At 66.4% G+C, this 112,021-nt stretch carries 112 protein-coding genes and 4 pseudogenes (2 of these 116 running past the window's edge); 56 read left to right on the top strand and 60 right to left on the bottom strand.

Annotation, left to right across the window (positions count from 1 at the left end; all coding sequences use genetic code 11):
- The 5 genes from CDO44_RS24080 to CDO44_RS27895 form a co-directional block, all read left to right on the top strand.
- Window positions 1–123, top strand: partial view of an accessory factor UbiK family protein gene (locus CDO44_RS24080; protein WP_087782772.1) — the end only. The gene continues 144 nt to the left of window position 1, outside the view; 123 of the gene's 267 nt are visible here — the last part of the coding sequence; the start codon falls outside the window, past its left edge; it ends in the stop codon at window positions 121–123.
- Between the two features lie 365 nt (window positions 124–488).
- Complete coding sequence (locus CDO44_RS24075; protein WP_087782771.1) at window positions 489–1,817, top strand: amidohydrolase family protein; 1,329 nt, start codon at window positions 489–491, stop codon at window positions 1,815–1,817.
- A gap of 110 nt (window positions 1,818–1,927) precedes the next feature.
- The gene (locus tag CDO44_RS24070) at window positions 1,928–2,407 is read left to right on the top strand and encodes a DUF2231 domain-containing protein (RefSeq protein WP_087782770.1); all 480 of its coding nucleotides are present in this window, start codon (window positions 1,928–1,930) and stop codon (window positions 2,405–2,407) included.
- Window positions 2,408–2,706: 299 nt separating this feature from the next.
- Entirely contained in the window at window positions 2,707–3,207 is a 501-nt protein-coding gene (locus tag CDO44_RS27900; RefSeq protein ID WP_198951435.1) for an MBL fold metallo-hydrolase, read from the top strand.
- Window positions 3,174–3,893, top strand: coding sequence for an alkyl sulfatase dimerization domain-containing protein (locus tag CDO44_RS27895; protein ID WP_198951434.1), 720 nt, complete (start codon window positions 3,174–3,176; stop codon window positions 3,891–3,893). Before CDO44_RS27900 ends, CDO44_RS27895 begins: the two co-directional genes overlap by 34 nt.
- A gap of 16 nt (window positions 3,894–3,909) precedes the next feature.
- Here CDO44_RS27895 and CDO44_RS24060 read toward each other — a convergent pair whose 3' ends face one another.
- The 16 genes from CDO44_RS24060 to CDO44_RS23985 form a co-directional block, all read right to left on the bottom strand.
- Window positions 3,910–5,247: a type II toxin-antitoxin system HipA family toxin gene (locus CDO44_RS24060; RefSeq protein ID WP_087782769.1), complete on the bottom strand. Its 1,338-nt coding sequence runs from the start codon at window positions 5,245–5,247 to the stop codon at window positions 3,910–3,912.
- Window positions 5,248–5,249: 2 nt separating this feature from the next.
- Entirely contained in the window at window positions 5,250–5,492 is a 243-nt protein-coding gene (locus CDO44_RS24055) for a helix-turn-helix domain-containing protein (RefSeq protein WP_087782768.1), read from the bottom strand.
- 180 nt (window positions 5,493–5,672) lie between these two features.
- Window positions 5,673–6,680 carry a 4-hydroxy-2-oxovalerate aldolase gene (gene dmpG, locus CDO44_RS24050; protein ID WP_087782767.1) on the bottom strand — a complete coding sequence of 336 codons (1,008 nt, stop codon included), beginning with the start codon at window positions 6,678–6,680 and terminating at the stop codon, window positions 5,673–5,675.
- Between the two features lie 10 nt (window positions 6,681–6,690).
- Window positions 6,691–7,641: an acetaldehyde dehydrogenase (acetylating) gene (locus CDO44_RS24045; protein WP_087782766.1), complete on the bottom strand. Its 951-nt coding sequence runs from the start codon at window positions 7,639–7,641 to the stop codon at window positions 6,691–6,693.
- 249 nt (window positions 7,642–7,890) lie between these two features.
- A complete protein-coding gene (locus tag CDO44_RS24040) occupies window positions 7,891–8,856 on the bottom strand; it encodes a tripartite tricarboxylate transporter substrate binding protein (protein ID WP_087782765.1) in 966 nt (321 codons plus the stop codon).
- A complete protein-coding gene (locus tag CDO44_RS24035) occupies window positions 8,853–9,173 on the bottom strand; it encodes a YciI family protein (RefSeq protein WP_087782764.1) in 321 nt (106 codons plus the stop codon). The genes CDO44_RS24040 and CDO44_RS24035 overlap by 4 nt, the downstream gene beginning before the upstream one ends.
- 176 nt (window positions 9,174–9,349) lie before the next feature.
- Window positions 9,350–9,787 (bottom strand): heme-binding protein, encoded by a 438-nt coding sequence (locus tag CDO44_RS24030; protein ID WP_087782763.1) that lies wholly within the window; start codon window positions 9,785–9,787, stop codon window positions 9,350–9,352.
- Between the two features lie 12 nt (window positions 9,788–9,799).
- Window positions 9,800–10,744 (bottom strand): catechol 2,3-dioxygenase, encoded by a 945-nt coding sequence (locus CDO44_RS24025; RefSeq protein WP_087782762.1) that lies wholly within the window; start codon window positions 10,742–10,744, stop codon window positions 9,800–9,802.
- A 33-nt stretch (window positions 10,745–10,777) separates the two neighbouring features.
- Complete coding sequence (locus tag CDO44_RS24020) at window positions 10,778–11,860, bottom strand: porin (RefSeq protein WP_087782761.1); 1,083 nt, start codon at window positions 11,858–11,860, stop codon at window positions 10,778–10,780.
- Between the two features lie 8 nt (window positions 11,861–11,868).
- Complete coding sequence (locus tag CDO44_RS24015; protein ID WP_087782760.1) at window positions 11,869–12,234, bottom strand: 2Fe-2S iron-sulfur cluster-binding protein; 366 nt, start codon at window positions 12,232–12,234, stop codon at window positions 11,869–11,871.
- Window positions 12,235–12,239: 5 nt separating this feature from the next.
- A complete protein-coding gene (locus tag CDO44_RS24010; RefSeq protein WP_087782759.1) occupies window positions 12,240–13,307 on the bottom strand; it encodes an NADH:ubiquinone reductase (Na(+)-transporting) subunit F in 1,068 nt (355 codons plus the stop codon).
- A 17-nt stretch (window positions 13,308–13,324) separates the two neighbouring features.
- Window positions 13,325–13,687, bottom strand: coding sequence for a phenol hydroxylase subunit P4 (locus CDO44_RS24005; protein ID WP_087782758.1), 363 nt, complete (start codon window positions 13,685–13,687; stop codon window positions 13,325–13,327).
- A gap of 134 nt (window positions 13,688–13,821) precedes the next feature.
- Complete coding sequence (locus tag CDO44_RS24000; RefSeq protein WP_087782757.1) at window positions 13,822–15,354, bottom strand: aromatic/alkene/methane monooxygenase hydroxylase/oxygenase subunit alpha; 1,533 nt, start codon at window positions 15,352–15,354, stop codon at window positions 13,822–13,824.
- Between the two features lie 43 nt (window positions 15,355–15,397).
- Window positions 15,398–15,670 carry an MmoB/DmpM family protein gene (locus CDO44_RS23995; protein ID WP_087782756.1) on the bottom strand — a complete coding sequence of 91 codons (273 nt, stop codon included), beginning with the start codon at window positions 15,668–15,670 and terminating at the stop codon, window positions 15,398–15,400.
- A 25-nt stretch (window positions 15,671–15,695) separates the two neighbouring features.
- Entirely contained in the window at window positions 15,696–16,694 is a 999-nt protein-coding gene (locus CDO44_RS23990) for an aromatic/alkene monooxygenase hydroxylase subunit beta (RefSeq protein ID WP_087782755.1), read from the bottom strand.
- Between the two features lie 34 nt (window positions 16,695–16,728).
- Window positions 16,729–16,986, bottom strand: a complete 258-nt coding sequence (locus tag CDO44_RS23985; RefSeq protein WP_087782754.1) for a phenol hydroxylase subunit — start codon at window positions 16,984–16,986, stop codon at window positions 16,729–16,731.
- A 316-nt stretch (window positions 16,987–17,302) separates the two neighbouring features.
- Between CDO44_RS23985 and CDO44_RS23980 the strand changes: the two genes are divergently transcribed.
- The gene (locus CDO44_RS23980; protein ID WP_198951433.1) at window positions 17,303–19,045 is read left to right on the top strand and encodes an ABC transporter ATP-binding protein; all 1,743 of its coding nucleotides are present in this window, start codon (window positions 17,303–17,305) and stop codon (window positions 19,043–19,045) included.
- 223 nt (window positions 19,046–19,268) lie between these two features.
- Window positions 19,269–20,180 (top strand): bifunctional GNAT family N-acetyltransferase/nucleoside diphosphate kinase regulator, encoded by a 912-nt coding sequence (locus tag CDO44_RS23975; RefSeq protein WP_087782752.1) that lies wholly within the window; start codon window positions 19,269–19,271, stop codon window positions 20,178–20,180.
- Between the two features lie 48 nt (window positions 20,181–20,228).
- On the opposite strand, the pseudogene CDO44_RS23970 reads toward CDO44_RS23975, so the two are convergent.
- Window positions 20,229–20,363, bottom strand: a pseudogene (locus CDO44_RS23970) (DUF817 family protein); the annotation flags it as partial.
- A gap of 10 nt (window positions 20,364–20,373) precedes the next feature.
- On the opposite strand from CDO44_RS23970, the pseudogene CDO44_RS23965 reads away from it, so the two are divergent.
- Window positions 20,374–20,451: pseudogene (locus tag CDO44_RS23965) on the top strand (BrnA antitoxin family protein); the annotation flags it as partial.
- A 214-nt stretch (window positions 20,452–20,665) separates the two neighbouring features.
- On the opposite strand, the pseudogene CDO44_RS23960 reads toward CDO44_RS23965, so the two are convergent.
- A pseudogene (locus tag CDO44_RS23960) lies at window positions 20,666–20,881 on the bottom strand (transposase domain-containing protein); the annotation flags it as partial.
- Between the two features lie 105 nt (window positions 20,882–20,986).
- Between CDO44_RS23960 and CDO44_RS28430 the strand changes: the two are divergent.
- Complete coding sequence (locus tag CDO44_RS28430; RefSeq protein WP_087782750.1) at window positions 20,987–21,241, top strand: AraC family transcriptional regulator; 255 nt, start codon at window positions 20,987–20,989, stop codon at window positions 21,239–21,241.
- On the opposite strand, the gene CDO44_RS23950 is transcribed toward CDO44_RS28430, so the two are convergent.
- From CDO44_RS23950 to CDO44_RS23920, 7 genes are all read right to left on the bottom strand, one after another.
- A complete protein-coding gene (locus tag CDO44_RS23950) occupies window positions 21,204–22,031 on the bottom strand; it encodes an alpha/beta fold hydrolase (protein WP_087782749.1) in 828 nt (275 codons plus the stop codon). The genes CDO44_RS28430 and CDO44_RS23950 overlap by 38 nt on opposite strands.
- Window positions 22,028–22,450, bottom strand: coding sequence for a carboxymuconolactone decarboxylase family protein (locus CDO44_RS23945; RefSeq protein WP_233146327.1), 423 nt, complete (start codon window positions 22,448–22,450; stop codon window positions 22,028–22,030). The genes CDO44_RS23950 and CDO44_RS23945 overlap by 4 nt, the downstream gene beginning before the upstream one ends.
- A 24-nt stretch (window positions 22,451–22,474) precedes the next feature.
- The gene (locus CDO44_RS23940; RefSeq protein WP_158213422.1) at window positions 22,475–23,320 is read right to left on the bottom strand and encodes a hypothetical protein; all 846 of its coding nucleotides are present in this window, start codon (window positions 23,318–23,320) and stop codon (window positions 22,475–22,477) included.
- 89 nt (window positions 23,321–23,409) lie between these two features.
- Entirely contained in the window at window positions 23,410–24,306 is an 897-nt protein-coding gene (locus tag CDO44_RS23935) for a PdxA family protein (protein ID WP_144389585.1), read from the bottom strand.
- A gap of 104 nt (window positions 24,307–24,410) precedes the next feature.
- The gene (locus CDO44_RS23930) at window positions 24,411–24,890 is read right to left on the bottom strand and encodes an aromatic-ring-hydroxylating dioxygenase subunit beta (protein WP_087782746.1); all 480 of its coding nucleotides are present in this window, start codon (window positions 24,888–24,890) and stop codon (window positions 24,411–24,413) included.
- A 1-nt stretch (window position 24,891) separates the two neighbouring features.
- Complete coding sequence (locus tag CDO44_RS23925) at window positions 24,892–26,118, bottom strand: Rieske 2Fe-2S domain-containing protein (protein ID WP_087782745.1); 1,227 nt, start codon at window positions 26,116–26,118, stop codon at window positions 24,892–24,894.
- A 46-nt stretch (window positions 26,119–26,164) separates the two neighbouring features.
- The gene (locus CDO44_RS23920) at window positions 26,165–26,830 is read right to left on the bottom strand and encodes a GntR family transcriptional regulator (protein WP_087782744.1); all 666 of its coding nucleotides are present in this window, start codon (window positions 26,828–26,830) and stop codon (window positions 26,165–26,167) included.
- Window positions 26,831–27,031: 201 nt separating this feature from the next.
- On the opposite strand from CDO44_RS23920, the gene CDO44_RS23915 reads away from it, so the two are divergent.
- The 7 genes from CDO44_RS23915 (at window position 27,032) to CDO44_RS27510 (ending at window position 31,838) form a co-directional block, all read left to right on the top strand.
- A complete protein-coding gene (locus tag CDO44_RS23915; protein WP_158213421.1) occupies window positions 27,032–27,988 on the top strand; it encodes a tripartite tricarboxylate transporter substrate binding protein in 957 nt (318 codons plus the stop codon).
- Between the two features lies 1 nt (window position 27,989).
- Window positions 27,990–28,376 (top strand): non-heme iron oxygenase ferredoxin subunit, encoded by a 387-nt coding sequence (locus tag CDO44_RS28425; RefSeq protein WP_087782742.1) that lies wholly within the window; start codon window positions 27,990–27,992, stop codon window positions 28,374–28,376.
- A 91-nt stretch (window positions 28,377–28,467) separates the two neighbouring features.
- The gene (locus CDO44_RS28270) at window positions 28,468–28,839 is read left to right on the top strand and encodes a transposase (protein WP_087782741.1); all 372 of its coding nucleotides are present in this window, start codon (window positions 28,468–28,470) and stop codon (window positions 28,837–28,839) included.
- Entirely contained in the window at window positions 28,839–29,180 is a 342-nt protein-coding gene (tnpB, locus tag CDO44_RS23900) for an IS66 family insertion sequence element accessory protein TnpB (RefSeq protein WP_087782740.1), read from the top strand. The genes CDO44_RS28270 and tnpB overlap by 1 nt, the downstream gene beginning before the upstream one ends.
- Before the next feature lie 79 nt (window positions 29,181–29,259).
- On the top strand, window positions 29,260–30,777 hold the full coding sequence (locus CDO44_RS23895; RefSeq protein ID WP_087782739.1) for an IS66 family transposase: 1,518 nt from the start codon (window positions 29,260–29,262) through the stop codon (window positions 30,775–30,777).
- Window positions 30,735–31,349: a plasmid pRiA4b ORF-3 family protein gene (locus tag CDO44_RS23890; RefSeq protein WP_233146326.1), complete on the top strand. Its 615-nt coding sequence runs from the start codon at window positions 30,735–30,737 to the stop codon at window positions 31,347–31,349. Before CDO44_RS23895 ends, CDO44_RS23890 begins: the two co-directional genes overlap by 43 nt.
- Window positions 31,350–31,445: 96 nt before the next feature.
- Entirely contained in the window at window positions 31,446–31,838 is a 393-nt protein-coding gene (locus tag CDO44_RS27510; RefSeq protein ID WP_144389583.1) for a hypothetical protein, read from the top strand.
- Window positions 31,839–31,871: 33 nt separating this feature from the next.
- Here CDO44_RS27510 and CDO44_RS23885 read toward each other — a convergent pair whose 3' ends face one another.
- Complete coding sequence (locus CDO44_RS23885) at window positions 31,872–33,524, bottom strand: sigma-54-dependent Fis family transcriptional regulator (RefSeq protein WP_198951431.1); 1,653 nt, start codon at window positions 33,522–33,524, stop codon at window positions 31,872–31,874.
- Window positions 33,525–33,737: 213 nt separating this feature from the next.
- Between CDO44_RS23885 and CDO44_RS23880 the strand changes: the two genes are divergently transcribed.
- The gene (locus CDO44_RS23880; RefSeq protein ID WP_087782738.1) at window positions 33,738–35,174 is read left to right on the top strand and encodes an FAD-dependent oxidoreductase; all 1,437 of its coding nucleotides are present in this window, start codon (window positions 33,738–33,740) and stop codon (window positions 35,172–35,174) included.
- Here CDO44_RS23880 and CDO44_RS23875 read toward each other — a convergent pair.
- Window positions 35,143–35,802, bottom strand: coding sequence for an acetoacetate decarboxylase family protein (locus tag CDO44_RS23875; RefSeq protein WP_087782737.1), 660 nt, complete (start codon window positions 35,800–35,802; stop codon window positions 35,143–35,145). The genes CDO44_RS23880 and CDO44_RS23875 overlap by 32 nt on opposite strands.
- A gap of 189 nt (window positions 35,803–35,991) precedes the next feature.
- On the opposite strand from CDO44_RS23875, the gene CDO44_RS23870 reads away from it, so the two are divergent.
- Window positions 35,992–36,477, top strand: coding sequence for an Lrp/AsnC family transcriptional regulator (locus tag CDO44_RS23870; protein ID WP_087782736.1), 486 nt, complete (start codon window positions 35,992–35,994; stop codon window positions 36,475–36,477).
- 24 nt (window positions 36,478–36,501) lie between these two features.
- Here CDO44_RS23870 and CDO44_RS23865 read toward each other — a convergent pair whose 3' ends face one another.
- Together CDO44_RS23865 and CDO44_RS23860 are read right to left on the bottom strand one after the other, a co-directional pair.
- Entirely contained in the window at window positions 36,502–37,371 is an 870-nt protein-coding gene (locus CDO44_RS23865; protein ID WP_087782735.1) for an alpha/beta fold hydrolase, read from the bottom strand.
- A 26-nt stretch (window positions 37,372–37,397) separates the two neighbouring features.
- Window positions 37,398–38,342, bottom strand: coding sequence for a 3-carboxyethylcatechol 2,3-dioxygenase (locus CDO44_RS23860; RefSeq protein ID WP_233146325.1), 945 nt, complete (start codon window positions 38,340–38,342; stop codon window positions 37,398–37,400).
- A gap of 195 nt (window positions 38,343–38,537) precedes the next feature.
- Here CDO44_RS23860 and CDO44_RS23855 point away from each other — a divergent pair, with 195 nt between their 5' ends.
- The 5 genes from CDO44_RS23855 to CDO44_RS23835 all read left to right on the top strand — a co-directional run bounded on the left by CDO44_RS23855 (window position 38,538) and on the right by CDO44_RS23835 (window position 43,287).
- Entirely contained in the window at window positions 38,538–39,806 is a 1,269-nt protein-coding gene (locus tag CDO44_RS23855) for an aromatic ring-hydroxylating dioxygenase subunit alpha (RefSeq protein WP_158213419.1), read from the top strand.
- A gap of 19 nt (window positions 39,807–39,825) precedes the next feature.
- A complete protein-coding gene (locus CDO44_RS23850; RefSeq protein ID WP_087782732.1) occupies window positions 39,826–40,308 on the top strand; it encodes an aromatic-ring-hydroxylating dioxygenase subunit beta in 483 nt (160 codons plus the stop codon).
- 45 nt (window positions 40,309–40,353) lie between these two features.
- A complete protein-coding gene (locus CDO44_RS23845) occupies window positions 40,354–41,328 on the top strand; it encodes a tripartite tricarboxylate transporter substrate binding protein (RefSeq protein WP_087782731.1) in 975 nt (324 codons plus the stop codon).
- A gap of 16 nt (window positions 41,329–41,344) precedes the next feature.
- A complete protein-coding gene (locus CDO44_RS23840) occupies window positions 41,345–42,376 on the top strand; it encodes an alcohol dehydrogenase catalytic domain-containing protein (RefSeq protein ID WP_087782730.1) in 1,032 nt (343 codons plus the stop codon).
- 101 nt (window positions 42,377–42,477) lie between these two features.
- Window positions 42,478–43,287, top strand: coding sequence for a helix-turn-helix domain-containing protein (locus CDO44_RS23835; protein WP_158213418.1), 810 nt, complete (start codon window positions 42,478–42,480; stop codon window positions 43,285–43,287).
- A gap of 29 nt (window positions 43,288–43,316) precedes the next feature.
- Here the strand turns inward: CDO44_RS23835 and CDO44_RS23830 are convergent, their stop codons facing one another.
- Genes CDO44_RS23830 through CDO44_RS23815 form a run of 4 tightly spaced genes read right to left on the bottom strand, consistent with a single transcriptional unit; the run spans window position 43,317 to window position 46,821 of the window.
- Entirely contained in the window at window positions 43,317–44,084 is a 768-nt protein-coding gene (locus CDO44_RS23830; protein ID WP_087783095.1) for an SDR family NAD(P)-dependent oxidoreductase, read from the bottom strand.
- Between the two features lie 14 nt (window positions 44,085–44,098).
- Window positions 44,099–45,670, bottom strand: a complete 1,572-nt coding sequence (locus CDO44_RS23825; RefSeq protein WP_087782728.1) for a class I adenylate-forming enzyme family protein — start codon at window positions 45,668–45,670, stop codon at window positions 44,099–44,101.
- A gap of 7 nt (window positions 45,671–45,677) precedes the next feature.
- Complete coding sequence (locus CDO44_RS23820; RefSeq protein WP_087782727.1) at window positions 45,678–46,151, bottom strand: MaoC family dehydratase; 474 nt, start codon at window positions 46,149–46,151, stop codon at window positions 45,678–45,680.
- A gap of 43 nt (window positions 46,152–46,194) precedes the next feature.
- Complete coding sequence (locus CDO44_RS23815; protein ID WP_233146324.1) at window positions 46,195–46,821, bottom strand: MaoC family dehydratase; 627 nt, start codon at window positions 46,819–46,821, stop codon at window positions 46,195–46,197.
- Window positions 46,822–47,023: 202 nt separating this feature from the next.
- Between CDO44_RS23815 and CDO44_RS23810 the strand changes: the two genes are divergently transcribed.
- From CDO44_RS23810 to CDO44_RS23800, 3 genes are read left to right on the top strand one after another with little or no spacing between them, the layout of a single operon-like run.
- Window positions 47,024–47,407: a hypothetical protein gene (locus CDO44_RS23810; RefSeq protein WP_087782726.1), complete on the top strand. Its 384-nt coding sequence runs from the start codon at window positions 47,024–47,026 to the stop codon at window positions 47,405–47,407.
- Between the two features lie 8 nt (window positions 47,408–47,415).
- Window positions 47,416–47,919, top strand: a complete 504-nt coding sequence (locus CDO44_RS23805; RefSeq protein WP_087782725.1) for a sigma-70 family RNA polymerase sigma factor — start codon at window positions 47,416–47,418, stop codon at window positions 47,917–47,919.
- A complete protein-coding gene (locus tag CDO44_RS23800; RefSeq protein WP_233146323.1) occupies window positions 47,916–48,701 on the top strand; it encodes an anti-sigma factor in 786 nt (261 codons plus the stop codon). The genes CDO44_RS23805 and CDO44_RS23800 overlap by 4 nt, the downstream gene beginning before the upstream one ends.
- A gap of 17 nt (window positions 48,702–48,718) precedes the next feature.
- Here the strand turns inward: CDO44_RS23800 and CDO44_RS23795 are convergent, their stop codons facing one another.
- Window positions 48,719–49,699: a VOC family protein gene (locus tag CDO44_RS23795; protein ID WP_158213417.1), complete on the bottom strand. Its 981-nt coding sequence runs from the start codon at window positions 49,697–49,699 to the stop codon at window positions 48,719–48,721.
- Complete coding sequence (locus tag CDO44_RS23790; RefSeq protein WP_087782723.1) at window positions 49,696–50,568, bottom strand: alpha/beta hydrolase; 873 nt, start codon at window positions 50,566–50,568, stop codon at window positions 49,696–49,698. The genes CDO44_RS23795 and CDO44_RS23790 overlap by 4 nt, the downstream gene beginning before the upstream one ends.
- A gap of 251 nt (window positions 50,569–50,819) precedes the next feature.
- On the opposite strand from CDO44_RS23790, the gene CDO44_RS23785 reads away from it, so the two are divergent.
- Both CDO44_RS23785 and CDO44_RS23780 read left to right on the top strand, forming a co-directional pair.
- Window positions 50,820–51,938: an NAD(P)/FAD-dependent oxidoreductase gene (locus CDO44_RS23785; RefSeq protein WP_087782722.1), complete on the top strand. Its 1,119-nt coding sequence runs from the start codon at window positions 50,820–50,822 to the stop codon at window positions 51,936–51,938.
- A 46-nt stretch (window positions 51,939–51,984) separates the two neighbouring features.
- Window positions 51,985–53,387, top strand: a pseudogene (locus tag CDO44_RS23780) (MFS transporter).
- 19 nt (window positions 53,388–53,406) lie between these two features.
- On the opposite strand, the gene CDO44_RS23775 reads toward CDO44_RS23780, so the two are convergent.
- The 12 genes from CDO44_RS23775 to CDO44_RS23720 form a co-directional block, all read right to left on the bottom strand.
- Window positions 53,407–53,907, bottom strand: coding sequence for a MarR family winged helix-turn-helix transcriptional regulator (locus CDO44_RS23775; RefSeq protein ID WP_087782721.1), 501 nt, complete (start codon window positions 53,905–53,907; stop codon window positions 53,407–53,409).
- A gap of 257 nt (window positions 53,908–54,164) precedes the next feature.
- Entirely contained in the window at window positions 54,165–55,046 is an 882-nt protein-coding gene (locus tag CDO44_RS23770; RefSeq protein ID WP_087782720.1) for an alpha/beta hydrolase, read from the bottom strand.
- Window positions 55,027–55,806 (bottom strand): GntR family transcriptional regulator, encoded by a 780-nt coding sequence (locus tag CDO44_RS23765; RefSeq protein WP_087782719.1) that lies wholly within the window; start codon window positions 55,804–55,806, stop codon window positions 55,027–55,029. Before CDO44_RS23765 ends, CDO44_RS23770 begins: the two co-directional genes overlap by 20 nt.
- A gap of 45 nt (window positions 55,807–55,851) precedes the next feature.
- A complete protein-coding gene (locus CDO44_RS23760) occupies window positions 55,852–56,637 on the bottom strand; it encodes an Asp/Glu racemase (RefSeq protein WP_304528381.1) in 786 nt (261 codons plus the stop codon).
- Window positions 56,634–57,665, bottom strand: coding sequence for a carbon-nitrogen hydrolase family protein (locus CDO44_RS23755; protein WP_087782718.1), 1,032 nt, complete (start codon window positions 57,663–57,665; stop codon window positions 56,634–56,636). Before CDO44_RS23755 ends, CDO44_RS23760 begins: the two co-directional genes overlap by 4 nt.
- A 21-nt stretch (window positions 57,666–57,686) precedes the next feature.
- On the bottom strand, window positions 57,687–58,385 hold the full coding sequence (locus tag CDO44_RS23750; RefSeq protein WP_087782717.1) for an ABC transporter ATP-binding protein: 699 nt from the start codon (window positions 58,383–58,385) through the stop codon (window positions 57,687–57,689).
- The gene (locus tag CDO44_RS23745; RefSeq protein WP_198951430.1) at window positions 58,379–59,143 is read right to left on the bottom strand and encodes an ABC transporter ATP-binding protein; all 765 of its coding nucleotides are present in this window, start codon (window positions 59,141–59,143) and stop codon (window positions 58,379–58,381) included. Before CDO44_RS23745 ends, CDO44_RS23750 begins: the two co-directional genes overlap by 7 nt.
- Window positions 59,144–59,183: 40 nt before the next feature.
- Window positions 59,184–60,278 (bottom strand): branched-chain amino acid ABC transporter permease, encoded by a 1,095-nt coding sequence (locus CDO44_RS23740; protein WP_087782715.1) that lies wholly within the window; start codon window positions 60,276–60,278, stop codon window positions 59,184–59,186.
- Window positions 60,279–60,283: 5 nt separating this feature from the next.
- On the bottom strand, window positions 60,284–61,189 hold the full coding sequence (locus CDO44_RS23735; protein ID WP_087782714.1) for a branched-chain amino acid ABC transporter permease: 906 nt from the start codon (window positions 61,187–61,189) through the stop codon (window positions 60,284–60,286).
- 2 nt (window positions 61,190–61,191) lie between these two features.
- Window positions 61,192–62,358 (bottom strand): ABC transporter substrate-binding protein, encoded by a 1,167-nt coding sequence (locus CDO44_RS23730; RefSeq protein ID WP_087782713.1) that lies wholly within the window; start codon window positions 62,356–62,358, stop codon window positions 61,192–61,194.
- A gap of 136 nt (window positions 62,359–62,494) precedes the next feature.
- Complete coding sequence (locus tag CDO44_RS23725; RefSeq protein ID WP_087782712.1) at window positions 62,495–63,406, bottom strand: fumarylacetoacetate hydrolase family protein; 912 nt, start codon at window positions 63,404–63,406, stop codon at window positions 62,495–62,497.
- Between the two features lie 110 nt (window positions 63,407–63,516).
- The gene (locus tag CDO44_RS23720) at window positions 63,517–64,638 is read right to left on the bottom strand and encodes a cupin domain-containing protein (RefSeq protein ID WP_087782711.1); all 1,122 of its coding nucleotides are present in this window, start codon (window positions 64,636–64,638) and stop codon (window positions 63,517–63,519) included.
- A 465-nt stretch (window positions 64,639–65,103) separates the two neighbouring features.
- Here CDO44_RS23720 and CDO44_RS23715 point away from each other — a divergent pair, with 465 nt between their 5' ends.
- Genes CDO44_RS23715 through CDO44_RS23700 form a run of 4 tightly spaced genes read left to right on the top strand, consistent with a single transcriptional unit; the run spans window position 65,104 to window position 68,440 of the window.
- A complete protein-coding gene (locus CDO44_RS23715) occupies window positions 65,104–66,021 on the top strand; it encodes a TauD/TfdA family dioxygenase (RefSeq protein ID WP_087782710.1) in 918 nt (305 codons plus the stop codon).
- A 7-nt stretch (window positions 66,022–66,028) separates the two neighbouring features.
- Entirely contained in the window at window positions 66,029–67,243 is a 1,215-nt protein-coding gene (locus tag CDO44_RS23710) for an alpha-hydroxy acid oxidase (RefSeq protein WP_087782709.1), read from the top strand.
- Window positions 67,231–68,007 carry a fumarylacetoacetate hydrolase family protein gene (locus tag CDO44_RS23705; protein WP_087782708.1) on the top strand — a complete coding sequence of 259 codons (777 nt, stop codon included), beginning with the start codon at window positions 67,231–67,233 and terminating at the stop codon, window positions 68,005–68,007. The genes CDO44_RS23710 and CDO44_RS23705 overlap by 13 nt, the downstream gene beginning before the upstream one ends.
- A gap of 4 nt (window positions 68,008–68,011) precedes the next feature.
- Complete coding sequence (locus CDO44_RS23700) at window positions 68,012–68,440, top strand: nuclear transport factor 2 family protein (RefSeq protein WP_087782707.1); 429 nt, start codon at window positions 68,012–68,014, stop codon at window positions 68,438–68,440.
- A gap of 62 nt (window positions 68,441–68,502) precedes the next feature.
- On the opposite strand, the gene CDO44_RS23695 is transcribed toward CDO44_RS23700, so the two are convergent.
- A complete protein-coding gene (locus CDO44_RS23695; protein WP_158213416.1) occupies window positions 68,503–69,501 on the bottom strand; it encodes a tripartite tricarboxylate transporter substrate binding protein in 999 nt (332 codons plus the stop codon).
- Window positions 69,502–69,684: 183 nt separating this feature from the next.
- Here CDO44_RS23695 and CDO44_RS23690 point away from each other — a divergent pair, with 183 nt between their 5' ends.
- The 5 genes from CDO44_RS23690 (at window position 69,685) to CDO44_RS23670 (ending at window position 74,293) form a co-directional block, all read left to right on the top strand.
- Window positions 69,685–70,605 (top strand): LysR family transcriptional regulator, encoded by a 921-nt coding sequence (locus tag CDO44_RS23690; RefSeq protein WP_144389582.1) that lies wholly within the window; start codon window positions 69,685–69,687, stop codon window positions 70,603–70,605.
- An 88-nt stretch (window positions 70,606–70,693) separates the two neighbouring features.
- Window positions 70,694–71,302, top strand: a complete 609-nt coding sequence (locus CDO44_RS23685) for an NADPH-dependent FMN reductase (protein ID WP_087782704.1) — start codon at window positions 70,694–70,696, stop codon at window positions 71,300–71,302.
- Between the two features lie 38 nt (window positions 71,303–71,340).
- The gene (locus tag CDO44_RS23680) at window positions 71,341–72,132 is read left to right on the top strand and encodes an alpha/beta fold hydrolase (protein ID WP_087782703.1); all 792 of its coding nucleotides are present in this window, start codon (window positions 71,341–71,343) and stop codon (window positions 72,130–72,132) included.
- Window positions 72,129–73,265, top strand: a complete 1,137-nt coding sequence (locus tag CDO44_RS23675; RefSeq protein WP_087782702.1) for an LLM class flavin-dependent oxidoreductase — start codon at window positions 72,129–72,131, stop codon at window positions 73,263–73,265. Before CDO44_RS23680 ends, CDO44_RS23675 begins: the two co-directional genes overlap by 4 nt.
- A 41-nt stretch (window positions 73,266–73,306) precedes the next feature.
- Complete coding sequence (locus tag CDO44_RS23670; protein WP_087782701.1) at window positions 73,307–74,293, top strand: tripartite tricarboxylate transporter substrate binding protein; 987 nt, start codon at window positions 73,307–73,309, stop codon at window positions 74,291–74,293.
- A gap of 66 nt (window positions 74,294–74,359) precedes the next feature.
- Here the strand turns inward: CDO44_RS23670 and CDO44_RS23665 are convergent, their stop codons facing one another.
- From CDO44_RS23665 to CDO44_RS23655, 3 genes are all read right to left on the bottom strand, one after another.
- The gene (locus CDO44_RS23665; RefSeq protein WP_087782700.1) at window positions 74,360–74,788 is read right to left on the bottom strand and encodes a MarR family winged helix-turn-helix transcriptional regulator; all 429 of its coding nucleotides are present in this window, start codon (window positions 74,786–74,788) and stop codon (window positions 74,360–74,362) included.
- Between the two features lie 124 nt (window positions 74,789–74,912).
- Window positions 74,913–75,944: an aromatic ring-hydroxylating dioxygenase subunit alpha gene (locus CDO44_RS23660; RefSeq protein ID WP_087782699.1), complete on the bottom strand. Its 1,032-nt coding sequence runs from the start codon at window positions 75,942–75,944 to the stop codon at window positions 74,913–74,915.
- A 13-nt stretch (window positions 75,945–75,957) separates the two neighbouring features.
- Window positions 75,958–76,935: a tripartite tricarboxylate transporter substrate binding protein gene (locus CDO44_RS23655; protein ID WP_087782698.1), complete on the bottom strand. Its 978-nt coding sequence runs from the start codon at window positions 76,933–76,935 to the stop codon at window positions 75,958–75,960.
- Between the two features lie 110 nt (window positions 76,936–77,045).
- On the opposite strand from CDO44_RS23655, the gene CDO44_RS23650 reads away from it, so the two are divergent.
- Entirely contained in the window at window positions 77,046–77,957 is a 912-nt protein-coding gene (locus tag CDO44_RS23650; protein WP_158213415.1) for a LysR family transcriptional regulator, read from the top strand.
- A gap of 72 nt (window positions 77,958–78,029) precedes the next feature.
- Here the strand turns inward: CDO44_RS23650 and CDO44_RS23645 are convergent, their stop codons facing one another.
- On the bottom strand, window positions 78,030–78,683 hold the full coding sequence (locus CDO44_RS23645; protein WP_087783091.1) for an alpha/beta hydrolase: 654 nt from the start codon (window positions 78,681–78,683) through the stop codon (window positions 78,030–78,032).
- Between the two features lie 200 nt (window positions 78,684–78,883).
- Between CDO44_RS23645 and CDO44_RS23640 the strand changes: the two genes are divergently transcribed.
- From CDO44_RS23640 to chrA, 11 genes are all read left to right on the top strand, one after another.
- Window positions 78,884–79,936, top strand: a complete 1,053-nt coding sequence (locus tag CDO44_RS23640; protein WP_087782696.1) for a nitronate monooxygenase family protein — start codon at window positions 78,884–78,886, stop codon at window positions 79,934–79,936.
- A gap of 138 nt (window positions 79,937–80,074) precedes the next feature.
- Window positions 80,075–81,613, top strand: a complete 1,539-nt coding sequence (locus CDO44_RS23635; RefSeq protein ID WP_087782695.1) for a YifB family Mg chelatase-like AAA ATPase — start codon at window positions 80,075–80,077, stop codon at window positions 81,611–81,613.
- Window positions 81,614–81,711: 98 nt separating this feature from the next.
- Window positions 81,712–82,638 carry a LysR family transcriptional regulator gene (locus tag CDO44_RS28265; protein WP_144389581.1) on the top strand — a complete coding sequence of 309 codons (927 nt, stop codon included), beginning with the start codon at window positions 81,712–81,714 and terminating at the stop codon, window positions 82,636–82,638.
- A 120-nt stretch (window positions 82,639–82,758) separates the two neighbouring features.
- On the top strand, window positions 82,759–83,721 hold the full coding sequence (locus CDO44_RS23625) for a tripartite tricarboxylate transporter substrate binding protein (protein WP_087782693.1): 963 nt from the start codon (window positions 82,759–82,761) through the stop codon (window positions 83,719–83,721).
- A 24-nt stretch (window positions 83,722–83,745) separates the two neighbouring features.
- On the top strand, window positions 83,746–84,786 hold the full coding sequence (locus tag CDO44_RS23620; RefSeq protein WP_087782692.1) for an aromatic ring-hydroxylating dioxygenase subunit alpha: 1,041 nt from the start codon (window positions 83,746–83,748) through the stop codon (window positions 84,784–84,786).
- Between the two features lie 351 nt (window positions 84,787–85,137).
- The gene (locus tag CDO44_RS23615) at window positions 85,138–86,265 is read left to right on the top strand and encodes a diguanylate cyclase (protein WP_087782691.1); all 1,128 of its coding nucleotides are present in this window, start codon (window positions 85,138–85,140) and stop codon (window positions 86,263–86,265) included.
- Between the two features lie 72 nt (window positions 86,266–86,337).
- Window positions 86,338–86,862 (top strand): sigma-70 family RNA polymerase sigma factor, encoded by a 525-nt coding sequence (locus CDO44_RS23610; RefSeq protein ID WP_144389580.1) that lies wholly within the window; start codon window positions 86,338–86,340, stop codon window positions 86,860–86,862.
- A 2-nt stretch (window positions 86,863–86,864) separates the two neighbouring features.
- Complete coding sequence (locus CDO44_RS23605) at window positions 86,865–87,818, top strand: FecR domain-containing protein (protein ID WP_087782689.1); 954 nt, start codon at window positions 86,865–86,867, stop codon at window positions 87,816–87,818.
- 144 nt (window positions 87,819–87,962) lie between these two features.
- A complete protein-coding gene (locus CDO44_RS23600; RefSeq protein ID WP_369824708.1) occupies window positions 87,963–90,467 on the top strand; it encodes a TonB-dependent siderophore receptor in 2,505 nt (834 codons plus the stop codon).
- A gap of 4 nt (window positions 90,468–90,471) precedes the next feature.
- Window positions 90,472–91,701 (top strand): PepSY domain-containing protein, encoded by a 1,230-nt coding sequence (locus CDO44_RS23595; RefSeq protein ID WP_158213414.1) that lies wholly within the window; start codon window positions 90,472–90,474, stop codon window positions 91,699–91,701.
- Between the two features lie 109 nt (window positions 91,702–91,810).
- A complete protein-coding gene (chrA, locus tag CDO44_RS23590; RefSeq protein ID WP_369824707.1) occupies window positions 91,811–93,169 on the top strand; it encodes a chromate efflux transporter in 1,359 nt (452 codons plus the stop codon).
- A 45-nt stretch (window positions 93,170–93,214) separates the two neighbouring features.
- On the opposite strand, the gene CDO44_RS23585 is transcribed toward chrA, so the two are convergent.
- Window positions 93,215–94,471, bottom strand: a complete 1,257-nt coding sequence (locus tag CDO44_RS23585; protein ID WP_087782686.1) for a HAMP domain-containing sensor histidine kinase — start codon at window positions 94,469–94,471, stop codon at window positions 93,215–93,217.
- Window positions 94,461–95,144 carry a response regulator transcription factor gene (locus CDO44_RS23580; protein ID WP_087782685.1) on the bottom strand — a complete coding sequence of 228 codons (684 nt, stop codon included), beginning with the start codon at window positions 95,142–95,144 and terminating at the stop codon, window positions 94,461–94,463. The genes CDO44_RS23585 and CDO44_RS23580 overlap by 11 nt, the downstream gene beginning before the upstream one ends.
- 134 nt (window positions 95,145–95,278) lie before the next feature.
- On the opposite strand from CDO44_RS23580, the gene CDO44_RS23575 reads away from it, so the two are divergent.
- From CDO44_RS23575 to kdgD, 4 genes are all read left to right on the top strand, one after another.
- The gene (locus CDO44_RS23575) at window positions 95,279–96,928 is read left to right on the top strand and encodes a phosphoethanolamine transferase (RefSeq protein ID WP_087782684.1); all 1,650 of its coding nucleotides are present in this window, start codon (window positions 95,279–95,281) and stop codon (window positions 96,926–96,928) included.
- Complete coding sequence (locus tag CDO44_RS23570; RefSeq protein WP_198951429.1) at window positions 96,925–97,710, top strand: phosphatase PAP2 family protein; 786 nt, start codon at window positions 96,925–96,927, stop codon at window positions 97,708–97,710. Before CDO44_RS23575 ends, CDO44_RS23570 begins: the two co-directional genes overlap by 4 nt.
- 208 nt (window positions 97,711–97,918) lie before the next feature.
- Complete coding sequence (locus CDO44_RS23565) at window positions 97,919–98,659, top strand: FadR/GntR family transcriptional regulator (protein ID WP_087782683.1); 741 nt, start codon at window positions 97,919–97,921, stop codon at window positions 98,657–98,659.
- A gap of 100 nt (window positions 98,660–98,759) precedes the next feature.
- Complete coding sequence (gene kdgD / locus CDO44_RS23560) at window positions 98,760–99,671, top strand: 5-dehydro-4-deoxyglucarate dehydratase (RefSeq protein ID WP_087782682.1); 912 nt, start codon at window positions 98,760–98,762, stop codon at window positions 99,669–99,671.
- A gap of 9 nt (window positions 99,672–99,680) precedes the next feature.
- Here kdgD and CDO44_RS23555 read toward each other — a convergent pair whose 3' ends face one another.
- The 5 genes from CDO44_RS23555 to CDO44_RS23535 all read right to left on the bottom strand — a co-directional run bounded on the left by CDO44_RS23555 (window position 99,681) and on the right by CDO44_RS23535 (window position 108,028).
- Window positions 99,681–101,072, bottom strand: a complete 1,392-nt coding sequence (locus CDO44_RS23555; RefSeq protein ID WP_087782681.1) for an APC family permease — start codon at window positions 101,070–101,072, stop codon at window positions 99,681–99,683.
- Between the two features lie 119 nt (window positions 101,073–101,191).
- Window positions 101,192–104,983: a cobaltochelatase subunit CobN gene (locus CDO44_RS23550; RefSeq protein ID WP_144389579.1), complete on the bottom strand. Its 3,792-nt coding sequence runs from the start codon at window positions 104,981–104,983 to the stop codon at window positions 101,192–101,194.
- 92 nt (window positions 104,984–105,075) lie between these two features.
- On the bottom strand, window positions 105,076–105,426 hold the full coding sequence (locus CDO44_RS23545) for a DUF2149 domain-containing protein (protein ID WP_087782679.1): 351 nt from the start codon (window positions 105,424–105,426) through the stop codon (window positions 105,076–105,078).
- A complete protein-coding gene (locus CDO44_RS23540) occupies window positions 105,423–105,959 on the bottom strand; it encodes a MotA/TolQ/ExbB proton channel family protein (protein ID WP_087782678.1) in 537 nt (178 codons plus the stop codon). The genes CDO44_RS23545 and CDO44_RS23540 overlap by 4 nt, the downstream gene beginning before the upstream one ends.
- Window positions 105,960–105,985: 26 nt before the next feature.
- The gene (locus CDO44_RS23535) at window positions 105,986–108,028 is read right to left on the bottom strand and encodes a TonB-dependent receptor (RefSeq protein WP_087782677.1); all 2,043 of its coding nucleotides are present in this window, start codon (window positions 108,026–108,028) and stop codon (window positions 105,986–105,988) included.
- A 289-nt stretch (window positions 108,029–108,317) separates the two neighbouring features.
- Here CDO44_RS23535 and CDO44_RS23530 point away from each other — a divergent pair, with 289 nt between their 5' ends.
- Window positions 108,318–109,226, top strand: a complete 909-nt coding sequence (locus tag CDO44_RS23530) for an AEC family transporter (protein ID WP_369824706.1) — start codon at window positions 108,318–108,320, stop codon at window positions 109,224–109,226.
- Between the two features lie 6 nt (window positions 109,227–109,232).
- Here CDO44_RS23530 and CDO44_RS23525 read toward each other — a convergent pair whose 3' ends face one another.
- Window positions 109,233–110,195, bottom strand: a complete 963-nt coding sequence (locus CDO44_RS23525; RefSeq protein WP_087782675.1) for a helix-turn-helix domain-containing protein — start codon at window positions 110,193–110,195, stop codon at window positions 109,233–109,235.
- A 233-nt stretch (window positions 110,196–110,428) separates the two neighbouring features.
- Between CDO44_RS23525 and CDO44_RS23520 the strand changes: the two genes are divergently transcribed.
- Entirely contained in the window at window positions 110,429–110,962 is a 534-nt protein-coding gene (locus CDO44_RS23520) for a 2,4'-dihydroxyacetophenone dioxygenase family protein (protein ID WP_087782674.1), read from the top strand.
- Between the two features lie 62 nt (window positions 110,963–111,024).
- Window positions 111,025–112,021, top strand: partial view of an amino acid ABC transporter substrate-binding protein gene (locus CDO44_RS23515; protein WP_087782673.1) — the 5' portion only. Its footprint extends 212 nt past the window's final position; only the first 997 of its 1,209 coding nucleotides appear in the window; its start codon is at window positions 111,025–111,027; the stop codon falls past the right edge of the window.

Genomic DNA, 112,021 nt, shown 5'->3' with positions numbered 1-112,021 from the left:
GAGTTCGATATCCAGACCGAGTTGCTGGCGCGGACCCGGGCTAAAGTGGATGCGTTGGAAGCACAAGTGCAAGCGCTGGAAGCCAGGGTGATCGCCCTGGAAAATAAATCGTCGCAAACTTGACGTCAGTGCCCCGCTGCGGGGCATGGCGCGCAGGGCCCTCGGCCCGGCGCCATCATGGCAGCGCGTAAATAAAGATAGGGTAAAAAAACGCCCGCCAGGGCCGTCGACGCCGGCCCCATGCCGCCCACGACCGTTGCGGCCAGGGCCCGGATCGCCCGCCGGTCACGCGACCCATTTCATCTCCGTCCCCCAACCGATACCTCATGGGTATCGTCGCGGCAAACCCGCCATCTCCTCCCCCAAGCCCGCGCCACCTAAGATCCGATCCGGGCCCGGCAGGCCCATCCGCAGTCCACATGGAGCCGGAACGCACTGCCGCGCAGCGCGCCGCCGGCATGGATAACGACATCAGGTGGAGACAGGCAATGACCCTTCGCAACCAAGCCATCCTCGGCGTCCTCGCGGCGCTCGCACCCCTGCTCGCCGCGTGCGGCGGCGGAGGCGACAACGCCATCGACGTCGCCGGCGGCACCGTCCTGCAGAACGCAATCGTCGTGAACACGCGGGACGGTTCGCTCTCGGCCGGCATGAACCTCCACGTCGAGGGCGGCAAGATCCGGCGCATCACCGCCCAGCCCCTGCGCGCCACGGGCGCCGCCCAGGCCTTCGATGTCTCCGGCAAATACGTCGTGCCCGGCTATCTCGACATGCATGCCCATGCCGTCCACCGCGCCGACGGCAACCCGCCCTATTGGCCGCTGATGATCGCCAGCGGCATCACCGGATTCCGCGAGGAGTCCGATTCCCCCGCCAACATCGAGCGCGGCAACGCCTTGAACCGGGACAGCGCCGCGGGCCGGGTACTCGCGCCCGAGGTCATATTCCATGGCGGCGAGGCGCACCTGAACCCGGCCATCAGCGCGCGGGACGCGAGCGATGCCGGCGCGCCCTCCTTCGATCACCTCGGCGCCGGATGGGGCCTCATCATGGATTGCTCCAGCGAAGAGCAGACCCTGCGCGCCGCGGCGCTGGCCGGGTCGCTCAAGCCGCCTTTCCCGCCCACATTCGTCACCAATCCCAGGGCCTACGACGGCGCCCAGAACGCGCCGTTCTACCAGCGCATCCTGGACACTTACGATGAAAGCAAATGCGCGGCGCTGAGCAAGGTATTCGTCAAGAACAATACCTGGCAGACACTGACCCTCATCCGGCTGCGTACGCAGGTCTACGGCAACGATCCGCAATACAGGAACGACCCCAACCTGGCCTACGTCGACAAGTCCACGCGCGCGATATGGCAAGAGGTCGGCGACCAATTCGCCAAGCTGCCCGCGAGCGCGGTCGCCACCCTCCAGCAGTTCTACGAGCTGCAGAAGCGGGTCTCCCGGCTGATGAAGCAGAACGGCGTCAAGATGATGACGGGCTCGGACTTCAGCGGCGACATGAGCGTCTGGCTCGTCCCCGGCATCAGCCTGCACCAGGAATTCCGCGAACTGGCCGCCGCGGGTTTCTCGCCGCTCGAGATCCTGCAGATGGCGACCCTGGATCCGGCGGAATTCATGGGGCGCCAGGCCACGCTGGGCACGGTGGAAGAAGGCAAGAACGCCGACCTGGTCGTGCTCGACGCGAATCCCGTCGCCGACGTGGCGAACCTGGGCAGGATCTCGGCCGTCGTCCTCAAAGGCAGGTACCTGTCCGCCGCGGCGCTGGAGAAGATGAAGGCCGATACCGCCGCGGCGATCGCCAGGCAATAGCGGCCGGCGCCGTGGCCGTACCGGCGCCTCCTTCGCTCGCCGCCACGGGCGGGTACGGCGTTTGCTGGCGTACGCCCTCGTCCGCGACTCCGACTGCCGAGGAGAACACCATGCAAAGCTATGCGCGCTTCCTGGGCCACCCCGTCCACCAGATGCTGATCGTGTTTCCCCTGGGCCTGCTCGCCACGGCCGTCCTGTTCGACCTCATCGCGCTGGCCGCCGACATCGGCGCGCTGTCCATGGCGGCTTACTGGATGATGGCGGCCGGCATCATCGGCGCATTGGCGGCGGCGCCTTTCGGGTTTGCCGACTGGCTGCACATCCCCGCCGGCACGCGGGCCAAGCGCGTCGGCGCCCTGCATGGCGGCGGCAACCTGGTCGTGACCCTGCTCTTTCTGGTCGCATGGCTGGCGAGAAGTGCCGATGGCGGGCTGCCCGCCTTGTCGCTTATCCTCTCGCTGCTCGCCCTGGCCATTGCGCTGGTGACGGCCTGGCTGGGCGGCGAACTGGTATCGCGGCTGGGCGTCGGCGTCCATGAGGATGCGGGGCTCGACGCGCCGAGCTCGCTGCATGCCGATCGCCGTCCGTAGCGGGCCTCGCGCCTAGTTTGCGGGCCGCCCCGCATCGATTTCGCATGCCTGGATTACCCGGGGGAAGCGGCACGCCCAGGCGCGCCGCCGCAGCCGACAAACTGCCGGCCTGGACGGCGGCGACGAACATGCGCGCTGCGTTCAGGTCCAACGGAGTCCTCTCATATTTGGAATGCTTCCTGCCAATTATCGACGTGCTCTACAACATTTGGAAAGGCGACAATCATGCCTTCGGCCCCTCGCGGAGCGATGCAAGCAACGATGGGGTCCTGTAGAACGAGGCAGATATGGCGACACGCATGATCGGAACAACGGCAATGGACGCCGCCATGACCGGCCCGGAATTCGCGGGACGCGAACAGCTTCGCGCGCACTCCCGGGAATTCCGCCAGGAAGTGATCGAGGTGGCCAGCGGCGTATACGTGGCGGTTGGCTATTCGGCCAGCAACGTCGCGCTGATACGAGGCGAGGGCGGGTCCATCATCGTCGACACCTGCGCCAACCCCGTCGATGCGCGCGCCATCGTGGCCGCCTTCGGCGACCGGCTGGTGCGCCCGGTACGCGCCATCATCTACACCCACAACCATCCTGACCATTCCGGCGGCGCATCCGTCTTCGCCGGCAACGATCATCCGGAGATCCACGGCCACCGGCTCATCGTCGAAGGGCGCCCCGACATCGTGCGCGGCATGCGCGACGGCGGGGACGCGTTCGGCATGGCCCTGCCCGGCAGCTTCTCCATACGCCCGGGGAAACCGAGGAAAACGTGGCCGTCTGGCTGCCGGACCAGCGCGTCCTGATGGCCGGGGACGATTTCTACCAGGCGTTCCCCAACCTCGCGCCCATCCGCGGCACCCGGCTGCGTTCGCCGGAGAACTGGATGGCCAGCCTGGAAAAAATGATCGACCTCGACGCGGAGCACCTCGTTCCCGGCCACATGCGGCCCATCGCCGGGGCAAAGCACGTGCGCGCCGCGCTGACGGCCTATCGCGACGGCATCCGCACCGTCTACGAGCAGACCATCGAAGGCATCCGGCAAGGCTTGCGGCCCGACGAGCTGGTGCAGCGGATCAAGCTGCCGCCCCACCTGGCCGCCAGCCCTTACCTGCAGGAATACTATGGCGGCGTCGCCTGGACGGTGCGCGGCATCTATGCCGACTACGTGGGCTGGTTCGACGGGAACGCCACCAACATGTTTCCGCTTCCGGAAAAAGAGCGCGCCGCCAGGATCATCGACATGAGCGGCGGCGCCCGGGAAGTGCTCGCCCGCGCGGGCAAGGCCTTGTCGGGCGGCGATTTCCAATGGGCGGCGGAGCTGGCCGACTACCTGCTGGCCGTGGACGACAAGAACGCCGAGGCGAAGCAGATCAAGGCCAGTGCGCTAACCGAGCTCGGCGAACGGCAAGTCAACGCCACGGCGCGCAATTACTACCTCACCACGGCGCAATACCTGCTGCGGGACATGCCGGCGGATAGCGCGCGGTAAGATCCCGGCGCGCGCATCAGGGTTTCATGGCCGCCAATCTTGCCGCGGACCACTTCATGCCCAGCGCGATGGCCTCGAACACGTCCCCAGGGAATCCCGCAGGCAATCGCCCCGCTACTTCATCGAGCACGCTTTCGGCCCGCGCCAGGATCTCCTCGACGAGATCCTGCATGCCGGGCCCGTAGCCGCAGGCGCGCGCGGTGCTGTCGAAATGCCGCCGCTGTATCTCATCCAGCTTGTAGTGCTTGCTCTTGCCCCGCAAGGCCATGGCGAGCTTGAGCTTCTTGTAGTCCAGCCGGCCGGCGCCCTTGCCGATGACGGGCCAGGCCGACAGGACGTCGTACAGGGGCGTCAGTTGATACCGCCCTTGGGGCAGCAGGTGGATGGAGAAATTCTTGGCATGCCCGTCGGTGGCCGCCAGCAGCCAGAACAGCAATTGCGCTTGCAGCAGCGTGCGCAAGTCCGCGTCGCGATGCTCGGAATTCGCCAGGATGTCGGCGATTTCCTTCAGGCCGGGACCGCCGTCCGCCTCGTATTTGGCATCGGGCCGGATGCCGCAGGCCTGGCAGAAGTCTTCCTGGGGCAGGCGCAGCCAATAGCCGCCTTCGGCAAGGCGGCGGTCGAAACGCTCGACGATCAACACTTTCTGCCCGCCGAACCGGGCGATCCGGCACGGCGCCACGGGCAAGCCGAATGCGCGCAGCAACTCCGTGCACAGCCACTCGTTCTCCACCGAGGTGCGCATGTCTGCCTGGCGGTTTCCCACCACGCCGAGCGGCAACTTGAAGATGTGCGTGGTGGGCGTGGCGCCGAGCGGGCGGCACCATCGGCGGTCGTGCCAGAGCAAGGCCGTCTTTTCCTGCGCACCGGCGATCGATATCCGGAAGTCCTCGTCATCGGCGGCGCGGCCCAGCGCCCCGGGCGCCGCAACGGTTCCCAGCAAGATGCGCTCGACGTCGTCCTCGCCCAGCAGTTCGGCCTCGATACGACGCACGTCGGCAGGCGACTCTCCTTCCGGCAGCAGTTGCACCGCGCCCACGCAATCCCTGCCGATGGCGGCCAGCAAATCGAAGGCCCCGGTGCCGGGCGTGCGAAAGCGCGCTTGCAGGCGCTGGCGGATGCGGTCGCTGTCCGGCAACAGGTTATCGAAGAAATTGCGGACCGCCCCGCCTTTCACCGGCCGCCGATCCAGCGGTATGGGCAGGGACAGCGAAAGCGGGCGGCCCGACGGCGACGCCGCCCATCCGGCGTCGTACAGCAATTCATCCGTGCCTTGCGGCAGGACCCGCCATTGGCCGACGAACACGCCATTGGCCCAGACGTCCAGGGCCCGGCTATGGGCGCGGCGGCCCATGGCTACCACTCGCTCCGGGGAGCGGGGAGCTTGGCCTTTTCCTGCAACACCAGGTCCAGGCCCAGCAAGCCGGTCAAGGCCAGCAAGCGGTCGAGCGTCAAATGGGCCGGTTCGGTTTCCAGTTCGGACAGGCGGTTCTGGCTGATGCCCAATCGGGAAGCGACCGCCGCCTGGGACAATCCCAGGGCTTTGCGCCTTGCGGTCAACAGGGCGCCGACTTGGGAAGGCGTGGAGACTCTGGGCATGATTGTCATCGATGAGGACGATGAAACCACTTTATCGCTATTATCGATAAAACACAAATATCGGTGATAGCGATAAAATCAGAATATCGAAAATGCCGATAAAAAAAGCCCGGGATGGAACCCCATCCCGGGCCTGTCAATGCGCCCTTCGGCGCCACGTGCACTACTGATAAAAACGGATTACTTCTTCAGGTCGAGCGCCACGTCGACGATCATGTCTTCCTGGCCGCCCACCATCTTGCGGCGGCCCAGCTCGACCAGGATGTCGACGGTCTTCAGGTCGTACTTGGCGGCGGCGGCTTCCGCGTGGCGCAGGAAGCTGGAGTAGACGCCGGCGTAGCCCAGCGCCAGGGTCTCGCGGTCCACGCGCACCGGGCGGTCCTGCAGCGGACGCACGATGTCGTCGGCCGCGTCCATCAGCTTGTACAGGTCGCAGCCATGGTTCCAGCCCATGCGGTCGGCGGCGGCGATGAACACTTCCAGCGGCGCATTGCCCGCGCCCGCGCCCATGCCGGCCAGGCTGGCGTCGATGCGGTCGCAACCTTCTTCCACCGCGACGATGGAGTTGGCCACGCCCAGGCTCAGGTTGTGGTGGGCGTGGATGCCGGTCTGCGTCTCGGGCTTGAGCACGTCCTTGAACGCGCGGAAGCGGTCGCGCACGTCGTTCATGTTGAGCGCGCCGCCCGAATCCACCACGTACACGCACGAGGCGCCGTAGCTTTCCATCAGCTTGGCCTGCTCGGCCAGCTTCTGGGGCGTGTTCATATGGCTCATCATCAGGAAGCCCACGGCGTCCATGCCCAGGTTGCGGGCGAACTCGATGTGCTGCTTGGACACGTCGGCTTCGGTGCAGTGGGTGGCCACGCGCACCACGCGGGCGCCGGCGTCATAGGCGTTGCGCAGGTCGTGCACGGTGCCAACGCCGGGGATCAGCAGCGTCGCGACCTTGGCGTGCTTGACCGTATCGGCCACCGCCTCGATCCACTCGAGGTCGGTATGCGCGCCGAAGCCATAGTTGAAGCTCGAGCCCGACAGGCCGTCGCCGTGCGCCACTTCCAGGCTGTCGACCTTGGCCTCGTCCAGCGCCTTGGCGATGTCGCGGACGTTCTTGATGCTGTACTGGTGGCGGATGGCGTGGCTGCCGTCGCGCAGCGTGACGTCGGAAATGTAGAGTTTCTTGTTGCTCATAATGCGGTCCTCAGGCGGCTTCCACCAGGTGGGTCTGCGCGAAGCGCTCGGCGCACGCCAGGGCGGCCGAGGTCATGATGTCCAGGTTGCCGGCGTAGGCGGGCAGGTAGTGGGCGGCGCCCTCCACTTCCAGGAAGACGGAGGTCTTCAGGCCCGACAGCTTGCCCAGGCCCGGCACGTTCAGCGGCGCGCTGGCGGGGATCTCGTCGAACTGCACGCGCTGCTTCAGGCGGTAGCCCGGCACGTAGCTCTGCACCGTGGCGACCATCTCGGCGATGCTGTCCTCGATCGCCTTGGTGTCGGCCATTTCCGACAGCGTGAACACGGTGTCGCGCATGATCAGCGGCGGCTCGGCCGGGTTCAGGATGATGATCGCCTTGCCGCGCGCAGCGCCGCCGATCACCTCGATGGCCTTGGACGTGGTCTCGGTGAACTCGTCGATGTTGGCGCGGGTGCCGGGACCGGCCGACTTGCTGGCGATGGACGCGATGATCTCGCCGTAGTGCACCTTGGCCACGCGCGAGACGGCCTTGACCATCGGGATCGTGGCCTGGCCGCCGCAGGTGACCATGTTGATGTTGGGCGAGTCCAGGTGCTCGTCGATGTTGATCGCGGGGATCACATAGGGGCCGATGGCGGCGGGCGTCAGGTCGATCACCTGCACGCCCTTGGCCTGCAGCAATTCATTGTGGCGCTTGTGGGCGCCGGCCGAGGTCGCGTCGAAGGCGATGCGGATCTCGTCGAAATTGGGCATGGCCAGGAGCCCGTCGATACCGCCCGCGGTAATGGGCACGCCCAGCCGCTCGGCGCGCGCCAGGCCGTCGGATTTCGGATCGATCCCGACCATGGCGCCCATTTGCAGGTGCTTGCCATGCCGCATGATCTTGATCATCAGGTCGGTGCCGATATTGCCCGAGCCGATGATCGCCACTTTGGATTTGTTGTCGTCTTGCCGCCCCATGAGCCGCTCCTGAGTGTGGTGATGCTGATACGAATTCGACGGATAGTATCTTCCAGGAGGGCGGAAATAGCCTTGCTTTTTTTGGGCATTTCGCCCCCGAAAGCAGAAGATTCTCCTTTCTTGGCAATCCAGAAGGAAAGAAACCCCTTCGTCCGCGAACGAAGAGGCCTGTGCGCGCCGCACAGCCGGAAAAACCGCGGCAGCGAAGGCGGACAGGCGCGTTCCCGCGCGGGGCGCCCAGCCGGCTTTCTACTTATCGATGCGAACCGTGCCCGCCTCGAAAAGCCTCTTCCACCGGGCATCTTCACTGCGAAGGTAGCGCTCGAAACCGGCACTGTCCATGTCGTCGGGCTCCCCGCCCAAGAGTAGCAAGGCCTCGTCGGCCTCCCCGCGCTTGAGGATCTGGCGCACCGCGCCGGCGAGCCGCTCCACCACGGGCGCCGGCGTACCCTTGGGCGCCGCCAGGCCGAACCAGGAAGTCAGGTCGTACTCCGGCACGCCCGCTTCCATCATCGTCGGCACCGTGGGGGCCCCGGGCGAACGCGTGGCCGTGGTCACCGCCAGCGCGCGCACCTTGCCCGCCTGCACATTGGGCAGCGCACTGATCAGGCTGTCAAACATGAAGGCCAGGATGCCAGCCTGCAAGTCCACCTGCGCCTGCGCCGTGCCCTTGTACGGCACATGCGTCACCTTGACCTGCGCCAGCCCGCCGAACAACTCGCCGGCCAGGTGGCTTGCCGAGCCGATGCCGGCCGAACCGTAGTCCAGCTGCCCCGGCCGCGAGCGCGCATACGCCACCAGCTCGGACACCGACTTCGCCGGCAGCGAGGGATGCACGACCAGCACGTTGCCCACGCCGGTGATGCGCGTGATGGGCGCGAAATCGTCCACCAGGCTGTAGCGCGCCTCCGCGGGATTGATGATGGGGTTGAGCACGTCGGCGAACGCGCACAGCAGCAACGTATGGCCATCGGGAGGCGCGCCCTTCACCGCCCGGGTCGCCAACGCCCCGCCGGCGCCTGGCCGGTTCTCCACTACCACTTGCTGGCCCAGGCTTTCGCCCAGCAGCCGCGCGACGAGGCGCGCACAGGTATCCGCCGGGCCGCCCGCGGCAAAGCCCACGAGAATGCGGATCGGCTTGTCGGGAAACGCGGCGAGCGCGGGCAGGCCGAGCGCCGCCAGGGAAGCCAGGCCGAAAGCGCGGCGCGTGATCATGGCGAGGACTCCTGGGCCAGGAAGTGCGTATTGATACGGCGCACGACCATGCGGCGATAAATGCCGGCCCGCGCGTACGGGTCCGCATCGGCCCAGGCCTGCGCCTGCGCCAGCGAATCGAAGGCGGCCACCAGCAGGCTGCCGCAGTAGTCGCCTTGCGCGGCGTCAGAATCCCACAAGGGGCCCGACACGACTACGCGGCCCTGTGCGGCCAGTTCCGCGCGGCGGCGGATGTGCGCCTCGCGCAGGGGCGCGCGCAGCGCCTCGCTGTGGTCCACGTCCTCGGCGTACATGAGGTAAAGCGCGCGGCCGTTCATGAAAGTCCGGCCGGAAGGCGGGGGATGGTGGGCATGATCTGAACGAGTCCGGAAAACGGAACATCCGTGGTGAACGATTCACCGATGTTATTCGGACTCTTTCAGAATTGGGCGCCTTTGGTCCGGTATATGGACCAACGACGCATATGAAGCCGCACCGGCGAGCGGACGGCGGCTCAGCCCGGCCCCATGCCCAGGGCGGCACAGGCAGCCCGTGCGCAGGCCTCGTCCTGCTCCTCGCTCCCGCCCGACACGCCGATGCCGCCCACCAGCTCGCCTTCCGCCACCAGCGGGAATCCGCCGCCGAAGCCGGCGAACCGCGGCCTCGCCGGCAGCCCCTGGCGCACTGCCGGCGAATGGCCTTTCAACGCCTCGTCCCAGGCCCCCGTAGGCAACCGGAAACCGGCCGCCGTATAGGCCTTGTCGACGGCGATGTCGGCCGAGTGCAGGAACGCGCCCGGCATGCGCAGGAAACCCAGCAGCACGCCGCTTGCGTCCACCACCGCCACGTTGACGCGAATGCCTTGCCCCGAGGCTTCCCGCACCGCGGCGTCCAGCGCCGTGCGGACGGCATCGAGGGTCAGCGCGCGCGTGATGCGCGTCCAGTTTTCCATGCCGGTTCCGCTTCAGGTGAATACGCTCAGGAATTTCTCGTTGAGCTTGCGGTCGTGGTAGAAGATGCCCGTGCCGAGCTGGTCGTCCGTCCACTTGATCACCGGCTTGTCCGGATACCAGGTGTAGCCGCCCGCGAACACCTCGTTGCGGTTGCCGCTGGGGTCGAAGAAGTACACCGTCTCGCCGCGCGTGATGCCGTGCCGCGTCGGCCCGATGTCCAGCGACACGCGCCGCTTGGAGATGATGTCCGCCGCCTTCAGCACCTCGCCCCAGTTGTCCAGCAGAAAAGACACGTGGTGCAGCTTGTTCTTGACCGGCTGCTGGATGAAGGCCACGTCGTGCGCCTTGTTGGCGCAGCTCAGGAAAGCGCCGATCATCTGTTCCCCGGGCCCCGCCACCACGGCCTCGCTCAGCCCGAAGCCCAGCACCTCGGTGAACAGCTTGTAGGTGTTGGCCAGGTCGTCGCCGTACAGCAGGCAGTGGTCGAAGCGCCGCGCACCCATGCCGTGCATGTCGTCCGGCCAGGGGTCGGGGTTCAGCGAACCCGTCGCGCAGCCGGTGGCCTTGCGGTAGGCGTACAGCTCCATGATGTGCCCGGTCGACACGGTGAAGCGGAAGCGCTTGCCGGTCTCGGGATGCTCGCCGGCCGCGATCCAGTGCATGTCGGTGGCCAGCCCGCTGGCCTTCACGTCGGCCGACAATTTCTCCAGCGTCGCTTCCGAGTCCACCTTCCATCCCATGTAGTCCATGCCGGATTCGTCGGCCTCGCGCAGCACCACGCTGTGATGGTCCGACTCGTCCCAGCCTTTCAGGAACACGCGCGGGCTGCCGTCGGCGGCCGTATCGCGCATGATCTCGGTCAGGCCGATGGTGTCCACGTAATGCCGTACCGCCGGCTCGAGTTCGAGCACGCGTATGCAGACGTGCCCGGGCCGCAGCACTCCGGTAATTGCCATGTGAGTCTCCTTGGTGTGTGCACAGGGGTGGGTTCAGAACATGTGGCGCATGCCGAGCCGCACCAGGGTCTGGGTCTTGCCGTCCGAGGGGCCGTTCAGGCCGGCGATCCAGGCGGTGGCGCCGGGTGCGCCGCCGGCGCGCTGGTAGACCAGGGCCGCGTAGGCATCGGTGCGCTTGGACAGCGCGTAGCCCAGCGTGGCGCTGGCCTGGTGGGCGTGCACCTTGTCCAGCGTGGCGTTGGCCCACTGGTACTGGTAATCCAGCAGCAGCGTGGTGCTGGCCGCCACCGGCAGGGTCGTGCCGACCTGCGCCACCTGCACCGAGCCGCCGGTAAAGGTATTGCGCGTGTTGGTGTACAGCGCGTTCAGCACGGCGGCGCCGAGCTGGTAGCGGCCGCCCAGGCCCCAGGTGCGGATGCCGTCGCTGCCGTTGTTGATGGCCGCGTTGCGGGCGTCGGTGATGGCGGCCGTCAACGCGAACGGGCCGCGTGCGTAGGATGCGCCGGCGCTGTAGGTGCGGCCCTGCCCCATGCTGCCCGGCTGTTCGCCGAAGCCGTACAGCGCGCCGAAGGTCAGGCCGCCGTAGTTGGCGCTGGTGAACTTCACCGAGTTGTCGACCCGCTTGGCGCCGGCCACGCCGTCGAAGTCCATGGCCCCGCCCGGCATGCCGGGCACGCCCAGTCCGCCGAAGGGTCCCAGGCGCAGGTTGTACAGGCCGATCATCGGGAAGGACGGCCCGTAGCGGCCCGGCCCCAGCATGTCGAAGCTGAAGTCGTACTGCTTGCCCAGGGTCAGCGTGCCCCAGGACGTGGAACTCAGGCCCACGTAGGCCTGGCGGCCGAACAGCGGCCCCACGCTGGCGCCGTTGTCGGCCGCGAACTGGCCTTCCAGCGTGAACACCGCCTTCAGGTCGCTGCCCAGCGCCTCGCTGCCGCGCAGGCCGAACAGGTTGGGCGACAACAGCCCTGTGTCCATGGACCAGGTGCCATGGCCGCCCTGGTTGGACAGGTAGTTCACGCCGGCATCGATGATGCCGTACAGCGTGGTCGTGGTCTGCGCCATCGCCGGGGTGGCGCTGGCCAGTGCCAGCGGAAGCAGGAGTCTCGCGGTTTTCATCGTTATGGTCACTCGTCGGAGGTTGAAATGGGACGCCCCTCCTCCAGGGCGTCCCGGGAAACGTGCCGGGTCACGCAGCGGCGCATCCGGTCCAGCGCCTGGAGCTCGACGTCGCCGCGCGGCATGACGCGGCAGGCCAGCACCACGCCCGCCGCCTCTTCCTCGGCGCTGACGCAGCCGCGGCTCATCTTCAAGGCCAGGTAGGCGCCGCGCACGACGCGGCTCTTGCAGACGCCGCAGCCGCCGCCGCGGCAGCCCACCGGAATGCCCTTGCGGCCCAGGGCCTCCATGCCGGCCAGCAGGGTCTGCGACGGCGCGCAGCGGTAGCGCTCGCCGGTATCCAGGATGTGGACCTCGTGGGTGTCGGCGTCCATGGGTGTCAGATCGCCTTGAACAGCGGGCTGCGGCGGCCTTCCTGCGCCTGTGCCGCGGTCAGGAATTTCTCGACGTGGATGTCGCGCTCGAACAGCCGCCCCTGCATCAGCGTCGCGATGCAGGCCTCGATCATGGGCGGCGGGCCGCACAGGTAGGCCTTGTGGCCGCGGAAATCCGCGCGCCCGTCCTGGCCCGCGTACAGCCGCGCCAGCACCTCGTGCACGAAGCCCGTCTCGCACCGCCCTTCCCCGTCGTGCGCCTCGGACAGCGCCGGCACGTAGCGGAAATTGGGATGCCGCACGGCCAGTTCCTGGAACCAGTCCGAGCAATACAGCTCGCCCGCATGGCGCGCGCCGTGCACCAGCGTGATGGGCTGCTGGCAACCCTCGGCCAGCAGCTCGGCGATCATGGACTTGGGACTGGACAGCCCCGAGCCGCCGGCCAGGAAGATCATCGGCACCTGCGCCGACTTGCGCACGTAGAAACGCCCGAACGGCGCCGACAGCGGCAGGCACTCGCCCTCGCGCAGGTGCTCGTGGATGTAGCCCGTGGCCGCGCCGCCCTCGACCTTGCGCACGTGCAGCTCCACCACGTTATCGCCCGGCGCGTTGGCCAGCGAAAACGCGCGCCGGCCCTCCACGCCGGGCACCGCAAGGTTGGCGTACTGCCCGGCCTGGAAGCGCACCGGCCGGTCGGTGCGCAGCCACACGCCCTTGATGGTGGGCGTCAGGTCGCGCAGCGCCACCACCTCGCCCACGTAGTCCTCCAGCGGCAGGTACTGCGCGTCGGGTTCTTCGTCGATATCGGCCTCGATCATCAGGTCGGCCTCGGGCATGGCGCAGCAGGCCAGGCAATGCCCTTCGTCCCGCTCGAAATCCATCAGCGCGAAACTGCTGGCCGCGCCGTGGTCCACCTCCCCCTCCTGCACGTGCACCTTGCAAGTGCCGCACAGGCCATGGCCGCAGGCATGCGGCAGCCAGATGCCGCTGCGCAGGCAAGCGTCCAGCACGGTCTGCCCGGGCTCGATGTCGATGGTCTGGCCCAGCGGTTCGATGGTGAGTTGGTAACTCATGTGCTGCTCCTACGATGCTACGAATGGCTGCCGCCTATGCCTTCCAGCCCCGGCGTGCGCAGGCGTATGGCGGACTTGTGCACCAGGCCGTTGTCGGCCAGGCTCTTGGCAGGGTCCGGCCGCCACGGCTGGCCGCCGTGCTCCCACTGCGCCGCCGACCAGTCGATGCGGGCGAAATCGGGATGGGCACCGTAGATGCCGGGCAGCACGTCGTCCACCAGCGCGGAGAAAGGCATGTCCGGCGGCACCGGCAGGCACACCGGCGAGCAGAACATCATGTGGCCGTCCCAGTTGATGTACAGCAGCCGGTTGCCGCCGAACTTGTCCTCGGTATCCTGGACGGGGCCGGCGTAGCCGGGCTCGAGCGCGATGACAGGCATGTTCGTCTCCAAGGTTGGCCCACCCCGTACGCGCGTCGCGCGCCCCCTCGAGGGGGCGGCACTGGCGGACCGGCAGAGCCGGATCCGCGGTGCCCTGGATGGGATACATATGAGTTGATGCAGCGGCTGGGTCGTTACGCGACTCGCTGTTCGGGTGCCTCGCCACCGGTCCAGCGGTCCCAGTTGCGCCGGTCGGCCGAGGTGTCGAAGTCGCCGTTGTCCTCGCCCGCCTTCAGGTGGTACCACTCCAGCACCTCGGGCACCGTGGCGCCGCCGCAGTTGCCCTGGAAGATCTGGTGCACCGGCAGCCAGGCTTGCACGTACTTCTCGGGCTCGCCCTCGAACACGTCCTTGCAGCCGTCCGAGCAGAAGTGGTACTTCATGCCGTGATAGGTGGTCTCGCGCATGCAGATGCGCGTCGGATCGTCCGGCTCGGTAAAGGCCATGGGAATCTGGCAGATCTGGCACAGCATGGGCAGCGCGTTGTTGTAGAAGCGCTTGCCTTCCTGCGCCTGCCGGTCCCAGTACTCCAGGCGCGGGCGATAGAGGCGATCGAAGCTGGCCGGGTACTTCTCCGACAGCCAGGCCATCTCGTCCGGCCGCGGGATCCACGTGTGGATGGCCGCCGCATGCGTGTAGTTGTAGAAAATGCCCCAGGCCTGGTGCGAGATGTGATCCTTCTCCTTGCGCGCCTGCTCGTGATACTTGGGCATGCGGATGCCGTAGCGGGCCAGATCCTGGAACAGCGCGCCGCCGTTCTTCTCGAAATAGATCTCCCAGGCCTCCGACCATGACATCACGCGCTTGGGCAGCATGTAGTCCATCATCATCGCCACCAGCGTCAAGAGCCGGTAGCCGCGCCAGAACCACTTGTCTATCCACTTCTGCACGATGGGCAGGTTGTCCGGATCCTGTTCCAGCAGGAACTTCACGATCTCCAGCCCCAGCGTCATGTGGCGCGACTCGTCGCTTTGCGCCGAGAAGCCGAACGTGACCGTGGCCATGTCGCCGTTGAACGCCGCGCCGCTCATGAACGGCATGAACAAGAGATTCGTCAGCACGTACTCGAACGAGAACGATATCGCCGTCACGAACTCGAACGGCCCCGCCGACATCGCGTCGTCGAAATACGACTTCGGCACCGACAGATACCAGACCCGGTCATGCATGTGCTTGAAGTCATGCAGGCCGTTGAAATACTTGTTGTAGTGGCTGATCGTGTGGATCTGCGTCTGCGAATGCCGCAGCTCGTCGATCGACTGCATCTGGCACGCGATGCGCGCCCCCACCCCGCGGAAATTGCGCCCCGCCATCGCATAGCCCCGGTGCGCCGCGTACTCCAGCGGACTCACCCCTTGCAGGAACAGCTTGATGGCGTTGATGTAGCGCGCATCGGTCACGTTGAACTGGCCGTTGTTCTGCGCGAAGGCATCGATAATGGCGTAGAGCTTGCGCTCCTTTTCGCCCTGGAACTTCCAGTACGCGTCCATCGTCAGGCGGAAGGGGTCCTCCCACTTGTCCCAGTCGTGCACCTTGATGCCCTCGAACTTGTCGTAGGGGAACACCTTGTCCATCGGCTGGTAGCTGGTTTCCCAGCCCAGGTCGCGGGTCAGCAGCGCGTAGCGCTCCTTCAGGCCCAGCTTGCGCGCGGGCGTCGTCGTGGTCATGTGCGTCTCCGTTTCTTGCTTGATGGGGAATGGCGTTCGGGCCTTAGCGATGCCAGGCCAGCGTGAACTCGTCGTCCGTCTCGTCGATGTTTCCCGACAGCGAAACCAGGTTCACGTGCAGCTCCTGCAGGTCCCAGTCGCGGCCCAGGCGCTCCTCCACCGAAGCGCGCCGCACCACCAGCGAATCCGGCGCGTCGATCTTCACCATCGCGGGGAAATCCTGGCGCTGCGCGTGCGGGTTGTCCTCCAGGATCGCGTCGATGATGCCGCGGGTATCGTCATTGGCCTGGAAGGCGATGAATACGTTTTGAGACATGGCGGTTCCTTGATAGAGACTGGGGTCAGACGGCGACCTGGCACTTCGCGGCGCGCTGGCGCAGCGCCAACACCGCCTCGTCCAATTGCGCGGCGGCGCGTTCGCCAAAGGCAACGGCCGCCCACGGCGCCAGCGCCTCCTTGCCGCGCGCAAGCCAGTCCTTCACCCACCGCGACAACAGCGCCGCGTTCTCCGGCGACTCCTCCGCCGCCGTCTTCAGGCAGGCATCCACCCAGCGCAGGTTCTCGCCATGCCAGTCGCGCATGAACTCCACGCTCATCCCGAAACCATTGCCCGTGGCCGCCGACAACTCCCGCTCCAGCGCCTGGAACACCAGCGGATACACCAGCCCGTCCAGCGCGAAGTCCTGCGCCACGAACACCTCGAACCAGTCCTTCGTCACGAACAGGCTCTCCATCTCGCGCCGCAGCCCCTGCCACCCCGGCGAGCCCAACCAGTGCTGCTTCGCCCGCGCCAGCGACGCCCCCTGATTGCCGTCCAGCAGCAGCCCGATGCGGCTCAGGTACTGCGCCAGCCCCAGCCGGTCCATGCTCTGGTACTGCGCCGCCTGCGTGATCGCCGCGCCATACCCATAGGCCGTCACATAACAGTTGTTCATGTTCGCGCCCCACTCGTAGTGGCGCAGCGGCAGCACCAGTTCCTCGATCCGCTGCCGCACCTCGCCCGGCGCATCGCGCAGCAGGCCGCGCTTGTCCACGAACTCCAGCGCACTCTCCTGCGCCTCCTGCTGCCGCGCGCGGGCCTGCGTGTACGTACCGTAGTAGTAATGACGCGGATCCTTGAACGCGTACCAGTCCCGCATCACCACCGCCGTGCGGCGCGTGTCGTACAGCTCGAACCCCGGCTCCCACAACGGCCGGTAATGGAAATTCACCTCCGGCTGCAGGTCATAGGTCGCCTCCTGATAGCGCGATGCCGGCTTGTCCGCGCCGAAGCGGCGCGCGATGTGGGAAAACGTCTGGCGAATCGGACGGATGTCGGAAGTCTTGATATCGACTTGCATGGCTGGGTCTCGTCGGAAGGGAAAAGGAAAGGCGCTACTCGGCCAAGCCGGGCGAGCCATAGCGCCACTTCATGCGCTCCAGGTCCAGGCGGGCCGCTTCCTCCGCGCCCACCATCCGCACGCGGTTGCGGCGGCAGAACTCCTGGAACTGGGGAAACTCCAGCACCAGCTCCACGGCCAGCTCCGGATCGCCTATCGAGAACTCGAACTCGACGTAGCGGCTTTCCAGCAGACCCAGGACGCGGACGTAGCGGGAGGCGTGCGGTGGCGTGCCGGCGGCGGTTGCATCCATGGGCGTGTCTCCATGGGGCGTGATGCCCTCGTTGATTTCATGACTTGGCGCAGCGGGGGCTGCGGTTATGTCATGAGAAGTGCAACGGGTGTGCCAGCGGGATTAAGTGCTTGATTTGGTGAGGGATTTTTTTACGCGGGGCCAGGGGTGCGGGGTTTCCTGGATGCGGAAAAGGGGAAATGGTGCGGTGCAGCTTGATGAAATGGTGAAGGGCGCGGAGCCGCGAATACCCGCTCGACGAAGCAGAGCCACTCCTAGCACCAGTGCCGAATGCTTATCATCGAGCAGCTAACAACTTGAACTATCCAATCTCAACGTGACGAAATCAGGTTCTCCTCCCAATTCGCCCGCCATCGGCCTAGGCACCGCAGCGGGCGACCTCTATCGCGCCCTCTGGCGCCACGCAGCCGGCGTCCGCCCCCACATGCTAGGCGCCGCCGGCCTGCTATCAGCAGCCCAGCTGCTCCGCCTGACCATGCCCTGGCTGGCCGCCCAAGCCATCAACGCCCTACAGCAAGGCAGCATGCCAACGGCCGGCCGCTGGATCGCCTACCTCGTCGGCGTCTACCTCCTATCCTGGCTCCTGCACGGCCCCGGCCGCATCCTGGAACGCAACGTAGGCGTCCGGGTACGCGAACGACTCTCCGACCAACTCTACGCCCGCATCGCCGCCGCCCCGCTCCCCTGGCGCGACGGCCGGCACTCAGGCGAGCTCCAACACCGCGTCGTCCAATCCAGCCGCGCCCTGTCCGACTTCGCGCAAAACCAATTCGGCTACCTGCAAAGCGCCTTCAACTTCGTTGGCCCGCTGGTCGCCCTGGCCTTGCTCTCGCGCACCAGTGGCACCATCGCCATCACCGGCTACGTCATCATCGCCCTGATCATCATGCGCTTCGACCGTGCGCTGATGCAGCTTGCCCGCGCCGAGAACGACGCGGAGCGCCGCTATGCCGCCGCGCTGCTCGACTTCGTCGGCAATGCCGGGACGGTGATCGGCCTTCGCTTGCAGGCGGCTTCCCGCAAGGTGCTCGGCCGCCGCATGGAGGCGGTGATGGCGCCGCTGCGCCGCGCGGTCATGGTCACGGAAGGCAAGTGGTTTACCGTGGACATACTCGGCATGGGGCTCACCTGGATACTGGTGATCGTCTACGTGCTGCAATCGCGTGAGCCCGGGCAAGCGATCATGCTCGGCACTGTCTTCATGATCTACCAGTACGCGCAGCAGGCCGCTACGGTCGTCGGCGCGATGGCGACGAACTTCCAGAGCTTCGCGCGCATGCACACCGATTACGGCAGCGCCGAGCCGATCTGGGAGGCGCCCGCCGACCCCGACGCGATCGTCCCCGCCGTCGTGGCCGATGCTCCTTGGCAAACACTCGAACTGCGCGGCGCTACATGGCGCTACGCGGACGACGCACGCGGCGGCCTGCATGGCATCGGCCTGGAGCTGCGGCGTGGCGCGCGCGTGGCGCTGATCGGCCCGAGCGGCGGCGGCAAGAGCACGCTGCTGCGCATGCTTGCGGGCCTCTACCCGCCACAGGAGGGCGAGCTGCTTCGGGACGGCACGGTGGTGGACTGGAGCGAACTGCGCACGCTGGCCACGCTGATCCCCCAGGAAGCCGAGGTATTCGAGGCCAGCGTGGAAGAAAACCTCACCTTCGGCGAACCCGCCGATGCCGAGGCGCTGCAGTCCGCAGTGCATGCCGGCGTGTTCGATGAGGTGCTGCAACGTATGCCCGAAGGCTTGGCCAGTCCATTGAACGAGCGCGGCGGCAACCTCTCCGGTGGTCAGCGCCAACGGCTGGCGCTGGCCCGGGGTGCGCTGGCGGCACGAGGAAGTTCGCTGCTACTGCTGGACGAGCCGACCAGCGCGCTCGATCCGCAGGCCGAAGGGCGGGTGTTCGACCGCATGGTCGCGGCTTTCCCATCCGCGTGCATCGTGGCCTCGGTACACCGGCCCAGCCTGCTCGAACGGTTCGACACGATCGTGGTGATGGAGGCCGGCAAGGTGGTCGATGCCGGTCCGCGCGACGAGGTGCTGGCGAGGCGGTCTCACTGATCCGGCGTGTCGCCTGGCCGCGCCATTGCTCCGTCCGATAGAAAAGATTGGATTCGCTCGTCGTCGTGGCCCATTTCACGCTGTCCTGGCCCTCCATGATCCCGAATACGCGGCTTCGCGCCCCGGCCGCTCGCGCGACGTCTTAAAATGAGCGCTCTGTCGAAAGAACCGTCATGGCCGCGGCCATGAAAGGCTTTCATTCTTGAAACCCAATGGGATAGAGATGAACAAGCCTTTTATTTTCCTGTGCCCTGAGATCACTCGGGCAAACGCGCTGACCCTGATGGACTGGTTGGAAGACGAGGACGTGACTCGCTACTTGAGCGACTCGCGCCATGTCTCCCGGTTCATCGAGCAAGCCATCGACCGGGTCCAGTTGCCTATCCTGACCCATCTGTTCAACCAGGGCGGCCGGTTCTTCATGGCCTACGACCGGCATGACGTGCCAGTCGGCTTCGTCCGTCTCGTCAAGAACGGCCCGGACTGCGAAATGGTCCTGGTCATCGGCAACCGCGACAACTGGGGCCGTCAGCTCGGGGCCAGCACCATCCGCGAAGGCATGAAGCTCGCCTTCTTCGACATGCGGGCCGAGAAACTCATCGCCAAAATCCATCCGGACAACGAACGATCGCTGCGGGCTTTCCTGCGCAGCGGCTTCCTGCTGGAAAACGAAACGCCTACGGTGAAATCTTTCTCCATGAACTCGGAGCGCTATCTCCGGCTCTTGCGTGAAAGCCCGGCGGCTCACACCTCCGGCATCTACATCACCGAGATCGACAAGGCCCGGCTCAAGAATCTGATCGAGATCGATCAGGGTCCTGATATTTTCGAGCTGGAGCACGAGATCGAGCGGGCGATCGTCGTCGATCCGCGGCAGGTGGCGGGGGACGTCGTCACGATGAACTCCAAAGCCTTGCTGGAGGTGGACGACGAAGAGGTGGAGGTTGCGCTGGTCTACCCCGAGGATGCTGACGATAGTGCCGAGAAACTATCGGTTTGCTCCGGCATCGGCACCGCGATCCTGGGCTACAAAGAAGGCTCTGCCTTCGACTGGCGGATTCCGAACCGAACCTGCCATATCCGGATCAAGAAAGTGCTTTATCAGCCGGAAGCGTCGGGCGATTTCCACCTGTAGTGGCGCACGGTGCCGCCCAGGGGCGGCTTGCCCTGTGCGTGTCCACGCTCAATCGGGCACGTGGACGCGCGCCTTGATGTGCTTGAGATTGGCCACGATCGTGAAGGTCATGATCACCAGCAGCGACCAGGAACTCCATTTGCCCAGGTGCACCGTGGACCACGCACCAAGCTGATTGGGGTAGGCACCATTCCGAGCGACCGGAGATGGCTGGCAGACGCGCGTCAATGAAGCGCTGCGGGACTGGCTCAAGACCCATCAGCCGAACTGACCTCACATAAAAAAGCCCGCCGTCGAGTGTGAACTGCCCCCAAGAAGTTGGACAGTTAAAAAGCTGGGCTAAGTTGAAAAGGCCTGAGTCCGGTATGGCGTAAGTCTCCGGTGGATACCGTCTTGCAATCCGAGGCATGAGCCAGTAGTCGCCGCCATGCATTCCCTCAATATCGTGTCCATAAAAAATTCATGGGCACAATATTGAGGTGACGTCAGGCCTCCTGGCCGAGACGCCAGGGCAGCAGGTCGGCGACCTGGTTGATGGGGTAGTCGGCGATCACCGTCAGTACGCGGCGCAGGTAGACCTCGGGATCGATGCCGTTGAGCTTGGCGGTTTCCGTCAGGCTGTACATCGTGGCGGCGCGCTCGCCGCCACGATCCGAACCGAGGAACAGATGTAAGCGCCCGGTGAGTACCGTCTTGTTTGCCGAGGGCAGGTGAACTCAAATTTATGCCCATAAATAAATCGTGGGCATAATTGCGAGCAAAGCGGGCATGTCGCGAACCGCTTTCGCGGTAGGTTTCGTGAAGTGATGGGCGCACCGCCTCTTGCTTATTTGACGAACTGGCGAATGCGTCTGGCGTCGAAAGCCCTTCCGGACGGCGCATCCGTATCGGAAGCCGCCGCCCGAGTGGACTACCAGTCCGAAAGCGCGTTCAATGACGCCTTTCGGCGCTGGTCCGGTACCGCGCCTGGTTTTTTCCGCAAAGAGCGCAAATCGAGGAATTACCTCGACCGTCCGCACGCGCTCAAGAGTCCGCAAGAAAATCGCCGACCAGGGCGTTGAACGTTGCCGTCCACTCTATCTGGGTCCAGTGTCCGCAATGAGGGAACACGTGCAATTGGGCTCGTGGAAGGATGGACGCCAATCTGATCGAATTTTGAAGAGGAATCACCTGATCTTCGCGCCCATGAACAACCAGGGTTTCATGCGAAAGCTCGCGCAGCTCGGCCTCGGGAGTCGTCAATGCTTCGATGTATCGCTGGCGTGGTCCGGGAGAAAACATCTGGGCAAACCGCTCCTGTACCCCTTCTCGCATACTGGCGCGGTAGCGCAGTTCGGCCAGCTCATCGGACACCAAGGAACGGTCATAAGCGAAGATGTCCAACAGCTTTTTCATGTTCTCGATGGAGGGCGTATATCCCCATACCGCGTCCAGGCCGGGCGTAAGCGGAAAAGACGTTCCAACGCTTCCCATCAGAACCAGGCGCCGTACCAGTTCCGGATGCCGCGCGGCGACCGCGAGGGAAACCGCCCCCCCGAACGAATTGCCGATCAGGTCCACGGGGCCTAAAGACAGGGCATCGATGAATTCGACAACCTGGCTTACCCAGGTGTTCAAGTCATAGGAAACGGCATCGATGGCATCGGTGTAGCCGAAGCCCACCATATCAGGCGCCAGCACACGGGCTCGCTGGGACAGCGGGCCGATGTTCAGACGCCAGTTGGCCCAAGCCGTGACACCGGGTCCGGATCCATGTATCAGCACGACGGGCCGGCCTTGTCCTTGATCGTGGTAGTTGGTGTCCGAATGGGCGAGCCGCACGCGTTTGCCAAGCTCCGGATTGGTAGTCACGCCTTCTCCTCCTCTTCATGAGCACAAATGTTTGCCAGGACTTCGGCCCCGCGATTGGCAGCCGACAATCCACGGAAGAGAAAACACAGACTCACCACGGCCTGCATTTCCTCCCAACTCGCTCCGGCCTTGCGTGCGGCAATGCCATGCAATACGGCAGCATCGCTTAGATCCATCAGCAGCATGCCGAACAACATCAGCTGCGCGGTCTTTACGTCAAAGCATCCGGGATACATCGCATGGGCCCGCATCTCCTCCTGCAGGCGAAGGATTTCGGGATCAAGCGCTCCTGTTACGTGAAAGCGGGCCTCGATGCGTGGCGGCAGAAAGCCAACGAGGTCTTTGTAGAACTCGGCACGGTTCTCGATGCTTTGGCTCTCGTCGGCATAGCTTCCCATCTCCTTGGCAACGGTCTTCACGTCGATTCTTCGAGGTAACATGTTTCAATCCTTGGAGTGTTGTGGCCAGTAGGCAAAGCCAATGCCCGTCTTGGCATGATGCGCCGGAATGTAATCGACGACCTCCCCCTTCCACTGGCAAGCAGCGGCAGCGACGATCCAGGCTCGGATTTCACCCGTACCGCCGCGCATCGTCGCGGAATCCATAGTGAACAGCTGCTGCAGATCCCTGCCGCGATTCGTGGCGATTCGGTCAAGAATCCATTGATCCAACGGGGTGTCGATCCATCCGGCTCGCGGCCCGGTCGGATCATGCGACAAGCCACCCGAGGCGTAGATGGCAATGCGTTCCTTTCGGTCCGACAGAATGCGGGCGAGGGCTTCGCCGAGCTGCCAGCAGCGCGCTGCCGTCGGTAAAGGGGGGAAATAGCAATTCAAATAGAGCGGGATGATCGGCACGTCGAGCTTGGGTACCAGGCGCTTTGCGGGGTACACGATCATGTGGGAAGTTCCCCTCTCGGGATGCCGCCCGAGCGGCTTCATGACAGAAGTGCTCGCCATGTCGAAACCCGCTACAAGCAATTCCTCCAGCAAATGGCCCGCCAGCTCCTTGTGCACCGGCAAATGAATGCGCGACTCTATCGGCGGGCGCTCTACATAGAACGGCGCTTCCGACCCCCAAACCTCATCGCCTGTGTAAAGACACATCGCCGGGTTGCAACGTTCGTCGAACATATCTTCCTGATCGTCACCGACGAAAATGATGGCGTCGGGTCGATAGGCTTCCAGTTGCTCCCGAAGGACCCCGAATGCCGCCTCGATGCGTTTGACGTAGCTTGCGATGACGTCAGGCGTTTCGAGCCTGGCGGTGTGCGGCTGCGAGTCCTTCATATAGTCAGGTATGGCATCGTAAACCTTGGGCCATAGCTCTGGCGGACAAAACATCGCTGGTGCGTGGGATGATGCGAGGCCTAATCCGATCATTGGGCTTCTCCGACAGGATGGGTATTGGTGACATGCAACAGGGCCTGGATCATTGCTTCGGGACTCGCCACCCCTTTACCCGCGATGTCCATTGCAGTCCCGTGCCCCACTGAAGAAAACATGACGGGCGTACCAAGAGCCAAGGCGGCGGCCATGTTGGGGGCGGCCATCCTGGCTGCCACATGACCTTGGTCATGGAGCATGACCACAAAGGCATCGCAATCAGTCCGGGGTAACAGGGTATCCGCCCCGATCGGGCCGATGAGCTCCAGATCATCGCTCCGCAGCTCGTTGAGCGCCGGCGTGATGATTTCGATTTCCTCTCTGCCAAAGAGCCCCGACTCGCCCGCATGCGGATTAAGGCCTGACACGCCGATCCTCGGTGTCTGTATCCCAAGGTCTCGCAAAGCCTGGGCTGTCGTGCGAATAACTTTTTTTACGCGTTCCGCAGTTACCGTCGCCAGCGCATCCCTAAGGCTCAGATGGACGGTGACGTGCGCCACACGTTTTTTTCTCCAGCAAAGCATGAGGACGACTTCGTCGACGGGTGTCCCCGTGCGACGGGCAAGATACGAAGGATGCCCATCGAAAGCAATACCAGCCTGCTTGATGGCCATCTCATGAATAGGAGCGCCTACAACCGCGTCAACCCACCCATCGCGAGCCGCATCGACCGCGGCATTCAGGGCGGCAATCGTTGCCGCGCCGGATAATGCCGTCACCTCCCCAATGCGAAAAGTCTCGTCCAAGCTATGCACCGGCACAAACGCAGGGCGGTCGTCTCCCGCATCAATCTCGGATAGACGAGTCAGCGTGCGGTATTGCGTTGCGAGACTGCATCGCCGTGCGTGCTCCTCTAAAGCCCGGGGATCCCCGAACAGGACAATGCGCATGGAATGGCGAATCCGCTCGTCCTCGCAGGCCTTCAACGCAATCTCGGGTCCGATCCCTGCCGGGTCACCCAGCGTTACCGCCACTGTCTTGAACTTTCCGGAACTCACAGCGGCAACGCCAACAAGGTGTCGATACGCGAGCTATCGCAGACGACCACGCGCTCCGCGAAAGCGAGCTTGGCTTCCTTGACGACTACCGTGTCCCGGTACACACCGGCGGCAAACAATGACATTTCCCCGGTACGCATCGTCCTGACAACCAAAAAGCTCGTCTCGGAGCGAACCTGATCACCATCGATCGCGAGGATCGCAGGATGGCCGACGACATGGCGATACCGCTGACCTTCATAGATATTGGCCTCTCGCAGCGATTTCACCCGATCGGACAGCATACCCCTGGAGTCGGCGAACATCACACCAAAGGGATATTCTTCTGCCTCGTTCTCGACGGACGTGATCTTGTAAGTGCATTGCTCTTCGAAGAACTCAGGCCAGCGTTCGAGTTCATCACGGTCAATCGCTCGAGCATAGTCTTCCATGAACCCCGCCAATGCGGCGACGACCTTTTCCTTATTGTCTTCCATCTCAAAGTCCCGTGAAGTTACGGTAGGCTTTCCAGAAGCCTCGAATCGAGTTCTCGGAGGCCCGGGAAGACGAGGATTCGGTACTCTCCCCTCCCATCATCACCACGGACGCGGCTTCGTCCGAGCCTGCGACGCCTCGTTGCACGAATCCTCCGACCGCACCGTCTTCCATCGAAACGTAGCCTGCCGGACCGACGAGGTTCGAATGCTTCATGCGCAGTTTCTGAAGCTCTTCATCGTCATCGGTGAAACCGATTAGCGTCCATACCAAGTCGGTGCGATCCGGTGCCTTGGGAAGGATCTGGCGAACCGCCAAGCTATTGTGGATCGCTTGAAGGACAAAGCCTGGGAATACGGAAAGTATCTGGACGTGGCAGCCGTCACCGAACTCGTCAACGATGTTAAGCACGCTCTTGTCGTTGAGTAGGAAACTCTCTTCCTGGTTGCTGCGCAAGGCCTCGCCTTTGAAGGCGTCGTCCCGCCCGCCGCTGTGGCTCAAGGAGTAGCTCACATGGTGGCCACCGCTTTCGGCAACGATGACTCCACCGCCCTGCGATAGGCGCGAGACCTTGAAGGTGGCGAAGAATGTGTGGAGCAGACTGGAATGGTACGTATCCTTGGCGTTCTCAAAATACAACTTCCAGTTGTTCGGCAGCGCCTGCGTGTAATGCCCGTAGATCCTAAGGGGTTTGTGCAGCACACGCTTCAGGCGTGCCGCGACTTGATCGCCCAGGTACTGCTCAACCGGCGGCGTTTCGTCATCGAGCGTGGCGAAAATCAGGCCGCAGTACACCTCGACGCGCAGCTTCTTTGGCCCGTAGTTCGCGGTGTCGAAACTGTCGGGCATGCCTCCGCCGCCATTTACGCCGCGTCGGAACGCGACCGTCTTGAGGTTACCTCGCAGGTCGTGGGTCCAGGAGTGATAAACACACGTGAACTTGTTGGCATGCCCTTTATTTTGCAGGGCAAGCAAAGACCCGCGGTGGGCGCAGCGGTTCTCGAAAACGCGGATCGCGTCGCTTTCGTCACGGCATACGATCACAGGCATGTCGCCGACAAACGTCGTTTTGTAGTCGCCTGGCCGCGGGAGTTCCGCCTCCAGCCCGACGTAATTCCAGGTGGCCCCCTGGTAAATGCGCTTCTGCTCCTTTGCATAGACCTCATCGTCGTCGTATATCCAGTAGGGAACGCGTGTGAGATCGCCCTTGGCCCACTCCTGGTGCTCCATGTGTCACCTCCATCGTTAGATTCTTTGTCTTGCCGGCCTTGCCGGCTTAGCGTGATTCGCGCATGAACGCCTGCACGGCCGCGCCCGTCTGCATGCTATGAGCACGCAACAGTTCTCCGGCTCGTATTGCATCGCGGGCAAGAACGGCATCCACGATCGCCGCGTGCTCCTGAGCAACGTTTCGCTGTGGTGGGCGTTCTTTCAAGAACAGGCGCCGGTACCGGTCGGATTGATCGTGCAGCATGGAACAAAACTGGGTCACCATCGGCATGTCACAGCCCGAGACCAGGCATAGATGGAACTCCCGATGCGTCTGCTCCCACTCATCCAGAAACGGGACAAAGCCATCCCTCTGCTCTATGCGGGTAAGGCGGTGGAACACGGCAACCAGTCTTTCTTCCCATGCCACATCCCCTAGCTCGATAGCATGTTGAAGCGCAAAGGGTTCCATATGGGCTCGAAGCGCAGTCACCTCGGCAAGTTTTTTGATGGACGCATCCACTACCCGAAATCCGCGCTGATCTTCCGCGACGACGAATCCCTCTGCCACCAGCCGCAACAACGCTTCCCGGACGGGGCTGAGGCTTACGCCGTACTGCTCACCAAGTGACTCCAGGTGAAGCCGTGAAGCAGGCAGGACCTCGCCAGTCAGGATAGCCTCGCGCAACCGACTCGTCAGCGTGGTTGCGATGCTCACCTTGGAACTTGCCATATTCGGCTTCTCCACTACCTTGACCCCTCTTTGCCAGCCGAGGGTTTTCCATTAATCGAAATTTTTCTATCTTTCTTCATCTTAACACTATTTATCGAATTCAAAAATAAATTTCGAAATTTCGTTGACAAGTATTTTCTAGAGCCATAGAGTGGCCAGCACCAACGAGACGAGGAGACACTTATGTTACGTAGGTCAGCCATGGCGCTGGGACTGGGACTGGGAGCCACCCTGCTGCTCAGCACAGCGCATGCGGAATCGGCTTATCCGGATCGGCCGGTGAAAATCGTCGTGCCCTATCCCGCAGGGGGGTATTACGATCATGTAGCCAGGGTCATCGGTGATGCGCTGCGCACCGCGCTCAAGCAAAGCTTCATAGTGGAGAACAAGGTTGGCGCCAACGGGGTAATCGGTGCTGCCCAGGTTGCGAAGGCGCCCGCCGATGGCTATACGTTATTCTTGGCGGCGGTCGGCCCCAATGCCATTTCGCCGGCTCTGACACCGAATATTTCTTACGATCCTATCGCCGATTTTTCGCCGATCTCACTGCTCGTCTCCGCCCCGAACATTTTGGTCGTCCCCGCCTCGTCCGGAGTCAAGAATCTGACGGACCTTGTCGCCGCCTCTAAAAAGGCACCCGTGAACTATGCACACAATGGCGTAGGCAGTTCAACGCATCTCGCGATGGAGCTGCTAAAGGGCGCTACCGGCATGCAGATGGTGGGTATCCCCTACCGGGGCAGTGCGCCTGCGGTCGTCGCAGTCACCGGCGGCGAAGTTCAAGCGTCCTTCGGATCGGTGTTGGATGTTCTGCCCCAGATTCAATCGGGTCGGCTGCGCGCGCTCGCGGTGGGAAGCGCTGACCACATCGGCGCCCTGCCTCAAGTGCCGACCGTGATGGAGCAAGGAGTACCCGGCTTTGAATCGTCAGCCTGGAGTGGCCTGATGGCTCCCGCCAATACCCCCACGCAGATCATCGAAACGCTGAGCCGTGCCGTCAATTCAGCGCTAAAGGATCCGGCGGTGGTCAAACGTCTCTCGCCCGGCGGCGAACTTCAAATGCTGGGCGGCAGCGCCGACGATTTCGCAACTTACCTGAAGAGTGAACTCAAGAAATGGCGGAAGGTTGTTGACGACAACGGCATTACGGCCAGTTGATATGCAAGCGCAAGGGCCCTGTTCCCAAGCATGTGAAGCATTCTTGACCGCAAGCAGTGAAACCGGCGTATCTCGCATTTTTCTATGCGGAACTGACGAGGTGCTGCCGGGCCGCCCCGTGTCCCTAGCGCCAACCGGACTGCCCCGAATCCTGATTGCCCAAGTCGATGGCCGCTACTACGCGACACGAGACCGATGCACCCACGGCAATGCACGCTTGAGTGAGGGCGCGCAAGTCGGCCCGCTTGTTTACTGCCCTCTTCATGGCGGGGTCTTCGATATCACAACTGGCCAGCCCCTGGCATTGCCATGCAAGGCGCCGCTTGAATTGTTGCCGCTGAGCATTTCAAACGGCGCGGTATGGCTGGAATCTACTGGAGCAACGTAAGCGTCCGTCGATTACCGTCTTTCGCTGAAGAGGGATCCGGACTCAAATTCATGTCCATAAAAGGTTTCTGGACACGAATTTCGGACGGATCATGGCAGGCACGGGCCGCAAGTATCAGCATCATCCGGTGGCGCGCAAGCGCGAGATCGTGGAGGCCTCGTTGCGGGCGGGCGCCTCGGTCGCTCTGGTGGCACGAGAGCATGGTGTGAACGCCAACCAAGTGTGGGCCTGGCGCAAGCTCTACGAGGAAGGCCGCCTGGGCGTAGCTGGATCCAGCCAGGCTGGCAGCAATACGCTGTCCGAGCTGCTGGCCGTCGATGTCGTCGCCTCGGGGCAAGCGTCTCGGGCAGTCGCCGTATCCTCGGGGACGCTGGAGATCGAGATCGGCAGCACCCGCTTGCGGGTGACGGGCACGGTTGATCCCGTGCTGCTCAAGGCGGCGATCGCTGCGCTGCGCGCCTGATGCTGCCGCCGACCAACACGCGCATCTGGATCGTGGCCGGGGTGACCGACATGCGCTGCGGCTTCGATGGCCTGGCGGCCAAGGTGCAAGTGCACGTGCAGGCGGATCCCTTCGGGGGTCACGTGTTCGTGTTCCGTGGTCGACGTGGGGATCGCATCAAGGTACTGTGGTTCGATGGCGATGGGATGTGCCTGTTCTGCAAGCGGCTGGAAGCGGGGCGCTTCGTGTGGCCGCAGGCCGAGAACGGGCGCGTAGCGCTGACGGCAGCGCAGTTGTCGATGCTACTCGAAGGCATCGACTGGCGCAGTCCGCGCAGGACAGCGCCGACGCTGGCGGCGTGAGTCGTGCTGGGCAATAGAAATCGCGAACGCCTTGCGATAAATCCTTTATGCATGAGGTCCACGCCGATAAAATATCGGCATGCCAACGCCCCTTGCCTCGACTGATCGCGAAGCCGCTTTGCAAGCGGTGATCGACGCGCTCAAGCAAGAAAACGATTACCTGCGCTGGCAGTTGGCCAAGACCAGACGTGAGCGCTTCGGGCGCAGCAGCGAGCGGGGGGATTTGCTCGATCAACTGCCGTTGTATGAAGAGCCAGCGCAGGCGCTGCCCGAGGTCATGCCCGAGACGGCTACGGCCAAGTGCGTGGCACGTTCCCCGCGTCGTGCGGGGCAGTCCCGCCCGAGACTGTCTACGCTGCCGCGCGAAGAGATCATCCATGCGGCAAGCGACGGCTGCGCCTGCCCGGCGTGCGGTGGCGCTCTCAAGCCCTTGGGCGAAGACGTCAGTGAAGTCTTGGAGTACGTGCCGGCCAGCTTCAAGGTGGTGCGCCATGTGCGACCCAAACTGGCCTGTGGCCGTTGCGATGTCATCGTGCAAGCGCTGGCTCCAAGCCGCCCGATCGCACGCGGCCTGGCCGGCCCTGGTCTACTGGCCCAGGTGCTGGTCTCCAAATACTGTGATCATCAACCCTTGTACCGGCAAAGCGCCATCTATGCCCGCCATGGCGTGACGCTGTCGCGTTCGACGCTGGCTGACTGGGTGGCGGGCAGCAGCCACTTGCTGCGCCCTCTCGTGGCTGCCTTGCAGCGGTATGTGATGAACGGCGACAAGGTCCACGCTGACGATACGCCGGTCCCTGTGCTGGCGCCGGGCCGTGGCAAGACGAAGACTGGGCGGCTGTGGACCTATGTGCGAGATGACCATGCCTCGGGCAGCCCAGACCCGGTTGCAGTATGGTTCGGCTACTCGCCAGACCGCAAGGGTGAGCATCCCCAGCGACACTTGCGAGACTTCGCCGGCATCCTGCAAGCCGATGGCTACGCGGGCTTCAATCAGCTTTATGCCACGGGCCGCATCCAGGAGGCGGCCTGCTGGGCGCACGTGCGGCGCAAGTTCTATGACATCGCCGAGCAGCAGGCCAGCCCCGTGGCGTTGCAAGCCATTGCCCGGATCGGGGCTCTGTACGGCATCGAGGCCGAGGTACGCGGCCAGGCGACGCCAATACGGCAACAGGCACGCCAGGCCCGGGCGGGGCCGCTGCTGGCCGCGCTGCACGCCTGGCTGCATGACGCGGTCCGTGCCCTGCCGCGTAAATCCGTGCTGGCCGGGGCGATCCATTACGCCCTGGCGCGGTGGACTGCGCTCACACGTTACGTCGATGATGGCCGCATCGAGATCGACAACAACCCAGCCGAGCGCGCCTTGCGCGGGGTGGCGCTCGGGCGCAAGAACTACCTGTTCGCAGGCTCGGATACCGGTGGGCACAGCGCAGCGGCGATTTATAGCCTCCTGGGCACGGCGGCGATGAACGGCATCGAACCGCTGGCCTATCTGCGCGAGGTGCTGGCACGCATCGGCGATCACCCTGTCAATCGGGTGGACGAACTGTTGCCGTGGAACCTGGTCCCGTGCGCTTCGAGCGCGAAGGTCGCATGATGGCGTCCAAGGTCAACGCGTTGCAAGGCAATGCCATGGTGCTGCAGATCGCGCTGTGCGACATCGCGCCTCTTATCCACCGCGTGGTGGTGGTGCCCAGCACCATCACCTTGCCCAAGCTGCACGTCACGATCCTGCGGGCCATGGGCTGGGAGGGCGGCCATCTGCACGAGTTCGTCATCGATGGCATCCACTACGGCGAGCCCGACCCCCACTACCCGGAGCCGGACTTGAAGAGCGAGCAGCGTATCCGCTTGAACAAGGCCTTGGCTGGTGGCAAGGACTTCGGCTATCTCTACGATTACGGCGATAGTTGGTGGCACGCGATCACCGTGTTGGCCGAGTTGCCCTTGCAAGGCCGGATGAGCCACCCGCAGTGCCTGGACGGCGCCAATGCCTGCCCGCCTGAAGACGTGGGCGGCGTGCCAGGTTATGAACACTTCCTGGCGGCCATGGCCGACCCGAAGCACCCGGAGCACGCGCACCTGCGGGATTGGTATGGCAGCCCCTTCGATCCCAACGCCTTCAGCTTGGAAGATGCGGCAGAGCGGCTGCGTGAGATCCGTTTGTAGCGCAAGACGGTCCTCGTCGGACGCTTACCTTGAACTTGACAGATTCGGTCAAGAGATCACAAACCTTGAAAAATCCTTATTCCCCATCTAACCGTAATGAGTGACTACGTTGTTTATCACAAGGCCGAAAAAATGGGCTATCCAGCATTAGACATTGATAGTCTGGCTATATATACCAAGAAGCGAACAAGTGGCATCGAGGGGAGCCGCATTTGGCTCGTCGCAGGACAAGGAGATCCTCGCCAATACTACTTACGGGCTACATTCTTAATAAGCGCAGTGGAAGACTCTGACAAGCCGAGTTTTACGAATCGCGTTACAGGCAAGGACGGCCAACTTCTTGACCCCATGCCTCTTATCTCGGATCAACCCTGGTTTTCGTCCTTTCTTCAGGAGCAAGGACATTTCGCCTTTGGCTTCAATAAGATCAAGAATTCTGATGTTCTAAAGGGCCTAAAAACCATCCTCCTTGCTAACACCCTCCGTTGAAGAAATTTCTTAGCAAGCGGGGGGCAGATAACCCTAAACCAAAATCCCCTCCCTCCTCAACCGATAAGCCAACTGCGCCCTCGTAATCCCCAACAACCTGGCCGCCTTACTCAAATTCCCCCCCGCCCGCTGCATCGCCACCCGCATCATCCCCTGCTCCAGCGTCCCCAGCGGCACATTCCTCTCGATCAAATCCCCACAAACCTGATCGATCTCCCCACCTTCCCCTTCCACCACTTCCCCGCCATCCGCCACACGCCCCGCGCAATCCCCGCCCGGCAACCGCTGCCCGAACAAATGCGTCGCCTCGATCGGCTCCCCATCCGGACTGAGCAACACCGCGCGCTCGATCACGTTCTCCAGTTCGCGCACATTCCCCGGCCAATGGTGATTCAACAATTCCTGCATCGCCCGATCCGTCAGCCCGCCCGGTTTCTTGCCATATAGCCCGCCGTACTTCTGCAGGAAACGACTGGCCAGCACCGGAATATCCGCCCGCCGCTCGCGCAGCGGCGGAATGGTGATGGGAAAGGTATTCAGCCGGTAGTACAGATCCGGCCGGAAGCGCCCTTCCTGCATGGCTTTCTGCAAATCCACGTTCGTAGCCGCGACGATGCGGACGTCGACGCGCTGTGTTTTCTCGCTGCCCAGGCGCTCGATCTCGCCGCTTTGCAGCGCGCGCAGCAGCTTGACCTGGATAGCCAGGGGCAAGTCGCCGATTTCGTCCAGGAACAGAGTGCCGCCATTCGCGCGCTCGAAGCGGCCGGAGCGGGCCAGATGCGCGCCGGTGTAGGCGCCCTTCTCCACGCCGAACAGTTCGGCCTCGATCAGGTCGGCGGGAATCGCGCCGCAGTTGACGGCGATGAACGGCCCCTTGGCCCGCTCTCCGTTGTCATGCAGCCAGCGGGCGAACACTTCCTTGCCGACGCCGGTCTCGCCCTGCAGCAGCACAGTGATGGGGCTGCCCGCCGCGCTGCGCAGCAAATCGAACGCCGCCAGGAAGGCAGGCGAGGCGCCGGCCAGGGGCTGGTTGGCCGGCTTGCGGGTGGACGAGGAACGCAGGTGTTCGAGGCCGATGGAATATTCGATCAACTGCCCCGCAAAGGGATGGGGCGCGAAGTAGTTGAGGTAGGCTTCGTCCTGCCACGCGTCGGCGGGCTGGCCGACGATGCGGCAGTGGGTGTCGCCCTGGGCGCGGCACTCGATTTCCTTGTAGACGATGGGCGAGCCCATGAAGGCGCTGGAGTAGCCGGACGCATAGCCGATCTGGGTCCAGCATGCGGGGTCTTCGCCGTGGCCGTATTCCTGGACGTCGGCTTCGCATTCCCAGGAGTTGCGCCACAGGAATTCGCCGTAGAAGTGGTTCCTGGCGAGGTCGATGCTGAGTTCTATGGGTTCGACCTGGACGACGCCTTCGACGGCATGGAGCTTGGGGCCGAGCAGGAAGGCTTCGTTGGTCTGCATGCCGGCGCGGCGGCGCTTGACGGCGTAGGCGCCGTCGCGCATGCCGGAGGCGTAGCCCATGCGGACCAGGAGGCCTCGAGTACGTTCCACGCCCAGCGAATCGAACAGTTCCTTGCGCAGGGCGCCCAAGGCGCGGGCGTGGAGCAGCAGCATGCGCTCTTCGTCCAGCCAGATGTGGCCCGAGGCGGTGTTGAATTTCAGGGAAGACAGGGGGCTTTGCAAAATCGTCTCCTGCCGGTCGATGCCGATAGTGATGTTTTGCCTATTCTCGCACCCTGCGACGCGGCCCGCATCCGGGAGGGCGGCGCATCCCTGCAAGTGCCGCCGCCATGCGCAGGCGGGGGCCGGCATGGGCATTGCTACCCGGCACGATGTCTTCCTCGCGCATCGAGGCGCCCCAGCCCTTTCAGCCCCTCTCCACCCCAGGAGCGCCCCATGCCCCTCCCTCCCCCATCCCCACGCCCCGACGCCGTCATCGTCGGCGCCGGCATCGCCGGCCTGTCCTGCGCCACGCTGCTCGCGGAAGCCGGCATGCGTGTCGTCGTGCTGGAAGCGAGCGCCGTGCCGGGCGGCCGCGCGAGGAGCTGGGTGGATCCGGGTACGTCGGACGTGGTGGATATCGGCCCGCACATTCTCCTGAACAAGTACGGCAACATGCGGGCATGGCTGGCGCGGCTGGGGACGGAGCATCAGATCCGCTGGCAGACGGAGGAGCTGCTGACCGTGCTGGACAAGGGGCGGCGGATTCATTTCAAGGTGCATGGGTTGCCGGCGCCTCTGCACTATGTCCGCAATTTGCCGCGTGTGCTGCCCAGTGTGCCGCTGCACCGCCTGTTGTCCAACGTGCCGGTGGCGTGGCGCACGATGCGCAGCACGCCGGCGGAGATCCGGGCGCTGGATAACCAGAGCGGGCGGAATTATCTGCAGGCGCAGGGCGTGAGCGGGGCATTCATCGACTGGTTCTGGGCCTCGGCCTCAATGGCCTTCCTGAACCTGCCGGTGGAGGCGTGTTCGGCGGCGGCGCTGATGCGCATCTTCGGGCACATGCTGGGCCACAGCGATCCGGCCTTCGGTTTCCCGAAGGTCGGCCTGAGCGACTTGTACGCCTGGCCGGCGATCCGCCATGTCGAAAGCCGCGGCGGGCAGGTTCGCTTCGATTGCGCGGCGGCCGGCCTGCGCCGGCGCGATGGCGCCGTGGCGGGTGTCGTGCTGGCCGACGGGACGCACATCGATGCGCCGGTCGTGCTGGCGGTGCCGCCGGATGCGTTGTCCGGGCTGCTGCCGGCGTCGCATCCGCTGGCGCGGGTGGCGAGCCGGTTCGAGCCGAGTCCTTACGTCAGTTGCTATCTCTGGTTCGACCGCAAGATCACCCGCTCGCGTTTCTGGGCGCGGCCCTGGTCGCCAAGGGAGTTCAATACCGATTTCTATGATCTCTCGAACGTGCGCGAGGGAGCCCGGCCCGGTTCGCTGATCGCGACCAACATCATCTGGAGCCATCGCGCCAATGGCTTGTCGGACGAGGCGATCGTCGAGGCGACCCTGAAGGAGATCGCGGACTTCGCGCCGCAAGCCCGCGAGGCGCGGCTGCTCTCCGCCGCCGTGCACCGCATTCCCATGTCGGTGCCCTGCTCCCGTCCAGGCATCGAGAGCCTGCGGCCGCCTACGCGGATGGAGCCGGGGCTGTTCCTGGCGGGCGACTGGATCGATACGGACCTGCCGTTCTGCATGGAAAGCGCCACGCGCGCCGGCGCGCTGGCGGCGGAGGCCATCCTGGCCGATGTGGGCAGGCCGCGCAGCCTGGCGCTGCCGGTGCCCGAGCCGCAAGGCCTGGCCGGCCTGCTCAGACGCCGCACGCCAGCCGCAGGTCGTTGACGCGGGCGCTGACCAGCGGGCGGTGTCCGTTCAAATAGGCAAGAGGGCCGTCGGCGGCGAAGCTCCAGGTGGCGCGGCCCGTGGCCAGGCTGCCGTTGGCGGTGCAGCGGGTCCGTATCGGCCCGCCTTCCCCGGCCTGCACCACGAAGCCGCTCATGCACGGCCTGCCGGGCCAGGCCACGCCGTGCTCGAAGCGCACGGACGCAATGGGACGGCCGTCTTCGTGCAGCTGGCCGCTGAACACGCGGCCAGCCTCGCCGGCTGGCTGGGTGTCGAAGCTTCCCACCATCTTGGGGATGGCCCACAAGTGCCGGCCGCCGGCGGCGGACGCGGCGTCGCTCACCCAGATGTGGATGACGGTGCAGGCGGCCAGGGACCCGGTGCCGCGCACCGGCACGGCCACGGCGAACTCGTCGTACGCCAGGGTGCCGCCCGGCTGGTAGCTCGCCCAGATGGTGAAGAGCAGCGCATGTTCCCCCCACGCAGCGTAGCGCAGCCCCCGCGCCGCAATGGGCAGGACGCGGCGGGGCACGCGCCACAGCGAGACGCATGCCTGTCCCTGCAGGTGCCATGGCGCACCCGGGAATTCCTGCGAGCGATCCGCGTCCTGGCGCTCCGTTGCCTCCATGCCGGTCTCCTCAACACGCCGATACCTTCCCGCTTCAGGCCACGATCCGGTTCATTGAGTTCCCCATTCTCGCATCGGCGGTGCGGAAACACATCGGTATATGGATCACCTCGGGAATGCATCAACGGCCGGGCTTTGTCGGGCGCAGCTTGCTTTATAGTAGAAGGATCTTTTGCAAAGACGCCTGTGATGAAGAAGAATGCCCCCACCGAATCGCTGGACGACACCGATCTGCAGCTGATGCGCTACCTGCAGGAAGACGGCCGCCTCTCGAACGCCAAGCTGGCCCAGCGCGTGGCGCTGAGCGAAACCCCGTGCTGGCACCGGCTGCGCAAGCTCGAGTCGGAAGGCTACATCCAGGGTTACCAGGCCATGCTCGACCGCCGCAAGCTGGGCCTGGGCGAGCTCGCCTTCATCAGCCTGAATTTCTCGCCGCACACGGCGGAGGCCTTTGCCGCGCTGGAGAAGCTGGTGGAGGCCAACGACCAGGTGCTGACCTGCCACCGCGTCACGGGCGAGGCCGATTTCGTGATGATGGTGGTGGCGCGCGACCTGGATTCGGTGCGCGACTTCATCGACAAGGTGCTGCGCACGTTGCCCAACGTGGCCACGGTGCGCACGAGTCTGTCATTGCGGGAGGTGAAGTTCTCGAGCAAGTTGCCGTTGCCGGTTTGACCCGGGTGGCATGCCGCAATCGGCTCAATGCCGGAGAAAATCCAGCACCATCCTGTTGAACTTCTCCGCATGCTCCCATTGCGCCCAATGCCCGCAGCGGTTGAATACGTGCAGCTCGGCATTGGGCAGTCCCCACAGCAGGCGCAGCCCGACATCCATGGGCACGAAGCGGTCGTCGCGCCCCCAGATCACCAGGGTCTGCGCCTGGATCTCGTGCAGGCGGTGTCCCAGGTCGGGATATTGCCTGGGATTCAGCTCCGAACTCTTGACGAAATTCTGCAGATGCTCGCGCTGCGCCAGCATGTTGTTCAGCCGCGCCTGGAACAGCTCTTCGGTCAGGCTGCCGGGGTCGTAGACAAACACGTTCATCATGCGCTTGAGGTTCTCGATGGTCGGGTCGCGGTACAGCGCGCCGATCAGCTTGAGGCCTTCGGTGGGCATGGGCACGAACTGGCTGGGACCGCCTGTGCCACCTCCCATCAGCACGAGCTTGCCGACCCGGGCCGGGTTGTTCAGCGCGAAAGCCACCGCGCTGTGGGCGCCCATCGAGTTGCCGATGATGTGAGCACTTTCAAGGCCGATGGCGTCCATCATGCCCTTGAGCGCATTGGCGTTGAGGTCCGAGCGCGACACCGTGCTGACGACGGGATCGCTTTTGCTCCAGCCGGGAAAGTCCAACAGGATGACGCGATAGCCGGCCGACACGAGCGGTTCGATGTTGCGGTTAAAGTTGGCCCAGCCGCTGGCGCCGGGGCCCGAGCCGTGCAGCATGACGACCGTTTCGGCACCGCTGCCGATGTCGTTGTAGTGCACCTGCAGTCTCAGCTCGCCGGTGTCGATGCGGACGAACCTGCTGGTAGATGCCTCGCTGAAGGCGGGGATGGGCGTGGACATGATGTGGTTCTCCTCGAATCGGTGGGTTATTCGTCCTGCATGAACAGGATGCCGTAGCCGGCGATCAGTTCCGGGATGGCCTGGTAATGGCGCAGCTTGCAAGGCAGCTCCCGGGCCGGGAGGGCCGCGCGAGCGACGAGCCAAGTCTTGGATTCATGGGCCGACAGTCCGGCGTCGCGCTCGATCGCCGCCTCGTCCAGCTGCATCAGCGACCACAGGTCGCCGCTGGCGAGCGCGTCCATCCAGCCGGCATCCCACGCCGGGTTGAGTGGCTTCATGCCGGAGGCGCCGCTGGCCAGCGCCATGCCCGCCGCCATGACGCGCGCAGTCTTGGCATCGCGTTCAGCGGCAGTCGGATGCTGGCGGACCATGATGCGTTCGCGCACCGCTTCGTCCGGATGGTCCAGCGTGGGGACCGGCGGCTCGTGCGAGAGCCCGCCCGACCCGATCAGCAGCGTGCGGCGGGGCAGGCCGTCCAGGAAACGCCCGATGGCCTCCCCAAGTTTCAGGCAGCGCCCCAGCCGGGGGATTCCGGGCTGCGCTACCGCGTTCAAGAACAACGGAATCACGGGCGGCGTATCCAGGCCGCCCCACATGAACTGCAGCGCCTGGACAAAACCATGGTCGACCTGCATGCGCCGCGACAGCGCGATGTCGAAGCCTTCGTCCATCAGATGCCCAGCCAGCGACAGCGCCGCCCGCTCGTCTACGTTGAGCTCGCCTGCGGGGGTCAGGTAGTCGCCCACGGAACGCGCGGCGCTGCCCAGGCAGAACGGCGGCATCAGCTCGTTGAAGAAACCGTTGTAGTGATCGGGGCCGGCCAGCACCACCAGTTCGGGATCGAAGGCCTGGACCAGCTCCCGGGTCCGAGCAATCGCCGCATCCAGGGCCGCCTGCACCTCGCCGGCCACCGGATTCAGTCCGAACAGCGGCGTGTGCGACATCCCCAGAAAGGCACGCGTCGCAGTCACTTGGTCACCTCGTTCTCCATCTTGTTTTCCTGCTCGGCATGCGGGATGCGGCAGGCAGCGTGTGATCGTATAGGCATGCACTTTAAGGATTAACCCGGCGATTAGGGTGCACATTGTGCACCCTGCTCCACGAGTTCGTTGATGTCCGCAACGGCCCCTCATAGCATGCGCCCATCAAGAAGTAGGAGCAGACACATGAATGCCCGGCTGACATCGAGCCCGTTCGCCGCCATGGTGGACGAACAGCTCAACGAGTTCCGCGTCGCCACCGCGGCGTACCGGGGTCCAGAGATCTTCGAAGAAGAGATGCGCAATATCTTCTACAAGACCTGGATCTATCTTTGCCATGAAAGCGAGATCGCCGAGCCCGGCGATTTCAAGTCGACCCAGGTCGGGACGCGACCGGTCATCGTCACCCGCGGGCGGGAAGGGGCGGTGCACGCCTTCCTTAACGCCTGTGCACACCGGGGCGCCACGCTCTGCCGCGAAGAAAAGGGCAACACGCGTTCCTTCGTGTGTCCGTATCACGGCTGGTCGTTCCGCACGTCGGGCGAATTGCTCGGCATTCCGGATGAGGCTCGCTATCCGGCCGGTTTCGACAAATCCGACAAGAACCTCAAGCCGCTGCCCCGCATCGCGTCGTACGGCGGCCTGATCTTCGGTTCCTTCAACCCGGAGGTGGAAGACCTGGAAGTGTTCCTGGGCGGCGCCAGGCGGCACATCGACATCTGGCTCAAGCGCGCCGCGGGCAGCTGCTATCGCCTGGCCACCTCGCACAAGTACGGGTTCAACGGCAACTGGAAGTTCCAGGCCGAGAACGTCCACGACGGCTATCACCCCGGCTTTGTCCATAAGTCGGCGTTCAATACGGTGCGCAAATTCGACGGATCGTTCGAGAACCGGGAGCTCAGGGCTTCGGTGCGGCAGCAAGGCTATACACGCGGCTACCCCGAGGGGCACGGCACCCTGGAAGCCGGCGCCCCGCTAGAATCGGGCGGCATCGATCCGGAGGTGCGGCAGGCCTACCACGACCAGCTGGCTGCACTGTACGGCGCGGAGGAAGCCGCCGAGATCCTGACCAACCGGCAGTTCCTGATCTTTCCCAACCTGGTGATCTTCGACTTCAACATCCGCGTGGTCCAGCCCATCGCGCACGACCGCACGGAGGTTTATTCCTATCCGGTGATGATCGAAGGCGCGCACGACCAGATCAACGCCAACCGCATGCTCGACGCCCAGACCCGCGTGGGCACCGCGGGGATCCTGTCGGTGGACGACATCGACGTGTTCGCGGGCAACCAGAATGCGCTGAAAGCCGAAGGCTTCGAGTGGATCACGCTCAGCCGCGGTCTCGACAAGGAGGAAGTACGGCCTGGCGGGGAACGGGTCGGCGTCTACAGCGACGAAACGCCCCAGCGCGCATTCTGGCGCATGTGGCGCTCGAAGATGACACCAGCCTGCTGACCGACCGCGCGGAGTATCCATGACCCACCCCATTTCCAAACTCATCCATCACGAAGCCAAGCTGCTGGACGAAGGCCGGCTCGATGACTGGCTGGCGCTGTACACCGAGGACGCCACCTACTGGGTGCCCATCGAAGAAGATGCCGACCCCCTCAAGGACTCGTCGGTCATCTACGACAACCGCTTGCGCCTCGCGATGCGCGTGGAGCAGATCATGCGGCAGGCACGCGTGGCACAATCGCCGGCCTCGAACACCCTGCGCATGATCGCCAACGTCGACGTATGCGAGAACGGCGACACCGCCACGGCCAGCTTTGCGCTGCTGCTGACCGAAGTGCGATCGGGAGACTGGCGGCAGAACGGGCTGGGCGAGACCCGGCTCTTCCCGGCGCATTGCACGATGGAATGCAGGAAAACCGCCGACGGCTGGAAGATCCGGCACAAGAAGATCGTGCTGCTGCACCGCCGGCAGCCGATCGTCGGGCTGTCGTTCATCATCTAGCGGGCCCCCGGCCGCCCAGTGCGGCGTCACACATCCGGAGACATCATGAAAACCTGTTTTGATCGCCTGCCGTGCATCGCCGCGGCGGCCGCGGCCCTGGCGGCGGCCAGCCTGCCTACCCATGCGAGCGGCTACCCAGAAAAACCCGTCACGATCGTCGTGCCCTTCGCCCCCGGCGGTTCGGCCGACACCACCACGCGCACCCTGGCCGAACAGCTGAGCCGGAAATGGAAGAAGCCGGTGGTGGTCGAGAACAAGCCCGGCGCATACAGCAGCATAGGCGCCGGGCACGTGGCGCGAGCGCCGGCCGACGGATACACCATCCTGCTGGCTTCGGTTTCGGTCGGCACCATCAACCTGTTCCTCAAGAATCCGGGATTCGACCCCCTCAAGGACCTCACGCCGGTGACGCAGGTCGCACGCGGCGACTACGTGCTTGCGGTCAACAAGGCTCTGCCCGTGAACAACATGAAGGAACTGGCCGAGTATTCCCGAGCGAATCCTGACAAGGTGAACCACGGCGCCTTCGGCAGCGGCTCGATGCTCGCCTTCGAGCAGTTCTCGGAGTCCATGAAATTCAAGGCCCAGAACGTCAACTACCGTGGCGAGGCGATGTCCCTGAATGCGCTGGTGGCGGGCGACGTGCAGCTCATGCTGGCCACGCTGAGCGCGGCCCGGCCTTTCATCGAGGCCGGACGCATCAAGCCGCTGGGCATCCTGGCCAAGGAACGCTCGCCCATCATGCCCTCCGTGCTCTCGGCGGACGAGAGCGGCGCAGGCGGCTTCTACGTGGACTTCTGGTTCGGCTTCATGGTGCCCACCGGCACGCCGGAGGCCGTGAGAAAGAAGATCGCCGCCGACACGGCAGAGATCCTGAGGAAGGAAGAAGTCCGCAAGAAACTGTACTCGCTGGGACTGGTCGCCACGTCGTCCACGCCCGAAGCGTTCGGCCAGCTCATCCAGGTCGAATCGACGCGTTGGATCGAAACGGCCAGACGCACCGGCCTGCAAGCCGAATAACCTGCCGGGACATGCCATGTTGTCTTTGAACAAGGTCCAGGCCGGCGTCGGCGGACTGGCGTTGCTGGACCGGAACGTGCGCGCCCCGGGCGATGGCGAAATGCTCGTCAAGGTCCACGCCGCCGGCGTGTGCGGCACGGACATGCAGCTGTACGGCGGATCCGGCGCGTTTGCCCAGCGGCTCAGGCTGCCCGCCATCCTCGGCCATGAGATGTGCGGAACCGTGACGGATGTCGGCGCCGGCGTCACCAACGTCAAGCCGGGAGACCTGGTCAGCCTGGAAAGCCATATCCCCTGCTGGACCTGCCGCGCCTGCCGCACCGGCCGGGCGCACGTCTGTCCTAATACCCGCTATCCCGGCATCGATATCGACGGCACCTTTGCCGAATACGCGACGGTGCCGGCCTCCATCGCCTGGATCAATCCGCCCGGCGTTTCCAGGGAAAAGGCCGCTTTGCTCGAGCCGCTGGGCATTGCGGTGCACGCTGCGCTGGAAGGCGGCGGCGTATCGGGCCGGACCGTCGTGGTCAATGGCTGCGGTCCGATCGGCTTGATGAACGTCGCCGTCGCGCGGTACTTCGGCGCCCATGAGGTGATCGCGGTCGATCCCAACCCCAGGCGGCGGGAGGCCGCCGTGCGCATGGGCGCCGACCGCGCCATCGACCCCGGAGCGGAATCGCCAGCGGCGGCGGTGCGGGACATGACGCGGGGAGAAGGCGCCGACGTCGTCATCGAATACACCGGCCACCCGGACGGCGTACGCAATTGCTTCGCGATGGTCGGCACCCTGGGCGAGGTCCGCTGGTGCGCGACCCCGGGCAAGCCGATGGAATTCGACTTCGGCGCATGGCGCAAAAGTCGGCCGACGATCTACAACATTCACGGGCGCAGGCTGTGGGACACCTGGGAGGCCGCAGCTCCCCTGGTCTACGAGAACAAGATCGACCTAGATCCCGTGATCAGCCATCAGATCCCGCTTGCCGAATCGCCCCGGGCCTTCGAGCTGATCCTTGCGGGCGAGGCCGTCAAGCCGCTCATCCTGTGCTGAGGAGGCGCGCGCCCGCGGTCTCTCGAGAACGCCATCCCGTCCGGGGTCGCTCGCCTGTCGTAAGATCGGCGCAAGATTCCTCATATGCGAGACATGTACAGATGGCGCGCGACACCGACGGCGGCTACCGGCTATGCCAGTCCCTGGTAAAGGGCCTGGACATCCTGGCCGCGCTCAACCGCGGGTCCGGCGCCTCGGCCTCCATCGCCGAGCTGGGGCGCCTCACCGGCCTGCACCGTACCACCATCAAGCGATTGCTGGAGACCCTGCGCGACGCCGGCTACGTCGCATGGGACCCGGCGACCAACCTGTATCGGCTGACCTTCCGGGTCCATCAGCTGAGCTACGGCTTCCGCGACAACGTGGCGATCACCGAGGTGGCCTGGCCGATGATGCGCGCCCTCTCCAAGGCGATCGTCTGGCCCTGTTCCATCGTATCGCTGGAAGGCGACGAAATGATCGTGCGCGCGTCCACGCGCTCCTACAGTCCGCTGTCCTTCCATCCCGGCATGCCCGGCCGCAGGCTGCCCATCCTGACCACGGCGGCGGGCCGCGCCTATCTGGCCTATTCGCCGCCGGAAGAACAGGAGGCCATTCTTGACCTGCTGCAGGGCCGCGCCGATGAACATGCCGAATTGGCGGTCGACACCCGCTTCGTCCGTACGCTGATCGACCAGACGCGCGATCGGGGCTACGGGCTAAACCAGGGGGAATGGAGCGACGAGCCCAAGTTCGGCGGCGTCGCGGTTCCGCTGCGCTATCAGGAGCGGGCGGTTTCCTGCCTGAACGTCATCTTCCTGTCGCGGGGGGTGAAGGACGCCGCGTCGCTGCGGAAGATCGTGAGCCACCTCTTCGAGGCCCAGAAAGGCATCGAGGAACGGTTTGCGATGCACAAGCTGCAGAGCGGCTAAACCCTGTCCCGGCGCACCCGGATATTTCCCTACACCACCAGCCGCCCCCCCGCATCGAGCTGGATCAGCTCCCCGGTCAACGCCGGCGGACCATTGACCAGCCACCAGATCGCCTCCGCGATCTCGTCCGGCGTCTGCACCGACTTGAGCGGATTCTTCGCGATCAGCGCGGCGCGCGCCGACTCGTAGCGCTCCCGCCCCATTCCGTTGATCAGCCAGTCCCCTTCGATGAAGCCCGGCAGCAGCGCATTGACGCGCACCTCGGGCGCGAGCACGCGCGCGAACGAGAACGTCATGGCGTTGAGCGCGCTCTTGGACGCCGCATAGGCCATGCTCGAACCGGTGCCGCGCAGGCCGCCGACCGACGAGATGTTGACCACGGAGGCATTGCCGGTGCGCCGCAAGAGCGGCGCCATGGCGCGCGTGACGATGTACACGCCGGAGACGTTCACCGCGAAGACGCGCTGGAAGTCCTCGAACGACAGGCCGTCGAGATTCTTGTGGTCGTTGAAGGTGGTGACGGCCGCATTGTTGACCAGCACGTCGAGCCGGCCCCAGCGCTGCTCGATGTCGGCGGCCATCGCGCGGCAGGCTTCGTCGCTGGTGACGTCGGCCTTGGCCACCAGCACGTCGGCCGCGCCCAAGGCCCGGCATTCGGCCGCGACCTCTTCGGCCAGCGCCGCGTCGCGCGAATAATTGACCACGACACGCCATCCCTGCTTGGCGAAGAACTTCACCGCGGCCGAACCCGCGCCGTTCCTGCCGGTCGAGCCGGTTACCAGACAGACTTTCTGCATGTTCGTCCCCACGATCATTTCCAGTACGGTTGGCGCAGTTCGCGCTTGAGCAGCTTGCCCAGCGCCGAGCGCGGCAGTTCCTGGCGGAACTCCACCGCGGCCAGGCGCTGCGTGCGTCCCACCTGGGCATTGACCCATTGCCGCAGCGTCTCGGCATCGAGGTCGCTGCCCGGCTTGCGCACCACCAGGGCCAGCGGCGTCTCGCCCCATTGTTCGCTGGGAATCCCGATCACGGCGACGTCCGCGACGTCGGGATGGGAGGCGGTCACGGCTTCCAGGTCGGTGGCATAGATGTTGAAGCCGCCCGAGATGATGAGGTCTTTCTTGCGGTCGAGCAGCACCAGGAAACCGTCTTCGTCGAAGCGGCCGATGTCGCCGCTGCGATGGAAGGCCACGCCGGTTTCATCGCGCCAGTAGAAGGCTTCGGTGGCCTGCGGCTGCTTGTAGTAGCCCGCCATCATGTAGGGCGACCAGCCGACGATCTCGCCGACTTCGCCCTGCGGCAGGACCCGGCCGTCGTCGTCGATGATGCGCATGTCGTGGTCGGCGGCAGGCTTGCCCACGGTGCCGAGCTTGTGGGGGAACTCATGGGCGTCGAGCACGCAGCTGCATCCGCCTTCGGTCATGCCGTAGACTTCGCGCAGGCCGCCGGGCCAGTGCTCGAGGATGAGCGCCTTGAGCCGCGCATCGAGCGGCGCGCCCGTGCATTGCTTGAGCACGAACGACGACAGGTCGGTGCGCGCGAAGTCCTCATGCGCGAGCAACCGCTGGTACTGCACCGGCACCAGCATCGTATGCGTGACCTTGTGGGCCGCGCACAGCCGCAGGTAGCCGCCGGCGTCGAACTTGCGCATCAGGACGGTCAGGCCGCCGCCGGCCACGGTGGCGAGCATGGGCTGCAGCGTGGTGTTCGAGTACAAGGGCGTCGACAGCAGCATGACGCTGTCCGGGCCGAGCCCGAAGTTGCGCCGCATCGCCTGGCGCGCGCGCATGCCATGGTGGTGGAGGATGCCCTTGGGCTGGCCGGTGGTGCCCGAACTGTAGATAAGGTTGAAGGGCTGGTCGGGGCGATAGTCGACGGCCCCCGGCGCCTGGGCCTGCTCCAGCCATGCCTCCCAGGCCGCCCAGCCGGGCGCGTCGAAGTCGATCGCGACCAGGCGGCCGGCGAACGCCTCGCGCAGCGCCGGCTCGACCGGCCTGAGCATTTCCCGCGCGTCGGCATCCGCCACCAGCACTTTCGCGTCCGAGTCGCGCAGCATGCCCAGCAGCGCGGACGCGGTGGCCGAGGTCGCCAGGGGAACGATGCAGCAGCCGGCGCGCACCGTGCCGAAGAAGGTCTCGAGCGCGCGGATGGACGGAGCGGCGAGCAAGGCGACCTTGTCGCCGGATACCAGGCCGGACGCCACGCACGCGCCGGCCACGCGGTCCATCTGCCGCGCCAGGCCGGCCCAGCTCAGTTCGTCGCCTTCGCACAGGAATACCGGCGCCTCGGGCCGCTCGCGCGCATATCGCGCGATCAGCGAGGGGAAATCGACGAAAGGCTGCTGCGCCTGGCGCGCAAGGATGTCGCGGACGTTCTGCGTCATGGCCTCCTCACTCGTCATAGACCAGCATCAGGAACTCCGCCACCACGGCGGGACGCGGCTTGCCTTCGATCTCGATGGTGCATTCCGAGACCACGCGCGTGGCGCCCTCCTGCCCGCCGCCCTCGCCGCGCTCCACGGCCTTGATGCGCTGGCGCAGCCGGACCCGGTCGCCCACCTGGACCGGGTGGACGAAGCGGACGCGGTTGGTGCCGTAGTTCAACCCGCGGCCGCGATGGGTGATGACGTAGACCGAGCGCACCAGGTATGGGATGAGCGACAGGGTCAGGAAACCGTGCGCGATCGTCTTGCCGTCGGGCATCTCGCGCCGCGCGCGCTCCACGTCCACGTGGATCCAATGGTCGTCGCCCGAGAGCCGGGCGAAATCGTCGATACGCGACTGGTCGATCGCCAGCCAATCGCTGACGCCGATTTCCTTGCCTACCCACTCCTGCAAGTCGGCGGGGCGGTCGAGAACTACCATGGCAACTCCGTGTTCTGTTCTTCGATTGGACCGCGGGGCTGGCTCACCGGGCTGGAACGCGGCCCAGAGATACCAGCGACATCACCACGTCGCCGTGCTGGTTGCGCACGGTGACCCGGGTGCGGATCGTGCCCACGTCGGGACGGCTCTTCGACCGGATGGTCTCGACGACCTCGCGTTCGACCACCAGGGTGTCGCCCGCCTTGACCGGCTTGGTCCAGCGCAGCTCGTCGACGCCCATGCCGACCATCGGTGTCTTGCCGTAGCCGCCCGCCTGCAGGAATGCCCGCATGGACAGCGCGGCAATCTGCCAGCCGCTGGCAATCAGCCCGCCGAAGGGGCCGGCCTCTGCCGCCGCCGGGTCGGTATGCATGGGCTGGGGGTCGTTCTCGCGCGCGAAGGCCATGATTTCCTCGGCCGTCACCGTGAAGGGCGCGCTGGTCCATCGCTCGCCCACCTGGAAATCCTCGAAACGGCGCGCCTCGCCGTCATAGCGGGCAGCGGGGGCGGATTGGGGGTTGGCGGCGCTCATCGGGCCGCGGCCTTCGCGTCGTCGCCGTGCGCCGCGCGCAGGGCGGGCGCGGCCGGCATCGGGTGCTTCATGCATCGTCTCCTTGATGTGCCCGCCGCCGCCGGACGCCGCATGCCGGCGCCCCGTATCGACGGACAAGCTCGTCCCTCCGCTGCTGGCGCAGGGGGTTCGAGAACGCGAGGATGCGCCGCCGGGAGATGCCCGCTCAAGTCATTTTTCCGGACTTTTCGTTGGACGAAAAGACATGGCGGCACAGATTTGTTTTCCGTCGAAGGGAATAATGAACGGGCGCCCGCCGTATACCGTTCACCAACCCTCATCAACCACCAAGGAGCATCCCATGGTAGCCAGGAAAACACCGCTGCTGCCCGCCTTCCTGCTGGCGGCGACCCTGTTCGCATCGCCGGCCCTGCAGGCGGCCCCCGCCGAGGCGAAGGACGGCGTGCTGACGGGCAGCAACGGCATGACTCTCTACGTGTTCGACAAGGACGTGGCCGGCAGCGGCAAGAGCGTATGCAACGGCCCTTGCGCCGCCAACTGGCCGCCGCTGATGGCCTCGGCGTCGGACAAGGCCTCCGGCGACTACACCGTCATCACCCGGGACGACGGCAAGGCGCAGTGGGCGTACAAGGGCAAGCCGCTCTATTTCTGGGTGAAGGACCAGAAGCCGGGCGACAAGACCGGGGACGGCGTCAACAACGTCTGGCACGCCGCCAAGCCCTGACCGGCGTCATGGACAGCCGCGCGGTCACGGCCCTGCTTCCGCGCCTGCGGCGCTATGCCCGCGCGCTGGCCGGCGACCGCGCGTCGGCCGACGACCTGGTGCAGGACACGCTGGAGCGCGCCTGGACCCGGCTGCACACCTGGCACACCGGGCGGGACCTGGGCGCCTGGCTGCTGTCCATCATGCACAACTTGCGCGTCGACCAGTTGCGCGGGCAGCGATTGAATACGGTGTCGTGGGACGAGGTCCTGGACGACTCGGCCTCGCGGCCCACGCAGACCGACCGCATGGAACTCGAGGATCTGGAGAACGCGCTCGCGCAGTTGCCCGAGGAGCAGCGCGCGGTGCTGCTGCTGGTCGCGCTGGAAGGCATGCGCTACGCGGAGGTGGCGGACATCCTGGGCATCCCGCCAGGCACCGTCATGTCCCGCTTGTCCCGGGGGCGGGAACGCCTGCGCCTGATCCTGGACGGCCAGCCGCCCGCGGCCGGAACCTTGCGGATAATCAAGTGAAACCCATGCCCATCACCGAAGCCGATCTGCATGCCTACGTCGACGGCGAGCTGCCGCCCGCGCGGCGGGCCGACGTGGAGGCCCATCTTGCCAGCCATCCGGACGCGGCCCTGCGCGTGCAGGCCTGGCAGGAACAGAAGCGCGCGCTGCAGCGGCTGTTCGACCCGGTGCTGGACGAACCGGTTCCGCCCGTGCTGGAAGCCGCGGCGGTTCCCCCGGCCGCCCGGCGCAGCCGGCCGCCCCGGCCCGCCCTGCGCATCGCCGCCGGCGTCATGCTGGCCCTGCTCGGCGGCATGGCGGGCTGGTGGGGACACGGCCGCTACCAGGCCGCGGCCGTCGCCGGCGCACAGCCGTCGCTGCCCCGGCAGGCCGCGATCGCCCATGCGGTCTACAGCCCCGATGTGCGCCGGCCGGTCGAGATCGGCGCGGACCAGGAAACCCAGCTCGTCACCTGGCTGTCGCGGCGGCTGGGCCGGGACGTGCGGGCGCCCAGGCTGGGCACCCTGGGCTTTGACCTGGTCGGCGGCCGCCTGCTGCCGGGCAGCGAAGGACCGGTGGCGCAGTTCATGTACCAGGACGCCGGCGGGCAGCGGCTGACCCTGTATGTCAGCACCGAACGCGACGGCAACCCGGACACGGCCTTCCGCTTCGCGCGCGAGGGCGGCATCAATGTCTTCTATTGGATAGACGGGCCCTTCGGCTATGCCTTGTCGGCCGGGGTTTCCAAGGATGAGCTGGCGCGCGTGGCGTCGGCCGTGTACGACCAGCTGGACAAGCGATAGGCGTCCGGCCCCGCCCGCTAGATCACCGCCGCAAGCTCCCCCGCCGGCGCGCGCAGCACCCGCCCGAGTACTGCCGGATCTCCCGTGCGCGGCTCGGCGAACTCCACGTGGAAGCCATCCGGATCGACGGCAAGAACGCCCCGTTTGGCCGCTCCGCCCTCATGCCGCGCCATCAGGCATCCCAGCGATTGCAGCCGGCTCGCGGCCAGCTCCCAGTCCGGCGCGCCGGCGACCTCGAAGGTGAAATGGTGCATGCCCGGCGCCTCCCCTTGCACGATGGCGAGCTGGTAGGCGGTCCCGTGATGCGGCGTCCGCAGCAGCACGCCACGCTCTGAGCTCGCCACGGGTTCCAGCCCCGCCACCTGCGTATAGAACGCCGCCATGGGCTCCAGCGACGGCGTGGTCAGCACGACGTGCGACAGCTTCAGCGGCTGCATGGCGGCATGGGGAACCGGACGGCGGTCGGGCTTGGCGCTCCAGCGCCGCTCGGTGGCGGCCGGCGCGTTGCCCGGTTTCCAGGTCGAGGTGATCAGCGCCACGTCGCCGTGCAGGACCTCGCGCCAATCCTTGATAGTGTCGGCATAGAACTCGTTGGTGTTGCCGTCGGGGTCCTTCAGGTAGACGCTGTGGGCGATCTGGTGGTCGAGCGTGCGCGGGACCGCGATGCCGGCGGCCAGGGCGCGCTCGTAGGCCCGCACCAGGTCGGCCTCGGTATCCATTTCCCAGGCGATGTGGTTGAGGCTCACCGCCTGCGCCGCGCCCTTGGGTATTTGCGTATGGCCGTCGCGTCCCCGGCGCGCCTCGCGGGTGCGTTCCATCATGCCGATGTCGTGAGGCGTATGGCCGGTGCCCATGAAGGCGGCGCGCAGTCCGCTCTCGGTGAACTCCAGGTTGAGGCCGCACACGTCGCGATAGAAGTCGATGGACCGCTCCAGGTCGGCGACGACGACGTTGACGTGGCCCAGACGGCGGGGTTGGAAGATGGCTCCCTGGTTCATTGTGGTTTTCCTGTCGGTAGGTTCGAGAGAATGCGGCCTGCTGCGCGCGACCATTCGCCGCCCGGTTCGGCGCATGATTCGTGGGATGTGAAATGGTCTCCGGGTACGACTTGCCACGAGACGCGCGCGCCGGGCCGCGCGGCGAGCAAGCGGACGAACGCCTCGTTCTGGGTGCGGGTACGGGGGAAATCGTGCTCGCCCCAGGCCACGTGGAAAGGTATCGGGCACGCGGCGGCGAAGCGCATGGGGCTCCATTCGTCCAGGCCCGGCCCCAGGGCGTCTCGCATTCTGTGGTCGGCGGGCGAGGCCGGCTGGTCCAGGAAGTCGAGGTCCAGCGGCGCGCTGGAAGGAAAGCAGGCCTTGATCACGTCGGCGGGCAACCCCGCCCGCGCCGCGAGTTCGGGCCGCAGGGCAAGCAACGCCGCCAGGTGCCCGCCCGCGGAGTGTCCCCCCACGCAGAGGCGCGCGGGATCGCCCCCGTGCGCGGCGATGCGTCCGTGCGTCCAGCGCAGGGCGGCGATGCAATCGTCGACGATCTGCGGCATGCGCACGGACGGCGCCAGGCGATATGAAGCCGACACGAAGATGGCCGGCAGCGCCAGTACCGCCGGCGCCATATAGCCCATCCATTCCTTGTAGCCGTTCATCCACGCGCCGCCGTGGAAGTACACGAGCACGGGCAGGCTCGACAGCGGCGCATCGGGCAAGTAGAGGTCGACCTTCTGCCAGTAGTCGAAGCCATAGGCCTGGTCGGGCACCGTGCGGCAGCGGCCGATGACCTCGCGGGTGCGTTCCAGGGCGCGGCGGGCATAGTCCGCGGCGCCGGCGTGCAACAGCGGCGGCAGTTCCGGAAGATCGGCAAGCGACATGGGCTTTCCTGGCAAGTGACGATGGAGGCCCACGGAAACGTCCGTATCGCGCGGCCCGACGGGGATAAGGTAGGCGACTACAGAAATATATGCAACTACATTTAAATGAACAGGCTATTTTTCTCCATCTTTATTGGTGTTATTCCTAGTCTTCTTATAGAAGAATGTATTTGCATATATAAACCAAAGAGTCTAACTTAGCAGCAAGCCGGCATCTCCTCGGCCCATGCTTACGTAGAGGTATCCACCAGATGGCAAGGCGTCACGTAGAAATCTCGGGGGCAGGATTCGCGGGATTGACCGCGGCCGCCGCCCTGGCGCAGCGCGGATGGTCCGTGCGCGTGCACGAGCGCGCATCCAGCCTGCGCACGGCCGGAGCCGGCATCTTCATTTTCGAGAACGGCCTGAAGGTGCTGCGCGCCATCGGCGCCTTCGACGAGGCCATCGCCGGCGGCCATCAGGCGCCCGCGCGCGAAACGCGCGATTCGGCCGGGCGGCTGCTCGCGCGGCTTTCCACCGGCCAGGACGGCCGCGTCTATACGGTGGTCAGGCAGCAGTTGCTGGAGGCCGTGGCCCACGCGGCGCAGCGCGCCGGGGCGCAGATCGTGATGAATTCCGAGGTGATGTCGGCCACGCCGCGCGGCGAAATCCTGCTGGCCAGCGGCGAACGGGCGACCGCCGATCTCGTCATCGCCGCGGACGGCGTCAACTCGCGCATCCGCGACGGGCTGGGCCTCCTGAAATCGCGCGTATCGCTGGGCGACGGCGCCATCCGGGTGCTGATGCCCCGCCACGGCGATGCCGTGGACAGCGCCGACGAGATCGTCGAGCACTGGTCCGGCAAGCGCCGGCTGCTGTACGTGCCCTGTGGCAAGCCCTGGCTGTACCTGGCGCTCACGACCCTGGTGGCCGATACGGCAGGCCATGCGCTGCCGCTCGACCGGCAGGCCTGGGGCGCGTCGTTCCCGCACCTGCGGCCGCTGCTCGAGCGCATCGGCACGCTCGGCCGCTGGGATCCGTTCGAGACCATCCACCTGCACAGGTGGTCGTCGGGCAAGGTGGCGGTCGTGGGCGACGCCGCGCACGCGCAAGCCCCCAACCTGGGCCAGGGCGGGGGCTGCGCCATGATGAACGCGCTCGGCCTGGCGGTGGCCGTGGACGAAGATCCGGACCTCGCCGGCGCCCTCCAGCGCTGGGAGGCGCGCGAACGTCCGCTGACCGAGCACACCCAGCGCGTCTCCCGGCTCTACAGCACGGTGGGCCGCTGGCCCGAGGTGTTGCGGTCGTTCACCTTCAACGTCGCGGGCCGCTCGCATTGGCTCCTCGAGCAGCGGATGCGCACGGCCAACCATTCGCCGACCGGCACCTGAGCAACGCCACCATCCCGCAACCGATCAACCCGACAGGGAATCTTCCATGGGTGTTTCCGATCTATCCCTGGCCGCCGATGCCGAGCATGGACGCGCCACGATGCCGACCAGCGGCAGCATTGTCGCCCGCATCGAACGCCTGACCGCCAGCAGCATGCAGCTGCGCGCGCGATTGCTGGTGGGCATGGCGACCTTCTTCGACGGTTTCGACGCCATCGCCATCGCCGCCACGCTGCCGCTGCTGATCAAGCAGTGGAACCTCGGTTCCACGCAGATCGGCATCCTGATCGCGGCCGCCGCCGTCGGCCAGCTCATCGGCACCTTCTTCTTCCCCCAGTTCGCGCAGCGCCGCGGCCGCGTGCGCGCCATCGCCTACAGCTCAGGCATCATCGGCATCACCAGCATCGCGTGCGGCTTCGCCACGTCGTTCGAGGTCTTCGTGCTGCTGCGCATCATCCAGGGCATAGGCCTGGGCGGGGAATTGCCGGTGGCCGCCACCTACATCAACGAGATCACGCGCGCCCGCAACCGAGGCCGCTTCGTGCTGCTCTACGAGATCATCTATCCCATCGGGCTCCTGGCCTCGGCCGCGCTGGGCGCCTGGCTGGTGCCGCGACACGGGTGGGAGGTGATGTACTTCCTGGGCGGCATCCCCGTCATCCTCATGTTCATCCTGCCCGGTCTCATCCCGGAATCCCCGCGCTGGCTGGCCGAGAAGGGCCGGCTGGCCGAGGCCGACACCGCGCTCGCCCGGTTCGAGGCGGCCGCCCGCGTCAAGCTGCCCGAACCGGAAGACGCGCGCATCTACGACGCCATGATGGCCGCCCACCCCCGCCGCACCGTGCGCGACCTCTTCAGCCGCGCCTACCTGAGCCGCAACATCGTGGTGGCGCTGCTGTGGTCCTCGTGCGGCTTCATCCAGTACGGCCTGTCGACCTGGCTGCCCACCATCTACCAGACCGTCTACAAGATACCTTTGCAGCAGGCGCTGAACCTGTCACTGGGCGCGTCGGCGCTGGGCGTGGCCGGTTCGCTGGTGGCCGCGCTCACGGTGGACAAGTTCGGCAGGAAGCCGGTCATCGCCGGCGCCTTCGTGCTGTGCGCCGCGTCGCTGGGCCTGGCCGGCCCCTGTCGGGGCAGACCATCTACGTGGTGGCCACGCTATGCTCGCTGGCCTGGGGCTTCCTGGCGTGCGGCTTCATCATCTCGTACGTCTACACGCCGGAGATGTACCCCACCAGCATACGCGCGCTGGGCTGCGGCATGGGCGGCGCATGGGTCAAGCTCTCGGCAATGATCGCCCCGATGATCGTGGCCGCGTTGATGGCCAAGGGCAGCATGGACCTGGCCTTCTACGTGCTCGGCGCGGTGCCGCTGCTGACGGCGCTGGCCGTGGCCTGGCTGGGCATCGAGACGCGCGGCAAGGTGCTGGAGCAATTGCACGCCTGAGGCGGGCCCGCCGCGCCGCCTACTCGCCGCCGTCCTGCTCCAGCTTCTGCACCTGCTCGAACAGGCGATTCAGCAGGCCGTGCAACTGCTGCTGCTCGGCCGGCTTCAACACCGTCACGGTCGCCTCGACGATACGGCGGGCCTGCGGATCGAGCGCATCGTAGACCGCCACGCCCACGGCCGTCAGCGTCACTTCCACCACCCTTCCGCTTACGGCGCTGCGGCTGCGCGACGCAAAGCCGCGCTGCTGGAGCTGGTCGACGATGCGGCTCACGACCGACTGCTCGATGACGGTGCCTTTGCAGATCTCGCTGATGGAGGCCACGCCCACCCAGCGCAGGAACTGCATGACGCGGAATTGCTGGATGGTGAGGTCGGTCGGCCGCAGGGCTTTCATGAGCTGCCCGTTGAGGGCGTTCATGAGCCGGCTCAGGGAATGAGGCAGGTAGCCCTCGGCGTCGTGGGGACGGGCATCGCCTTTCTCCGCGGCGCGCGCCGCCTTGGTTGCGGGCCTAGCCATGGAAACGGGGTTCGCCGGCCGCGCAGGCGCGCGCCTGGTGGGCGGCGGATGTGGACTGGAGCGGACGGAACGGCAGGATCATGATGGCGCGAGCCCGGGAGCGGTAAAGGTCGCGGCCCTTTCGTCCATCGGGGCGCCGCGATCGGCAGGCCCGATTATATAGGCGGGCCCGGGCGCCGGCACCCGTGTCGCCCGCGCCTCCCGTCCATGAGGCCCGACCTCCCCTTGCAGGGCGGCTGGAGTCCCGTCCGCGTCCGCTAGCGGGAAGCGCCGATCATCTCCAGCGTCGCCCGCGTCAGCGGGCTCTCGGCTTTCGCCAGCTCGCACAGCAGGTTGAAGTGATTGCAGTGCGCCGCCTCGACCCGCTTCACCTCCAGCCCGGCTTCGCGGCACGCGGCCTCGTAGGCGGCGGTCTGGTTCTTGAAGCCGTCGGTCTCCAGGCCGCCCACCGATACGATCATCGGCAGCCCGCGGCGCGGAAGCGAGAACATGGGGCTCAGGCGCTCGGCCTGGTCGGGGTACAGCCGCAGCCATTCGTTGACGTTGATGTCGCACAGCGGCCGGACGTCGAACAGGCCGCTCAGCGCCACCACGCCCTTGACCACGTCGCCGGGCACCCGGTACTTGTCCTGCCAGTCCGTGGCGGCCAGCATGCCGGCCAGGTGGCCGCCCGCCGAGCTTCCGCCGACGTAGATCCGGTCGCGATCGAGCCCGTAGCGGTCGGCGTGATGATAGATCCAGGCGACGGCGGAGCGCACTTCGCGCACGGCCTCGGCGAGCGTGCCTTCGGGCAGCAGGGTGTATTCCACCGGCACCACCGCCACGCCTGCGGCGTTGAACGCGGGCGCCATGATGGGCGCGTCTTCCTTGGTCTGCGAGCGCCAGTAGCCGCCGTGGATGAAAAGGAATACCGGCGCGGGCTGGCGGGCGGCCGTGGGCAGGAAGATGTCCAGGCGCTCGGCCGCGCCCATGCCGTAGTAGAGGTCGCGCACGGCGGCGCAACGCTGGCGGGCCACCTCGGCGAGTTCGGCATATTCGCGCACGCAGGCGTCGAAGTCGGGCACCGAGGCGCGGGCGTTGTACTGGACGGCGCGTTCGGCCAGGTCGGCGAACAGCAGGTCAGGCTTCCTGGGGGTCATGCGAGGCCACATCCTTGAAAGAGGCGAAACGTTCGATCAGCGCCACCGTGGTCCGGTAGTGCTCGGCCAGCAGCGCCGCCGCGCGATCGCTGTCGCGCGCCAGCGCGGCGTCCATCAGGTCCTGGTGCTCGCGGCCCACGTCGCGGTCGATGTCGCCCCAGCCGGAGCGGCCGCGCAGCGTGGGGCGGCGGTAGCGCTCGGTCTGGGTGTACATCTGCAGCGAAAGCTCCATCAGCCAGCGCGATCCGCAGGCGGCGATCAGGGCGCGGTGGAAGTCGAGGTGCCGCTGTTCGAGCATCTCGCTGGCCTCTTCATCGGGCTCCGGCAGTTCGTGCGCGCGCTTGGCCGCCAGGTTGAGGGCATGGAAGGCCGCCACCAGGCGGGTCTCCCACGCATCGTCCCCGTTCCTGAGCGAGCGGCGCATGGCTTCGCAATCGATAAGAATGCGGGTCTCGGCGGCATCCCACATCTCCTCGCGCGAAAAGGGCGCGACGCGGAAGCCGCGCGAGGCGGTGGACACCACCATGCGCTCGCTCTGCAGGCGGTTCAAGGCCTCGCGTATGGGCGAGAAGCTGATGCCATAACGCTGCTTGAGGAATTCCAGGCGCAGCGATTGCCCCGGCTCGATTTCCCCCGAGATCAGATCGCGCCGCAGCGAACGGTAGACCTGCTCGGCCAAGGTGATTTCCTCGACCTCGCCGCCGGGCGCATCGTAAGGGCGTCCAGGCTCCTGCCGGGTCGCCTTCACTCGTGGTTTCAAGTATTTTCTCCTGGGCAAGGCCCGCCCCGCGCGGGGGCGGCGGATTCAGAACTTCCCAGATAATAATTCGCCGCAGCCCGGCACGCTGGTGGCCAGGCCCAGCTTGCGCATCATCTGCCAGGACGTGGCTACCGCCGCGGACACGGTGGGAATGCCCGACTCGTCCTGCACTTTCTGGATCGAGGGCAGCGATTGCATCTGCACGCAGGCCGACAGCACCAGGGCGTCGATGTTGGCGCGGTCCAGCCGCTTGTAGATCTCGACGAGGCGTGCCGGGTCCTGCGCCGCTACCTGCAGGTTGTCGGGAATCTCCAGCGCCACGTAATCCTTGACCTCGACGCCCTCGCTTTCGATGTAGTCCACCACGAGACGGGTCAGCGGCTTCATGTAGGGGCATACCACCGACACCCGCTTGGCGCCCATGGCGTGCAGCCCGTCCACCAGTGCGCCGGCGCTGGTGACGACCGGCGCGAGGGCGCCGTTTTCCTCGGTACGGCGGGTCAGCCGCTCTTCCGACACGCGGTGGTAGCCCTTGCCCATGCTCATGATGGCCACCAGGCAGGCGTAGCCCAGCACGTCCACGCGGGCATCGGAGAGCTCGATCGCGCAGCGGTCGCTGTCGCGGTCCATGGCCTCCAGCTCCTCCTTGACCACCTTCTTCATGCGCATGCGGCTGGAATGGAAGGTGAAGCGCTCGGGCGCGACGGCCTCGCGCGCGCGGAACATGGCCGGGATCTCGGTCTCCATGGTGGTGTTGGAGGACGGCACGATCTGGCCGATCTTGATCGGCGCGCCGGCGGCGCGGGATGGCATGGCGGTCATGGTGTTCATACCTCGGGGAAAGTCGGGAGGGGCTGGGCGGGCGCCTCGGCGGACTCGTCGCGCGGCGGCTCGGCGTCGTCCAGGAATTGGGCGGGCTGCTGCGAACGGCGGTTGACGCGCAGGTCGAATACGTCGAAGCGGTTGTAGTGGCCGATGATGTCGTGCATCTGGCGCGGCTGGATGCAGCGCGAAAGATCCACGTCGGCATAGACGATGCCTTCGCGGTCGATCAGCGGTTCGCCGATGACCCGGCCGTCGGGCCCGAGGATGCCGGAGAACGCGCTGTTCGAGCGGCGCAGCAGGTCGCGGGTGTGGGGATGGGTGGCGGCCATGGCCTCGACGATCTCTTCCGAGATGGTCGAGCACGACACCACCGTATAGACCTTGCCCTCGAAGCTGTGGGCGGCCGCGCGCACGCGTATGGCCTCGGCCATGTCGTAGTCGGCCGGCGCCACGGGCAGCGAGATGTAGCTGGCCACGTGCACCAGCTCGCCCTGGGCGAGCAGCGAGAAGCGCGCCAGGGTGTTGGTGTTCTCGCCGCAGGCGAGCGCGCCCAGCTTGCCGATGGCGGTGTCGTGCACGCGCAGCGACGAACCGTCGCCATTGGCCCAGGTCAGTTTCTCGGCCCAGGTGGGAACGAGCTTGCGGTGCCGGCCCAGCAGCTTGCCGTCGGGGCCGATGGTGACCAGCGTGTTGTAGATGGTGGCCACGCCATGGGAGGCGCGTTCGTTCACGCCCACCACCACGTGCGTCTTGCACGCCTGCGCGGCCGCGGCGATGCGGCGGATTTCCGGGCCGGGGATCTCGATGGCGCTGCGGCACAGCTTCTCGAACCACGGGCTGCCCTCGATGGGCGTCATGATCCAGTTCCAGTACGGATAGCCGGCCACGAACACCTCGGGAAAGGCCACGAGCGTCGCGCCGTTGCCGGCGGCCTCCTCGATCAGCGCGCACACCTTGTCGACGGTCGCGTCGGTGTCCAGGTAGGCGGGGGCGGCCTGCACCGCCGCGGCCTTGAAACGGGGGAGTGTCAACATGTTCGATTCCTCGCTTGAATATCAGAGTCCCAGGTAGCGGTGCGCCAGCTCGGGCTGGGCGGACAGTTCGCCAGGGGTGCCGGACCACACCACCTTGCCTTTTTCGACGATGTGGTGGCGATCCACCAGCGCATGCATTTCCGCCAGGTTCTTGTCGATGACGACGATGGTCAGCCCCTCGCGCTTGAGCACCGCCAGGCAGCGCCAGATCTCCTGCCGGATGATGGGTGCCAGGCCCTCGGTGGCTTCGTCCAGCACCAGCAGCATGGGATTGGTCATCAACGCCCGCCCGATGGCGAGCATCTGCTGTTCACCGCCCGAGAGCGTGCGCGACGACTGCCGCCGCCGCTCGCCCAGCCGGGGAAAGAGCTGGTAGATGCGGGGAAGATCCCACCCCGCGGTGCCTTCGGCCGCCCGGCGCGTGGCGACGAGGTTCTCTTCCACCGTAAGCGATCCGAAGACGCGCCGGCCTTCCGGCACCAGCCCCACGCCCAGCCGCGCCACCGCGTGCGGCGCCCGGTTGGCCAGGTCCTTGCCCTGGATCGCGATGCGCCCGGCCCGCGCGGGCAGCATGCCCATCAGCGTGCGCACCGTGGTGGTCTTGCCCATGCCGTTGCGGCCGATGAGCGAGACCACCTCGCCCTGCGCCGCCTCGAACGACATGCCGAACAGCACCTCGCTCGATCCGTACCCCGCCCGGACGCCGTCCACGCTCAGCATGCCGTGTCTCCCAGATAGGCGCTGCGCACTTCGGGATGCTTGCGCACCTCGTCGCAGGTGCCGGTGAATATGAGTTTGCCGTAGACCAGCACGCTGATGCGGTCCGCCAGCGCAAATACCGCGTCCATGTCGTGCTCCACCAGCAGGATGCCGTAGCGCTCGCGCATGCCGGCCAGGAGCCGCGTCATCCGCGCCGACTCTTCCGGCCCCATGCCGGCCATGGGCTCGTCCAGCAAGAGCAGGCGCGGCCCGCGCGCCAGGGCCACGGCCAGCTCCAGCTGCCGCCGTTCGCCATGCGCCAGGTCGGCCACCGGCATCTGCGCCCGGTCGGCCAGCCCCACTTCCTTCAGCCAAGCCTGCGCATGCTCGACCAGTTCCCCGTCGTGCCGCGGATCGGACCAGATGGAGAATATCGTGCGCGGACCGACGGTGAGCGACAGCATCACGTTCTCGAGCGCGGTGTATTCCTGGCACAGCTCGGTGATCTGGAACGACCGGCCCAGGCCGCGCCGCGCCCGCTCGTAGGCCGGCATGGCCGTCACGTCGCGGTCGGCCAGGCGGATCTCGCCCGCGTCGGGACGGATCTCGCCGCAGATCTGCGCGATCAGCGTCGACTTGCCGGCGCCGTTGGGCCCGATCAAGGCATGGATCTCGCCCGCCCGCACGACCAGGTCCACCCCTTGCGTGGCCGCCACCGCGCCGAACGATTTGCGCAGGCCGCGCACATCGAGCAGGACATCGCCCATACTCTGTGTCATTTCAATCATCCTTTACCCGTTACCGCATGAACCGGCCGCACTACGATCCGGGGCGCCGTGGATCCGGCTTCGCCGGTCCGCCGGTGCAGCCCCCTCGAGGGGGCGCGCGAAGCGCGTCGGGGGAGGGCTTTCCATTCAACCAATGGCCGAACAGGCCCTGTTTGCCGGCCAGCACCACCAGCACCAGGATCGGCCCCATGATGAACATCCAGTGTTCCGTCCACGCCGATAGCGCCTGCTCCAGGCCGAGGAACACCGCGGCGCCGGCAATCGGCCCCAGCAGCGTGCCGACGCCGCCCAGGATGACGATGGCCATCAGCTCGCCGGACTTGGTCCAGGCGGCCATGTCCGGCGTAACGAGCTCGGCGTAGTTGGCCCACAGGATGCCCGCCATCCCGGTGCCCACGGCCGAGATCACGAATGCGCTGAGCCGGTAAGGCATGGGCGCGACGCCTAGGTTGACGGCGCGGCGCTCGCTCTGGCGCAGCGCCTGCAGCACCATGCCGTAGCGCGAGTTGACCAGCTTCATGCAGAAGACGGTCCACGCCGCCAGCACGGCCAGGCAGACGTAATAGAAGCTGACCGGGTCGGTCAGGTCCACTCCCGGCAGCACGCTGCGCTGCGACAGCATCAGGCCGTCGTCCCCGCCGTACACCTGCAGCGACACCAGGATGAAATACACCATCTGGCTGAAGGCGAGCGTGATCATGATGAACTGCACGCCGCTGGTCCGCAGCGCCAGGTAGCCCACCGCCAGACCGAGCAGCGCGCAGCACAGCAACGCGATGGGCCACACCACCAGCGCCTGCGTGCTGCCGGCCCAGCCGAACAAAGGCCCGGCCTCGACCGCATGGAAGGTAACGATCGCCACCACATAGCCGCCCAGCCCGAAGAACATGGCATGGCCGAAACTGATCAGCGCGCCGTAGCCGAGCACCAGATCCAGACTGACCGCCGCCAGGCCGTAGATGACGAAGCGCGTCATGGCATTGATCAGGTAAGGCGTGTCGGTGGCGTGGGAAGCCACCGGCACGAGGGCCAGCAGCAACAGGCCCAGCCAGCCGAACAAGGCCCGGCGGTTCCACTGCGTGAACAAACCCGTCGCGCCGCGCCCGGGTGCCGCGATTCCACTCATCCGGTTCATCCCAGGAGTCCCTTCGGTCGAAAAATCAACACCAGCGCCATCAGCACGTAGACGCTGGCCGACACCAGCCCCGCCGCCAGCATGTCCGCCACCTCGGGCGACAACATCGCCCCCAGGATCTGCGGAAAGTACGCGCGCCCCAGGCTGTCCACCATGCCCACCAGCAACGCGCCCGCCATCGCGCCCCGCACCGAGCCCACACCGCCGATCACGATCACCACGAAGGTCGTGATCAGCACGCGCTCGCCCATGCCGATCTCCACGGCCAGCAGCGGCGCCGCCATCACGCCGGCCAGCCCGCAAAGCAAGGCGCCCAGGCCGAACACCACCGTGTAGAGTTTCTGGATATCGACGCCCAGCGCATCCACCATCTCGCGGTCGTCGGCGCCCGCGCGCACCAGCATGCCCACGCGCGTGCGGTTGATCAGGAACCACAGTCCCAGCGCAACCAGCGCGCCCACCACGATGAAGGCCAGGCGCATGACCGGGTACTGGAATCCCGGCGCCAGCGGCACCGTGCCCTGCAGGAAAACGGGAATCTCGACCATGGGCGGCTGGCGCCCGAAGATCATGCTGACCGCTTCGTTGGTGAACAGGATCAGGCCGAAGGTCGCCAGCACCTGGTAGAGGTGGTCGCGCTTGTACAGGCGCCGGATCACCGCGAACTCCACCAGCAAGCCATACAACGCGGCGCCGGCCAGCCCCGCCGCCGCGCCGGCGGCGAACGAGTTGGTCTGGCCCAGCGCGAAGGCGCCGCAATAGGCCCCCACCATGTAGAACGACCCATGCGTGAGGTTGATGACCCCCATGATGCCGAAGATGAGGGTCAGGCCCGACGCCAGCATGAAGAGCATGGCGCCGAACTGCAGGCCGTTGAGCAGTTGTTCGAAAAGCAGGGCCATGGTCAGAGCTTGCACTGGTCGGCGTAGGCGTCCTTGTCGTCGCTGATCACCTTGCGCACGACCTTGGGCACGAACTCGTTGCCGCCGCGTTCGATCCGCATCAGGTAGTAGTCCTGGATGGGATGATGGTTGTGGTTGAAGCGGAACTTGCCCCGCAGCGACTGGAAGTCCGCCTTGAGCAGCGCGGCGCGGAAGGCATCGCCCTTGGACAGGTCGCCATTGACCGCCTTGAGCGCCGAGCCGATCAGCAGCGCCGTGTCATAGGCCTGCATGCCGTAGTCGGTGGGCTTGCGGCCGTAGGTCTCGGTAAAGGCTTTCACGAAGGCGCGGCTTTGCGGGTTGTCCATCTCGGTGGACCACATCCCCACGGTATAGAAGCCTTCGGCCGAGGCGCCCGAGGCCGCCAGCATGCGGCCGTCCATCGAGAAGGCCGGCATCAGCATCGGCACGGTCTTGTTCAGGCCCGAGTTGGCGTATTGCTTGGCGAAGTTGATGCCCGCGCCGCCCGGGTGGAACTGGTAGACCGCATCGGGCGCAAGCGAGCGCACGCGCGCCATCTCCACCGAGAAATCCGACTGGTCGAGCTTGGTGTAGATCTCGGCCACCACTTCGCCCTTGTAGGTGCGCTTGAAGCCGGCCAGCGCGTCGCGGCCCGCCTGGTAGTTGGGTGCGAGCAGCACGACGCGCTTGTAGCCGAGCTCGTTGGCGGCATGCCCGCCCGCCGAATGATAGGCGTCGTTCTGATACGAGGCGACGAAGTAGTTCTTGTCGCACTTTTCGCCGGCAAAGGTCGAAGGGCCGGGGTTCAGGCTCACGTAGTAGGCGCCGTCGCGCAGCACGCCGGGCGCCACCGCGGCCAGCACGTTCGAGAAGTTCACGCCGGTGAAGAGCTTGATGCCCGATTGCAGCATGCGGTCGGCGGCCTGCTTGGCGTTGGCGGGCTTGAGGGCGTCGTCCTCGACCACCAGCTCCACCGGCACGCCCCCCAGCTTGCCGCCGCCCTGCTTGATCGCCAGGCTGAAACCGTCGCGCTCGTCCTCGCCGATGTAGCCGGCCGGCGTCGACAGCGTCGTGATGAAGCCGATCTTGACCGGCGCCTGGGCGTGCACGGCGCCGGCGCCCGCAAGGAGGAGCGCGCACAGCCCGCCCCGGATCGTGTTCCTGACCATTGTTGTTCCCCAAGGATGTACTGCAACAACTGGAAGAGCCCGCGCGGACGCGGGTACCGAGGCCGGCGCGCACCGCGTGCCGACAGGACTGAGGGCCGGAGCCGTGCCGGCGCCGGCCGGTTTGCGAGGCCGGGCGTCAGACGGGCACGACCGGATGGCGCAGCGTGCCGATCTTCTCCACCTTCGCCTCGACCACGTCGCCCGGCCACAGCCATTCCTGCGGCGTGCGTCCCGCGCCCACGCCTTCGGGCGTACCGGTGGCGATGATGTCGCCCGCTTCCATGGTCATGGCGGCGCTGATGTCGGCGATCAGGTGCGGCACCTTGAACAGCATGTGGCGGGTGTTCGAGCTTTGCTTGGTCACGCCGTTGACGGTCAGCGACAGGTCCAGCACGTGCGGGTCGGGAATCTCGTCGGCCGTGACGATGCACGGGCCGAATGGGCCGTAGGTATCCTGCCCCTTGGAATAGATCCACTGGCCGGCGCGGCGGCAGTCGCGCGCGCTGATGTCGATCATCACGCTGTAGCCGAACACGTAGTCCAGCGCGTCGGCCTCGGCCACGCGGTGCGTGCGCCGCCCCATGATCACCGCCAGCTCCACCTCCCAATCGAGCTGCTGGGTGATGTTGGCGTTGTGCTCGATGGCCTCGCCCGGCCCGATCACGCAGGTGGGCGGCTTGGAGAAGATGACCGGCTTGGTCGGCAGGTCCTTGGAAGTATCGAGCGTGCGGCTCGACTCTTCCACGTGCTCGACATAGTTCAGGCCGATGCCGAAGATGTTCTTGCGCGGGCGCGGGATCGGCGCCAGGAGGCGCGCGTTCTCGAACGGGATCGCCGTGCCTACCGGCCATTTGCCTTCGTACGAGTCCAGCAGCTCGGTGGTCGAGCGCACCGCGTCCGGGCCGAGATCGATGAAGGCCAGCATGTCGTCGGGCAGCGGCACGCCGGCCGCGGCGCCCAGGCGGGCCAGGTCCACCACGCGGTCGCCTACCACCGCCCCCAGGCGGGCTTGCTCGGCAACGGTGGTGCGGTAAGTCACAAGACGCATCTTTTGTTCTCCATAGGGTCGCGCGAGGCGACAAGAATCCCGCCGCGGCGCGAGTCCGCGGTGTATGACAAACATCGAGGTCGGTTCGGGCGTCCCGCGCCCGGGCAGACCTAGCCGATCAGCGGCTGGTGCCCATCGTTTTCCGCCAGCGCCTCCTCGCGGTAGAGCTTGAGCGCATGCATGACCGGCAGGTCGTTGAAGCAGAACAGGCAGGCGTCGTCGCTGTCCGACGCGTTGGCGTGCTCGTGGAAGGCCCAGGACGGTACGCAGAAGATGTCGCGCTCCTGCCAGTCGTAGCGGCGGCCGTTGATGATGGAGTAGCCCTTGCCCTTGGCCACCTGGTAGAGGAAGCTGCCCGTATGCCGGTGCGCCTTGGTCTTTTCGCCGGGGCGCAGCATCTGCATGCTCGCGCCCATGGTGGCCATGACCGGGCCGCCGGTGGCGGGGTTCACATAGTTCATCAGCACGCCGTCGTACGGGCTGCCGTCGGTGGCCGCGGCATAGCGCCGCAGGGCCTCGTAGGTCGGCTCCCACTCGTACTTGAACAGCGGCGAATACGGCTTGTTCCAGGTCTCGCCATAGGGCCGCAGCGCCACGCCGCCCCAGGCGGCGGTGGAATCGTCCACCGGATGGGTCACCGCCTGGTTCAGGTCGGGATGGACGGCGTAGAAGCCGGCTTCCAGCGCATTGACCAGCGGGATGTCCAGGCCGTCCTGCCAGATGCAGGGCGTGCCGTCTTCGCTCACGCCGTGCTCGTGCCAGGTGCCGTTGGGCGTGAGCACGAAATCGTTCGCGCCCAGCGTCATCTTGTGGCCGTCGACGATGGTGTAGGCGCCCCGCCCTTCCATGATGAAGCGCAGCGCGCTGGAGGAATGGCAATGGGCGGAGGCGACTTCGCCGGGATGCATGACCTGCAAGCCGGAGTACAGCCAGCCGACGGCCGCCGACACGTCGCGGCGACCGGGATTGTTCAGGTAGATGACGCGCCGCCCGGCCTGCTCGGGGGTGACCAGGTCCACCGAGCGCAGCACGTGCTCGCGCAGGTCGCGATAGCGCCAGACCACAGGCACCGACTCCGATTTGGGCTGCCACGGCTCGATCTTGTTGGCCACGGTCCACAGCGCGCCGGTCTCGTACTTGGCGAGTTCCTCGTAGTACGCGACCAGCTCGGGCGTATCACCCACGTTGGCCCTGCCGATTACCTCTTCCCGATACGCATCGTGTCGCGCCATGCCGGACTCCGATTTTTATAAAAGATTTTATTTTTTCGAAATACTATCTCCCGCGCCGGACTTCATACAAGCGGTTCTTCACTAGGGGTTTACCTGTAGCCGCCGTTCTTCTCTTGGCCGCGCAGCCCGTATGCCATTCGGTTATGGGCCATGCATGACGCGGCTTGCCCGACAGTCGCCCAACTGCGAGAGTCCCGCCAACGACTTGCCGCATGCAACCACCACAGGGCAAGCAGAGGAGACGACCATGCGATTCACATTTCCCTGCGGGAAACCGCTGGCCGCCATGGACGACCGACCACTATCCGGGCGACTGCTTCATCCGATGACGCTGCTGGCTCCCGTGGTTGTCAGCTCGGCTCCCGTTGTTTCCCTTCAGGAAATAACAAGTTTGCGCCCCGAGGATGTCCAAACGGTCCGCCGATGCCTACCATTGCGCCATCGACCAGCCAGACAGGACTCATCATGACGGATATCGTTCCTACCGGAAAAATACTCGGAGCCACCGTGCGCGGACTGGATCTATCCCGCCCACTCTCCGAGGAGAATTTCGCCAAGCTGCTCGAAGCGCTGGGCCGCTACGGGGTACTGCGGTTTCCTGAGCAATCGATCACGCCGGCGCAGCTACGGGATTTCTCGGGCCGCTTTGGCGGCCTGCAGCGGACGGTGTCGGACGCCAACGAACCGGGCATTCCCGAGGTCAGCATTCTTTCCAATATCGTCGAAAACGGGAAACCCATAGGCATCGCCGACGCCGGCCAGGACTGGCACACGGACATGTCCTACAACCCGACCGTGGGCTTCGTGAACGTGCTGTACGCCATCAAGGTGCCGCGCCGCGACGGCCGCGCGCTCGGATCGACCCGTTTCGCCAACATGCAGGCGGCCTACGAGGACCTGCCCGACGACATCAAAGAGCAGCTCGCCGGCGCGACGGCAACCCACGACTTCAACAAGTTCTGGGAAAACATGCGCACGCGGCCTGGCAGCGAACGGCCCCCGCTCACGCCCGAGCAGCGTGCCAAGCGGCCGCCTTCGACGCATCCGGTCTTCCTGGACCATCCCATTACCGGACGCAAGGTGCTGTACTGCAATCCGGGCTACGCCATCCGCATCAATGAACTGGACCCGCGCCAGAGCGACGAAATGCTCGAGAAGCTGTTCGCCCACCAGTTGCAGGCCAAGTATCAGTACACCCATGAGTGGACCGAGGGCGATGTGCTGATGTGGGATCACATCGGCACCCTGCACAACGCCTGGCCCGACTACCTGCCGCACGAGCACCGCTTGATCAAGCGCTGCCAGGTCATGGCCGACCGCATCTTCGATCCGTCGTTCCTGCCGGCGTCGATCCGCCCCGCACGCGACGCGGCAACGCATTGAGCGCGCCATGGGCCTCTTCGAACGGAACATCGTCCGCGCCCAGTCCATCGACGACCTGCGGGCGGCGGCGCGCCGCCGACTTCCCAGGCTGGTCTTCGACTTCTTCGACGGTGGCGCGGAAAACGAACTCACGCTGGCCGACAACCGCCAGGCATTCGAGCGCGTGCGGCTGCTGCCACGGGCCCTGGTGAATGTCGCCCAGGTCACTACCCAATGCACGGCACTGGGCGCGCCGGCCGGCTGCCCATTGGCCATCGCACCCACCGGCGGCGTGGGCTACGGGCGCCACGGCGGCGACCTCGCCATCGCCAAGGCGGCCGCGCACTACGGCATTCCCTATACGCTCTCGACCAGCGCCACCGCGTCGATCGAGGAAGTGGCGCGCATAGCGCCCGGTCGCCTGTGGTTCCAGGCCTACGTGCTGAAGAACCAGGATTTCTTCCACACGTTGATCGAGCGGGCGCGAGCCGCCGATTACGAAGCGCTGGTCATCACCGTCGACCTTCCGGTCGGCGGCAAGCGCGAACGCGACGTCCGCAACGGTTTCCGCACGCCGTTCCGGCTCACCCATCGCAGCTTCGGCGACGTCGCGGCCCACCCCCGCTGGGCGCTGGCGCTGCTGCGGCACGGCATGCCGGTGAACAAGAATCTGATCGGCCTGCAGCGCGACGTGACTTCGGTGGCTGGACTCGCCTCGGCAGTAGGGCGCAACTACGATCCCTCGTTCGACTGGGACCGGCTGGCGCAGGTCCGCGACCGCTGGCCGCGCAAGCTCATCGTCAAGGGCATCCTGCGGCCCGACGACGCCGACCGGCTCGTACGGCTGGGTGCCGACGCGGTGGTGGTCTCCAATCATGGCGGTCGCCAGCTCGACGGTGCGTGCGCCACACTTGACGCGCTTCCCGGCGTGGTGGAGGCCGTCGCAGGGCGCATCCCGGTCTGGCTCGACGGCGGCGTGCGACGCGGCGTGGACATCCTGAAGGCCCGCGCGCTGGGCGCCGAAGGCGTGCTGGTCGGCCGGGCGACGCTCTATGGCGCGGTCGCGGCCGGCGAAGCGGGGGCGCACCGCGCACTCCAGATATTGACCGAAGAACTGGTCCGCGCGATGAAGCTGTGCGGAGTAAGAAGCATCGAAGACATCGACGAAACATTGCTGGCGCAGCCCCGCCCCGCGCGGCCTATGCGCCTGGCCACACGGGAGGGACAGACATGCGTTGGATAAGGTTTACGGACACGTCCGGCACGCACTACGGCCTGGTCGAAGACGATCGGGTAAACCGGGTCGAGGGCTCGCCCTTCGACGGCTACACGCGCACGGGCGAGTGGACCAGCCTCGAAAGCGTGCAGCTGGAAGTACCGGTGATGCCGCGCACCTTCTATTGCGCCGGCCTCAACTACGCCGAGCACGCCATCGAGGCCGCCCGCAAGCGCGGCCAGGAACCGCAGTTGCCCAAGCAGGCGGACATCGGATACCGCGCCAATAACGCCCTCGTGCCGCACGGCCACGACGTGTTGATTCCGCCGGATGCGCGCACCATTCACTACGAAGGCGAACTGGTCGTGGTCATCGGCAAGAAGGCCCGCCACCTGACGCCGGAGCGGGCGCTGGATTGCGTGCTCGGCTACACCATAGGCAACGACGTCAGCGAGCGCAACTGGCAGAAGTCGGACCGCACATTCTGGCGCGCCAAGAACGCCGACACGTTCAAGCCCATGGGCCCGTGGATAGACACGGACTTCGACCCGAGTGCGGCACGGACCTGCGTGCGCGTCAACGGCAAGACCACCACCGAGTTCGCCACCGCGGCGATGATCTTCGACATTCCCACCTTCCTGTGCGCCATGACGAAATACCTGACCCTGTATCCCGGCGACGTCGTCTGGATGGGCACCGACGGCCAGTCGCCCGATTTGCGCGCGGGCGACGTGGTGGAGATCGAGATCACCGGGCTGGGCAAGCTGCGCAACACCTTCGTCCGAGGATGACGCCATGACGGATCTCGAACGTTGGGCCGCCGTGGCCGGCTGCCAGCAAGCCATCCATGGCTTCTATCTGGCGCTCGATGGCGGCGACTTCGATGCCGTCGCAGCCTGCATGGCGGATCGGGGAATCTGGCATCGCCAGGGCCGGACGCTGCAGGGCCCGGCCGAAGTCCGGCAGGCGCTCTCCGACCGACCCGCCGGACGCACCACGGCGCATCTGGTGCAGAACCTGGTGATCGACCTCGAGGCGCCGGACAGGGCGAGCGCCCGGTATATGACGCTGGTCTACCGCGTGGATGCGCCGGCCGTGCCGGCCGGTCCGGTCCCGCTGCCGCCGCCTTTGTCCATCTCGCTACACCACGAACGCCTTTCCCGGTCGCTGGATGGACGCTGGCTGGTGGAGGAAAAACGCGGCCAGCGCCGGTTCGGGGATTGAACGAAGCGCCCAAGGCCGGGGGCCGGGACAGGGCGCTCCCCGCATGCCGCAGCAAGATTTCGCTATTGCAGCGTGTTCTTCGCCTGCTGCAGCAACGCCTTGTACTGCGTGGTATCGCGCACCAGCAGCTCACGCAGCTCGGCCGGCGTAGTCGTCTTTACTTCCATACCCTGGGCCGCCAGCGTTTCGACGATCTTCTGGGACTTGCCGGCCTTGACCAGGGCTGCGTTCAGGCGCTCGACCACCTGCGCGGGCGTGCCCGCAGGCGCCAGCACGGCCTGCCAGGTTTCCGCCTGGAAACCTTTGAGTCCGCTTTCGTCGACGGTAGGGACATCGGGAGTGGCGGGCGTACGCCGGGTGCCGGTCGTCGCGATCAGCATCAGGCGGCCTTCGGCGACGTGCTCCATGTTGCCGACCAGGGAACTGAACATGACGTCCACGCGTCCGGCCAGCAGGTCCGCCATGGCCGGGCCCGTTCCCTTGTAGGGAACATGCACCATCTTGATCCCCGCCGCCTTGGCGAAAGCCTCGCCCGCCAGGTGCTGCGCCGAGCCGTTGCCCGATGAGGCGAAGTTCACCTTGCCCGGGTTGGCCTTGGCGTAGGCGATGAAATCCTTGACCGTGCGGATCTTCAGCCCGGGCGTCACCAGGATGCCGAGCGACTGCACGGTAGCCTGCCCGACTGGCTGGAAATCCGCGACGGGGTCGTAGGTCTTGGTGTCGTGCAGCAGCGGCGTAATGACAAAGGCATTGGTGCCGAAAAGCAATGTATAGCCGTCCGCGGCCGAGCGCTTGACCGACTCGGTCCCCACCAGGGTGCCGCCGCCGGCGCGGTTCTCCAGCACCACGGTCTGCCCCAGGTTTTCGGACATCTCCTGCGCGAACATCCGTCCCACGATGTCGGTGGCGCCCCCCGGCGCATAGGCCACGACCATGCGCAGCGGATGGGACGGAAAACCCTGCGCGCCGGCAGGCGCCGCAGCCCAGGGACCGACGGCGGCAAGAGCGAGCGCCAGCGCGGTCAACCGGCGGCGAGCGGGGGACGAAGGGGTCTTGATCATGCGTAGTCTCCGAATTCTTGGCGGCGCCCGAACCGCCGCTATGTGCGACCGCGTCGCACCGCGCCTGTACGGTGTCGAATGCGAAACAATGAGTGAGGGCATTATTCGTGCGCGCAGCCGGCTCAACAAGGCGGTAGTGCTAAATTTGAAATTTCCAAAAGAGAAACCGGCGAGGATAGGGACTTGGACCAGCTCAGTTGTCTGCGCATGTTCCTGGAGGTGGCCCGGCGCAACAGCTTCGCCGGCGCCGCGCAGCACTTCGGCGTCTCGCGCGCCACCTGCACCAAGCAGGTGGCCTGGCTCGAGCGGTCGCTGGGCGTCAAGCTGCTCAATCGCACGACCAAGCAACTGGGGCTGACGCCGGCCGGTCTGCAGGTACTGGAGAACGGTGGCGACCTGCTGCGGCGCTACGACGACCTGCGCGAATCCGTGCACGACTTGTCGCGCGACGTCTCGGGCGTGGTGCGGGTGGGCGTGCCGCCCGCCTTCGGCACTCAGCGCCTCTTGCCCGTGATCGGCGAATTCCACGAGCGCTACCCGGACGTCCAGATCGCGCTCAGCCTGCTCACGGTGCGCAAGCAGGAAACCTTCGTCGAGCAAGGTCTGGACGTAGGCATCATTATCGTGCCTGTGCTGAAGGACGCCAGCTTCATCGCCATTCCGCTGGCCGAGGCACGCCAGGCGCTGGTCGCCTCGCCGGCATATCTGGCCAAGACAGCGCCCTTGCAGCACCCTCGCGATCTCCAGCGCTGCAAGTGCCTGGTCAACTGGAACAAGTCGCCCACCGCCACCTGGAACTTCACCGGGCCCGATGGACCGGTCTCGGTCCGGGTCCAGGGGCCCCTTCGCTCGGATTTCGGCGATGCGCTCAAGGAGGCCGCGCTGGCCGGCATGGGCATCTCCATGCACCCTTACTACATGATCGCCGAGGAAATCGAGCGCGGCGAGCTGGAGGTCGTCCTGCCCGCCTACGTGCCCTCGGGCCTGGACGTCTACGCGATCTATTCGTCCCGCAAGAACCTGCCCATGCGAGTCCAGGTCTTTCTCGAGTTCCTGAAGGAATGGGCCAGGACGCCCAAGTCCTGGAGCAAGGGGATGGAATAGCGTCACCCTCCTTTATCGCGCCACCCCTTGACATTCCCGCCGCTTAGGCGCGTAATACATAGCTAGCTATGTATTAACGGAGACCGGCATGAATCCCTCCCCGCTTCGCGTCGTGGCCCTGGGCGGCACCACCCGCCCCGACTCGTCCACCGAGCGCGCGCTGCGCCACGCGCTGGACGCGGTCGCCGCCACCGGCGCGCAGGTCGTCCTGCTGGCGGGCGACGACCTGATCCTGCCCATGTACGCCCCGCACGATCCCAGCCGCACCCCGGCGGCGCTGCGCCTGGTGGCCGAACTGCGGCGGGCCGATGGCGTGATCATCGCTTCGCCGGGCTACCACGGCAGCCTGTCGGGCCTGGTCAAGAACGCGCTCGACTACACCGAGGACCTGCGCACCGACGCCCGTCCCTACCTGAGCGGACGCGCCGTGGGCTGCATCGCCAACGCGGCCGGCTGGCAAGGCGCCGTCACCACGCTCAGCGCGCTGCGCGACATCGTGCACGCGCTGCGGGGCTGGCCGACGCCGCTGGGCGTCTGCATAGGCGGCACCGAGCCGGCGTTCGCGCCCGACGGCCGCTGCATCGATGCCCGCGTGGACGAACAGCTGCGCACGCTGGGCCGGGAGGTCTCCGAATTCGCCCATCGCATGCGCGCGCAGCAGCCCTGCCCCAGTACCGCGGTACGCGCCGCCGCCTGAAGCGGCGCGGCCCCATCAATCCATCAAGGAGGACATCCATGACCGCAATGGACGCGTCAACCCTGCGCATACGCGATACCGCGCTGCGCGTCTCGCGCGCCGGCAAAGGCCAGCCGCTCCTGTTCCTGCACGGCCCCGGCGGCCTGGCCGAATCGCAGGCCGTGCTGCCGGCGCTGGCCGAGCACTACGACTGCCATGCGCCGGAGCACCCCGGCTACGGCGGCAGCGCAGTTCCCGCGTGGCTGGACAACGTGCGCGATCTCGCCAACTTCTACCTGGACTACATCGACCAGCAAAAGCTCCAGGGCGTGCACCTGGTGGGCTATGACCTGGGCGGCTGGATCGCCGCCGAACTGGCGGTGCGCAACAGCCATGCGCTGGCCTCGCTCACGCTGATCTCGGCCCAGGGCATCTACGTGCCGGGCGTGCCCACGGTGGACGTCTTCCTGCGCACGGACGACGACCTGGTGCGCGACACCTACCACGACCCGGCGCTGGCCGCGCGCCTGCTCGAGCGCACGCCTTCCGAGGAAGAGCTGGACGTGGCCGTGCGCAACAAGGAAATCACGGCCCGCCTGACCTGGCAGCCGCGCGGCCACGATCCCGACCTGGCCAAGTGGCTGCATCGCATCGCCGTGCCCACGCTGGTGGTATGGGGCGCGAACGACCGCATCCTGCCCGCCGAGTACGGCCGCTCCTGGCGCGACCGCATCGCGCGCGCCACGCTGGCCGAGATGGGAGATTGCGGCCACGCGCCCCACCTGGAACGCACGGCCGAGACCGTGGCCGCGCTGACACGATTCACCGCCTCGATCGGGAGCCCCGCATGAAGTTCTTCAATTTCCACCTGATGCCCTATCGCCATGCGGACCTGGAAGCGATCCAGAAGAACGGCTCGGCATGGGTGACGTTTTCCAACAGCCACTACGATCCCAAGCTGGGCGCGGAGCTCTATCACGAGTACCTGGACCAGATGGAATACGCCGACCAGCTCGGCTTCGACGGCGTGTGCCTGAACGAGCACCACCAGACGGCGTACGGCCTGATGCCCATTCCCGGGGTGCTGGCGGGCGCGCTGGCGCGCAGCGTCAAGCGCGCCCGCATCGCCGTGCTGGGCCGCGCGCTGCCGCTGTTGAACAACCCGCTGATGGTGGCCGAAGAGTTCGCCATGCTGGACAACCTGACGCGCGGGCGTTTCATCGCCGGCTTCGTGCGCGGCATCGGCGCCGAGTACCACGCCATGGGCATCAACCCGGCCGAGTCGCAGGCGCGTTTCGCCGAGGCGCACGACCTCATCGTGCGGGCATGGACCGAACCCGGCCCCTTCTCGTACACGGGCAAGCACTACCAGTTCCAGTACGTGAATCCGTGGCCGCGGCCCTACCAGGACCCGCATCCGCCGATCTGGGTGCCTTCGCAGGGATCGAGCAGCACCATCCGCTGGGCCGCGGGGCTGCGCTACACCTACTGCCAGACCCTCAGCCCCATCGCCACGGTGAAGAAGTTCTTCGACATGTACCGCGAGGAAGCGCGCAAGGCCGGCTACGAGGCCAGCCGCGACCAGCTCGCCTGGTCCAACTGCATCTACGTGGCCGAGACCGACGAACGCGCGATGGCCGAAGCCAAGCCGCACCTGGAAGCGCTGATGACGCGGCTCCTGAAGATGCCGATGGAAATGCTGCTGCCGCCGGGCTACACCAACATCGAAGCGATGAAGCGGATCAAGTCCACGCGCGCGGTCGGCTCCAAGCCGCAGTCGGTGGAAGACCTGGTCAAGTCGGGCCTGGTCATCATCGGCAGCCCGGCCACGGTGCGCGAGAAGCTGGCCGAATACGAAGACCTGGCGGGTTTCGGCACGACGCTCACCAAGACCCAGTTCGGCACCATGCCCGACGACATGGTGCGCGCCAACATGCAGGCCATCGCCCAGGAGATCATTCCCCACTTCAAAGACGCCGCCTGAGCTCGATCGAGCGGCCATTGCCACCCAAGGAGGAGACACACATGGCTTTCACGCTACCGCGCGGCTTCGCGCCATGGCTTGCGCTCGCGGGCATGCTGCTGGCGCCCGCCGTCCACGCCGACACCGCCGCCGGCTACCCCGAGCGGCCGGTCAAGCTCGCGCTGCCGTTCCCGCCCGGCGGATCCGCCGACACCATCACCCGCAGCATGGCCGAACGGCTGCAGGCGCAACTGCGCCAGCCCTTCCTGATCGAGAACCGGCCCGGCGCGGCGGGCAACCTCGCCACCCGCTACATCGCCAAGGCGCCGGCCGACGGCTACAACCTGCTGGTCGGCGTGACCGGCGCGATGGCCATCAACCCTAACCTCTACAGCCTCGACTACGAGCCCGCCAAGGACTTCGTGGCCGTCTCCATGGTGGCGCGCGCGCCGGTCGTCGTGGTGGCCGATCCGCAGGCCGGCATAGGCAGCATCAAGCAGTTGATCGAACAGGCCAAGGCCAAGCCCGGCATGCTGACCTACGCCACCAACGGCGTGGGCACCAGCCATCACCTGGCGGCCGAGCTGTTCCGGCAGGCGGCCGGCCTCGACATGCGCAACGTGCCCTACAAGGGCACGCCGGAAGCCCTGCAGGACATCATCGGCGGCCGCGTGCCGATCGGCTTCATGGACCTGACCGCTTCCATTCCGCTGGTCGCCTCGGGCAAACTGAAGGCGCTGGCCACCACCGGCACGAAACGCTCGCCCGCGCTTCCGGACGTGCCCACCGTCGCCGAAGCCGGCGTGCCAGGGTTCGCGGCCGATACCTGGGTGGGCATCTTCGCGCCCAAGGACACGCCGCGGCCCATCGTGGAAAAACTGAGCACTGAAATCAGGACCGCGCTGGCCCTGCCCGAACTGCGCGCGCGTGCGCAGACCCAGGGGCTGGAAGTGGCCGGCAGCACCCCGGCCGAACTGCAGCAATTCCTGCAGGAGGAGTCGGTGAAGTGGAAACGGGTGGTGAGCGAGGCGGGGATCAAGCTGCAGTAGCGCGAAGCCATTGCTGGCCCGGGGCGCGCATGCCGCGGGCCGCGAGAGGCGGCACACGGTGCCGCCTTATTTATCTTCCAGGTTCTCGATCATCTTCGCGCCGATGCGCAGGAACTCGGCGACTTCGTCCTCGGTCAGCTCCGCGCACGCGTCCTTGTAGACCTCCTGCGCCGAGTCGGTCATCAAGGCAAGCATCTCCTTGCCCCGCTCCGTCAGCGACACGAGGCGCCGGCGCGCATCCTGTTCGTCCGATACGCGCTCGATCAGGCCGTTCTTCTCCATGCGCGTGAGCGTCGCCGCCATCGAAGGCTGCTCGACGCCGACCATGCGCGCCAATTCCATCTGGGTGGAGACCTCGACGTCGCGCAGGCAGCGCAGCACCGGGAACTGGCCCGGCATGACGCCGTGCGGGCCGGTCAATTGGGCAAGGCGCCAGACGATGCGTCGGTTCAGCGTGCCGACGACGAAACCGAGGCTTTGCGTGCGTATGTTCATGAGTGCGGAAAACAGCGGCGGAGCGGGAAAGGTAGCACAACTCCAGCCTCGCTTTTGCTCGAAAACCGCCGATCCGCCTCGCCGCCGGGGCCCGCCCCGGGCCCCGTCACACCACCGCACTTTCCTAGCGCGCGCCGCCCTCTTCCGCTTCCAGCAGCTGCTTGACGATGCGCCGTGCCCGGACCGCCGCCGTATCGATGGGCAGCAGGATGGGCTTCAGGCTCATCAGGTCGGTCGTGCCCATGGCCCGCTGCACGGCCTCCAGCATCGGCTTGTCCTGCTCGCCGAAGCCCACCCGCTGCCAGTGCGCGATGGCCTCGTCCATCTCCTCGTCGGCCACGCGAAAGTTCCTGCTGTGCGCGAAGAAGTAGTGCGTGGAGGTCTCGGTCTCGGGCGTCAGGATGTGGGCGGTGAAGCTCTGCCCCCCTTCCTCCCTGGGCCGGCCGGCGGGCGTGATGCCCGTGTCGAGGCGCAGCAGGCAGGGCGGATCCCAGCGCATGTCCATCCATTGATCGACCGGCGATCGGCCGTCGTAGCCGGGAATGCGCTTGGCGAACATCGGCGAGGCCGCGCCGTCGGGGCACCACAGGTTGCTGTGCACGGTGTGCCCGCTCTGCGTGACCTCGTGCCGCCCCTTCAGGATGGCCTCGCTGAAGTGGAAATTGGTGTGGACGAACTGGGTATGGCTGAGGTCGAGGAGATTGTCCGTCTCCAAGAGGTAATTGGCCTGCACGTGCAGATAGCCGTCGACGCGGCGCCGCGCCGGATCGTCCAGGAACGAAAAATCCGGAATCGCCGACGCGTCGGCCAGCGACGGCTCGCCCAGCCATATCCACAGCAGGGTGTATTTCTCGACAACGGGGAAGGCGCGCACCTCGGCCGCCTGGGGAATCCGGCCATCGCCATGCGGATTGCCCACGCACTTTCCGCTACCGTCGAACCGCAAGCCGTGATAGCCGCATTCGATGGCATCGCCGGCGATCCGGCCGCGGCTGAGCGGCGCGAAACGGTGCGGGCATCGGTCATGCAGGGCGACGGGCGTGCCGTCCTCCCTCCTGTAGATGACCACCGGCGTATCGGCAATGCGGCGAGCCAGCATGCCGGCGTCGATGTCGCCGGCCCATCCCGCCATGTACCAGGTGTTGCGCAAGAACATGTACCGCTCCAGATCAGTCAACCTTGATGCCGAGTTTCTTCACCGTCGTTCCGTACTCCTCGTACTGCGACGCGAAGAAGCGCAGGAACGCCTGCCTGTCCAGCCCTCCCGGCTCGACGCCCAGCTGGGCAATGCGCCGCCGCGTGTCCGGATCCGCCAGCGTGGCCTCGCCCGCGGCGGCCAGCTTCGAGACGGCGCCCCTGGGCGTGCCGGCCGGGGCAAAAAGCCCGAACCATTGCGTCATCTGCACGGATGCGTAGCCCGCTTCGACGGTGGTGGGCAGCTCGGCCAGGAAATCCGTCCGCTTCTGCGCCGTAACCGCCAGCGCCTTGAGCTTGCCCGAGCGGATGTAGGTAACGGTCGAGGCAATGGGCAGGACCGAGAAATCGAGCCGGCCCGCGACCAGGTCATTGATGATGGCGGGCTCGCTCTTGTAGGCAATTTCGGTAACGGGCAGCGACGCCGCGCGCCCGAATAGCTGCGACACGATGTTCGTCGTCGCCCCCGTTCCCAGCGACCCGAAGTTGATCGGCCGGCCGGCCTTGCCTGCCGCGTCGACGAAGTCGCGCAAGTTGCTGGCCTCGGTGTTGGCGGACACCAGGAAGACGTTCGGCGACGACGCGACGTAGGCCAGGGCGACGAAATCCTTCCTGGCGTCGTAGGGCACGCTGGCGTACACGTGCGGGTTGATGGCCATCACGCCCGAGCTTCCCAGCATCACCGTGTAGCCGTCCGGCGCCGCGTGCGCGGTGGCCCGTGCCGCGATGAATCCGCTCGCGCCCACGCGGTTCTCGACGATGACACTCTGCCCCAGGCGCGGTGCCATGCCTTGCGCCAGGATCCTGCCCAGCAGGTCCGCCTGGCTGCCCGGCGCATTGGCCACGTAGATCGATACCGGCCGCGCCGGGAACTCATCGCCGCGCACCGGCCCGGCCAGCGCGCCCAAACAGGCGGCCGCACACGCCGCATGCACCATGCCTCGTTTCCACATGTCTCCATCCCCTCTTGTCGGCTTCTGTCGGGTGAGAAAACATGCTATTGGTGTGAGCAGAATTGCTCAAACAAATTCTCATCATGGCCACTATTGACGATATAGATGTTATGACCGGACGGCTGGACCTGAACCTGTTGCGGGTCTTCACCGCGGTGATGCAAGAACGCAGCATCACCCTGGCAGGATCGCGGCTCGGCCTCACTCAATCGGCCACCAGCGCGGCCCTCAATCGCCTGCGCCAGCAATTGAACGACCCGTTGTTCGTGCGGACGCGGCAAGGCATGGAGCCCACCAGCCTGGCCATCGCACTGGCGGCGCCCGTCGGGAACGCGCTCGGGTTGATCAGGGACGCGCTCGAGGAATCGCGCGGCTTCGATGCGCGATCGACGGTGCGGGAGTTCCGGCTATTGATGACGGACGTCGGCGAACTGATGTTCCTGCCGCGCTTGACCGCATGGGCCCACGAGCATGCACCCGGCGTGCGCTTGAGCTGCCGGCAGGTGCCGCGCGACCAGTACGGCGCCGAACTCGAGACCGGCGGCGCCGACCTGGCCCTGGGCATGCTGCCGCTGGGCGAGCGCGATTTCGTGCAGCAGCGGCTCAAGGACGAAACCCTGGTCTGCCTGGCCTCGGCCCGCAATCCGGTCGCGCGCAAGCGCCTGACGATGGAGGCCTTCCTGTCCTTGCCGCACGTCGTCATCCGCGCGCCCGCCATGGGGGACCGCTTCGTCGTCAAGGCGCTGGGCGAGCGGGCCAGCCGGCGCAAGATCGTGGCGGAGGTGCAGCACTACCTCTCGGTGCCGATGATCCTGCGCGACAGCCCCTTTCTTGCCGTGGTCTCCACGTCCGTGGCGGAAGCGCTGGCCGCGCCGAACCAGCTTGCCGCCATGCCGCTGCCCTTCAAGCTTGCGCCGCTGGCGATCCGGCAGTTCTGGCACAAGCGATGGAACAACGATCCGGGACACCGGTGGTTGAGGAATGGGATCGCGGGGCTTTTTGGCAGGCAGGCGCGCCAGTAGATTCCGATCGCCTTCCGGCCGCAGCGAGGCCGTCGGGCGAACGAAGCTTCCCGCTGCGCCGAGCCGGGAGAATCAGCTCGTCACGTGCGACATCACCAGCGAACGCAGCAGATGCAGCCGCCCCGAGAAGAAATGATCCGCGTTCGGGATCACCACCACCGGCTGGCCCTGGGGCCGCGCCCAATCGAAGATCGCGGCGAGCGGCACGCGCTCGTCGAGCTCGCCGTGAACGACTAGCGCATCCGGAATCTCCGCAGGAGGCTCGTACGGGCCGCGCCCTTCGACCTCCCCATAAGGCATCCCCGCCAGGCACACCCGCCATGCCGGTTCGCCACGTTCGGCCAGCGCCCGGGCCACCCTGGCCTGCACGAAGGCGCCGAAAGAAAAACCGACCAAGACCAGCCGCGTGCCTGGATACGTGTTGCGCAGCGTGTCGCATAGCGCGAGCAGGTCGTCTGTCTCTCCCTGGCCGCCGTCGTGCGTGCCGGCGCTTTGTCCGACTCCCCGGAAGTTCGGACGCGCGGCCAGCCATCCCGCGTCGCACAGCGCCCGCGCCAGGAAGTGGGGAATCTTGTGCCTGGCGCTCCCGCCCAGCAGCGGCTGGGGGTGGGCCACCACGGCGATTCCCGCGATGGCCGCGTCCGGAAGGTCGAACACGACCTCCATCTTTCCCACGGGACCGTCCAGGAGCCGGGTGCCGCTTTTGTCCAGTTCGAGCTTCTTCATAAGCTGCAAATCATAACGCCGCAGGCAGGGCGCATCGCTGGCCGCGCGCCACCGGCCGCGGACATGTTCCGTCCCTTCGATCCGCTGGCGCAACGGGCGGTATCATCGACATACCTTCCGGGCAACGAGCGCGAGCCCCCTGCGCGCGCTGCGCGGGATCCTGAGTACCTCGACCATCGTACCTTTTCACAGAGAAGCCCATGAGACTCGAATCCCTGCTCGGCACACGATATCCGGTCATCCAGGCGCCCATGGCCCTTGGCCAGACCAGCGCGCTGGCCATCGCGGCGTCGAATGCCGGCGGCCTGGGCTCGCTGGCCTGTGCGACCCTGACGACCGAGACCCTGCGCGGGGAGCTGCAAGCCATGCGCGCCGGCACCGACCAGCCTTACAACGTCAACTTCTTCTGCCATACACCGCCCGAGCCGGATGCGGACCGCGAAGCTGCCTGGCGCAAGGCGCTCGCCCCTTATTTCGCGGAGTACGGAATCGACCCGGCCACGATACCCGCCGGACCGGGCCGCGAACCCTTCACCCATCAGGTTGCGGACATCGTCGAAGCATTCCGGCCACCCGTCGTGAGCTTTCATTTCGGGCTGCCGCCGCCTGAGTTGCTCGATCGCGTGAAATCCTGGGGGTCCAAGGTGCTGGCGTCGGCCACGACGGTGGAAGAGGCCGTCTGGCTGGAACGAAACGGCGCCGATGCCATCGTCGCCCAGGGCAATGAGGCGGGCGGCCATCGCGGCATGTTCCTTACCGACGATATCGACACCCAGATCGGGACATTCGCGCTGCTGCCCCAAGTCGTGGCGGCCGTCCGCGTGCCGGTCATCGCCGCCGGAGGCATCGCCGACGCCCGCGGCGTGGCGGCCGCGCACGCGCTGGGCGCCAGCGGGGTGCAGATCGGCACAGCGTTCCTGCTATGCCCCGAAGCCACCAGCAACCCGGTTCACCGGGCCGCGATCAAGCGCGGCGCCGCGCACACCGCGCTCACCAATCTGTTTACCGGACGCCCGGCGCGGGGCATCGTCAATCGCCTCATGAAAGAGCTGGGCCCCATCAGCCCGGCTGCTCCGGCCTTTCCGTTGGCCACCTCCGCCATCGCCCCATTGCGCGCCAAGGCCGAAGCCAAGGGGCTGGACGACTTTTCTCCGCTATGGTGCGGCCAGAATGCCAGTGCTTGCCGCGAGGTGCCCGCGGCGCAGTTGCTGCGCGAATTCGCCGACGCGTGGCGCCAAGCCGCAAGCAGGTAGCGCTTGCGCCAAGCGCAGGCCTTCTGCGGAAATCACCAGCACGAAGCGCCGGCGGGCGTGGACCAAATCGTCCTCGTCCCGCTCCGGTTGCCGCCGTTTTGCGGGGATACTTCGGTCTTTTCACCGCCCCCGCCCACCATGACCCTCGCCGTCCTCGCCAGTTGCGCGCTTACGGGCATCGATGCGCCGCCCGTGCGCGTCGAGGTCCATCTCGCGCCCGGCCTGCCCTCGTTCACCATGGTCGGCCTGGCCGATACCGAAGTCCGCGAAAGCCGCGAACGCGTGCGCGCGGCGCTGCTCAGCTCGGGCTACGAATTCCCGGCGGGCCGGGTCACGGTCAATCTCGCGCCGGCCGACCTGCCGAAGGAATCCGGGCGTTTCGATCTGCCGATCGCGATAGGCGTACTGCTGGCATCGGGGCAGGTCGCCATGCCTGCGCTGGCGGCCCGCAAGGGCCGCGACGGTTCCACCGCGCCCCTCTCGCGATGGGTGCTGGCAGGCGAACTTTCGCTTACCGGCGCGCTGGTGCCCATAGCCGGCGCGCTGGCCATTGCGCTATCGATATCGCGCCGCCAGCCGGATGCCGACCTGCTCCTGCCCGCCGCCAGCGCCCGGTTGGCGGCGCGCGTGCCGGGGCTGCGCATCTATGGCGCGGCCACGCTGCAGGACGTCGTCGCGCAGCTGGAAGAAAAGGCGGATCTGGGCATGGCCGCCGCCGCGCCCGACACGGCCACGTCGGATCCGCCCTGCCTGGCCGACGTCAGGGGCCAGTACGGGGCACGCCGGGCGCTCGAAGTGGCCGCGGCGGGCGGGCACAACCTGCTGATGCTCGGCCCGCCCGGTTCGGGCAAGAGCATGCTGGCCCAACGCCTGCCCGGCCTCCTGCCGCCACTGCGCCACGACGAGGCGCTCGAGGCCGCGGCCATCGCCGGCCTGGCACCGGGCCCGCCCGCGCCCTTCGGCCTGCGGCCCTTCCGCGCGCCGCACCACTCGATCTCGGCTTCGGCCCTGGTCGGCGGAGGATCACGGCCTCGCCCGGGCGAGATCACCTTCGCGCACTTGGGCGTACTGTTTCTCGACGAGTTGCCCGAATTCGGCCGGCATGTGCTCGAGACCTTGCGCGAGCCGCTGGAAACCGGGCGGGTCTCGATCGCGCGCACCTTGCATCGCACCGACTACCCCGCCCGCTTCCAATTGGTGGCGGCCATGAACCCCTGCCGCTGCGGATGGCACGGCAGTACCGTTCGCGCGTGCCGCTGCACGCCCGACCAGGTCGCCGCCTACCGCGGACGGCTGTCCGGTCCCTTGCTCGACCGCATCGATCTGCAGGTGGAAGTCCCCGCCGCTCCCGACGACTGGGCCGATCTTCCGCCGGGCGAGCCGACGGCCGCCGTCCGCCAACGTGTCGAAGCCGCGCTGGCACTGCAGTACGACCGCCAGGGTTGCGCGAATGCCGCGCTGTCGCCGGGACAGGTCGACGCCTATTGCCGCCCCGACGCCGGGGCGCGGGCATTGTGGAAACAGGCGATGAAGCAGTTTGCCTGGTCGGCGCGCACGGCGCACCGGGTGCTTAAAGTGGCGCGGACGGTGGCGGACCTGGCGGGAGCGGCGGAGATCGATGGCATGCATATGGCGGAGGCTGTGCAGTTTCGCAGGCCGCTACGGGAGCAGTCGTAGCCGCAAGTGCGTCACTCTCCTGCCGGTATGTAAAAATCGACCGACAGGTGCGTTGCCACGGAGCTGCAAGAACAGACGCAGCGAGGAAAAAGGTAGCCTTGGACGTCCAACAGCTTAGATATTTTGTCTCGGTCGCCGAACTCGGCGGCCTCGCGCGAGCAGCCGATATCCTCGATGTTCCACAACCGACGCTCAGCCGTCAGATCCGAGCCCTGGAGCTGGCAATCGGCGCCAGCTTGTTCCATCGGCATGGACGCGGGGTAACGTTGACAGACGCGGGCAATCGTTTCCTTCCTCGAGCCAAGACCATTCTGAAATCGGTAGACCGCGCTTTGCTGGAGCTGCACGAGGGCGATTCCAGGCTTCGGGGCCATATCGTGTGCGGGCTGACTCCCAGCGTGGGGCGCATGATGATCTCCGAGTACGTCAGGCGTTTCAACGAAAGGCTTCCGCTGGCGCGGCTCAGCGTCATCAACCTGCTGTCGTCGCAACTGCATGACCAGCTGCGGGCCTCGCGCATCGACTTCGCGATACTTCACAGTCCGCCCCCTGCCAGCGCACTGGTTGCCGAGCTCTTGGGCAGGCAGGATCTGTATCTCGTCGGCCGGACTGCTGTCGGCCCGGACCCGTCCTGGGTGGATGTCTCGAATCTGGATGGACTTCGCCTGGTCATGCCTTCGGCGCCCCACGTCACCCGCCAGCCACTCGAAGCCGCCGCGGCACGCCATCATGTCGGATTGCGGATAGAGTTCGAAGTCGACGCCGTGGACTCTCTGTTCGACCTCGTTGCGGCCGGCTTTGCGCACACCGTTTCCACACGGGTCGCCCTCGCCTCGAAATGGGCCGAGCCAAACCTGGTCGTCCAGCGCATCGTCAACCCGGCGATAACGACCGAGCTATACCTCTCTTCTCCCGCGCCCAGTGATCTCACGCCCTTGCAAGAAGTAGCCCGTGACCTCGCGCGAGCGGTGTTTTATTCGACGTGTGGCCACTTGACTCACGCAATCGATTCAAAAAGTGAATAACAGAATCCACGCCTGCCAGGCTTGCCCGCTCCAATTCGGTCATTGACACTCTCCTCCCACGGCCCGCCCGGTGAATAGCGCCGGATTCCAACATGAAGGCCATGAGATGGAGGAGTGAAGATGAAGCGCATTGCGCAAGGACTGGTTTGCGTCGTCGCAATGATGGCGACTGCCTGTGCGTCTGCCGCCGATCCGGGTGGAGTGACGCGCATTATCGTTCCCTTTACCGCTGGTGGTGGAGTCGACAGTCTGGCGCGTGTGCTGTCACGTTCTCTGCAGCAACAGCTTGGCAGTCCGGTGATCGTCGAAAACAAACCCGGCGCGGGCGGGAACATCGCCACCAGCTACGTTGCGGCCGCCGCGCCGGATGGCAAGACCTTGCTGCTTACCACGAATGGGTTGGTCATCAATCCGATCGTCTATAGCAACACCGACTACAACGCCAGAACATCGCTTGCACCCATCGGGATGCTGGCCGAATCGCCGGTGGTTTTCGTCACGCCGTCTAACTCACCGTTCCATACGCTAAGCGATGTGATCAAACTGGCCAGAAGTGGAGCGGGCAGGTTTTCCTACGCCTCCTGTGGCGCGGGCAATATTCATCACTTCGCAGGAGAGCTGCTGAAGTCCATGGCGAATATCGACATCGTCCACGTTCCCTACAAGGGGTGCAGCCAGGCAGCGAACGATGTGATCAGCAGGCAAACCGACCTGGGCGTAATAAGCCTGACGTCCATCGCACCCTACTTGGGCAATCGACTCCGTGCCCTTGCCGTTACATCAGCCAAACGCTCCGAGCTGCTCCCGGCAGTCCCGACGGTGGCGGAGGCCTCCGGCATGGATGGCTACGCGTTGACCGGCTGGTACGCCATGCTTGCCCCCCGCAATACGCCCAAGCAGGTGGTGGACTCGCTCTCGCGCATGCTCAATGCCGCGCTGAAGGACCGCGAAGTCCGCGCCAACCTCGCCTCGAGCCACATGCAGCCCATTGGCAATACGCCAGTGGAACTGGCGAAATTCATCGACGAAGACGATGGCCGCATGCGAGAAATCGCCAGGAAAAGCGGCATCAGGCTGGATTGAACATGATTCACGGAGCACAGGAAAATGTGGGTTGAGAATGCGTGGTACGCGGCATCGTTCTTGAAGGATATTGGAGACCATCCCAAGTCGGTCACCCTGCTTGGCCGCCCTCTCGTCGTCTTCAGGACGGAAACCGGCAAGCTGGCCGTCCTCGACGACCGTTGTCCCCATCGCAGCGTGCCGTTGTCGTTCGGCCGCCGGACGGGCGAGCATCTTCGCTGCAGTTATCACGGACTGCAGGTCGACGCGGAGGGCAACTGCGTCAGAATCCCCTGCCAGGACCGGATTCCGGCCAACGCGCGGGTCCGGGCATATCCGGTCGCAGAACGACATTCGTTGGCATGGGTATGGATGGGAGACTGTGCATTCGCGAACGCAGATGAGGTTCCTGACTTTCACTATCTGGACGATCCGGAATGGACCGCCTGCACCGGATATCACTTCATCAACGCGGACTACCGGCTGCTGAACGATAATCTGCTCGATCTCTCGCATGAGTCCTATGTTCACGACACGACCATAGGCAACGACGCCGTCGCCGAGGCACCCGTCAAGGTAGAGCGGACGGAGACCCAGATCCGCGTTCATCGCGACATCTGGAATTGCGAGCCACCTCCGTTCTACGTAAAAGCGACGGGTTTCAACGAGCGGATCAATCGCTGGCACACGACCATCTTTACCGTTCCCTCGACCCACGTCATCGAGAATGGATCGTATCCGGCTTCGTCCAGCCGCTCTCACGCCCTGGAGCGGAGAGTCCTCCATGCGATCAGTCCTGCCACGCCGACCAGCTCGCACTATTTCTGGGGCGTCGCGAGACAGTACCGGCCCGACGACCATGAGCTCACCGAATACATACGCCTCCAGACCGCGGAGACGTTCGATCAGGACAAGCAGATTCTCGAGCTCCAGCAAAAGGCGTTGGAACGGACAGGGGACGGCGCTTTTTCGCTGGCCCTCGCTACCGACAAGGGTCCAGTCCAGGCTCGCCATGCCATTGAAAGGATGATTGCGCGGGAAAAAGAGCTGCGCTGCGGGGTCAATCGAGAGAAGCTTGCTCAGTGAGGCCGAATACGCGCATGGAGTAACAAGGGACGGAGGGTGCGTGCCTTCCAGTATGGCGGTATCGCACGCACCGAAGCAGCGAATGCCGGAGTCGGCGAAGCGTTCGACATGCACGTTCTGGTAATCCAGCTCGTTGCAGACCGCTTCGAAGGCGTCCGGCATGGGCGTCGTAGACATTGCAGAAGCAACAGGCCACTCTCGACCCCCCGTCCCATGGGGCCTACAATCACGGACGCTCAAACATGCTCCGGGTTGTTCATCCCCCTATGGCCGCCTGTCTTCCTGTTCGACGAGATACGATTCCCACCATTCGGAGCGAGTTCCGGGCATTGACCATCCGACCGGTGCGGCATGAGCGTTGAATTCGTCGTCGGGGTGCTGAACACATCCATGTCGGCGATCTTCGGCGCCAGCCTGCTCGCCCTTTGGTACTACCAGCGGGAACTGGGTTACATCGCCATCCTCGTTTTCTCGTATGGGGTGAGAATCCTTTCCTTCGGCAGCCTGTATGCCGCCTTCGCCCTGGACGAACCGGAACTGCGGATGGTCTCCAACACGCTGATCCTGACAGCCACGATGCTGCTGTCCATCGCGATCTCCAAGCGGCTTCGGCTCCGGCCGCACTACGGCAGCCTGATGGCCATCATGGCAATATCGCTGACAGGCGGAGGCTTCTTCCTGCTGGTCGAGGACAACCTGCCCATCCGCGCCGCTGCCATCAACCTGGGGCTCGCCGCGATTTGTTTCGTAATGCTGGTCGACCTGGCCAAGCGCCATGAACGGACCCCGGTCGAACAACTGCTTTTCGGTCAAGTCTTCATCGCATTCCTGAGTTTCGTCTCCCGCCCCCTGACGTTCCTGATTCCCGGCATCGACCCCGCCCAGTCCGAAGCGGTCTACTGGATCGTGGTGTCGATTTCGGACACGCTGATCTGTTCGACGCTGGCGGCGGCCATCTTCGCGGTCATTGCCGTCGACGTGATGGACCGGTTCAAGGCGGAAGCCCAGATCGACATGCTGTCCGGGCTGTTCAACCGCCGCGGCTTCGAATCGCGCGCCCTGCCCCTGCTGGCGCGGCAGAACGACAGCGCCCCCGCCGCCCTTATCCTGACCGACCTGGATCACTTCAAGTCGATCAACGACCGCTTCGGACATCTCGACGGCGACAAGGTCATCCGGGCCTTTTCCGACATCCTGAAAGACAAGGCGCCGCGCGATGCGATCGTCGGGCGCATCGGCGGCGAGGAGTTCGCGATACTGATACCGCCGGGGTTGGCTGCCGCCGCCCATGCCATGGCCGACACCGCCCGGGCTGCGTTCAAGGCCGCGGCGCCCGGCATCTTCGCGCACGCCTTCCACCCCACTGCCAGCTTCGGGATCGCCATTGCCCGTACGGGCGACAATCTCCTGGCCTTGATGGAACGCGCCGATCGTGCGCTGTACCAGGCGAAGAACGACGGGCGGGATTGCGTTCGGTAGGGCCATGAAGAATACGAATCGATATCATTTATGGGACAATAGGGCCCTTTGCGTAGCCACCTCGGGGAACCCGTGTCTCAACCTGCCGACAGTGCCGCCGGACAAGCGCTCGGCAGCATGTACAACGAACATAGCCAGTGGCTGGTCGCCTGGCTGCAGCGCAAGCTGGGGAATCGCTCCGACGCGGCGGATCTCGCCCAGGATACGTTTACCCGGATCTGGGAAGGCGCGCGGACGCAGGCCATCCAGGACATCCGGCAGCCCCGCGCCTACCTGACGATCGTCGCCAAGCGGCTGATGATCAATTACCTGGAGCGCCAGTCGCTGCACCAGGCCTACCTGGCTTCCCTGCATCTGCTGCCCGAAGACTCGGTCCCTTCCGCGGAAACCCGCGCCATCCTGCTGGAAACGCTGCAGGAGCTGGACGCGCTGCTGGGCGAACTGCCCGCCAAGGTCCGCACGGCGTTCCTGCTTTCCCAGCTGGAGGGCCTGTCCTATGAAGACATCGCCGGGCAGATGGGGATAAGCGTGCGCACGGTTACCCGCTACATGGCGCAAGGTTTCAGGCAGTGCCTGCGCGTCATGCTGGATGCCTAGCCATGCCCGGCGTCGATACGGCCCTTCTCGATGAAGCGGTGCACTGGCTGACGCGCAAGTACGCATCTGACTTCAGTGCCGCCGAGGAAGCCGAGCTGCAGCGATGGCGCAAGCGCAGCGCCGCGCACGAACGCGTCTGGCAATGCGCGGAGCAGCTGCGCAGCCAGATGGGGACGGTCCCCGCCTCGATAGGCATGGCGGTGCTGGCCCGCACCCGCCGGCGCCCCGACCGCAGGCAGGTGCTCAGGGCCGCCGGGTTGGCGCTCGTGACGCCGGCGCTGGGCTGGCTGGCCTACCGCAACCTGCCGTGGCAGGCGTGGACCGCCGACTACCGGACCGCCACCGGGGAGCGGCGATCGGTCACGCTGGCCGACGGCAGCCGGATCGTGTTGAACACGGCATCGGCCCTGAGCGCCCGGTTCGACCGGGAAACGCGGCTGGTGCGGCACTATTCCGGCGAGATCCTCGTGGAAACTGCGCACGCCGGCGCACCGGCGGCGCTGCCCTTCATCGTCGAGACGGACAACGGACGCATGCGCGCCCTGGGAACGCGTTTCATCGTCCGGATGGACGGGCAGGACACCACGCTGTCGGTATTGGAAGGCGCCGTGGAAATCACTCCCCGCCGCTCGGCGCGGTCCATGGTGGTACGCGCCGGGGAACAGACCCGGTTCGACGACACGACGTTCGACCCGGTCCGGCGGCTTGCCGAGGGCGCCGATGCCTGGAGCCAGGGCGTGCTGTATGCGCACGGCATGCGCCTGGAAGACTTCCTGGCCGAGCTGGCGCGCTACCGGACGGGTGTCCTGCAGTGCGACCCCGGCGTTGCCAACCTGCGCGTCTCGGGCGCGTTCCATCTTGACGATACCGACCGGGTCCTGGACCTGCTGGCCCGGACGCTGCCTGTGCAAGTGGAAACGCGGACGCGATTCTGGACCAGGATCGCCCGCCGCTGATACGGGGCGTCGAGCCCGGGCCGGTCTCTAGCGCCGGGCCGGCCGCGAAAAAAATTTTTCCGCGCCTGTCCGGTTTTCGGATCTCGCCTGTCATGGATATCAAGGCCGCCTCGCCGGCACATCGAGACACCAGGATTCCACGACATGCCCGCACACCCTGCAAGCTCCACCCGCTTTCTCCCCCGCCGCAGCACCCTGGCCGCCTGCCTGGGCCTCGCCTTCGTCGCTTCCCAAGCCGCGGATATCCAGGCCGCGACGCTCGCCGCGCAGTCGGAGCAGAAGGTCTACCAGATTCCCGCCGGCCCCCTGGAACCCGCGTTGATGCGCTTCGCGGGCCAGGCGGGCGTCAATCTGAGCGTGAATCCGGCCGCCTTGCGCGGCATGCTCACGACCGGGCTGTCGGGGTCGTTCACCGTGGAAAGCGGCTTTGCGCGCCTCCTGGAGCGGACGGGGCTCAGGGCGAAGCAGGTCGGGGAAGGCAACTATACGCTGGAGCCGGTTCCATCCGGACAGGCCGCTGCAGCCCCCGCCGCGGCCACCGCTGCAGCGGTATCCCCGCCCCCGGTCGACCTGCCGACCGTCACGGTCAGCGGCCGTACGCAGAACAATCTGACCGCACCCACCCGGCCGGTCACGACGCTCGATGAGGAAGAAGTCGAGCAACTGCGGCTGGGCTCGGACAGCGTGGCCACCATGTTGAGCAAGGTGGTCCCGGGCATGGCGGACTCCAGCCGCACCATTACCGATTACGGCCAGACGCTGCGGGGCCGGAACATGCTGGTGCTGGTCGACGGCATTCCGCTCAATACCAATCGCGATTCGTCCCGGAACCTGGCCAACATCAATCCGGCGGACATCGAGCAGATCGAGGTGCTCCGCGGCAGCAGCGCCATCTACGGGAGCGGCGCCGCGGGCGGCATCATTTCCATTCGCACCAAGCGGCCCTCGGGGGAAGCGAAGGCTGAAACCATCGTGACCGGCATCACGCCGCTTTCCAGACTGGGCGCGTCCGGCCTGGGTGGCGAAGTGCAGCATCACATCTCGGGGGGCGGCGAGATCGTCGACTACTCGGTCAGCCTCGGCGCCCGGCACAACGGCGGCTCGTTCGACGCGAAGGGCCATCGCATCGCCCCGGAACCCAGCCAGGGCGACATGTTCGACTCCAATATTTACAACGCCTCGGCCAAGGTCGGCTTCAAGCTCTCGGACGACCAGCGACTGCAATTGTCCGCCAGCCGCTACGACGCCCGCCAGGACAGCAAATACGCGTCGGACCCTTCGGTTGCCAAGCTGCCGCCCGGCTCGGTGCCGGCCCGATCCATCAAGGGCCTGAAGCTCGACGACCAGAACCAGATCAAGAACACCATGCTGGGCCTGGACTATGAGGACCGCGACCTGGCCGGCAGCACGCTGGCCGCGCAACTGTACTACCGGGATTTCTTCACGCGGTTCTCGCCGTTCGATGCCCGTGCCGTTCCCGTCCGGGGAGGCAACGTCGACCAGGTGATGCAGAACTCCAGGGTCTTCGGCGGACGGCTCACCGTCAAGACGCCCCTGGGCCAGGAGAAGGACACCCTGCTGATCTGGGGTGCGGATTTCAATCACGAGCGGACCGACATGCCGCTCGACGTCTTCGACCCCGCGGCCTACGACGCGAGCGGCGGGCTGGTCTTCAACAAGACCGGCCGCCTGACCTACATGCCCCCGCTCACCACGCGCAGCCTGGGCGCGTTCGCGCAGCTGCAGCACAAGTTCAACGACCAATGGTCGGTCGAGGGCGGCGCCCGCTACGATCGCGCCAGGGCCAGCTTCAACACGTTCACGCCGCTATCGCAATCGCGCGCGGCCGATCCGCAATCGGTGGCGGGCGGCACGGTGAACTACGGCGCCTGGTCATTCAACGTGGGCACGGTGTTCAGTCCGGCCAAGGGCCATGAACTCTACGCCTCGTTCAGCCAGGGCTTCGAGCTGCCGGACATCGGCGTCGTACTGCGCAACGCCTCGCCCAGCTTCAACATGGGCAACTCCAATCTCGAGCCCATCAAGACCAACACCTATGAACTGGGTTGGCGCGGCAGCTTCGACAATGTGCGGACGAGCCTGAGCGTGTTCCAGTCGCGGTCCAACCTGGGCGCGGTCCAGAGCTTCAACAACGGACTGACCTTGCTGCGCACCAAGGAGCGGATCCACGGCGTGGAAGGCAGCCTCGACTATTTCAGCGACGACGACCGCTGGAGCGCCGGAGCCAGCTTCACATGGATGAAGGGCCGCGAACTTCCCCAGGCGGCGGCTGCCTACCAGGACATGACGGGCTTTCGCATTCCGCCGCTGAAGGTAAGCGCCTATGTCGAGTATCGCCCCAATTCCCGCTGGACCCATCGGCTCCAGGCCACCTCGTATGCATCCCGGGACTATCGCCTGGACGGGAAAACGAGCTTCGGCCGCTACGACACGAAAGGCTATACCACCGTGGACTTGATGAGCCATTGGCGCATCGACGCCAAGAACCGGGTGTCGTTCGGCATCGAGAACCTGTTCAACCGCTATTACTACCCGCTCTACAGCCAGCTCTTGCGCAGCAACACCAACACCAGCCACCTTCCCGCGGCGGGCACGGTGCTGAAGATCAGCTACGCCCATACCTGGTGAGCCCGTGCGGCGACTGCTTCGCGGGCTGCACCGCTGGTGCGGCCTCGCCATCGCGCTCTTTCTTGCCGCCTGCGGCCTGACGGGCAGCCTGATCGCGTTCGAGCACGAGCTGGATGCCTGGCTCAATCCGGCGCTGTTCCGGGTCCAGGCGGCACGCGCGCCCTTGCCGCTGGATACATTGATCGAGCGGGTCGAAGACCAGGACCGCCGTATCCGGATCGTGCAATGGCCGCTGGATACGGTGCCCGGGCAGAGCAGCGAAATCCATGTCGCGGCGCGCCCCGGCCATGCGGTCGACTTCGACCGAATGTTCATCGACCCGGCCACCGGCACGATACTGGGCACCCGGAAATGGGGCGCATGGCGATGGGATCGTGCCCATGTCATGCCCTGGCTCAATCGCTTCCATCGCAACCTGACGCTGCCGGGGCAGTGGGGCACCCGCCTGGTCGGCGGCCTGGCAGTGGCCTGGCTGGCGATCACGCTGGCGGGGATTTACCTGACCCTGCCCGCACGGCCGCGGCGCGTCGCCTCCGGGCCCCTGGATAGCCGGCTCCTGCCGGCACGCGGCTTCTGGGCGGCATGGAAACCCGCATGGCGGCTTCCTTGGGGGGCCAAGGGGCTGCGATGGATCAACGACCTGCATCGCGCCGGCGGCCTGTGGATGCTCCCGATCGCCCTGCCGCTTGCCTTTACCGGCGTCTATTTCAACCTGGGCAACGAAATCTTCAAGCCGGCCGCCAGCCTGTTCGGCCCCATCACGCCGCACCCCATCTCGACGCTGCCGCGGGTGGCCGACGGCGGCCCCTCGGCGCCCGCCATCGGCCCCGCGCAAAGCATCGGGCTTGCACGGACATTCCTGCCAAAAGACGCGCGCGACTATGAACCGTGGTACCTGGGCTACCTTCCTTCGCTCGGGGCGTATCGCGTGGCCTTCAAGGAAAAGCATCTTCGCGAGCGGGCCTTGCGCGTCCGCTACGAACAGGTCTTCCTGGACCACCAGACCGGCCGCCTGCTCGGCCGCTTCGGCTATGAGAGCGGAACGCCCGTGGACCGGTTCCTGGTGTGGATGTATCCCGTGCACTCGGGCAAGGTGTTCGGCCCGCCGGGCCAAGCCGCCATCGCGCTGGGCGGACTCGCCGTCGTCCTGTTGTGCGTCACCGGCATCGTTCGGTATGGGTTGCGGCCCAGGCCGGGCCGGCGGAGGTCCCGGACGGTCCCGGCCGAGGTTTGACGATCGCGCGCGCCGTGCTAGCATTGATTCACTCGGGATTTCAGCCTCCCGCTCTTCCAAGATAGACGGTGTCCCGTCCAAGCGCTGGCACTCTCAGCCGGAGTTTTCCGTGGACACCGCTACGCCCGTATCCCTTCCCCCTGAATCCGTGCGCCCTCGGCTTTCGCTGGGCGCAGCGCTGCGCTTTTGGCTGAAGCTGGGCTTCATCAGCTTCGGCGGACCGGCCGGACAGATTGCCATCATGCACACCGAACTGGTCGAGCGCCGGCGCTGGATCAGCGAGCGGCGTTTCCTGCACGCCTTGAACTATTGCATGCTCCTGCCCGGGCCCGAGGCCCAGCAATTGGCGACCTATATCGGCTGGCTCCTGCACCGCAGCTGGGGCGGCATCATTGCCGGCGGCCTTTTCGTCCTCCCTTCCCTGCTGGTGCTGACAGCCCTGTCGTGGATCTATGCCGCCTATGGCAGCCTGCCTGCCGTCGCGGGCCTCTTCTACGGCATCAAGCCCGCGGTCACGGCCATCGTTCTGCACGCCGCGCATCGCATCGGATCGCGGGCGCTGAAGAATCCGGCGCTCTGGGCGATTGCCGGCGCGGCGTTCGTGGCCATCTTCGCGCTCGGGGCTCCCTTTCCGCTCATCGTGGCCGTTGCGGCATTGGCCGGTTTCCTGGGCGGCAAGTGGCGGCCGCAGCTGTTTCGCGCCGGAGGGGGGCACGGCGCGAGGATCGAGGAATCCGGCCCGGCCATCATCGACGACGACACGCCGACACCGGCTCATGCGCGCTTTCGCTGGTCGCGCCTGGGCATGCTGCTGCTGGCGGGCTGCGCGCTCTGGGCCATCCCCATGGCGGCGCTGACCGCCCTCTACGGGTGGCAAGGCGCCTACACGCAGATGGGATGGTTCTTCACCAAGGCCGCGCTGCTGACCTTCGGCGGCGCCTACGCGGTGTTGCCGTACATATACCAGGGCGCGGTCGACCACCATGCCTGGCTGACGGCCGCGCAGATGATCGACGGCCTGGCGCTGGGCGAAACCACCCCCGGGCCGCTGATCATGGTGGTGGCGTTCGTGGGTTTCGTGGCCGGCTACTTCCATGAGTTGCTGGGTCCGGGCAATCTGTTTCTTGCCGGCGCGCTGGGGGCGACGCTCGTGACGTGGTTCACGTTTCTACCCTCCTTCCTTTTCATCCTGGGAGGCGGGCCGCTGGTCGAAGCGACGAAAGAAGACCTGAAGTTCACCGCGCCGCTGACCGCCATCACGGCCGCCGTGGTAGGGGTGATCCTGAACCTCGCCTTGTTCTTCGGCTACCACGTCTTGTGGCCCCAAGGCTGGTCGGGAAGGTTCGATTGGATCTCGGCCTTGATCGCGCTTGCGGCGGCAATCGCGCTGTTCCGCTACCGGCGCGGCGTCATCCAGGTCATTGCGGGTTGCGCGGCGACCGGCCTGCTGGTCACGCTGGCAAGATGAGGCCGGCCCGGCTGGAAGTCGGCGGAGGTTGGATCTGCAGCCCTCCTACGTATCCAATCGCACCCGGAACCTGCTGCCGTGCGGCGCGACGTCTTCGAGCGAAACCTCCCAGCCCTGCCGCGCACAGATGCGCTTGACCAGCGACAGCCCGAGCCCCATGCCTTCGCCGCGGCCGGGCTCGCCCCGCACGAAGGGATCGAAGATGCGCGCCTTCTGGGCATCGGGAATGCCCGCTCCGCTGTCCTCGACGTCGAACCCTCCGCGCCGCAGCACCAGGCTGACCTGGCCGCCGCCGGTGTAGTGCAGCGCATTGCGCAGCAGGTTGGACATGACCGTTGCCAGCAGCGTGCCGTTGTACAGGCCGTCGTCGCCAGATTCGGTACGCACGGCAAACGCCAGCCCGCGCTCAGCCATCAGCGGGGCCCAATGGGCCTCCTGCTCGCGGGCCACCTCGGCCAGGCGGCGCTGCGCGCCCTGGACCGTGGCTTGCGACTGCGGCCGCGCCAGCACCAGGAAGGTCTGCACCAGGTCGTGCATTTCCTCGGCGGCGCGGTGGATGCGGGCGACCTGCTGGCGTTCGCGTTCGTCCAGCGGCCGGGTTTCGAGCAGTTCGCACGAAGTGGCGATGACCATCAGCGGCGTACGCAGTTCGTGGCTGACGTCGCTGGTGAACAGGCGCTCGCGCTCGAGCAGCCGCCGCAGTTGTCCGAAGCTCTCGTCGAAGGCTGCCGCCAGGCGGCCGATCTCGTCGTTCGCATAGCCGGGAGCCAGCGGCGGGGCGCCGGGATGCAGCAAGTCGCCGTGCGCCACCTGGGCGGCCAACTGCGCCACGGGCGCCATGACGCGGCGGGCCACGATCCACCCGAGCAGCCACGCGCCCAGTACGCTCAGCACGAAGCCGGCAAGCACGATGCGGAACAGGGCCTGCTCGCGCGCCTCGAACTCGTGCTGGGCTTGCACCAGCACATAGCGCTGTCCGCCCGCGTCGTGATGGGCGTAGACGTAATAGGCCTCGTCGCCGGTGACGACTTCGGAAAAGCCTGCCTTCAAGTCGAACTGCGGGGGGATGGGCTGCGCCGGCGGCACGGAAGCGTAGAAGCTGACATCGTGATCGACATCGGGCATGCGCGGCAGCTGGCCGAGGATGCCGTTCAGCTCGCTTTGCATCTCGTTGGAGATCAGGTCCTCCTCGACCAGGTGGACGATGCCGACGATGCCCAGCGAGAACAGGCCGCTGACGACGAGCGTCATCAGCGTGAACGCGATGACGATGCGGCGCTGGAACGGCTGCCTAGCGGCCATCGGCGCGCTCGGCCAGGCGGTAGCCGATGCCGTGCAGGGTATGCAGCAGCGGCCGGTCGAAGGGCTTGTCCAGCACTTGCCGCAACTGGTGGATGTGGCTGCGCAGCGCGTCGCTGTCGGGCCGCTCTTCTCCCCACAGCGCCTCCTCCAGGGTATCGCGCCGCACGACGGCGGGACTCCTGCGCAAGAGGATTTCCAGCAGCTTGAGCCCCACCGGATTGAGCTTGAGCGGGACGCCGGCCCGGGTCGCCTGCAGGGTGTCGAGATCGAGGCTCAGGTCCGCCACCTGCAGGACCCGCTTGCGGCTGCCCTGCGTACGCCGCAGCACCGCCTGGATGCGCGCCAGCAGTTCCGACAGGGCGAAAGGCTTGACGAGGTAGTCGTCGGCGCCAGCGGTCAGCCCCTGAAGGCGGTCGTCGAGCGCGTCGCGCGCGGTCAGCATGATGATGGGCGTGTCGCGGCCGGCGTCGTTGCGCAGCCGCTCGCATACCTGGTAGCCGTCGATGCCGGGCAGCATCACGTCGAGCACGATGAGGTCGTAGTCCTGCGTCACCGCCAGATGCAGGCCCCCGAGCCCGTCCTGGGCGCAGTCGACGACGTAGCCCTGCAGCTGCAGGTAGTCCAGCACGTTGGCCAGGATGTCGCGGTTGTCTTCGATGACCAGGATGCGCATGGGCGGCGGACGGCGCGGGGGGGCGAACGATTCTACGAGGAATTTTTCACGAAAATTTGACGGGGGCGCGGCTAGCCTGCCGTCGAAGCCGTTATCTCAGCACGGCTGTCTCCTGCGTTCAAGCTCCGACTGTCATGATCCGACCCCGCCGTCTCGCGCCGGAAGCGCTCGCCTTCCTGGCCGGCCTCCATTTCCTTGCCTTCTACAACATTCCGCTCTGGCGCCGGCTGGGCGAGATCGCCACCGCCGGCAGCCACGGCGGCCTGGCCACGCAGGCCGCGTTCGCCGTCATGGTGCTGGCCATTTTCACGCTGGTCCTGGTGCTGGCCTCGTTCCGATGGGTGCTCAAGCCTACCCTGGTGGTGCTCTGCATGGCCAGTTCGGTCGTGGCCTATTTCATGCTCCAGTATGGCGTCCTGATCGACAAGGGCATGCTGCTCAACGTGGCCGAAACCGACGTGCGGGAGGTGCGCGACCTGCTGTCGCCGCAGCTGTTCCTGACGGTGCTGCTGCTGGGGGTATTGCCCTCGTGGCTGATCCTGAAAGTGCCGCTGGCCCATCGGCCGCTGCGCCGCGAGCTGCTGGGCAAGGCTGCGGCCATCCTGGCGTCGCTGGGCGTGCTGGTCCTGGTCGCGCTGGGCGATTACCAGGGACTGTCCTCGCTACTGCGCAATCACCACGAATTGCGGATGATGGTCGTGCCCAGCAACTACCTGGCCGCCATGGTGAGCTTCGCCAAGGACCGCCTGGCCGCGCCAGCCCGGCCCATCGCCGTACTGGGCGCGGACGCCCGGCGCGCCGCGGCGTGGGCCGGCCACCGGCGCAAGTCCCTGACCGTGCTGGTCGTGGGCGAAAGCGCACGGGCGGAGAACTTCGGCGTCCTGGGCTACGGACGCGATACGACACCGCGGCTGGCCGCGGAGGACGGCCTGATCGCCTATGGCAACGTGACGTCGTGCGGGACCGAGACCGCCGTGTCCTTGCCCTGCATGTTCTCGAACATGACCCGGGCCGGCTACGACGCCAATCGCGCCAGACAGCAGGAAGGACTGCTGGACGTGATCCAGCGCGCCGGCCTGCGCGTGACCTGGCGCGACAACCAATCCGGCTGCAAGGGCACGTGCGATCGCGTCGCCTTCGAGAGCGTGCGCGATGCGCGCGTGCCGGCCTACTGCGGCGAAGGCGAGTGCCACGACGAGATACTGCTGGACGGCCTGCAGGACTACATCGACCATTTGCAAGACGATGCCGTGCTGGTGCTGCACCAGATGGGCAGCCACGGGCCCGACTACTACAAGCGCTATCCCAAGGCGCTTGCCCGCTTCGGCCCCGTCTGCGCAAGCGACGCCCTGAACGCCTGCAGCCGGGAGAGCATCGTCAACGCCTACGACAACACCATCGCCTATACCGACCGCGTGCTGGGCACGCTGATCGACCGGCTGCGCGCGAACCAGGACAAGCTCGACGTTGCCATGGTGTATGTCTCGGACCATGGCGAGTCGCTGGGGGAATACCGGCTGTACCTGCACGGAACGCCCTACATGCTGGCGCCGCCCCAGCAGACGCACGTGGCGATGCTGGCGTGGTTCTCTCCTTCGTACGCGCAGGACTTCGGCCTGGACCTGCAATGCCTGAAACGATCCCGGCAAGCGGCGTATAGCCACGACAACTACTTCCACTCCATACTCGGCCTGCTGCAGATCGAGACGGCGGTGCGCGATCCGAAGCTCGACATGTTCGCCGCCTGTCGCCGCGGCGGCGGCATCGGCCCCGGCGACGCATGATTGAAGACCGCTTCACGCGCATGGCCCGGCGCGGCGACAGTCCGCCGGCATCGCGTCCCTTCAACTTCGCGCTGTGGCTGGGCCTCCCGGCGGGCGCGATGACCGCCCTGCTGTTCATTGACCCTACAAGCGCCGACTTTGCGCTCGCGCGCGCCCTGTACCTGCCTGGACAGGGTTTCGTGGGCAGGCAGAGCGTATTCCTGGAAGCGGTCCTTCATCGGGGTGTTCGCGATGCCATGACCGCATTCATGCTCGCGGTCCTCGCAGGATTCATCGCGAGCCTGGTGCGGCGCGACCTGGCGGCCTGGCGCCGGCGCCTGGCCTATGTGCTGGTCGCGGTCGGGCTGTCGACCGGCATTGTCGCCCCCTTGAAGGCGGCAACGGCGGTCCAGTGTCCATGGAGCCTCGCGGACTTCGGCGGGCAGGAATCCTATTCGCCGCTCGTGGGGCATCGCCCGGCAACCAATAATCCGGGACGGTGCTGGCCAGGCGGCCATGCCTCGACAGGTTTCTCGCTCTTGGCTCTGTACTTCGCCCTGCGGGATGGCCATCCCCACCGCGCGAGATGGATGCTGGGGGGAGCCCTGCTGCTCGGCACGGTGCTATCGGCAGTGCGCATGGCGCAGGGCGCCCACTTCCTTTCGCACAACGTCTGGACGCTGCTGCTCGACTGGACGATCTGCGCGGCGGCCTACCGGTGGATGTTGTATGAGCCGGGACGGCTCGTCACCCCCGTCCGACAACCCGTCGCTCGATCCGGATCGGCGGACTGTCGATCCTGACTTTGCCCTTGGCGCCGCCCACGCGGCGGCCGACATGGCGCGCCGCACATCCGCCACGCATTCGCGCAGCCAGTCCATGGCGCCGTCTCCCTCGCGATACCGGCTCCGCTGCGTGACGATGCGGGACAACGCGCGGGGACGTAGTACCATGCACGCGTGTCAGCCGCCCGCCGGGGCGGCGAATCGTGCAAGGGAAAATCCTCAGCGTATGCGTTCCATAGGCCGCGCACGGAGCCTGTCCGAAGAACTCGTGCAGCTCATGTCCGAGAAAATCCGCCGCAAGGAGTGGAAGCCCGGGGACAAGCTGCCGACCGAGGCCGAGATCATGCAGGCCTACGGCGTGAGCCGCACCGTCGTGCGCGAGGCGATTTCCCGCTTGCAGGCGGCGCGCATGGTGGAGACGCGCCACGGCATCGGGACGTTCCTGCTGGAGCAGCCTCCGCTCTCGCCCCTGCACGTCGATGCCAAGGACGCCGTCACCATGCTGGACGTGATGGCGGTGCTCGAGCTGCGCATCACCATCGAAGCCGAGGCAGCCCGCCTGGCCGCCCTGCGGCGCACCGAGCAGAACGTGGCGGACCTGTGGCGCACGTTGGCGACCTTCGAAACGCAGGTCAAGCTGGGCGGCGACACCGTCGCCACCGACGTCGAATTCCACAAGCAGATCGCCGCCGCCGCCGGCAATCGCTACTTCTACGACATCCTCGCCCAGATGGGCGCCACCATTATTCCTCGTACCCGCGTCAACACCGCCGAGCTGGCGCACGGCGACCAGAAAGCCTATCTGGCGCGCGTCCACCGGGAGCACGAGGAAATCTGCGATGCAATCGCGCGACGAGATGCGGATGGCGCCCACGAGGCAATGCACAGGCACCTGACCAAGAGCCGCGAACGGCTGCGCCAGGCCTACTTGGCCAGCAAGGATATGAGCGACCCGCCTGTTTCCTGAGGCCGACCGCGCGCCTTCAGGGTTTACCCCGAAACAGCATCCAACGAAATGAGTTGTATGATGACGTACAACTTATCTGCACACCCTGACAGGACCCGCCATGACGCCCCAAGCGCTGAAAACGACGATCTCCCAAGGTTTGCTGTCCTTCCCCGTCACCGATTTCGACCGCCAGGGCGACTTCGACGCCAAAGGCTATGCCGCCCGCCTGGAGTGGCTCGCGCCCTTCGGCGCGAGCGCGCTGTTCGCCGCTGGGGGCACGGGCGAGTTCTTTTCGCTGACGCCGGCCGATTACTCGGCGGTGGTCAAGACCGCGGTCGATGTCTGTGACAAGCGGGTCCCCATCCTGGCCGGCGCCGGCGGCCCCACGCGCACCGCCATCGCCTTCGCGCAAGAGGCGCAGCGCCTGGGCGCCAAAGGCATACTGCTGATGCCGCACTACCTGACCGAAGCCGGCGAGTCGGGCATCGAGGCCCACGTCGAACAGGTCTGCAAGGCGCTGGACATAGGCGTGATCTTCTACAACCGCGCCAATTCACGGCTCGGCCCCGCCGCGCTGGCCCGCCTGGCCGAGCGCTGCCCCAACCTGGTCGGTTTCAAGGATGGCGTGGGCGACGTAGAAGCGATGGTGAAGATCCGCCGCGCGCTGGGCTCGCGCCTGGCTTACCTGGGCGGGCTACCCACGGCCGAGGTCTATGCCGCCGCCTACAAGGCGCTGGGGGTGCCGGTGTACTCCTCGGCAGTTTTCAACTTCATTCCCAGGACGGCCATGAAGTTCTACAAGGCCGTGGCAAGCGATGACGCCGAGACCGTGGGTGATTTGCTGGATACCTTCTTCCTGCCCTATCTGGAGATACGCAACCGCTGCGCCGGCTATGCGGTGAGCATCGTCAAGGCAGGCGCCCGCCTGGTGGGTCACGACGCGGGCCCCGTGCGGGCGCCGCTGACCGACTTGGACGAGTCGGAGACGGCGCAGCTCGACGCGCTGATCAAGAAGGTGGGCGGCGAGTAGCGCCGTTCCTCACCTGAGGCGTTCCGGATCCAGGTGCGCGGGCGCCTTGCGTTGCACCAGGAAGTTCACGCCCCACATCACGACGCCCAGCGCCAGCAGCCAGCCGGCCACTTCGTACTGGATGGGATCGCGGCCGGTGAACGGCGTGACCATGAACAGGCAGACGATGGCGCCAAGGGCGGCAAGCGGCCCCCAGGTGCGGAAGTGCGCATGTTCGACGTGATCGCGCCGCAGTACCAGCACGGCGACGTTGACGAACGCGAACACGCCCAGGAGCAGCAAGGCGGTAGTGCCGCCCAGCGCGCGGATGGCCTGGGAGTCGCTGGCGGCGGACACGAGCGCGATCAGCCCTATCGCCAGTACGGTGGTGAAGACGATGGCCGACCAGGGGGTCTGGGTGCGGGCGTGCACGTGCGCCAGGAAGCCCGGCAGCACGCCCTGGCGCGACATGCCGTACAACAGGCGGCTGGCCATCATCATGTTGATCAGCGCCGAGTTGGCCACGGCGAACATGGAGATGACCGGCATGATGACTTCCATGGGCAACCCCGGCGCGGCGCGCTTGACCACCAGCACCAGCGGCGTGGAACTGGCGGCCAGCTCGCCCACGGGTATCAGCGCCACGGCGCAGATGGACACCAGCACGTAGATGGTGGCGGTGAGTCCCAGTCCGGTCAGCAACACCTTGGGGAAGATGCGGTGCGGGTCGTGGGTTTCCTCGGCCATGTTGACCGAGTCCTCGAATCCCACCATGGCATAGAAGGCCAGCGCGGTGGCCGAGGTAATGGCCAGGAACACGCTCTTGTCCTCCGGCGTTTCGAAGGCCACCACGCGCGAGAAGTCGGCCTGGCCGCCGGCAATGGCATAGAAGCCCAGCAGTATCACCAGCAGCAGCCCGCTCAGCTCGACCAGGGTCAGCACGACGTTGGTTTTCACGCTCTCGGACACGCCGCGCAGGTTGATCAGCATGATCAGCAGCATGAAGCCCACCGCGCCTAGCGTGACCACCATGGGATTGGCCTCGATGCGCAGCGCCGCGAACAGGTTGGCGGCAAAGGCCTGCGACGCGGTGGAGGCCGAGGTCAGGCCCGAGCACATGACCGTGAAGCAGACGATGAAGGTGAGGAAATGCAGGCCGAAGGCCTTGTGCACGTAGAGCGCGGCGCCCGCGGCGCGGGGGTATTTCGTGACCAGTTCCAGATAGGAGAAGGCAGTCAGCAATGCGATGACGAAGGCGGCCAGGAAAGGTGCCCAGGCGGCGCCGCCCACCTCGCCCGCCACCTGCCCGGTCAACGCATAGACACCGGTGCCCAGGATGTCTCCAACTATGAATAGCAGCAACAACTTCGGTCCCATCACCCGTTTCAGGGGGGTATCGCCCGAGCCTTGCTTTTCGGTCATCGCCGGCCTCTTCCCGTTTATGCTGGTAGTCCGATTCTAAATGGCGGCGCCGGGGCGGGTGCGGCGGCGATGCAACCGAATGTCTCTCTCGCGGCGAACCGGGGGAACGGAATCCTCGCCTACCAGCGCGGCCTGCGCGCGGCGCCGGCCGCCACGAGCAGCAGGGCAAACCCGGCGGCCAGCCAGGCGGTCAGCGGACGCGGCGCATCCGGCGAAGCTGGCGCGGGGCGCTTTTCCTCCAGCGCGAAGCCGCGTACCGGCTGCCGGCCGGTCGCATGCGTCCCGTCCATGGGCGGGGGAGCCGCGGCTCCTGCCAGCGAAGGCGCGGCGCCGAGCGCGAGCCGCTCCTGGCGCGCATGGCAGGCCGCCTGCGCGCAGTGGGCGCCGTGCGCCGCGGTCTCCTGCGCCAGCAGTTGTTCCAGTTGCGCGCGAACCTGATCGCCGGCCTCCCACTTGCCGCGCTCGATGGCGTCAAGCAGCGCGCCGATCAGTTGCTGGCGGGCATACGGGTTGTGCTGCGCGAAGTAGTCCTGCAGGCCCAGCCGGTACTTGTCGTCCACATAGATTTCCTTGACCGCCTGCCAGTCGGCGTCGGCCACCAGTTCCGGCGTGGTCACGTCCCACAGCAGCAGGTGCTCGGGGAGCTGCGCCATGTAGCGGGCGCCGTTGTAGCCGCTGGCCTGCATGGCGCGAATCCACGCGGGGTTGAAGTAGCGGCTTTGCAGTTCCGCGCCATAGCTGCGGGCCAGGTCATCGATGCGTGCCTGCCCGGGACGCGGATCTTTCAGGTCCGCGACATAGTTGGCGACGGCGCGCCCGGTGCGTTCCCGCACGGCCATGCCGATGCCGCCCAGGTAGGCGGCGGCCATGGGCGTGTCGAGCAGGCCATAGACGTTGGAACTGCGGCTGAACACCGCGGCATCGACGCCATCGAGCTGCGCGCCGAAGCCCGCGCCGTCGGCCTCGCCCTCGGCGCCGCCGCCGTAGGCGTGCGACATCCGGTCGGCGTAGAGCCCGGCAAGGCGAGCGTCGGTCCATTCGGCGCCCGCCTTGATGGCGAACTGGGTCGATGGGGAATACGCGCCGGGCGCGGTCGAATAGACCCGGCGCAGCGCCCGGCGGCGTGCCTCTTCTTCAGGCAGGCCCTGGCTCCTGAGCAGCGCGATCGTGCCGGTGCTCGCGGCCCGCACGGCGTTGTCCGGTTCGTCCGCCCGCGCCGCCAGCGCGACCGCCTTGGCGATCAGCTCGATCTTGTCGCGGAAATGGTCGCGGTAGGTTCCCGAGGTCGTCACCAGCACGTCCACGCGCGGCCGGCCCAGCGCAGCGCGGCTCTCCAGCTCCACGTCCACCACCTCGCCACGCGGATTCCAGACCGGGCGCACCCCCAGCAGCCGCAGGATCTGCGCCTCGATCGCGCCCTGGTTCTGCGCCGACTCGCCGGACCACAGCACGAACGCCACCTTGCGCGGCGGCTGGCCATGCTCGCGTCGATACGTGGCCACGAGATCGTCGGCCAGGCGAACGCCCGTCTCCCATGCATCCCGCGTAGGGAGGCGGCGCGTGGCCAGCGTATAGGGATTGCGGCCCGGTGGCAGCGCGTCGGGATTGCGCACAGCGTCGGCCATCGGGCCCGGCTCGATGTACCGGCCCCGCAAGGCGTCGACGACGGCATCCATCTCGCGTGGCGCCTGGTCGATGCGCCGGGCATAGTCATCGATGCGCGCCCGCATCCCGTCGGCAAGCGCCGGGCCGGCCGGCTGTCCGCCCAACGCCGCGCGGACCACGTCGAGCGCCGGCGGATGTTCCGTGTCGCCGGCGATCATGGCATGGACCATGCGCGCCTTGGTCTCGGCATCCGGGACCTGGCCCAGCACGTGGCCGCCGGCCGGCATCACGGCGCGCGCCACTTCGTCCAGGTAGCGGCGCAGCGCGCGCTCCAGTTCGGGCCATTGCGCCCGCGCCGGGTCCAGCCCGAGGTCGCGGGCCAGCGGCTGCGCGAGCCGCCTGGCTTGCGCGTGCCCGGCCTGCGCATCCGCCGCGTCATCGAGCGCGTCGCGCAGCGCTTGGAGGCCGGGCGGCAGGCCGCCCTGGACCAGCGGCGGCATGAAGCCGGTGGTCACCGCCATCGCCCGGCGCTTGTTGCCCACGCCGCCGTTGGCCTGCAGCGGCGTGGGCTGGATGTGGGGAAGGTCGCCGATCAGCGTGCCGACCCAGTCGTCGCGGGCCGGCCCCTGCTGCTTGCCCGGCATCAGCGAAAGCTGGGTGAAGAACGGCAGGTAGGCATCCGCGTGGAGATCGCGCGCCATCCACAGGTAGAACGCGATGTACTGGTGATGGGGCGGCAGCGCCTCCTTGGAGGCGAGGGCCCCGTCGTCCTGCAGATAGCCCCATACCGGATGCGGCGCCAGGACGACCTTGCCGAAGCGCAGCACCGGGATGGCGAGCTGGCGCCGGCCCTGGGCGTCCGTGTGCACCATGATGCGGCCGGGCGGCGGCCCCCAGCGGGCTTCGGTCTGCGCCCGCAGATCCGCGGGCAGCGTGCGGTACCACGCCAGGTAGCGCGATTCGGGAATCAGCACGAGTCCGCCCTGCCTCGCGCGCCGAGCCAGTTCGGCGGCCGCGCCCGGTCCGCTCGCGTTGGAAGCGTCCTCGGCCATGCGGCGCGCGAGTTCGTGCGCGCCGGGCAGCTCGCCCGGCCCGAGGTCGTAGCCCTCGGCGCGCAGCCGCGCCAGCAGGGCCGACAGGCTGGCCTGGGCGTCCAGGTAGGTGTCCGGATCGCTGCCGACGTCGCCCGGATCGCCGCTTTCGCTGTGGTAGGCGATCACGAGGCGCTTGTCCGCGTTCGGCAGCCGGTGCAGGCGCGCCCAGGCGAGCGCGCGCGATACCCGCCACGCCACTTGTCCGGCCAGCGGCACGTGCGCCGGCATGCCTTGCGCGTCGGGTTCGCGCGCCCCGACCATCATGGGTTCGACGATGCCGCTGGCCTCGCTCATTGCCAGCTGCCCGCTGCGATCGGGCGCGAACCCGCCCGGATCCGCGCGCCACTGCCCGGGTGTGCGGGCGTAGTCCGTCGTGCAATTGAGCACGGCCACGCCCAGCCGGCGCGCCTGGGCCACGCCCGCCGCATGATCGGCATAGTCGATCTGGCTGGCGCACAGGACGAGGACATCGATGGCGGGCCGGCCGCGGGCATCCTCGAGATGCCGCAGCGACACCTGGCTGTTGCTGCGCCACATGGGCACGGGCAGGCCTCCCTGCCGCTCCACCTCTTCGATGAGCGCATCGACGACCGCCGTGTTGCCGCCCAAGGCGAGGCTGCGGTAGAACACCAGCCCGACCCGGGGCCGCGAGGGCGCGTCGCGGTGGCGCTGCGCCGCCCAGGCAAGATAGCCGTCGAGGGTGTCGAAGACGCCGGCGTGCCGGGGATGGTAGAACGCCTGGTCCGGATAGATGACCGGCGGTTGCGGCGTCACGGACCGGCCCAGCAGCCGGGCGGCCAGATAGTCGAACAGGCGCGCGTAGTTTTCCGCCGTGGCGTTGGCCCAGTAGCGGGGGGCGTCGGGCACGGCGGCGATGGGCACGTTGCCGTCCACCCACTCGGTGCCGTTGAGCACCAGCACCCGCGTATGCCGCGCGGCTTGCGCCAGGCGCCGCCGGTATTGCGCCAGCCGCGGCCCGACTCCCTCGACCAGGACGAGGTCGTAGCCGTCCAGGTCCACGCCGTCCAGTCCGGGCAGGTAGCCGCCGCCCAGGCCGAAGAGGTCGATGCGGAGCCGGTCGCGCTGGCGAGCCACGGCTTCGCGCATGGCCGCCGGCTGCTGCGCCAGTTCGATGGAGATCACGGCGATCCTGGGCAGCGAAGGCGCCGCGCCGATAGCCGCCCCGGCGGTCCCGGCCAACATGGCGCACATGATGGCGATCAACCCTCGCCGGATTCGTGACGGCCCAAGGACACGCGGCAACAGAGCGAGCCGGCGCAAGGCGATCCAAGCGCGGAACGCGATCACGGCGTGCCTCCCTCCGGCACGTAGACCACCTGTCCATCGGGCAGTTGATACGCCACGCCCAGGCGCTGCCCCTCTCCGGACAACTCGCGGTCGCTGACGCGCTCGACCTTGATCTGCTTCTTGTCCTTGCGCACGACTTCCAGCTGCCCGTCGCGCGTGGTGCGCGTCAGCGTCCATGAGGCGTCCTCGCTGAACAGGTCCTGCGCCCCCAGCACCGAGAACAGCGCCACGGCCATGGCGACGATGAAGGCCAGGCTGGCATCGAACAGGTTGGCCACGCCGGCCAGCGGATCGTCGGCCCGCGCACGGGCCCGACGCGCGCGGGCAAAGCGCAGGCCGCGCCTCATCGATCGCTCCCGTCCCGCAGCGCCTGCTCGGCGCGCAGGCGGATCGCATCCAGGTCTTCATGGCTCCAGCCTTCGCGCACCATGGCGATCACATAGGCCACTACGCCCACCGCAATTCCCACCACCGTGCTGGAGAACGCCACCACCATGTTGCCGGCCAGGTCCGGCAGGTCGCCCCTGGCCAATCCGTTGAGCGCGGCCGCCATGGGTATCAGCGTGCCCATCAACCCCAGCGACGGTCCGGCCCGGACGGCGAAGCGCACCGTATCGAGGCTGCGCTGGGCCGCGTTCTCCGCCTGCATCAGGATCGCTTCGAGCCGCAGGTCCAGCGCAGCGCCCTCTTCCCGCGCCGCCGCGTCGATCATGGCCAGGTAGCGCGCCTGCGCCGGGCGCCGGCCCCGCAGCCGTTGCCATCCTCCGCGCACGAACATGCCGAGCGCGACCAGTATCCACGCCAGCAAGACCACCAGCAGCACGAGCGCCGGATAGAACAGCAGGTTCGAGATCTGTTCGAGAAGCAGTTTCAGTTCCATGAGAGTCGCTCTTTTGCCGGGGCCGGTCACAGCGCGCGCGTGTAGCGCAGGTAGAAGGCGCGGCCCGGCATGATGTAGTCGGCCTTTTCGTAGTAGTCGCGGTCGAACAGGTTGGCGATGTCCACGCGCAAGGTGTCGCGCGGCGTCATCTTCCAGCTGGCGCTCAGGTCGACCACGGTGAACGACGCATTGGCGAACACGCCGCCGCGGCCGCCGGTGTAGCGACGGCCCTGGCTGTTGTCCGTGTCGTAGCGGGTGCCGTTGTGGCGCACGGTCATGGTGGCCGACAGGTCGCTGCCGTTGCTCACCGTCAGCGAGACATTGGCCTTCCACTTGGCGACGTTGCGTATCGGGACGGCGCCGCCGGCATCGAAGTCCTCGGCCTGCAGCAGCCGGGTGACGCTGCTCGCCACGCCCAGGCGGCCGGCCGGCAAGCCGAACAGGACCCCGGCGTCGAAGGCCAGCCGCCCCTCCAGGCCGCGCATGCGGGAGGTATCGGCATTCTCGTAGCTGCTGATCCGCTCGGCCGGCGTCTCGCTGACGATGACCGAGCGGATGCGGTCGCGGATGCGCGCGTCGAAATATGTCAGGTCGGCATCGACGTCGCGCGTGGCGTAGCCTACGCCGACGTCATAGCTGGTGCTGCGTTCCGGTTTCAGGCCGGGATTGCCCACGCTCAGCCGCCGCTGGCTGCCGGCGAATTCCTCGTTCTCGCCGGCGAGCTCGCTGCCTTGCGGCGGCGCGAATGCCGTGCCCGCGGACGCGTGCACGCGCCATGCCGGCGCCAGCTTGTAGACCACCCCGCCGCGCGGATTGAAACTGGTGAAGCTCGACGAGGCCGGCGTGAAACGGGTCTTGTAGGGCGTGGCCAAGGTGCTCGCGTCGATCCAGTCATTGCGCGCGCCCAGCGTCAGCACCAGCCGATCGTCCAGCAGATGGCTCGCCAGCTCGGCGAACAAGCCCTTGCTGTCGCGACGCTCGTTGGGGCTGTACGGCGCCGTCTGCGCCCCGGACGACAAGTACGACGAGCGCTCGGCCTCGACCCGCTGCCAATCGAAGCCATAGGTCAGCGCGAACGTCTCGTCCAGCGTCCAGGTGTCCTGGGCCTGCAGGCCCTTATAGCGGGACACCGTGCGGCTGGAGCGGTAGCGCGGCGCGGCGGCGGGCACGGTGATGTAGTTGTAGTCCTCGCGCGAAGCGTAGGTGACGAGGCTGATCCGGTGGCGCTCGGGCGTGATCTGCAGGCGCAGGTCCCCGCTGACACGGCGGGTATCGTTGCCCGAGGCGCTGGGCGGGTCGTAGCTCAGCGGCCCCGGCGCATTGTTGGACAAATCCGCCGCATCCACGGACGCATCGACGCGCACGATGTCATGAAGATCCATCCCCAGGCGCAGCCGCCCGGAAGTGCGCCGCGAATCGCTATTGGGCCGGCGGTCGCCCGCGCCGGTACGGAAATCTCCGGCCTGCTCCACATAGCCCGCGGCCAGGTCGAAATCGGCGCGCTCGGACAACGAGCCGCCGATGGCGACCTCGCCCCGGTACGTCTCGAACGAACCGTAGCCCACGCTGGCGCGTCCCTTCAGCGGTCCCTTCGAGTGCCGGGTGATGATGTTGACCACGCCGCCCATGGCCGACGCGCCGTAGAGCGACGAAGCCGGGCCCTTGAGCACCTCCACGCGCTCGATGCTGTCCGGCGCGAGCGTCGTGAAACTGGTCGATCCCGACGGGCGGCCATCCACCAGCACCAGCGTGCGCGGGTTGATGGTGAACTCGAAATTGGGACGCAGGCCGCGCAATCCGATCCCCGCCAGGCCATTGGGATACTGGATGACGTCGACGCTGGCGTTCTTCTTGACCAGATCCAGGAAGGTCGTGCCGACGCTCGCATCGAGCGCGCCGGCATCGATCACCTCCATCGACGATGCCACGTCGCTGGCCGATTGTTCACTGCGGGTGGCCGTTACGACCACCGTCTCCAGCGCCTGGGAAGGCGACGCCTCTCCAGGACCCTGCGCGCACGCCAACGACGACGCGATCAAGGCGGCCGCGCCGCCCACCCCGGTTTTCATTCTGCCCCGCCCCAAGATGCCACCCACAAACCGCGCACCTTAATGCAACTTTGTTTCTTATGCAATCAAGTTTCATTAATGAATGTGGCCAGGGGAGCCGGAGCCGGCCCCTTTGCGACTGCCAGCGTGACCGCGTTTCGCGCTATCCTTGCCACTCGGGCGGTGCGGTCGCCGCCCAGGTTCCCGATTCCGTTTTCATGTCCCCGTCCGGTCCGGCCGGCTCCGCCGCCATCATTCCCAAGCTGCCCATTCCCCGTCCCGCTTTTCCGGCTTGCCCGCAAGGGAAGCCGTGATGGGCGTCTTCCACATCTACTTCTCCATCCTCAGCCTGCTGGCCCCGCTCATGGTGGTCATCGGGGTCGGCACGACATGGGGGAAGCTGGGACACGCATTCCCGGCGCAATTCGTGACCGTGCTCGCCACCACGGTGACCACGCCGGCGCTGGTGTTCAACACTTTGGTCACCACCCAGCTCAGCAACGAGATCATGGCCACGGTAGCCGGCGCGACGGTGCTGGCGCTGGGTCTTTGCATGGTCGTGTCCGCCGTGGCCCTCAGGCTGTGCAAGCTGCCGGTGCGCAAGCTGCTGCAGACCACGTCGTTCCCGAATGCCGGCAACCTGGGCCTGCCCATCACGCACCTGGCGTTCGGCGACGCCGGCCTGTCGACCTCCATCGCTTTCTTCGCGGTGTGCTCCTTCATCCAGCACACCGTGGGCGTGCGCACGCTGCCCAGCGCCGACGGCATGCCGGCGCCGTGGAAAAGCCCGATCCTGATCGCTTCGCTGCTGGCCGTCGCATGCCGGCTGTTCGGCTACACGCCGCCCCAATGGATCATGGAGTCGGCCCAGTTGCTGGGCAGCATGACGGTCCCGCTGATGCTGCTGGGGCTGGGGCATGCGCTGGCGCTGATCCCCGCCGCCGGGCTGAAGCTGGGCGGCATCATCGGCGCGATGCGGCTGGTGTTCGGGCTCGGCACCGGCGCGCTGGCCGCCTGGCTGGCAGGCCTGCCGGCCGACATGATCGGCAACATGGCCCTGCAGATGGGCATGCCCTGCGCGGTGGTCAGCTACATGTACGCGCGGCGCTATACCGACATGGGCGACACGGCGGCCGGCGCGGTGCTGATCTCGACGCTGGTGTTCCTGGTGCTGGCGCCGTTCCTGTTGTGGCTGCTGGGTTCGCCGGTGGCCGGTTAGCGCCCGTCAAGTGCCGCCGCGCCGGTGCTGCATCGGCGTCATCCCATAGCGCGCCCGGAAGGCCCGCGAAAAGTGCGCCTGGCTGGCAAAGCCCCAGCGGTCGGCGATGTCGCCTATGGTCAGCATCCGCATGCGCTCGCACGCCAGTTCCTCGTGCGCGCGCTCCAGGCGCTTGTCCCAGATCCACTGGCTGACGCTGCGGTCGCGATGCGCGAACAGGCGGTGCAGCTGCCGCACGGACAATCCCATGGCCCGCGCCACCATGGCTGCGTCGAGCGCGGGATCGTTCAGGTGTTCGGCGATGAAGGCTTCGGCCCGCAGCAGCCGCCAGGCGGCGGTGTCGTTCAGCTCGCGCGCCGCGTCGGGGTTGAGCGCGGCATGCAGCAGGTGGTGCGCCTGCTCGGCCACGTGGGGCACGGCGTCCGCCCGGGCCTGCTCGACGAAATCCATGGCCATGGTGCGCAGCGTGTTGGCCAGCAGGCGGCCGGTGCGCAGGCGGTTGTCCACCTGGATCGGCGCCTGCGGCCGCATCTCCGCGCGTCCGCGGAACAGCCGCGTGGCCTCGATCTCGACGATCAGCTGCCGCATGTTGCCGGTAAAGCCGTAGAGATAGGGAATGGCGTTGGAATAAACGATGACGTCGCCCGCGCGCACGGTGTGGCATTGGCCCGACTGGAACAGGAAGGCGTCGCCCTCGAGCAGGATACAGGCGAAGATCGAGTCCTTGGGATGGGTCTTGAGCATCGAGCGGGTGCGCTCGATGACGTGCTGGTTGCCGCGGATCTCGGTGAAGGCGACGTCGCCGGCGTCGAAGACCCGGCCCTGGGCATGCAGGCCCTGCGGGTCGTAGGTGGAACAGGTCAGGCCGATGAGCTGCGAGGCGTTGTAGGACTCCCAGAACTCCAGCCGCTGGGGAGGCGGCACCTGGTCGGTGGAAGCCTGCGCGCGAGGAGACAGGATCGTGTTCATCGTCGTGCCTGGGAAGGGCCGCCGGCAAGCCTGCCGGACGGGGTGAATGCCAACCGGCGGCGAGCTCGCCGCCTCGCTGTGGATGCTAGCACGCGCGCCGGCGGGCGCCCGGCCCGGGTTGACCCTAGGGAGAGATGTCGCGCTCAGTCAAATCTCCCGTCCCGCCAAGGCAAGCGGCGTCATCGCGCGCTCGCTACATTGGCACGATTCATCGAAGATCAGGAGGCTCTCCCATGCTCAAGACTTCCGGCAACGAATTCTGGCGCGACATCCCGCCCATCGCCGACGTGTTCAAGCCCGATGCCAAACCCGAGGTGCACATCGGCAACGCCCCCACGGACGACAGGAAGTGGTACGTACCCTTCACCGACACGGTGGCCTCGCGCCCGCTGTGGATCTCGCCCTCGGAGAACCGCTGGTGCGACATCCTGCGCGCCGACGCGGCGGGGCTGGTCAACCGCCACTACCACCCGCACGAGGTCTTTGCCTACACGATCTCGGGCAAATGGGGCTACCTGGAACACGACTGGATCGCCACCGCCGGCGACTTCGTCTACGAAACCCCTGGCGAGGGCCACACCCTCGTGGCCTTCGAGCACGAACAGCCGATGAAGGTGTTCTTCATCGTCAAGGGTCCGCTGATCTGGCTGGACGAAAAGGGGCAGTCCACCGGGCATTTCGACGTGCACGACTACATCGCCATGTGCCGCGCGCACTACGAGAAAGTCGGCATCGGCGCGGCCTACGTGGATACCTTGTTCCGCTGAAACCGCGGGCGCCGCGCGCACGCGGCCTGCACGCGACATAACGACGATAGGGAGACAACACCATGCAACGCAGGCAATTCGCGACCTTGCTCACGGCGGCGGCCCTCGGGCTCTCCGGGCCGGCGCTCGCCCAGTCCAAGGCCCCGTCCGAGATCCGCATCGGCTATGCCATTTCCAAGACGGGCCCCTATGCGGGCGGCGCCAGCACGACGGTGCTGCCCAACTATCAGATGTGGGCCGCGGACGTGCAGAAGGCGGGCGGCATCGAGATCGGCGGCAAGCGCGTGCCGGTCAGGTTCTTCGAATACGACGACCGCAGCAATTCCGAGGAGGCGGTGCGCGCGGTCGAACGGCTCATCAACCAGGACAAGGTGGACTTCATCCTGCCGCCATGGGGCACGGCGATGAACCTCGCGGTGGCGCCCATCCTGCACAAGCACGACTATCCGCACCTGGCCACCACCATGATCTCGGACCGCATTCCGCAACTGCGCGAACGCTGGTCCAACCTCTTCTTCTTCACGCTGACCTCCACCGACTACGCCAACGGCGTGGTGGACGTGCTCACGCGGCTGCGCGAGGAAGGCAAGATCAAGGGCAAGGTGGCCATCGTCAACGTCGCCGACCAGTTCGGGCTGGAGCTGTCGAAGGCGGCGCGCGAGGGACTGAAGAAGGCGAAGTTCGACATCGTCTACGACCAGAGCTATCCGCTCGGGTCGCAGGAGCTCCAGACCATCCTGAACGAAGTCCGGCGCCGCGAACCGGAAGCCTTCCTGGCCTTCAGCTATCCGCCCGACACCATGGCGCTGAACGACCAGGCCAAGGTGGTGGGTTTCAATCCCAAGGTGTTCTACACCGCCATCGGCACGGTATTCCCGATGTTCAAGGACCGCTTCGGCGCCAATGCCGATGGCGTCATGGGCCTGGGCGGCGTGAGCGCCGAACTGCCCGCCACCCGCGACTACCGCGAGCGGCACCGCGCCATGTTCAAGCAGGAGGCGGACTACAACGGCAGCGCGGTGACCTATGCGACCTTGCAGATCCTGGAGCAGGCAATCA

It is taken from the genome of Pigmentiphaga sp. NML080357 (genome assembly GCF_002188465.1).
Lineage (GTDB): Bacteria > Pseudomonadota > Gammaproteobacteria > Burkholderiales > Burkholderiaceae_B > Pigmentiphaga.
The sequence above is the reverse complement of the archived record's forward strand: the minus strand, read 5'-3'. Positions and strand labels throughout refer to the sequence as shown.

Coding starts and splice junctions, on each gene's coding strand:
- CDO44_RS23680 (WP_087782703.1), top strand. CDS start 71,341: ATGACCGCAATGGACGCGTCAACCCTGCGCATACGCGATACCGCGCTG.
- CDO44_RS23760 (WP_304528381.1), bottom strand. CDS start 56,637: ATGAACACCATGACCGCCATGCCATCCCGCGCCGCCGGCGCGCCGATC.
- CDO44_RS23565 (WP_087782683.1), top strand. CDS start 97,919: ATGCGTTCCATAGGCCGCGCACGGAGCCTGTCCGAAGAACTCGTGCAG.
- CDO44_RS28425 (WP_087782742.1), top strand. CDS start 27,990: ATGCAAGCGCAAGGGCCCTGTTCCCAAGCATGTGAAGCATTCTTGACC.
- CDO44_RS23525 (WP_087782675.1), bottom strand. CDS start 110,195: ATGAACACGATCCTGTCTCCTCGCGCGCAGGCTTCCACCGACCAGGTG.
- CDO44_RS24030 (WP_087782763.1), bottom strand. CDS start 9,787: ATGGAAAACTGGACGCGCATCACGCGCGCGCTGACCCTCGATGCCGTC.
- CDO44_RS23715 (WP_087782710.1), top strand. CDS start 65,104: ATGACGGATATCGTTCCTACCGGAAAAATACTCGGAGCCACCGTGCGC.
- CDO44_RS23990 (WP_087782755.1), bottom strand. CDS start 16,694: ATGCAAGTCGATATCAAGACTTCCGACATCCGTCCGATTCGCCAGACG.
- CDO44_RS24055 (WP_087782768.1), bottom strand. CDS start 5,492: ATGCCCAGAGTCTCCACGCCTTCCCAAGTCGGCGCCCTGTTGACCGCA.
- CDO44_RS23700 (WP_087782707.1), top strand. CDS start 68,012: ATGACGGATCTCGAACGTTGGGCCGCCGTGGCCGGCTGCCAGCAAGCC.
- CDO44_RS23895 (WP_087782739.1), top strand. CDS start 29,260: ATGCCAACGCCCCTTGCCTCGACTGATCGCGAAGCCGCTTTGCAAGCG.
- CDO44_RS27900 (WP_198951435.1), top strand. CDS start 2,707: ATGATCGGAACAACGGCAATGGACGCCGCCATGACCGGCCCGGAATTC.
- CDO44_RS23720 (WP_087782711.1), bottom strand. CDS start 64,638: ATGGCGCGACACGATGCGTATCGGGAAGAGGTAATCGGCAGGGCCAAC.
- CDO44_RS23805 (WP_087782725.1), top strand. CDS start 47,416: ATGGACAGCCGCGCGGTCACGGCCCTGCTTCCGCGCCTGCGGCGCTAT.
- CDO44_RS23555 (WP_087782681.1), bottom strand. CDS start 101,072: ATGACCGAAAAGCAAGGCTCGGGCGATACCCCCCTGAAACGGGTGATG.
- CDO44_RS23835 (WP_158213418.1), top strand. CDS start 42,478: ATGGCGCGCGACACCGACGGCGGCTACCGGCTATGCCAGTCCCTGGTA.
- CDO44_RS23705 (WP_087782708.1), top strand. CDS start 67,231: ATGCGTTGGATAAGGTTTACGGACACGTCCGGCACGCACTACGGCCTG.
- CDO44_RS24060 (WP_087782769.1), bottom strand. CDS start 5,247: ATGGGCCGCCGCGCCCATAGCCGGGCCCTGGACGTCTGGGCCAATGGC.
- CDO44_RS23600 (WP_369824708.1), top strand. CDS start 87,963: ATGCCCGCACACCCTGCAAGCTCCACCCGCTTTCTCCCCCGCCGCAGC.
- CDO44_RS23745 (WP_198951430.1), bottom strand. CDS start 59,143: ATGACACAGAGTATGGGCGATGTCCTGCTCGATGTGCGCGGCCTGCGC.
- CDO44_RS24075 (WP_087782771.1), top strand. CDS start 489: ATGACCCTTCGCAACCAAGCCATCCTCGGCGTCCTCGCGGCGCTCGCA.
- CDO44_RS24020 (WP_087782761.1), bottom strand. CDS start 11,860: ATGAAAACCGCGAGACTCCTGCTTCCGCTGGCACTGGCCAGCGCCACC.
- CDO44_RS23570 (WP_198951429.1), top strand. CDS start 96,925: ATGATTGAAGACCGCTTCACGCGCATGGCCCGGCGCGGCGACAGTCCG.
- CDO44_RS23660 (WP_087782699.1), bottom strand. CDS start 75,944: ATGTTCTTGCGCAACACCTGGTACATGGCGGGATGGGCCGGCGACATC.
- CDO44_RS23625 (WP_087782693.1), top strand. CDS start 82,759: ATGAAGCGCATTGCGCAAGGACTGGTTTGCGTCGTCGCAATGATGGCG.
- CDO44_RS23880 (WP_087782738.1), top strand. CDS start 33,738: ATGCCCCTCCCTCCCCCATCCCCACGCCCCGACGCCGTCATCGTCGGC.
- CDO44_RS23535 (WP_087782677.1), bottom strand. CDS start 108,028: ATGAAAACCGGGGTGGGCGGCGCGGCCGCCTTGATCGCGTCGTCGTTG.
- CDO44_RS23925 (WP_087782745.1), bottom strand. CDS start 26,118: ATGGAGCACCAGGAGTGGGCCAAGGGCGATCTCACACGCGTTCCCTAC.
- CDO44_RS23675 (WP_087782702.1), top strand. CDS start 72,129: ATGAAGTTCTTCAATTTCCACCTGATGCCCTATCGCCATGCGGACCTG.
- CDO44_RS23850 (WP_087782732.1), top strand. CDS start 39,826: ATGACCCACCCCATTTCCAAACTCATCCATCACGAAGCCAAGCTGCTG.
- CDO44_RS23770 (WP_087782720.1), bottom strand. CDS start 55,046: ATGACCCCCAGGAAGCCTGACCTGCTGTTCGCCGACCTGGCCGAACGC.
- CDO44_RS23585 (WP_087782686.1), bottom strand. CDS start 94,471: ATGGCCGCTAGGCAGCCGTTCCAGCGCCGCATCGTCATCGCGTTCACG.
- CDO44_RS23985 (WP_087782754.1), bottom strand. CDS start 16,986: ATGGATGCAACCGCCGCCGGCACGCCACCGCACGCCTCCCGCTACGTC.
- CDO44_RS23615 (WP_087782691.1), top strand. CDS start 85,138: ATGAGCGTTGAATTCGTCGTCGGGGTGCTGAACACATCCATGTCGGCG.
- CDO44_RS23865 (WP_087782735.1), bottom strand. CDS start 37,371: ATGTCCACGCCCATCCCCGCCTTCAGCGAGGCATCTACCAGCAGGTTC.
- CDO44_RS23640 (WP_087782696.1), top strand. CDS start 78,884: ATGAGACTCGAATCCCTGCTCGGCACACGATATCCGGTCATCCAGGCG.
- CDO44_RS23940 (WP_158213422.1), bottom strand. CDS start 23,320: ATGAAGGACTCGCAGCCGCACACCGCCAGGCTCGAAACGCCTGACGTC.
- CDO44_RS24025 (WP_087782762.1), bottom strand. CDS start 10,744: ATGGCAATTACCGGAGTGCTGCGGCCCGGGCACGTCTGCATACGCGTG.
- CDO44_RS24005 (WP_087782758.1), bottom strand. CDS start 13,687: ATGCCTGTCATCGCGCTCGAGCCCGGCTACGCCGGCCCCGTCCAGGAT.
- CDO44_RS23810 (WP_087782726.1), top strand. CDS start 47,024: ATGGTAGCCAGGAAAACACCGCTGCTGCCCGCCTTCCTGCTGGCGGCG.
- CDO44_RS23750 (WP_087782717.1), bottom strand. CDS start 58,385: ATGCTGAGCGTGGACGGCGTCCGGGCGGGGTACGGATCGAGCGAGGTG.
- CDO44_RS23665 (WP_087782700.1), bottom strand. CDS start 74,788: ATGAACATACGCACGCAAAGCCTCGGTTTCGTCGTCGGCACGCTGAAC.
- CDO44_RS23825 (WP_087782728.1), bottom strand. CDS start 45,670: ATGACGCAGAACGTCCGCGACATCCTTGCGCGCCAGGCGCAGCAGCCT.
- CDO44_RS23795 (WP_158213417.1), bottom strand. CDS start 49,699: ATGAACCAGGGAGCCATCTTCCAACCCCGCCGTCTGGGCCACGTCAAC.
- CDO44_RS23685 (WP_087782704.1), top strand. CDS start 70,694: ATGAATCCCTCCCCGCTTCGCGTCGTGGCCCTGGGCGGCACCACCCGC.
- CDO44_RS23540 (WP_087782678.1), bottom strand. CDS start 105,959: ATGGAACTGAAACTGCTTCTCGAACAGATCTCGAACCTGCTGTTCTAT.
- CDO44_RS24035 (WP_087782764.1), bottom strand. CDS start 9,173: ATGAACGGCCGCGCGCTTTACCTCATGTACGCCGAGGACGTGGACCAC.
- CDO44_RS28430 (WP_087782750.1), top strand. CDS start 20,987: ATGGGCGCACCGCCTCTTGCTTATTTGACGAACTGGCGAATGCGTCTG.
- CDO44_RS23855 (WP_158213419.1), top strand. CDS start 38,538: ATGAATGCCCGGCTGACATCGAGCCCGTTCGCCGCCATGGTGGACGAA.
- CDO44_RS23790 (WP_087782723.1), bottom strand. CDS start 50,568: ATGTCGCTTGCCGATCTTCCGGAACTGCCGCCGCTGTTGCACGCCGGC.
- CDO44_RS23975 (WP_087782752.1), top strand. CDS start 19,269: ATGAACAAGCCTTTTATTTTCCTGTGCCCTGAGATCACTCGGGCAAAC.
- CDO44_RS23710 (WP_087782709.1), top strand. CDS start 66,029: ATGGGCCTCTTCGAACGGAACATCGTCCGCGCCCAGTCCATCGACGAC.
- CDO44_RS23695 (WP_158213416.1), bottom strand. CDS start 69,501: ATGATCAAGACCCCTTCGTCCCCCGCTCGCCGCCGGTTGACCGCGCTG.
- CDO44_RS23605 (WP_087782689.1), top strand. CDS start 86,865: ATGCCCGGCGTCGATACGGCCCTTCTCGATGAAGCGGTGCACTGGCTG.
- CDO44_RS24040 (WP_087782765.1), bottom strand. CDS start 8,856: ATGATCACGCGCCGCGCTTTCGGCCTGGCTTCCCTGGCGGCGCTCGGC.
- CDO44_RS23635 (WP_087782695.1), top strand. CDS start 80,075: ATGACCCTCGCCGTCCTCGCCAGTTGCGCGCTTACGGGCATCGATGCG.
- CDO44_RS23915 (WP_158213421.1), top strand. CDS start 27,032: ATGGCGCTGGGACTGGGACTGGGAGCCACCCTGCTGCTCAGCACAGCG.
- CDO44_RS23875 (WP_087782737.1), bottom strand. CDS start 35,802: ATGGAGGCAACGGAGCGCCAGGACGCGGATCGCTCGCAGGAATTCCCG.
- CDO44_RS27510 (WP_144389583.1), top strand. CDS start 31,446: ATGAGTGACTACGTTGTTTATCACAAGGCCGAAAAAATGGGCTATCCA.
- CDO44_RS23935 (WP_144389585.1), bottom strand. CDS start 24,306: ATGCGCATTGTCCTGTTCGGGGATCCCCGGGCTTTAGAGGAGCACGCA.
- CDO44_RS23620 (WP_087782692.1), top strand. CDS start 83,746: ATGTGGGTTGAGAATGCGTGGTACGCGGCATCGTTCTTGAAGGATATT.
- CDO44_RS24010 (WP_087782759.1), bottom strand. CDS start 13,307: ATGAGTTACCAACTCACCATCGAACCGCTGGGCCAGACCATCGACATC.
- CDO44_RS24070 (WP_087782770.1), top strand. CDS start 1,928: ATGCAAAGCTATGCGCGCTTCCTGGGCCACCCCGTCCACCAGATGCTG.
- CDO44_RS23830 (WP_087783095.1), bottom strand. CDS start 44,084: ATGCAGAAAGTCTGTCTGGTAACCGGCTCGACCGGCAGGAACGGCGCG.
- CDO44_RS23785 (WP_087782722.1), top strand. CDS start 50,820: ATGGCAAGGCGTCACGTAGAAATCTCGGGGGCAGGATTCGCGGGATTG.
- CDO44_RS23840 (WP_087782730.1), top strand. CDS start 41,345: ATGTTGTCTTTGAACAAGGTCCAGGCCGGCGTCGGCGGACTGGCGTTG.
- tnpB (WP_087782740.1), top strand. CDS start 28,839: ATGCTGCCGCCGACCAACACGCGCATCTGGATCGTGGCCGGGGTGACC.
- CDO44_RS24000 (WP_087782757.1), bottom strand. CDS start 15,354: ATGACCACGACGACGCCCGCGCGCAAGCTGGGCCTGAAGGAGCGCTAC.
- CDO44_RS23655 (WP_087782698.1), bottom strand. CDS start 76,935: ATGTGGAAACGAGGCATGGTGCATGCGGCGTGTGCGGCCGCCTGTTTG.
- CDO44_RS23545 (WP_087782679.1), bottom strand. CDS start 105,426: ATGAGGCGCGGCCTGCGCTTTGCCCGCGCGCGTCGGGCCCGTGCGCGG.
- dmpG (WP_087782767.1), bottom strand. CDS start 6,680: ATGAGCAACAAGAAACTCTACATTTCCGACGTCACGCTGCGCGACGGC.
- CDO44_RS23820 (WP_087782727.1), bottom strand. CDS start 46,151: ATGGTAGTTCTCGACCGCCCCGCCGACTTGCAGGAGTGGGTAGGCAAG.
- CDO44_RS28270 (WP_087782741.1), top strand. CDS start 28,468: ATGGCAGGCACGGGCCGCAAGTATCAGCATCATCCGGTGGCGCGCAAG.
- CDO44_RS23670 (WP_087782701.1), top strand. CDS start 73,307: ATGGCTTTCACGCTACCGCGCGGCTTCGCGCCATGGCTTGCGCTCGCG.
- CDO44_RS23520 (WP_087782674.1), top strand. CDS start 110,429: ATGCTCAAGACTTCCGGCAACGAATTCTGGCGCGACATCCCGCCCATC.
- CDO44_RS23730 (WP_087782713.1), bottom strand. CDS start 62,358: ATGGTCAGGAACACGATCCGGGGCGGGCTGTGCGCGCTCCTCCTTGCG.
- CDO44_RS23755 (WP_087782718.1), bottom strand. CDS start 57,665: ATGTTGACACTCCCCCGTTTCAAGGCCGCGGCGGTGCAGGCCGCCCCC.
- CDO44_RS23775 (WP_087782721.1), bottom strand. CDS start 53,907: ATGGCTAGGCCCGCAACCAAGGCGGCGCGCGCCGCGGAGAAAGGCGAT.
- CDO44_RS23870 (WP_087782736.1), top strand. CDS start 35,992: ATGAAGAAGAATGCCCCCACCGAATCGCTGGACGACACCGATCTGCAG.
- CDO44_RS24045 (WP_087782766.1), bottom strand. CDS start 7,641: ATGGGGCGGCAAGACGACAACAAATCCAAAGTGGCGATCATCGGCTCG.
- CDO44_RS23580 (WP_087782685.1), bottom strand. CDS start 95,144: ATGCGCATCCTGGTCATCGAAGACAACCGCGACATCCTGGCCAACGTG.
- CDO44_RS23845 (WP_087782731.1), top strand. CDS start 40,354: ATGAAAACCTGTTTTGATCGCCTGCCGTGCATCGCCGCGGCGGCCGCG.
- CDO44_RS23645 (WP_087783091.1), bottom strand. CDS start 78,683: ATGAAGAAGCTCGAACTGGACAAAAGCGGCACCCGGCTCCTGGACGGT.
- CDO44_RS23735 (WP_087782714.1), bottom strand. CDS start 61,189: ATGGCCCTGCTTTTCGAACAACTGCTCAACGGCCTGCAGTTCGGCGCC.
- CDO44_RS23740 (WP_087782715.1), bottom strand. CDS start 60,278: ATGAGTGGAATCGCGGCACCCGGGCGCGGCGCGACGGGTTTGTTCACG.
- CDO44_RS23550 (WP_144389579.1), bottom strand. CDS start 104,983: ATGTGCGCCATGTTGGCCGGGACCGCCGGGGCGGCTATCGGCGCGGCG.
- CDO44_RS23575 (WP_087782684.1), top strand. CDS start 95,279: ATGATCCGACCCCGCCGTCTCGCGCCGGAAGCGCTCGCCTTCCTGGCC.
- kdgD (WP_087782682.1), top strand. CDS start 98,760: ATGACGCCCCAAGCGCTGAAAACGACGATCTCCCAAGGTTTGCTGTCC.
- CDO44_RS23995 (WP_087782756.1), bottom strand. CDS start 15,670: ATGTCTCAAAACGTATTCATCGCCTTCCAGGCCAATGACGATACCCGC.
- CDO44_RS23930 (WP_087782746.1), bottom strand. CDS start 24,890: ATGGAAGACAATAAGGAAAAGGTCGTCGCCGCATTGGCGGGGTTCATG.
- CDO44_RS23920 (WP_087782744.1), bottom strand. CDS start 26,830: ATGGCAAGTTCCAAGGTGAGCATCGCAACCACGCTGACGAGTCGGTTG.
- CDO44_RS23725 (WP_087782712.1), bottom strand. CDS start 63,406: ATGCGTCTTGTGACTTACCGCACCACCGTTGCCGAGCAAGCCCGCCTG.
- CDO44_RS23650 (WP_158213415.1), top strand. CDS start 77,046: ATGACCGGACGGCTGGACCTGAACCTGTTGCGGGTCTTCACCGCGGTG.
- CDO44_RS24015 (WP_087782760.1), bottom strand. CDS start 12,234: ATGGACGCCGACACCCACGAGGTCCACATCCTGGATACCGGCGAGCGC.